The organism is Yersinia sp. 2553 StPb PI, from assembly GCF_052217105.1.
GTDB classification, from domain to species: Bacteria; Pseudomonadota; Gammaproteobacteria; order Enterobacterales; family Enterobacteriaceae; genus Yersinia; species Yersinia enterocolitica_E.
Genome location: NZ_JAZGPX010000002.1, coordinates 4,607,272 through 4,722,614, shown reverse-complemented (window position 1 = coordinate 4,722,614; position 115,343 = coordinate 4,607,272). Strand labels below are relative to the sequence as shown.

Below are 115,343 nucleotides of genomic sequence, written 5' to 3'. Positions count from 1 at the left end.
TATCCAGAACAACCATAATTGCTGTAATGCCCAACCGCCCTGGAAAATAGCCACTGCCGTACTACGTGCAGGGTTAACGGATGTATTAGTAACTGGAATACTAATTAAATGAATAAGTGTCAACGTTAGGCCAATTGCCAATGGAGCAAATCCAACCGGAGCTCGTTTATCGGTCACTCCGTGAATAACGATAAGGAAAAATGCCGTCAATACTACCTCAGCAACAATGGCTGCCTGCATAGAGAAGCTACCGGGAGAATATGCGCCGTAGCCGTTTGAGGCGAAACCATTTACTGATGCATCAAAACCAGTTTTACCATTGGCTATAAAAAATAGAATAGAGGCCCCAATGATACCACCAATGACCTGAGCAAAAATATAAGGGGCTATATCTTTAGTTTTAAATCGGCCTCCAGCCCATAAACCTAAAGTAACGGCTGGATTAAAATGCGCTCCGGAAATATGCCCTACGGCGTAAGCCATGGTTAAAACAGACAAACCAAATGCCAGTGCTACACCAGTAAAGCCGATACCTAACTCAGGGTACGAGGCCGCCAATACAGCACTACCGCACCCACCAAATACTAACCAAAAAGTACCAAAAAACTCAGCAGCTAACCTTTTAGACATGACTACCTCATAATATCAACGACATTGAAATAAATACAAAAAGTATCAGTAATTACATACCTCTATATTGTGTTTTTACTAACATAGAGCAATGATTAATACGTCATCTAAAAACAATCTATTTAGACGAGGAATTAAATTATTAATTTTCATAAAATGGAATAACTTACAATATGAACATTGTATAATATTCATATTGATTGTCTTTAAGGATTCTCCTATAATTAACATGATATATCATGTTAATTAATATTCAGAAAAATTTAAGCGTTTCATAAGCTTTATTAACTTATAAGGTAGTAGCCTTAACAAGGCAGTCTAGGAAAATGTCAGTATTGCTGAATTTTTCATCAATCATCTTTGATCTGGAGGCTCAAAACACCACTATTCTGATCAGTTATGTCGCATTAACAGATCGAGGTCCGCAAAATAGCACTGCCTATTTTTTTATAGCGGCCAACAGATAAAATTGTTCTGCCGGTAACAATCCGTCGCTAGCAGGATGATGAAGTTATCCTTTGTGTATCATCTGTACCCGCCAACAACTGTATCTGGCAGAATATTTAAGGCACTGTTGCAAATAGCCCGTTAGGGTCAACACTCCCTTAGGCTAAAAAACATTAGAGGCTGAAAACGTAGTTCACCAGACGCACTTCGCCCTGAGGATGACCATAATACCAAGGTTCAGCCTGACCTTTACGCAACGCATTCATCACTTCTATACCCTTGATCGTGGCATAAGCCGTTTTCATGGATTTGAAGCCTAACATCGGATTGATTATCCGCTTCAGCTTACCGTGATCACATTCAATCACGTTGTTGAGGTATTTCACCTGACGGTGCACCACGTTTGGCGGGCATTTGCCTTCCCGTTTCAATAACGCGAGCGCTCTGCCATAGGTGGGTGCTTTATCTGTAATAATGCGTCGTGGCTGTTCCCAATCCCGTAAGTTACCTAATATCTACTTCAAAAATCGATAAGCCGCTTGGGTATTACGTCGAGACGAAAGATAAAAATCAATCGTTCTACCGTGGCTGTCTACGGCCCGGTACAGATAAGCCCATTTGCCACCAATTTTGACGTAGGTTTCATCCAGATGCCAGGGACGAAGGTCGGTCGGATGACGCCAGTACCATCGCAGGCGCTTTTCCATTTCAGGTGCATAGCGCTGAACCCAACGATAAATCGTGGTGTGGTCAACATTGATGCCCCGTTCAGCCAGCATTTCCTGGAGTTCGCGATAGCTGATGCCGTATTTACAATACCAGCGAACGGCCCAGAGGATAATGGCACTCTGAAAATGCCGACCTTTGAATGGGGCCATACGCTACTCCTTCAGCCGAAATGGTGCTTTAGCTTATCATCACAAGATTTTTGCAACAGTCCATATAGATAGCCTCAGACTGGCGTTGGAAGAGACTTTTGAGAGAAAAGAGGTTTTTTTTAAAAATCGGCATAACAGAAAGAAAAAATTACCGCTTTCCTTAACAGAATATTGACAGGTGCGCTGAAAAACTGTCAATTTCCTCCGCCTTAAGACACAATAAAACCGAAGTTTGTCATCGACATTCTCCGGTTTATTGTTCCCCTATGTTCAACCAAGGTGTAGCAGTTACAGCCTACTTTCACGATGATGATTCGGGTACTTTGTCATGCCTGTTAAAAATCTTAGTTCTTAACAAGCAGGTTATGAATTTGGTGCCCGGACTCGGAATCGAACCAAGGACACGGGGATTTTCAATCCCCTGCTCTACCGACTGAGCTATCCGGGCAACGGGGCGCATTAAACCGTATTGGCGGCAAGTCGTCAATGAGTTTCTCTTATAAAGGCGATCGGTTGCTCTCTTTTCATGCAAAAATAGCGAGAAAACTGTTGGGAAGTTAATTTTTATGGTGCATCTACATATTTCATCTACTTGATTTATAGATTTTTTATTTTTTAGTGTGTTAAATAACAATGGCTTAGATATTCACTAAAAGTGCATTTTTATTGGCCTGAAAGGTTGAACCTACCGGCAAAACATGCAATTATTGCGAAAATTTAGCGTTACTATTCATCCCTCTAATCCATATCATTTCGATTAAGTAAGCAGGAGGCGGTTATGACAGTAGTAGACTATTCAATGCATAATGAGCGCTTCTCATGCTATTTCTCCTGTTTATCTGCTGTTAAGTTCCTTGTTACTTCCATGCGGTAAGGCTATCTGTCGTTCACTGTTAGGCATTATTAAAAATAGAGCTGGATCTCTGATTTTACTGATGTCTATTGGTCGATGCGAAGACCAGTTAACTCACTATTCTAGCTTCTATTTGAGCGAGTGATCGTGTGCGTAATAGATATCAATTTGCCGGCATTGCATAAAATCTTCACCTTATGCGATGTCATATACATGCCAAAATGGCAGCCTCATACCTGACCGTTTGAGAGTAAGTGACATGACACTATTAAAAATAGCAACAAGTGCTCGTTTGGCTTCTTATATAGAAAGCCAGCGGGGAATGGTATACCTCAATCAAACTGATTTTACTGATGTTGCCGCTGTGGTGATGTCGGTTGAAGATGCCAATGCCGGTATATTGTCAAAGTTGCATGATCTGGGTTTTGCTATTCCTACTTTTGTTGCTGTCACGGCACAACAGACGGTTTCTGCCGATTATTTGCCTCTGATTAAGGGGATTATTACGCTCGGCGAAGCAAACAAAGCTTTTTACAATGCTCAGGTAGAAGCTGCCGCCAGTGAATATCAAAAAAATCTATTACCGCCATTTTTCTCAACATTGAAAAAATATGTCGAGATGAATAATTCAACTTTTGCTTGCCCAGGGCATCAGGGTGGCGAGTTTTTCCGTAAGCATCCTGCCGGTCGCCAGTTTTTTGAGTTTTATGGCGAGACCATTTTCCGTTCAGATATGTGCAACGCAGACGTCAAACTGGGTGACTTGCTGATCCATGAAGGTGCAGCTAAAGATGCACAAAAATATGCAGCTAAGGTCTTCAATGCGGATAAAACCTATTTTGTTTTGAATGGTACATCGGCTGCAAATAAGGTCGTGACTAATGCCTTATTGACCCGTGGTGATTTGGTATTGTTCGATCGTAATAACCATAAATCCAACCATCATGGTGCGCTGATTCAGGCTGGGGCGACACCAATCTATTTGGAAACGGCCCGCAACCCGTTCGGTTTTATTGGTGGTATTGATGCTCATTGTTTCGACGAGCGTTATTTACGTCAGCAATTGCGGGAGGTTGCCCCAGAAAGAGCAGAAGAGGCGCGGCCATTCAGATTGGCGATCATTCAGTTGGGTACCTACGATGGCACGGTGTATAACGCACGTCAGGTGGTTGATACTATTGGTCATTTGTGTGATTACATTCTATTTGATTCTGCGTGGGTAGGTTACGAACAGTTTATTCCGATGATGAAGGATTTCTCACCGCTATTGCTGGATTTAAATGAAAATGACCCTGGGATTATTGTGACTCAGTCAGTGCACAAGCAGCAGGCTGGTTTCTCCCAAACCTCGCAGGTACATAAAAAAGATAATCATATCAAAGGGCAAAAACGGCACTGTAATCATAAACGTTTTAATAATGCATTTATGTTGCATGCCTCAACCAGCCCGTTCTACCCATTATTTGCTGCACTGGATATTAACGCCAAAATTCATTCTGGTGACAGTGGCCGCCGCATGTGGATGGATTGTGTCAAGTTGGGCATCGATACGCGTAAACTATTATTAGAACGCTGCTCAATGTTGCGGCCATTTATTCCTCCCACTGTCAGTGGTAAAAATTGGCAAGATTACGATACGGACGTTATTGCCAATGACACACGTTTCTTTAATTTTGTGCCTAATGAACGTTGGCATGGATTTGAAGGGTATAACCAAGACCAATATCTGGTTGATCCTTGTAAGTTATTACTGACGACACCGGGTATCGATGCTAACAGCGGCCAATATACCCAATTTGGTGTTCCGGCAGCGATACTGGCTACCTTCTTGCGTGAAAATGGTATTGTGCCGGAAAAATGCGATCTGAATTCAATTTTGTTCCTGCTAACACCGGCAGAAAATCCAGCAAAAATGGCACATCTGGTTGATATGCTGGTTCAGTTTGAGCGCTACGTGGAGCAAGATGCTTTATTGTGTGATGTATTACCGACGATATACCGTAAGAATGAAGAGCGCTATCGCGGCTACACTCTACGCCAGTTATGCCAAGAAATGCATGATCTCTATGTCAGCTATGATGTTAAACAACTGCAAAAGGATATGTTCCGCAAAGCCAGCTTACCGCCGGTATTAATGAACCCGCAAGATGCCAATATCCAGTTTATTCGCGATAATATCGAGCTAATCCCTATTGCCGAGGCTGAAGGGCGCATTGCTGCTGAAGGCGCACTCCCTTATCCACCAGGCGTATTGTGCGTGGTGCCGGGTGAAATGTGGGGCGGGGCGGTACAGCGTTATTTCCTGGCGTTGGAAGAGGGGATTAATTTATTGCCCGGCTTCTCGCCTGAATTGCAGGGCGTTTATATCGAAAAAGGTGATGTAGAGTGGCGGCGTATCTTTGGTTATGTCATTACGCCGTAAACTGAGGTACTGATAGACAGCCGATGAGAGCATCGGCTGTCTCACAATAAGTTATTACAAATTAGGCTTATCAATAACCTAAATAGCGTGCGACTAAAACTGTGCCGGAAATCAGCAATAAGATATTTATTAATCGGATAAGCTGGTCGCGACTTATCCCCAAACTGATTTTATTGGCGATAACCAAACCAACTAACATCCCCGGTACCAACAGTAGTACCATCCATAAAATAGATAGGTCCATGTAGACCCCTGCTAGCGTAAACAAAATAACTCGCGTGAGGGTACTCAGGCCGATAAGCGTGGTCTGGGTAATCCGCAAATTATCTTTGCTGGCTATTCTGCCGGATAAATAAATAGCATAAATAAACCCGCCGCTGCCAAATAGCGCGCTGAAAATACCGCCAATCAAGCCAAAAGGAATGGCGGCAACAGGTTTGAATTGTCCTTGTGGTTTACGCCGGCTAAGGGCGTAAATGGCATATAAAATGACAAATATGCCGAGCGCCAGTAGCAAAATATCAGGGCGAGTACGTAGCAGTAACGTCGCGCCGATCAGACTACCAATAATCATTAGTGGGACTAATCGCTTAAGTTCAGCAAGGTCGGCATGACGGCTATGGCGAGCTACATTGGTAATGGCTGCAAACATATCGACAATTGCCAATAATGGGACAATCTTAGCGACAGGAATAAATAGCGCTAATATCGGACTGGCAATTAATGCAGAACCAAATCCTGTAATACCAAAGATGATATAAGCGATGACCATAGTGGAGAAGATTACCACCATTTCAAACAGGGTAAGTCCAAAGTCCATTTGTTCAATCTGCCGATAGTAGGGATAGGATGATTAGCGATACTATAAACATTTTATTGAGAATGGTTGTTATTCAAATGTGCACTTTTGTCGGGCAATCACACTTTAGACATAAAAAATGACACTGTGGGTGGAGCCTGTCATTTCAGTTTTCCCTTGGTTGGCGTTGCAGGGGGGGATTAGCCACCTGCAACGCCAATTTCTTGGGCTATAAAATCCGCTATAAATAAAACTAGTGGCGGCGATAACTCTTCTGCGCGCTGTTCACTTTCACCAGATAACGGCGAGATTCGCCTGAAGGGTGTTTAGTGGTCAGCGTTTGGAATACATCACCAGGAGCCATATTGTTGATAATATTAACAGCCTGGTTCTTATCGCTGGAGAATACCCGCAATACGCTACCAGCTCCGCCGTTATAAGAGGTAATAACAGCATAACGCCGTGAGGTGGCATTCTGAATTCCGCCTAGATAAGTATTTTGCAGAATTGACAGATATGCCGTACCAGCATCAATATTATTTTCTGGATCAAACAGATAGCTACGGCTTGGCTGGCCACTTTTACCCTTCATTTTGAACACATCTCGCCCGGCAGTATGCTGTACAACTTGCATCAGGCCCAACGCATCAGAGCCACTGACCGCATATGGGTTGAAGCTAGATTCTGTTTGCATAATTGCCAGGATCAATGACTCTTCGACGCCATAACGCTCCGCTGACTGGCGCACCAGTGGCAGGTATTTATGGGCACGTTGATCCAGATGGTTAGGGACTAATTGCAAGGTGACCGACCAGATAACATGCAGGCCGGAAGTGCGTTTTTGCATTCTGGTTTGTAGCAGATAATCAGCAAAATGGGCCGCGCGCCATTCCCAACGGATCGGCTGGCCATTGTTATCTAGCACCTGCCCATAGAGGAAGGGCTCTTTACTGATCTGAATATCGTTAACATCCGAATAGAGGTCGATAGAGCCAGGATCATCACCCATTAAAAGTGTGGTAATAATCGCCTGACGCAAGTGAGCCGCCGGATCTGTCGTGGCAATGGTTTCAACCGTAATCGTACCGGCATCGAAGTTGATATGGCTGCGGGTTTGATATTGATCCGTATACTTAACGTAATCTTTTGGACCCGCGATTAAGACTTCTTTTAATCCCCAAATATTTTCAATGTTATGGGCAAATTGGCCCATTAAAATCTCAAAACCGTTGGTATCTTTGACATAGGCTTCGTTTTCTGTTTGATTCTTATTGCCTGAGCAAGACACTAACAATGGTGCAACTATCAGCAAAGCTAAAATTTTCTTCATCTTACAAGCCATATCTTGATGAGGAATAACAACGGGGCCAGCGCAGACCCCGTGTGGTTACTTACTCGGTGGAGTATAACCTTCAATATGAACATCCTGCCCTTCGAACAGGAAGTTAACCATCTCCTGCTCTAACAGTTTGCGGTCTTCGACATTCATCATGCTCAGTTTTTTCTCGTTAATCAGCATGGTTTGCTTGGTTATCCATTGTGACCAAGCTTCTTTTGATATTTCGTTATAGATACGTTTGCCAATCTCACCTGGATAGAGCTGAAAATCTTGCCCCTCAGCATCATGTTTTAAAAATGTGCAAAAAATTGTTCTGCTCATGCTAAATCCTCTTCTATGGCGCTATACCCTTCATACTTGAAGTTGCAGGGGGTTAGCTATGTTGGTCACTCGGCTGTTTTGCCAACTGATGTAATAGGCGTTCAACTGGGGCCGCCAATCCTACCGCGGGTGGTTGTGCTAAGTTATACCAGAGACCTGCACCATCATCCATGCATCCACGGGATGACGCCGTATTCAGCCACATGGGGACAATATCCAGATGGAAGTGGCTGAAGGTATGACGAAAAGCAGTTAACTGCTGCAAACTGCTGCTGGCAATACTTTGTTGCTGCAACCAACGCTCCAGTTCGGCTTGTTCAGAAAATTGCGGGAAGCAAAATAGCCCCCCCCATAGACCTACTGGCGGGCGCTGTTCGAGCCATACCTGCGATCCGTTTTGCATCAACAAAAAGTAAGCTGTTTTTTCCGGTAATGTCTGTTTGGGTTTTTTACCGGGGTAGCGTGCCCAACTGTGATTAGCATAAGCCATACAACCGGTATTCAGTGGGCAAAGCTCACACTTGGGCTTAGAACGGGTGCACACCGTGGCACCTAAATCCATCATCGCCTGATTAAACTGACCTACGCCTTTGGCTGGCGTAACATCTTCACTGCTTTGCCACAGGCGGCCTTCGACTTCCTTTTTACCGGGCCATCCCTCAACAGCGTAACAACGGGCCAGCACTCGTTTGACGTTACCATCTAAAATAGGAAAATGTTTCCCTAACGAGAGCGACAAAATAGCGCCCGCAGTTGAGCGCCCAATCCCTGGCAGTGCGAGAATCTCGTCAAAAGTAGTAGGGAACTCGCCTTGATGGCGTTCAACAACCGTTTGGGCGGCTTTATGCAGATTTCTGGCACGGGCGTAGTAACCCAGCCCGGTCCATAAATGCAGAACTTCATCCAACGGTGCCGCAGCCAGCGCACTGATATCAGGGAAGCGCAACATAAAACGTTGGAAATAGGGAATGACGGTCGCAACCTGAGTCTGTTGCAACATCACTTCTGACAACCATACCTGATAAGGTGTTTTATCCAATTGCCACGGCAAGGTTTTGCGACCAAAGCGTTGGTACCACTCAAGTACCTCGTGCGCGAACTGTTGCGCTTGCATCATAAGTTGGTATCAATATCCGGCAGGTAATAAATTAGAGCTGGATTGCAGCATAGAGTTCTCACCCTGTAAACCCCCTTCGTACTTGAAGCTACAACTGTGTTAGCCGCACTCACGCACCCGAATCACTGACTTTAATCGGCCACTTTGGTTATATCTACGTTATTTACTGCTTAATTTTGTACTTATGACGCCCAGAGTTGATAAACTACCGTATCTTTGCATAATGCGCGTTCACATACGCAATCAACAGACAGAAAGTACCATGATAAATGACGTCATATCCCCGGAATTTGATGAAAACGGCCGAGCCATACGCCGTATTCGTAGTTTTGTCCGTCGTCAGGGGCGGCTGACCAAAGGTCAACAACTGGCGCTAGATAGCTACTGGCCGGTGATGGGCGTGGAATATCAAGCAACGCCAGTTGATGTAAACGCCTTGTTTGGCCGCGAAGCTCCGGTGGTACTGGAAATCGGTTTCGGCATGGGGACTTCACTGGTGACCATGGCTGCCAGTAATCCGCAGCAGAATTTTCTGGGGATAGAAGTGCATTCTCCGGGGGTTGGTGCTTGTTTGGGGGCTGCTCACGAGGCGGGACTAAGCAACTTGCGGATTATGTGTCATGACGCGGTTGAAGTGCTGGAAAATATGATTCCAGATGCTTCACTGGATATGGTACAGCTATTCTTCCCTGACCCATGGCACAAAGCGCGCCATAATAAGCGTCGTATCGTCCAGATACCTTTTGTTGAATTGGTGAGAAGTAAATTAAAAGTGGGTGGCGTGTTCCATATGGCGACCGACTGGCAACATTATGCGGAACATATGTTGGAAGTGATGTCAGGTGTAAACGGATACCGCAACCTTTCAGAACAAAATGATTATGTTCCTCGTCCGGACTCGCGTCCGCTGACAAAATTTGAATTACGTGGCCAGCGTCTGGGACATGGCGTTTGGGATCTGATGTTTGAGAGGAAAGAATAATGGCTAATTATAGTTTCCAATTTGATTATTCGTGATGAAATTAACAGTAAGTTTATTTTATTTTGTTGATTAATAAGTGATTTAGTGGGGTTTCTTGTTATCTCATCAAATCACACTAAAAACCACGATATCCTACATTTTACTGTAGATTAGAATGTAGCTCGTTAATCCACCTGTGGTGTAATGGATGTCATATAACAGTGACACTCATGGCGCTAATAGGTGGATAAACCAGAAAAAAAACCACTATCAACTAAAGCCATCGACGCGATGAAACCCGGTGATAAGGCCAGTTGATACCGGCGAAAATCGCCATTACGGATCACTTGTGCGCTAGCGGCATTAAAGCTTTCTTCTACCGCTATACCAGCCCCATAACTCACAAACTCACCCAAGTTAAGATCGGTCACTTCCCTAATATCTCGCTAGCGCAGGCTGGTGCTGAACTGCAAACACTTAAGTAGGCAAAGAATGAAAGCCGCCATTGGCAACAGTACCGCTTATATAATGCTGAATTTCTTTGAGCAGTTATTGTATCTGCATGAATCAATAACGGTGCCGAAGCACCGTTATTGATGAGAGCTAATAACGATTAGAAGTTGTATTTCACCCCTAACATCACTGCAGTATCGCTGTAACCTTTGTCGCCCAATTGCTGGCCAACGTTACCCCAGACATTCAGTTGCTTGTTCAATTGCCCCTCAACACCCACTTTCAGTTCACCGATATTCTTCGCGCCAGCTTGTTTCACTTCAACCGCGTTCATATTGGTGCCAAAATCTTTGGTGTTGTGGATCCAGTTGGCTTCCACAAACGGTTGGAACTCGCGATCCTTGCCATTATCACTTTCGTGGTGGCCTTTCATATAAGAACGCAGCCCCAGACGGGTCTGGATATTACCGTCGCCTTGACCACTCACCTGAGTACCGTTTGCTTCACGGTGCTCGTCAGCTTTCACACCCATCCAGGTGATTTGGGCTTTCGGCTGGATAAAGTACGTTTCGTTTTTAGACTGATTTTCACCGATCTTAAAGGTGTAGCCGCTCTCGACCGACGCGGTGATCCCTTTCGATTTATACTCTTCCGTCGCCAGACCGTCGCCCTGCACGCTATTGTTAAACCAGCTGTACTGCGCCCAACCGTCAACATACAAGCCCGACTTGTCTTCGTCGTTGGCATACCAGGTGCTGTACACCCCGGCGGTGTATCCATCAACCGAACCACTCGACTTATAGCCCGATTTCGCGTGGGTGTCGCTCTTGCTATTACCGTAACCGGCCATTACACCCAGGTGTAAACGGTCCAGACCATCGTTGCTCCACTGGGCAATATCGCCACCCAATTGCATCACATAGCGGTTGCTTTGGGTTTTCAACTGACCACTGGTGTCACGTGAACGGTTATGTCCGCCTTCGTTACGCAGCCACATGCTGGTCACTTTCTGCTCGCCAGTCAGGGCGTCGATATACTGTGTTTCGCCCAAACGATCGTGCAGACGCGTCACAAACATAGTGTTGGCTGCGGCCAGGTTCGCGGTGTAGCTGCCGGCTTCAGGACGTTTAGTTTCCTCGCCTGGACTCGCCGGGTTTTCCGGGTCGACCGGGTTCTCTGGATCAATCGGCAAATTACTCAGGCTGGTCAAATACCAGTTACTGGCGTTTGAACCCACCCCACGTACGAGTGAGTAATCATATGCACCCGCTACGATACGGCCAGGGTTCACAAACTCACCGTCGGATTGACCATTCACCTGAATGAGCTCAATACCGTTTAAGGTTTTAGCGCCCGTACCGCCCGCATTATCTACGCTTACGTTAGTGGTGCCGCTGGTGTTACCGTTCACAATCATGCTGTCGGTGGCAGAGCTGTCGTCGCCCAGCGCGGTGTTGAAGTGCAGCAGACCGTTGTTGCCAATATAGTTGCCGTTGACCACTAATTGGTTACCGGTGGTGCCCGTACCGTCACTGGTCTTGTTACCGATAAATACCGTGCCGCTGTTGGTTAAGTCAGTGCCAACGGTAAAGATATTACTGGCCGGCGCCAGGCGAGCCAGACGGCCCATCGCCGGTACCACCGGTGCCGTTGGGTTGCCCACAAACAGCACGCCCTGGTTATCAACCGCGCCCGCTACACCACCAAAACCGCCCATAAAGGCACCGCTGGCTATATTCACCTGCTGGCTTGCCAGCGTCATGGGGTCAGCACTGCTGCCTAACATCAGGCCACCCGCATTGATATCTGTCTGGCCGGTATAGGCCGCCGTTTGAGTCAATGACAGGGTACCGTCACCGTTTTTAGTCAGACTACCACTGCCGCTAATGCTGTTTGCCAGCAACCAGTTATTATCGCTATTGAGCACCAATGAACCGTCGTTAGTGACCGCTGCCGTCCCCAGATGTTCTGCCTGAGAAGCGGTTAACTGGCTGCCGTTCGTGATAGCAAACAGGCCGCTGAACAGGCGGTTATCACCGCTCAATGTGATATCGCTGTTATCTTCCAGCACCACACTGCCGGCATCACTGATAGCATTTGCTAACTGGCCCGCAGCCCCTTTCAGTGTCAGCAGACCGGCGTTAACGATATTGCCATCGCCCAGACCCGCTGCATTGTTCAGTAACGCTTGTGCGCCACTGGCAAGGGTGGTCACCGCGCTCAGGCCAGTATTGGCACCCTTAACGCTCAGCACATTGGCGGCAATTGTCAGCGCGCCACTGCCGGTCAGTTCACCCTCAGACACACCGCCCTGGCTCAAGGTTAAGCTGCCACCATTGAGATCAACCGTTGAGCCCGCAGTACTGTTCAGTTCGCCCACGGTTTGGCTGTGACCCTTCATGTCAAAGGCGGTATCTGCTGCCAGTGATAACAGCGAGGTATTCCCCAACACATTATCATTCAGCATCTGCAAGGTGCCGCTGCGTACATCGGTAGAACCGGTGTAATCATTGTCCAGATTGGACAGTGTTACCGTATTTCCTGCACCGGTATCAATCGCCAACTCACCACTGCCCGTCACTTTGGCACTCAAATCCGCCGCAGGACCGGTTTTATTGGTGGCATACAGCGCCAGTGCATCTGCACCGCTGCCCAGCAGTTCAACTTCGGTCAGGCCGTAACCGATATACAAACCGTCGTTACCCGTACCGCTGCTCAGGCGATAATCGTAAGTGCCTTTGGCGACCGTGGTGCCATTTTGTGCAATATCGGCCGTGGTGGCATCGGTAATGACATTGCCATCCTGGTCTTTCAGCACCAGATTGCCGCCATCGCCTTGCACGGCCACATCACTCACCGCCAGTTGCAGCACGGTGTTGGCATCATCCTGCTCCATGATGGGCAGCGCAGGATTGACCGGCGTCTGGCTGTTGTCGACGCTGTCGATGTCCACCACCACCGTCCCGGTGCCCAGCAGGTTCATCTCTTTGGTGGTATGGATAGTGCTTTTCGCCACCGTCTCACCCGGGGTGCCGGTGTCAAATTTCACCGTACCGCCGTCAAAGGCCAACCCACCGATAGTTTGCACACCGTCACCGACGGTGGTGATACTGTCCGCGCCCAGTTTCAGAGTGGCATTCACTAATGCTGCCGTGTTATCCGCCGCCAGCTCAAAGGTGGCGTGACCTAATGCCAGTACCCCGTTAAAGGCGTTCTGTGCCGCATTAGCCGTAAAATCAAAGGCATTACCGGCGGTATTAACGGCCATCGTGCCGAGGCCGTTCAACTTGCTGTTAAAGCTCACGGCATTCAGGTTATTAACCTGCAACAGACTGCCGTCACCCAGATTAAAACCGGTGTTGGCATTGTCATCCTGACTGTCACCCAGCGCCAGCAGCACATTGTCCAGTGTCAGCGTTGAGTTATTGATCAGGTTGATGTATTCCATATTCTGGATAGCATCAGCATCACTCAGGGTATACAGCGAACTGTCCAGCGTCAGCGTATCGCTGCCGGTACCGCCGTTCAGTGAGCTAAACACGCCGGTATCGGCTAATGTCAGCCCTTTCAGAATGAAGGCATCATCGCCGCTGCCGGTGGTGAAGTCAGTGCCTTTACTGCCTTGCATCAGGGTCACGGTGTTGTTGCCCGCTAACAGATCCACCTTGCCAACAATTGTGCCACCCGTGGCGTTGGTAAATGCCAGACCCGTCCCAGTATTGGTTACGACAGCCTGCTGCGTGGCGCTGTTGGCTTGAATGGTACCGCTGTTGACGAAGCTGGTGACATAACCGTTATTGATGTCCACCACCGGGCTGGTGAGTGATGTTGATATCAGGTTACCGGACTGCTCGACACGGCCGGTAGTGCCTTTGACAATCAGGGCTGCACCGCCTGCGGCATCATTGACGTTTACGCTGGCACCGGTTTTCAGATCCTGACGGGAGTTGGTGACAATCCCTTTGCCCGCGGCTGAATTGACGTTAATCACCAGACCGGCCGAGTCGGACATGTCCAGCGTATTATCGGTGATGGTGTCGCCGGTGTTGGCAAACAGAATACCGGTACCGCTGCCGTTGACATTGATCGTGCCAGAGTTGGTTGCCGCCAGGGAGGCACCGGTACGAATACCTGCACCATTACCCACCGTCAGCGTGGTGTCTTTTAACTGAATACCGGTAATTTCCGCTTTGTTTTCAATCGCATTACCTGTGCCGCCCGCGGTCATGGTGATGGTTGCGCCATCCACGGTCAGTGCTGTGGCACCGGTATCAAGCAGTACGCCATGGGCAGTGCCGCCCGCTTTGGTTTCACCGTTACCGGATAAGGTCAGGCTCGCCCCCGCACCCAGCAGATAAGCGGCGGTGCCGTCGGTTGCGTTGACGGTACCGCTGTTATTCACGGTAGAGTTAGCACCCTGAATATTGACCGCAGTCCCATTGACTGTGATGAGGTTTTGGTTGGTCAGAATCCCGCCGTCTACCAGCACGCCAGTACTGCCTGCTTGTGTAAAATCAATGGAGCCATTGTGGATAAGCTCACCGCCATTACGGGCGATATAGCCATAGGCACCAGACGCGGTGTTACCGGTGGTCAATACCGCCGAACTGGTTAAGACAGATTTTCCGGTAGCACCGGTGGCAATACCATCCAGGCCGTAGTAGTTGCCATCGACGATACCGGCAGTAGCCCCATCACCGCTCAATTCCAGGCTGGCATCTGCCGTGATGGTGCCGCTGGCGCCACCCTCGACTTTTACCCCAGTAGAGCCCTCGCCAGAAAGGACCATATCTAACGCGCCGGAGTTAAATGTACTGCCAACACCGGTGACTTGAATAAGAGAAGAATCTTTACCGGTGGCATTCATGGTTGAGGCTGTGGTCCCGATAAAGCTGGCACCCTTATCAACGCGATACAGTGTAGAGCCTTCGGTTGAAACCGTTTCATCACCCGTGGCAATGTTATTGACGCTAGAGCCCGTACCGTAAATCAGGTAGCCCACCTGTTTTTTACCTGAAACAAACTCAACCTGACCGGTACCGGAGACATTAATGGTACCTTTATCTTCAGCAACCACCCCAATAGCACCATCGCCCGCCAGCTTTACCTCACCAGAGAGATTAGCCACCGCGCCCGCACCAACCGCCTGAATACCGTAGTTCGCCAGTTTAGTGGCAGCATCAAGCCCGTTATTTACATAAACGTTACCGGCGTTAGTGGCTGAACTGTTGGTCAGTACTTTGATACCGACGGTATTGATACCATTTATAACGATATCACCATTATTGAAGATATTCGTGGCGTTAGCGCTGGAAGAGATACCGATATTCTGCCCTGCATTTTGTCCGGATACAGCACCAGCACCGTTGAGCTCAATAGTGCCGTTTTGATTGACTACTGTTCTCGCTCCTTGTGCAGCAATAGCTGTAGAGTTTTCAGTTTTGCTGCCAATCACGATTTTACCGGTCGCACTATTGGTAAAGGTAGCGATATTGCTCAAGTTAACGGTATCTTGCAGTAATCTAACTGCATAAGACTGAGTCTTAATGGCCAGGTCAGTGACTACATCAGTTAACGAACGTTGTGATTGACGGCCCACATAGACGGTACCGTTATTTTCAAAGGTAGAGCCTTTCTGAACACTCACCCCCTCATTCAAATAACCTGCTGCAGGAGACAAATCGATAGTTGAAGCAATATTGATCGCGCCGTTATTGACGAAGGTCGAGTTGCCATCGATCACCGCCGCGCGAGTATAAGCGCTTGCCCCACGAGAAGCGGTATTAATCACACCATTGTTGGTAACTGACGAAACTCCATTAGCTAAAATAGCGGTATGACTGCCGTTAGCTATGTACAACGGCAATGTTGAGGTAGGTGTGGGCTTGAAGTCCAGCATCTCAGGATTAGTCCCTGCATCCAGTACCCCAGTAGTGTCAATAATAACCGTACTGTCAGTGGCAAAAATAATATTGGTACCACGAACTGTTGCAGAAGTTGACCCCAAAGTCCCGGCGTTATTCAGGGTTGCACCGTCTTCCAGCCGCACCAGTGAAATATCCGTATTGAACGCCTGAATATTGGCATCAGCACCAATATTCACAATGGCATGCTGACCATCACCATGAATAAAGGCAACACGGTCAGAATCGACAATGTGATTTACGGCATCATTAGCATCAATCCCCATATCAAGATAGATCGGGGTGACTTTTGGTGAAGTATTGGAACCGTTAGTGAAATAGGCCCGCGCCAGCTCGGCTTGATAACCTTTGCTGTCCAGCACGATCGCACCACTTTTAATACCTGCAATCAAGTCATTGTTGTATTTTTGGAAATCAGCAAAATTTTGAACATTTTGGGCCCCTAAATAGGGACTGGTGAAGGTACCGACGAAGTCATCAAGCACCGAATTGGCCACCGCGGTACTACTATCGCGAATGTTATTATTGTTATTACCCAGGTTGACTACAGTTTTGGCGTTATAATTTAAGACTGTATTCTGGGCCGATGTAGTAGAGTCAACATAGAATCCTGAAGAAGTTGTTGTCGCCGCTTCACTTTTCAGGCTGCCTTTAAGAATGGCGTTAAAATAGTTATTGCTGTCATTAACCCAACCTGCGGCCGTGCTACCGACAGCCACGGTCAGATCACTGCTATCCTGCACATGGAATAAGTTGCGATTCACATACTGGCCATTTTCACCAACCGCATAAGAAACAGGTACCACAAAATCGGCAAGCGGTTTAATTGACATCGCAGTACTGCTATACACATTAATAGTAATTAATGCGCCAGTGCCTTTCGGGTCAAGGAAAGTTTCAGTAACCATCTCACCTAAGTTGAAAATGTTTTTACTGATCAGATTCTCAGCACCATAGAGGAAGTTCCCCGGGGGAATATCACCCAGTTTACTGTTTTTAAAACCAATATCTCCCTTAGCGATATTGCTAAAACTGCCTACTAAGGTATTGCCAGTCCCTGTGAAGGTCTGTTCAAATTCTACATCAGGCGTAAATACCGGTACGCTAATATCTGCGGCAAAGACAGAACTCGCCCCTAATGTAAACATCAAGGTCATTGCAATCTGGCTCAGGCGAGAGGGGGTTGTTAAACCTAAGGTTGTATCGACAATTCCTGAGCAAAGTGACTTAGTTTTTTTTCCTGATTTAGAGATTTCAGATGCAACGTCATAGCGGCCTAAGGCACTATTCCAAATGACTTTAAATACTTTATTCATGGTGTACTCTCATTAGATTTAGGCCTGACAATTAGTCATACCTATAAATAGGTATGACTTAATATTCACAGGAAAAATTAGAATATCTCATTACTGCTTTTAAGCTATTCGATATCCTGAATCTACTTAATACATATAGATATTAATATAGGCGAAAAGGATGAATTTAGTAGGAAATTTCCCACAAGATGTATTTTTTTTTCAAATAAATTATTAATTTATTTGGAGTTTTTGTAATAACTCTGCATTAGTTCTCACCCCAATTTTTTTCATTACCGATCTCTTTTGAGCACTTACTGTTTTTTCACTCTTGTTTAGTATTTTTGCTACAGCATGTCCGGGTAAACCACACTTAAAATAAGTGATTATAATAACCTCTTGTTTTGTTAGATTTATTTTTTTATGTAATTACTTAATGTTAAATCACCAAGTGAAAAACTTAACTGATTGGTATACTTTTTCTTTCGCTTAAGGACTGACATGATTTTTTTTCTAAAATAGATAATGGATCATCAAAACAGAGAAGTGTAACCTTTCCTTTTGTTTCCATCTCAATGAAAAAACGATTAAAATCATAATCATACCTAGATGTTATGATGAATACTTTATCAAATAAAATACTATTAGCTGCACTACTCAATACATTAAATCGGTCAATGTTACTGACATCTATGAATAAAAAGTCATTTTCAGAGTAAAATTGAGGTTCTACATTAACAGCACCTTCATAGCCAGATTTTTGTAATACATGATTTAACAATTCGAATAGACCTAACTCTAAGTATTTATTATTAACGACAATAGAAAAATTCTGCATACATACACCTTACCTCCTCCCTCAGATAGCAAGGAAAGAAGCTGAATTAAAACATTCAGACCAGAGATTGGTTTTTAAAAATAGTTAAGCACTATAAAACATTGTTTAAAAAAGAGATACACCGACAACTTTTTAACTTAAAAAATTAAATCCCGAACCAATCAAAAAAAATGAATTATATAACTTTCATTTTATTCTAGAGCAGGATTTAAAACCAAAAGCAAAGCCTTTAATATTGCAATTGAACTGTTAGGCATTATGGAGTGGGAATGTTCTTAAAAATCATTGGGCACTGAAAAAGAATGGCTGCATTTGGTGATTATATTAATAAAAAATATAGTTATTATGCAAATAGAGATAAGTATATCTTATGTATAGAAATACAGAATGATTCTTATAAATCAAGTTTTTTGCATTTTATTCAGGGTATTAATACATAATACTTTAGGTGTACCGACTATGTAGAAACCATTTTATGAAACTTTATTCTGGCAGTTTCTGGAGCCTGCTTGCATCCCCTATGACCTACTCCCCGTTGATTAGTACACCCCGATGTTAGTAATGTCTTCATTTTGACCCGCTATCTCTTGAGCCAGCGATTACAACAGGAAGGTACCATTCGCGCGATGACTGCCTCCCCGAATGACTCGCGTCTCATGGAGGAGGTACTGGATACCCGCAAAGTGTGTGACAAGACGACGTGGACACTGGCGAGCAGAACGGATGGCAGTGTGCAAGTGATCTATCAGTGCTATATGCCTGTGGCCTGGTTCCAAACGATGTTCGCGCAGCAACTGGAAATTGGAAGGAACAAGGACGGCGAACGCTTGCTGACATAGTGACCAGAAATAAAGTACTGAAAGCAACTGTGCGGGAGAAGAAAAAGCGGGAACCGCTATTGCTTGCAGAAGCCAACGCATTGTTTGAGCAACTTCAGGTCCGTGGCGACCTGGACCGCTATAAATCACTGGTCAAATATGCTTCGATGGGTAATCAGAGTCTGGGAACAGTGAAGGCCTTCTTTGACAGCGAAAATGGGCAGGCGTAGCTGGATACGTATCCCAGGGCCGAGGCGGCGCTGGGCCACCACTGCCACGGAACACAGCTCTTTCGGCATTACCGGCCAATGGCAAAACATTGGCCGCCGGTTGGTTAATTCGAAGGATTTCAAACAAGTGCGGTCACATATTGTGATCTATGAGCAGGGCAGTGGCACTGCATTTAAATCCTTCCAACACGCAGACCATAGCCCTGAACGTGCGTGTCAGCTGCGCGCGGGGCAAAACCGAACTCTTCCACCTCACAATCGCTCAGCGAATGCACAGTCAAATTGGCCACAGCTCCCGCGACATCATTCAATGGGTTGCTCAGTTCAGCACCGAGATTTCTGCTATCTCCGCGAGCTTTCCACCACCACAGTTGATAACAACTCGCGTCAGGTCACGACTCATGTCAGGTACTTCAGTCTTTACCGAATGGGGTGTAATCATCTGCGATACCATCGCGTCGGCGGGCGGCGGGACGACCTTCAGTTCCATCATTACGATAGCTGGATTGAGACCAGCCCCGCCACGCTCAAGCATGACCTCATATCCACCGGTAGAAGTTTCAACCTCGCCTGACACTATAAGCCTGGGCGGCTGCGCATATACAGATGCCTTCCACTCGCCGGATGACTGGATCCGGCATCCCGCCGGTATTTCAGCCGCGACTGTCACAGCCGATGGTATATTCTGTTCAATCGCCGTGGTCGGCAAGACCGCCTGCTCGCGGGATTGTATATTTCCAACCGCAGCAGTGCTGGCACCGGAATTCTGGTTACAGGCAACCAGCATCAAGGATGCCGTCAGCGCGCTAACGCGTAATAATGCAGACTTGTCCAACATAGTCGATGTCTCCCGTGCAATCGCGAGTGATTAATTTTGCAAACATATCATGATTGAACCAAATTTATTGCAAAAAAATGGCTTTGTAATGAAAACTTAGGCTATTCATCTATTATTCAGTGATCCCCATGAAACTCGCTACAGACATGTATCCCCCAAATGGGGAGCTGCGTCCAGATGGGGAAAAATTGCTTGGCTGGGTCTGATTGTGGGTTTATATCACATTGATAACTCACCAGTCTGGGACGTGTAAAAGTCATGTCCCCCTAACCGAACCTTCAAAAAGGGATAATCTCGTGACCAAAAGCATTAGGCTCACTGTCGCAATAACACTGCTTACTGCGACACTGCCCATATTAGCTAAAATGCCAGAAAATTTTGTCTATACCAGCTCTGGCGACCTCGAAGCGGCATCAGTCATTATCGCACGTAGCGATATTGGCGGTGCGCAGATCGTTTACAATTGGCGTTCACTCGAACCTGAGAAGAACAAATACAACTTCTCGCAGATTGAGAAGGACTTGGCTCGTCTTAAGGTAGCCAATAAAAAACTTTTCATCCAGATCCAGGATCGGTTTTTCGAACAGAATGCCCGGTACGTTCCTGATTATCTGATGAATGATGCCAGATACGGTGGGGGGATATCGCCACAATTTGATAATCCTGGCGAAGGAAAGCCGAGTGGTTCGGGTTGGGTGGCACAGCAATGGGATCCTGCTGTGCGCCAACGTTATCAGGCTCTGTTGGCAGCGATTGCAGAGCGTTTCGATGGTCGAGTCTATGGTGTGAACCTACCCGAAACAGCCATTGATCTTGACGAGAAAAAGCTACCCAAGGGATTTTCCTGCGATAACTATTTTGCAGGCGAAATGGAAAATCTCACCTTTGCGCGAAAGGTGTTCACCAAATCCCATGTGGTGCAATATGTCAATTTCTGGCCGTGCGAATGGAACAACGACCACAATTACATGGGCCGGCTGTTTGAGTTCGCGAGTGCCAATAATATTGGACTTGGCGGCCCAGATATTGTTCCCAACCGCAAAGCGCAAATGAAGAACTCATATCCGTTCTTCAACAAATACAAAAGTAAGCTAGCACTCATTGCCATGGCAGTGCAGGAGCCGACCTTGACCTACAAGAACCCCAATACGGGTAAGCCATTTAGCAAGGATGAGTTTGTACAATTTGCCGACAATTATCTTGGCGCAGATATCATCTTCTGGAGCACTACATCTCCCTGGCTGACTAAGAAATAGGTATTAATCGCTAGGGACAGAAAGCCTCACTGCGAGATCATGTATAGGTTCTTTTTCCGGATAAAATCGCGCCAGCCGTCGGACAACAGCACTGATAACCCGCGTAAGTAATGGTGCAGACTGGTTCGAATGTTGGCGCATTTACACAGCGGAAATTTCTGGGGTTCCAGCTTAGGCCCCCTCCTCGGGAACTGATTGCAACATTCAGTTGGGTTCAGTATGAAAGCACCAAGGTATAAATTTAAAACCCATTTTCAGCCCTAAAAATGCCCCAAATATTTAGGGCATTGAGTTCAGTTCGTTGCGGATTTTCTTTGTTAGCTAAACGCGTTGCCCACGCATCCAGGCCACGAGCTGGTATCCGGTTCATTACCAACTGATAGGATGATGCGAACTCTTACAAATATAGTCATACAGACGTTGAGTATCTTCCAATGAACAAAGGCGAGTGCCAAGATTAAGTGTTGCCGCGCTACCTGCTGCAACACCAAAACGTACAATCTCAAACAGGTCTGCACCCTTTGCCAGTTTCAGCGTCATTGCGCCAACCATACTGTCCCCTGCCCCAACGGTACTCATCTTCTTCACCGGCGGGGGAACGATTTGTACCCAGTTATCACGATCGACTGCCAATGCTCCCTGTGGCCCAAGCGACACCACGACTCGCTCGGCAGCGCCACGGTTAACCAACTCCTTAGCAGCATGGCGTACATCATCAGGATGCTTCAACTCCCGCCCTATAAGGGCCGATAGCTCATTCTGATTAGGTTTTACCAAGGCAAGCCCCCCCAAATCTAAGCTCGCTTTTAATGCATCGCCAGAGCTATCAATGATGCACTGCAATCCCATAGCTTTAGCCTGCTGAATCAGGTGAACTAATTTTTCAATACCAGTACCTGGCGGCAAACTACCGCTAATAACCAAAATCGATCCTGAAGGGATGTTTTGCACTTGTAGTACCAGTAGATCAAACTCAGCATCACTCAATCGTGCCCCTGGCATAACAAAACGATACTGTTCACCACTGTTGTCTACGTGGACATGCATGTTCTGCCGTGTCCAATCCTGCGTTTTCAGCGTTTTCGTCTCAATACCTTCCCGATCAAGCAATTCTTTCAAGTGCTCCCCTGTAGGGCCAGCAATAGGAAAAATTGCATGAGCTTGACCACCAAGATAAACAACAGCACGAGCGACATTAATACCGCCACCACCCGGCTCAAAAATAGGTGCTGTGCAACGTAGTTTTCCTTCAGGGTAGATTTTGGGCGTCGTTGTTGCGCTGTCTAGCGAAGGGGATAATGTTAAAGTGAAAATCTGAGTCATGATAATACAACCTTCCTTTTTGGTTTTTATTTCGCAGATTCGGCAAATAAAAATAGAAATTGTGTATTGATGACAGACTTAGAACAGCCACATTAGCGACCCAAAAGCCCGATAAATAACTGACTGTAACCTCAGTAAATACAATGACTACTCTAAGTAAAGCACATAATTCAGTACGTCGTAGTATTAAGATTCAATTGAATAATAGGCTTTATTTATCATTTTATCTGACCATAACGGGGGCTATCGCTGATAAACGATGAAATTAATCGCGATGTTAACATCAGTGAAATTGAGATAATGTTATACGCTATTGAGAATAACAAACGCTCTCATCGAGATTCGTCATCGTTGTTATTTACGCGACAGGATCAATCACAACACCATGGCGAAAATATTAATAAATTGAATCGCTCCTTTCATCGTTAAATCTCCTCTTCACATACTTTACTCGATGAATTATTGCACCCAACAACAGAACGTTAGCTTTTCTTTTCAAAAAACAGTGTCACTTTGGCGACTTCAACACCAAATTTGCGCAGTGATGTCTGGTTGAACAAATGGATATCATCCTGGCGATATAGCCAGTCATCAAAGTGTAGTTTTATGCTGCCGTTCTCTGTTTTCACGTCCATATCATAACGCCAGTTGAAAGCATTACCTGCGGTATAACCATGGGCTACGCCAATGATATCCCCTGCCGTCCCCTGATAGCTGCCATCAGCGTTTCTGATGATGCGCCAGATTCGGGTCTGGCGCTCGCCATCAGCAAAAACAAACTTCTCATTGAGCGTCAGGGTATTGCCGACAACATCGCCCTGGATAACCACCTCAAAACGGCGAGTCTGTTTATTCTGATAATTCTGCAACATTCCCCAGGCGCGGGTTTCACCGCTGAAGTAGCCGAACAAATCGAAAGTAGGTTTATTGTTTTGATAGTCATTGATATCTGCACTGCATCCAGCCAGTACAAACAGGAAAGCCAGTAACAGGCTTTTGATATTCATCAGATACCTCCAGTCAATTGTTGCCGCAAGTCAGGATATTGTGTCGTCGGTGACAACCAGATAGCGAGAAATGCATCTCGGAAAGCACGGTCGAAACGATCACCAATCGGCTTAATATATGGATTAGATGGCGCGCGATAATAAAATTGTCCGCCAGTATTATCACCCACGAAAGTGAGTTGGCTGCCAGAGGTTACTGCCGGCCATATCGTCGCTATCTGCTTGAGCCAACGCTGCTGCTGTGCTGCAGACACGCTGATTTTCATGGCTTGCCATTGTTCTTGTGTAGCGTTCACCAGCTCTTCTTGGGTAATAGAACGCTGATAGTTAATACTCAGTGCCTGCGGCCATCCCCCCTCCTCATAGCGTCCGCTCGGTGTACGCAATACTGAAAAATAAATATCAAAGGGCCCCCAACGTAGCGTGGCACTGCCTACCGTCGGCCACGTGCTCCAATCGCTGGCCTGTGCCACCTGAGTACTCAGACAAAGAAGAAAAGTTAACAGCATCTTCATTCAATTCTCCTGCGTAGTATTGGCCAACTGACAACTGGCAGATAAATAGCCCACCCTAAAGATAGGGTGAGGATCATCATTTCAGGTGCGATTTGTGGGGTCATCGCATTCAATTTCCAGCCGATGACATAGGCTAGTGGGCCGGTAAGCGCACCTAACAACACAACTGTTTTCACCGTCGGGATAATCCGTCTCAGTAGCCAATAAAACCAGCTAGTGAAAGTAAGCCACAATGCGCACATCCATATGGGAACACCGCCCCCGCCAGCAAATTTAAAGATATCGAGATAGCACCAAAACGCATCCATGGTAATACCCAGTAGCGCCGCTAACAGGACCCATATACGCTGTTGCCGCGGGGTAAATATCAGTGCCAGCGCAGCGCCCAGAAGTAGAAAAAGCATTACTTGTTCACGCCAAATAATGGCCAGCGTCCAATAGGCATCAAAACCGAGCGTAGTTAGCCAAAATCCGGTGCCCAATCTCATCGACGCTCAGCACTCAGTTGTACGGTGCTGATGGATCGCGCCAGAAAACCAGCTTCGCAATAGCACAGGTAAAATCGCCACTGGCGCTGAAAACGTTCGTCAAATCCCTGATTCTGTAATAAAGGCCAATTCTGCTCAAAACGCTCACGCCATTGTTGCAGCGTGCGGGCATAGTCACGGCCAATATCGAATAGGTCACACATCACCAGATCGCTATGGCGTGTGAGGGTATCGCACAGCGCGGTTATCGATGGCAAGAAGCCTCCGGGGAAGACGTAACGCTGGATAAAATCCACATTGCTGCTGTATTGCTGATAACGCTGGTCAGTAATGGTGATCACCTGTAACACCATTTTGCCTTTAGGTTTCAGTAACTGCTGGCAACATTTGATAAATAGAGGCAGAAAACGTTTGCCTACGGCTTCGATCATTTCGACCGAGACCAGTTTGTCATATTGCCCCGTCAGCTCACGGTAATCCTCAAACAACAGAGTAACGCGATCCTCTAATCCAGCTTGCTTAATACGCTGTTGGGCATAAACGTACTGTTCCTGCGAGATAGTCGTGGTGGTGACGCGGCAGCCATACTCACGCGCGGCAAATTCCGCCAGCGCTCCCCACCCAGTACCGATCTCCAACAGATGATCTTGTGGTTGCAGATCTAACTGTTGGCACAAGCGACGCATTTTAGCCTGTTGCGCCTGTTCCAATGTCATCTCCGTTTCACTGTACAACGCGCTGGAATAAAGCATTTCACTGTCGAGAAACTGCTGATAGAAGCGGTTACCCAGATCGTAATGTGCGGCAATATTGCGCCGTGCCTGCCGCCGACTATTATCACGTAGCAGGTGCACCAGCCGATGCCAAGGGGCGGTCAGCCAACTTAAACGGGCCTCCATCTTATCGACCAACTGCATGTTACTGGCCAGCAACTGAAGCAGGCGAGTTAGATCAGGACTGCTCCAATAACCGTCAATGTAGCTTTCTCCACCAGCAATGCTGCCACCCAACAGTATTCGGCGGTAAACTCGGGGATCATAAACCTCGATTTCAGCCTGTAGCGGGGCTTGGGTATCACCAAACTGGATTTCACCGACACCTGCTTCACGCAGCAATAATCCGCCCCCTTGCAACTGCTGTAGCAAGGTAAAAATAATGCGACGAGCACCTTTATTGTGACCCGAAAAAGGGGTGCTATCGGCGAGGGTGTATTCTGAGGAACTCATCGTTCATCCTTGCCGCCGGCGGCGGGGTGAGGGTAAATAGGGGTGCGTTTCAGCCATAACTTCAGTGCTTGCCAGTAAATGGCGGTGGCAGTTTTCAGTGTCATTAGAGGCAGAAGCCATAACTGTCGGCGCAACGTTGCCCGCGTTAGAGGGTGTCGATAAAGCAGTAATGTCGCGTCAAATTCGCGGCTGACACGGTGATTTTCGATATGAATGCGCAGTCGCTGTGCGGGGGCAGAGAGCCGCCAGTGGTAGGTCATGTCCATCGGGTTAAACGGTGATACATGAAAAACTTTATCTATGGTTGAGGTACCTTCTGGATTTACGGCATAGGTATGGCGTTCATTCCACGGGGTATTACGAACTTCGGCCAACAACCAACACAGTTTGTCATCATCGTTATACAAATAGTAAAAGTTGACGGGATTGAAGTAACATCCCAGATAGCGCAACTGGCACAACAGCATAACGCGGCCATTCAACTTTTCGCCGGTCAATTGTGCAATACGTTGCTGCGCTTTGTGTTTAATATCGCCACCACCCAGATAATCGCCACGATAAAACGACGCTGGGGCAAAGCGTTCCAACGCAATACCCAGCGCGGGCAATTGTGTCAGTTCATCAAGATCAATCAACGGCATGAAGATTTGGTAATCAAAGCTGTGTTGGACCGGGCTGAAGCGACGATGGCGCACATGTCCTACATAAAGGGCGCTATTCATGCGGCGTTCTCCTGCAACAAAACCTGCGTGACGTCCAGCGCACTGCGTACCCCATCCTCGTGGAATCCGTTATACCAGTAAGCGCCGCAGAACCAGGTATTGTGCTGCCCGTTTATCAGCGAACGCTGCTGTTGTGCCAGTACAGTAGTCTGATTGAATACCGGGTGGTGATAACTAAACTGGCGCAGAATTAGCGCCGGTTCAATCGGTTGCTGTGGGTTGAGTGTGATACAAAAGGTCTGTGGCGCATCCAAGCCTTGCAGAATATTCATGTTGTAAGTCACGCTGGCGAGTTGATTCTCTGCATGCTCGTCGCTGGCTGGTAAGCGATAATTCCAACTGGCCCAGGCACGGCGTTGGCGTGGCAGCAGACGAATATCGGTATGCAGGATGACTTCATTCGCTTGATAGCCCAACTGAGCTAAAACACGTTGCTCCTGCGGGCTGGCATCGGCCAGAAGACGCAGTGCCTGATCGGCATGGCAGGCAAAAATCACCTGATCAAAATGTTGTTGCCCCAAGGCGCTATGAAGTATCACCCCTTGTGGTTGGCGTTCAACCCGCAGGACTGGCATATTCAGGTGCAATGTCAGGTTGTCTGCCATTATGGCCAACATGCGGCGCACATATTCACGCGAGCCGCCTGGCACTACAAACCATTGTGGGCGGTTGGTGATGTCTAACAGACCGTGGTGATCGAAAAAGCGCAAAAACAGTGCTAATGGAAACTGGCGCATATCAGTCATTGAAGAAGACCAAATAGCGGCCCCCATCGGTAACAAATAATGCTGGGCAAAATAGGGGGAAAAACCTTCCTGTTGCAGAAAATCGTCCACCGTTTGAGCCGCAATACCACCATTCGCCAGGTTTTTCTTACATTGGCGATTGAAACGCATAATCTCTGCCAGTAGGCGATAAAAGCGTGGATTCAGCAGGTTACGGCGTTGGGCAAATAGAGTATTGAGCGTATGGCCGTTGTACTCCAGTCCACTGCGAGGATGCGTAACCGAGAAGCTCATCTCCGTGGCTTGCCCACTGATGCCCAATTCAGCCAACAGAGCAATAAATTGCGGATAGGTCCGCTCGTTATAGACGATAAATCCGGTATCGATAGCGTAGCTGCGCCCTTCCAGCGTGACGTCCACGGTCGCGGTATGCCCACCGGGATAATCATTGGCTTCAAACAGTGTAACCTGATGTTTTTTAGCTAACTTCCATGCACAGGTTAAACCGGAAATCCCGCTGCCGATAATGGCAATTCTCATTGGATTACCTCACCAAACGCTTGGCAAGCCAGCGTTGTAGAGCTTGTGGAAGTAGAGCTGTTAGTCGTAACAGCGCGGCGAACAGTGGGGGAAAAGCAATTTCAGCGGCCCCTTTTGCCAGACCACGGCGAATATAGTGCGAAGCCTGCTTAGGGGTGATTATCATCGGCATGGCAAAATCGTTGCGGTCAGTCAGCGGTGTGGCAACAAAACCGGGTAATATCAGCGAAACATTAATACCGGATTTTGCCAAATCCACGGCCAGGCTGCGGGCAAAATAGGCAAGTGCAGCTTTTGAGGCACCATAAGCTTCTGCGCGCGACATGGGGATGATGCTGGCTGTTGACCCCACCAATGCGATCCTGCTCCCGGACGACAGTTGTGGTAACAGGGCATCTAAGCAATTGATCGGACCAAGAAAATTAGTATTAAGCACCCGTGCAACCCGTTCAGCCTCGACGACACCGTTATCAAGGTATTCACAGGTTCCAGCACACAAAATAACCAGATCGGCCGGACATTGCGCCAACGCGCTACGCGTAGCAGACAAATCGGTTATGTCGAAATGATGCGCCGTAATTGCCGAATTATGCGCGCCAAGTGCCATCAACCGGGCTTCATCACGTCCACAGGCGGTCACCTGCCAGCCCTCGGCGGCATAATCGAGCGCCAATTGCTGCCCAATACCGGAACTGGCTCCGGTGATCACCACGTGTTTCATGCTTGTAGCCTCTTCTTCAATTTGACAACAATCCCGCCGAGCAGCGGTATATGTTCATACAGCATGGCACCCAGATCGTAGTAATCACGCTGATAGATAACCCGCTGTTCAGCAAAGCGTAACTGGCTGATACCCTCTAAACTGAGCAAGCTGCCACGGCGCAGACGGGGATGGGCATAAGTCATATGCCAGCACACAGAGGCTTGTTGGTCATGGTGCTGAATGTCAGTGAGGGTAAAGCTACAAGTGCTTAAGTTACTGAGCAGCAATTGAAAATAAACTTCAAGTGAACTCAATCCCTGATGTTCTCCGACGGGATCGATAAAGTGGATATCGCGATGATAAACATCAGATAGCTCGACCAGACGTGCTGTATCCAACGTGGTATAGAATTGTGAAAAACGTGCCAGCAGTGCTTCAGCGTTACTCATGGTAGTGCTCCGAAGCAAGGATTAGCAGAGCATGGTTATCGATAAGCGTAATATTCAAGCCTGCATCGCACCAAGCTGCTAATTGCCGCCGCTTGGCAGTATTGAGTACGCCATCGGTGCAGAGAAAGTAGCGTTCGGCCTTAAACATAGCCAATTGCGGAGCTTCCAGCGATCCCGGCAAAATATCGATATGCATATTGTTTTTCGCCAGAACGATGGCGGCCATCCACAACTCGGTAGGATCGATGTTTCCCCATCCCAGTAGTAATACATTCTCGCCTGGCTTCTTGCGTGCACCCAGCATACAAAAAGTCGCGTATTCAATGATCACGCCATCCAGCAGACGACTCAGCATGTGCAGCAATTGATGTTCATTCTTAAGCTGTGAACGTAATGGTCTTAGCACATATTCAATCAGGGCCTGAGGTGGATATTCGCGCCCTAATTCAAAGATACGACTACGGAGTTTATGCGGTGCGGGAGCCTGAATCAGCGCCAGTAACTGTTGTTGCAGTGTTACCCAGTTAGTGCTGTCGCCAGGTGCTGTGCCACCGTCGAGTAAAGGTTTGATCTGGCTAACTGGGACGCCGCGTTCTATCCAGCGCACAATAGTGCGGATACGGACAATATCGTCGTCATTGAACTGCCGATGGCCACCTTCAGTACGTTGTGGTTTTAACAAGCCATAACGCCGTTGCCAGGCACGCAGTGTTACTGGATTAATACCACAAAGTTGCGCCACCTCACTGATACTGTATGTCGCCATGCCATTTACCTTGCCGAAAACACCTATAGATTAACCATAGCGGGTTAATACAAACTTGTACAAGAAAATAATAATTGTACAAGTTTGAGCAAGAAACGAAGAAAGGGATTACGGTGGTGAAATTAGGCTGATGCAGCTTTCTACATGTTAAGCCAATTCGCAGCAGAGAAAGATGTATCTGTTACCCAATAGCTCTTTTAACTAGCTGAAATGAAACGTTCTATTATCAGGATTACTTGTCAGATCCGCCCTATTCTGATTTCAGCTTGTGACTGAACCAAATAGCATGCCAACCCCCGATGATACCCCCATCGCAAGCGCACTCCAGAAGGTAATTCGAATAATACCTGGCCATATTGGCGCTCCGCCTGCTTTCGCGGCAATCCCCCCCAGAATAGCCAGAGAAGCCAATGCTGACAGGCTAATGGCTGGAATTGCCCAGTCAGCCGTGACAATAAACGCCACCAACAAGGGCAGTATTGCGCCCGCTGAGAAGCTCATCGCAGAAGCCCAGGCCGCTTGTAATGGGCGAGCGGTAGTGATTTCAGATATCCCCAATTCATCACGGGCGTGAGCACCTAACGCATCATGGCTCATCAGTTTTTCAGCCACTTGCTTGGCCAGTGCTACATCAAGGCCGCGATGAACATAAATCGAGGTTAACTCACGATATTCACCTTGAAAATCGGCGTTCAGTTCTGCTTGCTCTTCCGCCAATGCGGCCTTTTCTGTATCTGACTGAGAAGATACCGAGACATATTCCCCTGTTGCCATCGACATCGCACCCGCAACCAGACCTGCAATGCCGGTCAAAAGAATACTTTGATGTGTGGCATTGGCTGACGCGACACCCAATAACAAACTTGCGGTAGAGACAATCCCATCATTAGCACCAAGAACTGCGGCCCGCAGCCAGCCTATCTTTTCTATACTATGCCGTTCTCTGTGCATCGTGGCGCTACCTTTTAGAGTGAAACTTCAGAGTTTATCAAGTCGCTGTTGAATGTCCTGATGACGGCCTTTATCTGCCAATTCTCGGCCTGAACGTGCTGGGGCCGCCAGTGCTTTTTGTAAATAGCCTTTTGCATCCGCTTTGCGCCCTTGCTCCAACAGGAAATCACCATAGAAATAGTTGGGATCTATGCCGGTTGGATTCACCTGTAACGCTTTTTTTAACAACAGTTCGGCTTGTTTTTTATCGCCAAAACCAATAGGCCAACCAGGAACCTGATAATAGAGGGTTCCGAGGCTGGTATAAGCAGAGCCATCCAACGCATTAGCATCGAGTTTTATTGCCAGCTCCAGCTTAACTTTCGCGTCCTTAACCAAATCCAACGCTCCCAGCCCCCCCTTCTCTCCTGCCCAACTGCTTTTAACGATAGCAGACCAAATTAATAGATCAGCACGTGATCCGTTGGCTGAACTGGCCTTATCTGCAATCGTACTGAGTTTTTCCAAACAGGACTCTTTCTGTTTTGCCACCACCTGATATTGGCAAACAGCCCATTGATTTTGGATATCGACCAACTCACTTTGGGCATAAACAGCGGTACTGCCAAAAACGGTAAGTAATAATACTAACGTCTTCATGGTGAATCCTTCTTATCACTGGAAGCCTGAGCATAGCGGGCAATAATAGCGTGTTGCTTCGCGAGAGCTTTATCAACAATGCTGGGGAAAATTGCATTTAATTTGACAAAGAACCGCTCAGGCCAGCCAAGCCAGCGCCGTGTTACTTCTTGATTCAGCGCAATAACTACCTGTTTAGCCACAAACTCGGCACTGTCACTTTTTGTCCCCAATTCTGCATTCATGGCATAAACAGCCGTTGAATTAAGTGTGGTTTGTGTGGCTCGGGGTGCAAAATAGAGAACATTGATGGCCGAACCGCTTAATTCCCGGGCCAGTGCCTCACTAAAGCCACGAAGGGCGAATTTACTGGCGCAATACACGCTATATCCGGCATAACCAATACTGCCAAAGCTGGAACCAATATTCATAATAATGCCGGGATTACTGATATAGGGTAGTAAAGCTCGAGTCAGTAATATCGGCGCCTGAATATTCAGTGATAACTGCTGTACTATCTGTTGCTCACTTTGATCCTCAAGCCACGCAAAGTGATTGGTGCCAGCATTATTGATTAAAATATCAATGCTGGGTTGATCCCTAAGCACTTCAACCTGTTTTGCCAATGCCGCCGAGTCACAAAGGTCGGCTACCCATACTTGATGATCCTCGGGATTAGGTAATGCATTCAAAAGCTGTGTAAGGGCAATTTCATTGCGCCCGTGCAATATCAAACACGCGCCCTGTTTCGCCAATGCATGGGCCAGTGCCCGGCCAATACCGCCACTGGCCCCGGTCAGTAGAACTCGGCTATTATTGAGTTTCATTGCGGTTGATCCATCAGGCCACGCAGCATGTCCCCATAAAGCTGGTAAACCACCTTGGCAGAATGAATAATCGCCGCACGATCTTCGACTTTTTCAACCTGGTTCATTAATGATTCAAAAAAAGTCAGATGTTCTTTATCCAGTTCACCGTGTGAACTGAGGTAGCTCGTGGCTTTTTCCGGTAACCCCAGCCCTTGTTTGAGCTGTTGGGCAACCGTTGTTGCGATAGCAACACTGGTCCCTTCCAGGACGTGCACCATACCAAAAATACCCATCGGGTTAAGGCGGGAGGCATGATCGTAGAGAAACGCTATCATTAACTCTATCGCCAATACTGGCTGACCATGACGAACGGCCTGCGCATCACCGCCACAAGTGCGAATATCATTTAATATCCATTCCTGGTGCCCATATTCTTCATCAATATATTCGGCGATAGCCCCACGAACCCACTCATACTCTGAGCTCATCCGGCCACCCGCCGTCATCAGTAAAGGGACGGTATGGCTAACGTGATAGAAAGCCTGGGTCAAAAAGGCGATATACATTTCGGCGTTAATATTCCCACTACGACAAGCCTCTATAACCGGAGCAGAAAGGAGTTTCTCTCTATCCGCCGCAGTATCATGCTGTAATTGTTGATAGAAATTCATACCCTACCCCCTGCAATTAATTGATCGATACGGAGGTGATACTCGGACAGAATTTGCTGCCTTTTCGGACGCCCGTTATTGGTTAATAACCCGTTTTCTACACTTAGCTGGGCCAGAAGATAATGGTGAACCTGTGCGTAATCAGGCAGCCGTCTATTAAGTTGAGCTATTTGATCTGCAAGACTATTTTCATAACCGGGTGTCGGTTGGATCAAGGCGACATTGGCGGTTAACCCATCACCAAAGATGACAATACGAGATATCGCCGGAAAAACTTGGGCTTCGGCTTCAACCCATTCTGGGGAAAAATTCCGACCAAATGCTGTAATCTGAACATTCTTTTTACGGCCAGTAATATGCAGAAAACCTTGGTTATCAAAATGCCCAAGATCACCAGTCGTCACAGCTTGTGCCGGTGCCGACTCGCCCAAATAGCCAAGCATTGTTGAACCAGAAATCAGAATTTCCCCATCTTGCGCGATGCTTATCTGACAATGCGCTAATGGTTTACCCACTGAGCCGGGCAACATATCCCCCTGCGTATTTAGGGCAACCACCGAACCACATTCTGATAACCCATATCCTTCATAAACCGGCAATCCTAATTGATGTGATTTAGCCACTAAATCCGTGGCAACCTTGCCCCCGCCAACAGCAACAAAACGTAAACTCTGTGTCAGATCTGGATTTATGGCACATAACATCACCAACAAGCGTAATAGCTCGGGTACCAGTACCAAGCTGTGCGGGCGCCACTGTTGAATTGCTTGGGCAAGGATCTGATAGGAGAATTGGCTGGAGCCGGTAAAACCCACTTCAGCAAGCGGCGGTATACGGCTACATGCCCCGCTTAACAGCGGAACATACAGTCCGGTAATGTTTTCAAGTAATGTTGAAAGGGGCAGCAATGTCAGATGCTGTTCAACATTGGCAGGAGCCACTCTGTCGATAAGCGATAGACTGACTTGCATCTGATGATCCCAACTCAGGCATACCCCTTTGGGATGGCTCGTGGTCCCCGATGTATAAGTGATTTTTGCGGTATGCGGTGGTAACTCGGGCACCGCTATCGGTTGGCGGCGTTGCAGAGCGTATTCAAATGATGTGGTAGTTATCCAATCCGCGCGTGCAGGGCCAATCAAAGCATCCGCACCGCTACTATCCAGTAGCCAATTCTGCTGTTCATTACTGAAAAAAACCGGCACCGGTATCATAACAATATTGGCTAATGCGCAAGCCAAATCGATAATGGCCCAGTCAATGCCGTTATCCAGCAAGAGTGCCAGTCGCGCTATTTTCTGGTGGCGGAACCTCTCTGCCAATGCCGCTATTTTGGGCAGTAATTCACCGTAGTTAATCACCTGATAACTATCGCACAATGCAGGGCGCAGAGGGTCTTGCGCCGCCATTTTCGCCAACTGTTCAAAAAGGATCATCGTTGTGTCCTCCTTTGAAAAGTAAAAATGCTGGGCATTGGCGCAAACAAGGAAAGTAATAAGCTGGTTTTACTCAGCACTTGGCGGCCCTGATTTAAGTCCCCCACCATCACACAGGGTTGGCTCTGGTAGTATTCCCCCCATGCAAAAGCCTCTTCACCGAGACGATTTGCCAGCGCAGGGGCCAGTTCCAGTGGTTTTAAATTCAATCGGTGAAAAATATTGCGTAATTTTCGGGTACCGGTAAACACCACGTAATCAAGCTGGTTCTCACATAACAACCGGCAAATAGCCGCAAACATAATTCGTGCATTTCCCGATTCCGAACAAGCAAAATTACCTATTTCAACCAAACGATTACGTAAAACTGAATGCCCTGTTTGCGTTGCAATGACCACCTCAATAGGTGCGTCCAAATAGTGCTCAAGATAAAGTGCCCCGAAATCACCACGATTCAAGCCACAGGCACCAATAAGGACACCATCGGCACGATACAGTCCTAATAAATGAGGTAAAAAATGTGGGATAGTGGCATTGAACTCACGGCTATACTCCCGCTGAATATATTGTTGCAGTTCGTTTTCTTCTTGCTCATTCTGAGCAAATAACAACTGGTAAGGTGCCTGAATATTCATGCTCATAATCGCTCCTTTTACTGATAATAAGGAGTGTAATGATGGATACTTAAGAAAAACTTAAATTGATAACAATATTGGGTTTAGCCGTTAAATGCCTTTATATCCCCAACCCGCACACGTGGGTTTTTCTCCTTAACTCATTGATACTCATACCACAAGAAATATCTGGAAATGCTCACTATTGAGCAATAGCAAGCTACATTCATAAGCACTATTCAGCTATTCCATATAGTGTCTAAATGAAAATGTACCAAAAATCATATTTGAGGAGATAAACATGTCACAACCCCCAATCAATCAGATATTAAACATTCCAAACAACGGCGCTCACTATTAAAAACTGCGGTAGGAATGTCGGTGCTTGGTATCGCCAGTGGATTAACTCTAGCCACACCAGGGATATCTTACGCAGCAGCATTAACGCGTGAAGAGCGAGATAAACTCACTCCGGAGCAAATTATTGCTGGCATGAAAGAAGGGAATATCCGCTTTAGAGCAGGCAAGATGCAACAGCATGATTATTTGGCTCAAAAACGGGCCAGTGCTGAAGGTCAATTCCCCGCGGCGGTTATTCTCAGTTGTATTGACTCACGGGCTCCGGCGGAAATTCTTTTTGATACCGGGATTGGTGAAACGTTTAATGCCCGTATTGCCGGTAACATTGCCAATAACGATTTGTTGGGCAGTATGGAGTTTGCCTGTGCGGCCGCGGGAGCAAAAGTAGTTCTGGTCTTGGGGCATACTTCGTGTGGCGCAGTTCGGGGGGCAATCGACGGCGTAGAACTCGGTAATCTGACCGGCTTGTTAAATCAAATTAAGCCAGCAATTGACGCAACCCAATTTAACGGAGAAAGAACCGGTAAAAATGATCAGTTTGTCGATGCCGTTGCTAAAACCAATGTTCAGCATACGATCAATGAAATACGGAGCCGGAGTAGTATTCTCAATGGATTAGAGAAAGAGGGGAAAATTAAAATAGTTGGCGCAATGTATAATCTCAATGGCGGGGCCGTTGAGTTTATTAGCTAATAGATTACAAGCTCCGGGCTTTATCGCTCGGAGCAAATTCATAATGATATCGAGCCGCTATTTTCTGTGGTGGTAGGCAACTAATAAGTGATGCCAGATTCCATTATCTATTGTTTAAACAACATGTTATACAGAAAAGCATCACCAAAGACACAGGATAAAAGAAAGTCGTGCTACGCTTTAATTAAGCGATAACGTTAATTTAGCTATTCTTTATGCTAATAGAATTCCTACACGAAAAAGTTCCTTAGCCTCACCGTTATCAGGAGCGTCACCATGAATCCTCCAATATATGTTTGTTAGCCCTATTTAAAAAACTTAAATAACAGATCACTATTTTACCTGTGTGGGGCCTCGATATGTTTCACTTTGATGCTTATGGTACGCTCGTTGCTGCAACGCTGGTGCTATTGCTAGGAAGGCAATGTGTCCAGAATATTCCTCTACTACAAAAATATGCTATCCCGGAACCTATTGCGGGTGGTTTGCTGTTCGCATTACTGTTTCTGCTTATTCATCAGACAACCGGTTGGGAAGCCAGCTTTGATACATCACTACGTGATCCGCTAATGCTGACTTTTTTTGCCTCAATTGGCCTTAATGCGAATCTGGCAAGCTTAAGGGCTGGCGGTAAGGTATTGATAAAGTTTTTTGTGGTCGTTATTGGTTTGCTGTTACTGCAAAATATGGTTGGCATCGGTATGGCCAAAATTCTGGGGCTGGAGCCACTGATGGGGCTGCTGGTGGGAACCATAACACTTTCTGGTGGGCATGGCACCGGTGCGGCTTGGAGTGCCGTATTTGCGGAGAATTATGGCTTAAGTAATGCTACGGAAGTTGCCATGGCCTGCGCAACTTTCGGTTTGGTATTAGGTGGCTTGATCGCCGGCCCTATTGCCCTTTATCTCATTAAACATTCCGCCACTCCCAATGGCAGAGCCGAAGATGCCTTGCAACCCACAACCTTCGAGAAACCTCAGTCAGGGCGGATGATCACTGCGCTGGTATTAGTAGAAACTATCGCCATGATTGCCATTTGTTTGATGGCTGGTCGCTATATCTCGGGGTTACTGGCGGGATCTCTATTTGAATTACCGATCTTCGTCTATGTCTTATTTGTCGGGGTTATTCTTAGTAATCTACTCACTTATACCGGGTTTTATCAGGTTTTTGACCGTGCAGTCTCCGTAGTTGGTAACGTAAGCCTCTCCCTTTTTCTGGCAATAGCGCTGATGAGCCTGAGATTGTGGGAATTGGCGTCTCTGGCATTACCGATGTTGGCGATTTTATTGGTGCAGACGCTAACCATGGCTCTGTATGCCATATTTGTCACTTATCGGATTATGGGAAAGAATTATGATGCGGCCGTTCTTGCTGCTGGGCATTGTGGTTTAGGTTTGGGGGCAACTCCAACAGCAATTGCGAATATGCAAGCGATTACCGAGCGTTTCGGACCATCTCACGTTGCGTTTCTGATTGTACCGATGGTCGGTGCTTTCTTCCTGGATATCGCCAATGCAGTAGTGATCAAACTGTCTTTGTTATTACCGATGTTTACGCAACTTGGCTAAAAGCCAGTATTCATGGTGGCATCAACCGGCCAGAAGACGGAAACCCAGTATAAGCCGGCACATACCCTATAGTATGTGCCGGTGTTTATTCACCACGCACCTCTAACGCGCTAAATCCCCTCCCCCCTCGCGCCATGCTCTTCTTAAGTGATAACTGTTGATCTAGCATTGATTTCATAAGGTATTGCCGGTATAACTAACAGCCATTTAGAGATATAGACGTCTAAACGGATAAAATATCATGCACTCACCTGTTCCCGTCGAAGGGCAGTTCAAACGTACAATGAAGGCCCGGCATCTGGTGATGCTCTCTCTCGGGGGCGTGATTGGCACCGGCTTATTCTTCAACACCGGCTATATAATATCCACCACGGGTGCCCTCGGCACACTGTTGGCCTATATGATAGGTGCTGTGGTGGTCTATCTGGTAATGCTCTGCCTGGGTGAACTGTCGGTAGCAATGCCAGAAACCGGGGCTTTTCACGTGTATGCTTCCCGCTATCTTGGCCCAGCCACTGGCTATACCGTTGCCTGGTTATACTGGCTGACCTGGACAGTAGCCCTCGGTTCCAGTCTGACCGCCGCTGGGTTCTGTATGCAGTATTGGTTCCCTCAATCACCGGTGTGGTTATGGTGCCTTATCTTTTGTCTGGCTATTTTTCTGCTCAATGTGGTCACTACCCGCTTCTTTGCCGAAAGCGAATTCTGGTTCTCACTGATCAAGGTCGTCACCATTTTGGCGTTTATCATTTTGGGCGGTGCGGCGATGTTCGGCCTATTACCGATGAAGGACGGCACACCTGCCCCCTTCCTGCACAATCTGACCCAATCTGACTGGCTGCCAAACGGCACCTTACCGATCCTGATGACCATGGTGGCGGTCAATTTCGCTTTCTCCGGCACCGAGTTAATCGGTATCGCTGCGGGCGAAACAGAGAAACCAGAAAAAGCGATTCCGTGGGCAATCCGCACCACAGTGATCCGCCTGAGTGTTTTCTTTATCGGTACGGTATTTATTCTGGCTGCGTTGATCCCGATGGATCAGGCCGAGGTTGTCAAAAGCCCGTTTGTACTGGTATTTGAACGTATCGGTGTACCCTATGCCGCCGATATCTTCAATTTCGTGATCCTGACTGCCATCCTGTCAGCCGCTAACTCTGGTCTTTACGCCTCTGGCCGCATGCTGTGGTCATTGGCCAATCAGCGAACACTGCCTGCTTATTTTTCCCACATCAATAAACGCGGCATTCCTATTAATGCGCTGATCTTTAGCATGCTCGGCGGCTTGTTGGCACTGTTGACCAGTGTTATCGCGCCAGATACGGTGTTTGTCGCACTATCAGCGATTTCTGGTTTTGCCGTCGTCGCAGTCTGGCTGAGTATCTGCGCAGCCCACTATGTTTTTCGCCGCAACTACCTACGCAGTGGGCTGCCAATCGAGGGACTGAAGTACCGCGCGCCGGGTTACCCGCTGACGCCGATCGCAGGCTTCAGCCTGTGCCTGTTAGCCTGTATCGGTCTGGCCTTCGATCCTGAGCAACGTATCGCCCTATACTGCGGGCTACCCTTTGTTGCCTTGTGCTATATCACCTATTACCTGACCCATCGTGCCGGGAAAAACCAACCATTGGGAGAGAGTCATGCCGGTTAACAACCCTATCTCTGCGCTCTTAAGCGCTGATCGCACATTGATTTTGGATGGCGCATTAGCCACTGAACTGGAGGCGCGAGGTTGCTCTCTTAGTGATCCGCTGTGGTCCGCTAAGGTGCTAATTGAGAATCCTGAACTAATTTATCAGGTTCACTTGGACTATTTTAACGCAGGGGCACAATGTGCCATCACCGCCAGTTACCAGGCGACCCCACAGGGTTTCCTGCGCCGTGGCCTCGACCAGCAACAATCGTTGGAACTCATTGCCAAAAGCGTTCAGTTGGCACAGCAGGCACGCAACGACTTTTTGAATCAGCACCCGCAAGCTGAGCCGCTGCTGATTGCCGGTTCCGTTGGCCCATACGGCGCTTATCTCGCAGATGGATCTGAGTATCGAGGCGATTACCGGCTGCCACAGGATGAGATGATCGCCTTCCACCGGCCACGTATCGCGGCACTGGCTGAGGCTGGGGTTGACCTGCTGGCCTGTGAAACACTGCCATCGTTCGATGAGTTGCAAGCGTTACTAACACTACTGCAACAATTCCCTACTTTGGGTGGCTGGTTCGCATTCACGCTACGCGACAGCCAACACCTGAGTGACGGTACCCCCCTGACCGAAGTTCTGGCGCTACTGCGCGGCAATCAGCAAGTACTGGCCATCGGCATAAACTGCATTGCGCTGGAAAACGTGACCCCGGCGCTACAGCAGTTTGCTGCATTGGCTGACAAGCCACTGTTGGTGTATCCAAACTCAGGGGAACATTACGATGCTGTAAGCAAAACCTGGCATGCCTGTGGTGGCGGACACAACCACCTGATTTATCTGGTTGGGGAATGGCAGCGCCTGGGAGCACGACTGATTGGCGGTTGCTGTCGTACCACACCAAAAGATATTCGCATCATCGCTGAGCACTGTAAGCCGTAATCCCCCAGTGATATTGTAGCTAAGCGCCAACAGTATCACTGGATAAGCTTTGCCGCCTGATGAACTGCGGCAAAGCCTCTAAATATGCTGCTTCACCTGAGCGGCATTATTTAGTCGCCTAATTGCCGGCGTCAGGCTAGCGGCGATAGTCGCTATCACGACAGCAACGGCTGAAGCCAGCAAAACGGCCCGGCTGCCATAATGCATAGCGAGAGGCCCCGCAGCAAGTTCCCCGATAGGAATTGCCACAAATGACCCCATCGCATCATAGGCATAAACACGCGCGAGTTTCTCGGGTGGAATATGGGTTTGTAGAGAATGTGCCCACACAACACCGAATTGCCCAAAACCGACGCCGGCAATAAAAAATGCCCCCATAAGGATGGCAGTCGAAGACACCATACTAAGGAGAGTGATAGGGACTGCACAAAGTGCAACCAGAAGGACACCAATAAACAGATCGCGTCGTGGCCGCCAGCGGAGTGCAATAAAAGAACCGGCAATCAGGCCAATACTTTGTGCGGCAACAATAATCCCCCAACTGGCACGCCCAAATGAAGCATCAGCCACTATCGGGCCAAGGATCATCACTACGCCGCTAAAAGCGGCATTAACAATAGTGAACTGGGCAACAATAGTCCACACCCACGCACGAGCAATAAACTCCTGCCAGCCATCCCGTAGATCCTGCAAGATATTGGTTTGCGATGTGAGGAGCTGTGCCGAGGCGGTTCGAATCAAGAGATAAAGCGGTGCTGAAGCGGCAAACCCCAAGGCATCGACGGCCAATCCCCAGCCAGGCCCAATGGCAGCCGTCAGAACCCCGCCCAGTGAGGCGCCAATCACCGTCCCGCCATAGATGCCCAACTGGATAAAAGCGTTTGCTTCCCTGAGGTTACGTGCTGGTACTGTTTGTGGAACCATTGCTGAAGAAGCAGGAAGGGCAATACCCGCTGCCGCGCCGTTAATCGTCCCAAGGACCGCTAACCACATAATTGTGGCTGTTCCATCCAGCACCAACCAGGCAACAATCCCTTGAGATAAGGCGGCAATAACAGATGAAGACAGCAGAACCTTACTTCGCGAGTAACGATCCGCAAGTACTCCACCAATCAATAAGAAGGCAACATTGAAAACAGAACGTGCAGCTACCACCAGACCTAAATCTGCTGCGGAACCGCCGATATCCAACACCGCGAAAGCCAGTGCAATCGGTGCGATTCCATTACCTAATACCGTGAGGAGGCGGGCAAAAAACAAGTTTCGAAACGGGGCATAGTGAAATACATGTCGGGAAGATGGGACCGTGGCGTTCGCGTTCACTCACTTTTCTCCGCACTGATTTCAATACCTTGCAGGCTCTCACTGCTATCTTTCAATGGGGCTATTTCATACTTTTTTTGTTTATTCATTTTGGGCAACTTTTCATCACATGACGCGCTTGTAGCAGGGGGGCCGCCGTGACATCCTCTGCCTTCACAAATACCATTGCCAAATATGTGTCTTTATCTGTATGAATGCCAAGATTAATTGATTTGAATGTATAAAATTATTCAAATCATCTGATGAAAACCCTAACTTTGTCAGGTAGCAGATTTATTACACCGTTACCCCTAAGTTGCTATAGGGATAACGGCGGTCTCAGCTACGGGTGCTGTTCCGTATTGGGTAACGCCAGCAACGCATAGCGGTTCAGCAGTTGACTAAACCGACTGTCAATCTGTTGGCGCAGTGCCGATGACGGAGTCTGCCCTGACTCGGACTGTACCTGATACTGACGCAACAACTCTTCCAGCGGTAAGGTTTTTGCCAGCGGCTGTTGTATCGCAAACACCACCGTTTTCAGCTCCGAAACCGTCATATAGCGTCCCTTCTTTTCATCCAATCCATTCAGTCGCTCTGCCAGTTGCCGCAAACGCTCTTGTGCCAATGCATAGTGTTTCAACTCCACCAATGGCGCAGCACCGGCTTCTCGTTGTTGTTGCCATAATGCACTCAGTCGGTTGACTTCTTGACTGGCGGGCCACAGTTGCTGCGCTTGTGATAACACCCCATCCCCCCGCATTTGTGCCCATAACGGCGGTAACTGTGTCAGTTGTTCCAACTGTGTGCCACTGCCTTGCAATACCGGGCCAGCCAATCGTACCAACTCAGCATCTGAGGTTTGTTTTCTCAGTTCATCGATTGATTTGGCTGCCAGTGGCGCAGGTAATGGCGCGACGCTGGTCAGCAATGCCTCGCGCAATGGATTAGATGACAGCGACTGCCAGATAAAGAAACTGCCCACCATCAAAACGGCCATCAGCGATAGCCCGGCGACAAACCCCTGCCCCGCTTTCCAACGTGGTGGGGGCGGCAAAGGCGGCGACAACTCCACCTCAACACGCGCCGGGGCCGGTTCGTTGACAAGATAAACCAGTGGTTCGCTGACCGCAGCCGACGAGAATGTCGGTTGTGGCTGTCGTTGTGGTTCAGAGACACCGGCATGCCGTACTGGAATACTTAATCGGTCTGGCGTATCAGCGGCGGCCTCGGCGCTCTCCAGACGTAGTGCTGCGTTATGCAACATCAGGCGCACCCCATCCAATTTACTCAGATGTTTGAGCTCTAGCGTTTGCAACTGCGTGCACAACTGTTCCAACGCACGCTCTGCCCGGTACACCTGAGCCAGGTCACCGTAGCATAACGTCATGGTGCGCCAAACTTGCTGCAACCGGTCACTCAACCAGGCCAATAACGCCACCCGGGCATGTGTTTGCGGCGGCCATAATGCACTCCACTGATGAGACAGCAAGCCCGCCAACAGCTCCAACCCTTCACACAACCCGGCAAGACCGGCAATGTGCGTACGTGCCAAGGTAAAATCTACCGTGGTCTGCAACTCAACCCCGTTCTGGCGAAACAGCGCCAAACAAAGCTGCTCGACCCGCCCCCAGTCAACATCCGGGCGAGCTGGATGATGTAATTTGCCGATTTCGTCACGTAAGGCACTAAATTCAGCAAAATGGCGGGGGTCACCGCCGGTTTTAACCGTGCGCTCAGTATTCGATATCATGTGTTTGTCTTCCCTGAATAGGCGTTAAGATGACTCACCCGGATTGAGATAATGTTGTTGTTTAAGATGACGTATCAGCACCCGGCCTTCCGGCATAAATGCCGTGCCGTAACGCACCAGTCCTAGCCCTTTCAGTTCCGCCTCAATGGCATACTCCAGATGGCCAGGAGCGGATTGTGGCAGTAGCAGCACGTTGATACTTTTCAACCGTGGCTCATATTTTAGCAACGTGGCTGAGAGCGTAGTCAGCAGCGCGTGCGCACTGCCCGGCAATCCCTGTAGGATCTCGCTCATATCCGGCAGACCATAATCGGGCAGATGACTGAGTGTACCGGCGCGGCAGTTGAGAATGCGCTGCATATTGTCGAGCACCGAGAGAATGACCTGGTTAGCTTCACTGACCTGATGTAGTTCAAGCCCGCCAGTGAAATTGCCCAGCAATTGCTCATACAGTGACGGCGAGGAGGCGTCCGGCATTACTTTGTCTCCGCCCGCAATGTCAGGCTGTTATTACCCAATTCAAGGGTCCGAGGCTTATCGGGATGCAGGTCGTCCAGCGTCAGAATCAGACGCCAGTGATCTTTGGCCATATCTGGATGGCGGAACAGCGCTACCACCGCCACAAACCGGGTATCTTTTTCCATCGGCATATCCAATGTTACCGCACCGCCCGGTTTCACTATCACGCTGCGGCTGGCCAGCAGGTCATCTTTAAGTGCCGCCTCCCCGTCGCTCGCCAGTTGTTGATACACCGTTTTTAAGAAGGTTTTATCATCACGTAACTGATAAACCCGCACCATCACCGGCTCCGATGACGAGTTCGCTTCGTGCTCATCGGTATTCAGAGCCTCACGGGCGGTAAAATCCAAATGCAGTACCTTTATCTGCTTATAAAACAGTGATTTTGTGGCCGATACGGTGCCATCAGTCACTGCTTGCGTCAGCCCACAGCCACTGAGCAATAAAACCAATGCTGAGATGCAGATTTTATTTTTCCAGGCGGCCCAAGTTTTATTTTTCGAAGTACAGATTTTATTTTTCGAAGTAATAGCTAACACGTCGGTTTCCTTCTTGGTATTTCTGTGGAGTCAGTCCACTGTAGTGTCCCAGCTCCACGGTATAGTATTCAGGTATATCGTCTGACAGCGTATCGTCATCCATCCCCAGCACCCCGGTCAGTCCCAATCTTACCGGCGTCTCATCCAACACCAACGCCGGCAGCAACCGTGTTGCGACAGTCAGTTGAATACAGGCTCGATAGCGCCAGCCCAGATACACCCGCAACAGCACCAGAAAATCGGTATACAGCGGGCCATCCGGTAACCAGTCACCGGCCTCGTCGCGGTCTGCCGTCTGCAGAGAAATCAGTAACTGACTGTTGGCATCGATGGCCTCATCGCCCAGTACGGTGTAACCGTCCAGCCAGTTGCCCCCTTCGTCGGCAAATGTCATCTGTGAGGTCAGACGAACCGTACGCAGGCAATGGGGCGTCACATCAGCCTGCGTAAAGGGGGCCAGCAGTCGGACCAGTGCCTGTACCCCTTCGGCAGTTCGCCCCGGTTGACGCATCACCCCCAGCAGGGCCAGAAAGCGTGATGTCGGGGTGGCAAAATGCTGCTGCGAACCTGGAATACCCATGCCAATCAGCCCCAACAGGCTTTGGGAGGTGCTATCTTTGCCGCCCGACTCAAAAGTGGCCGGATAGGAATATTTGCGCCAAATGCGATAAAACTGCGTCATAAAACGATGGTTGAAAATATCGAGGAACCCTTCCAGCGCCTGATGCCCTTCGCGCTGCTGGGTGATATCGTCGATATAGGCTGTCGGCAGTGGCGAATCCACACCGTACAACCCCATAAAGGTGGTGCGCGCCGTCAGCGGGGCATCAGGCTGCGCCGGATCAGTTTCCAGCGCCTTCAGCTCACTGACCGGGAACCCCATGCCCGGATGCGGACGAAAGCGCACCGGATCATCCGCTGGGCTATTGGTACTCCCCAGCGGCAAGGTTCCCGGTTGTTGCTCCAGCAACTGACAGAAGCGGTAAAAATTGATCTGTCCGATATCCCGCTTAAGCCGAGTGATCAGCCGGGAATGCGGGTCGTGTGATTCTCTTCCCATTCCAAACGTTCTCCTGTCGGTTGCAGTATCAGAGTCAGACGATTAAACAGATGAATATCGGTATACAGGGAAAAGAAGCGACTGAGCATTTCCCCGAACAGACAAATATCCCCGGTACCGGTAAAGCCGTTGCTGTCGAGAGTGATTTCAATGTGCACCCCGCGCAACAGATAGCCCCGCTCAAAGCGTTCAATCTCGCTATGTTTAACCTCGGCGATAGCCTCCAGTCGACGTCGGTTCATTTCGTTGTCCGTCCAGTCATACAGCGCCAGCGTTCCGCGCAGCACTTCAGCGTTATCCATCATCCACAAAAAACTGCTACCCAGATGGCTCAGTACCCGCCAATGAAAACGGTCACGGTTGGGCGGATAGCACGGCAACGAAGGCGCCGACAGATTACGCACCCGAACCTGGGCACCGGTAGACTTCACCACAGTATCCAGTACCGTGCTTTGTAGCGCTTTACGCGGTAACTGCCCATTGGTGCCGGTCAGGCTCAGTGACAAGTTTTCATTATCCGGTACGCTGTGGTTATCAAACGCCTCCCCCCCCAGCACCAACCAGGTATCGTGTAATCCCGAAGGCCCGCGTTTGACCCGCGTATGGTAGTAATACTCAGGCGCATCATGGCGCAACATTCCGCCCTTGTGGCGGAAACTGGTGAAAGGGACATAGACCTGATGCCCACTATGGCGGGAAGAAATCACTGAATCTACCGAATAAATTTCGGTATAGCCGTCCTGAATGCGCATCGGGCGCAGCTGATATTCAGTCTGTAATGAAGAGAGCGACAGTGGGTCAGATTCCAGCGGGAACAGGTTAATCACCGGCACACAATGCAGGCGCAGATTCTTTTCGGAGAATGAAAAATCATGTTCCCAGCGTTTTTCCAGCACCACATCAATCTCAAACCAGGGCAGTTCCGCTGGTAGTTCGACCCCCTCCAACCCCTTCAACGCAACAAACATAAACTTTTCGCGGAAGGTGAAATACTCCAGCAGGAGCTGATAACCACTGAACGCGCTGTCTGCCTTCGGCCACAAGGTATCCTTCTCACCGAACCCCAGCGGGGCAAAATAGCCGTCCAGCGGCTGGCGATCAGCCTGCCCCGGCAGACGGATCCAGAGTTTGGCGGTATTCAGGGTCAGCGCCTCATGCAGGGCGCAAGCCAGTGGCGCATCGGCATCAAAATAGAGCGGCAGGCGGCTCAGGTTGATACGGCTCCAGTCGGCCAGTGCGCTGCAATCAAAGCGCAGCCGGATAACCGATCGGCCATCTGGTTCGCTGTCCAATTCGGCACGGCGTAGTGTCAGCGGGAGTAAGTCCATATCCTGCGTGGTGGTGTAGCGACAGCGGGTTTCACGCTCCCCAATGGGGCGGGAAAGCACTTCAAAACCTTTGCTCACCCCCATACGCTCTTTCATCCCCTGCCATTGTGGGGTGAACTCCACAATAGAAAGCGACGGAATGGTACGCAGGTAGTGCGGCCACAGCAGGCTGACCAACCCTTCAGTCAGCTCCGGCAGGTCGTCATCCAGTTTTTCCCGCAGTCGGCCCATCAGGAAGGCAAAGCCTTCAAACAGACGTTCCACATAGGGGTCATGCGCCCCGACTTTATCCAGATTTAATCCGGCAGCCCGATCAGGGTGCGCACGAGCAAACTCTTCGCCCGCTTCGCGTAGGTAGCGCATTTCGGCGTCAAAATAACGCAGGGTTAAGTCATCCATAATGATATTTTTCATTGTGCTAATGGAAAGGGTGAAATACAGGAAAACAGTGTTTCAGAAATGGCGTGGAGCAAGGAAAAACACGTTTTTTATGCAATATTTTTCTTTTCGGTTATCCGCATAATACGGCCGCACGGGCCGGGTCAAGGGCAATAAGCCCACTGAGCAGGCTTTCCATTTCGACATGCAGGCGGGTTTTGTCACTGTCGCTGCGTTGTGCTTTCATCCGCAGCAGCTTCAGACTTCGGGCTTTGACTTCAAACGCCAGCCCCGGCTCCCACTGCGGCAAGGTTAGCAATGCGCCGCTGCTATCAAGGTCAATCAACAGATGCAGTGCCATATCGTTCTTGCCGTACTGCTCCGCCACGCGGGCCATCACCAAACGCAGCAGCCACTGATGGCGGGCAGTGGTAATACCCGGACGGGATTGCAACCAGTTAAGTGCGGCTTCAATCCCTTCACTGTCCGCCTGAGCCAGAGCTTCTGGCTCCAGCAACAGAATGCCATCTTCACCGGATGACACCACGGCAGCAGGCTCGCTGCCCCAGCCCGACACCGACTCCAGCACCTGCTGGTTTATCCACCCCAGCGTCACCTCATCAGCAAACGGCGTGCCGTCACTCCAGCATAGCCCTTCCAGCCCTGGTAGCCGGGTCAGTAACAGACGTAAATCCTGGGTGATACAAGCTGCCCAGCCATCGAATGGGGCTCCCGCTTTACTGAGTGCCTGATGCAGATACCACTGCACATCGAGCCAGAAATGGTTGACCCCTTCGGCAAATATCGATTCCGCCTGTTCCAACAACTCCAGCCAGTTTTGTTGCAGATAAAGACGCTTGAGCAGCGCGCGATATTCCGGGCGCGGCGGTACCAGTCTGGTTCGTCCACTCACATCCAACGGCGGTGACTGGTGTACCGTATCCCAGCGCACGCTCTTGATAAGATGATGCCCAGAGAGCCATCCCTGCGGCTGGTTACGCAGGTATTTTGCTAACGTTTTAGCCTGGTCGAGCAGGTCACGCCCCGACTGGACTGGCCGCAACTCCGGTGAAACCATAGCAGTCTGGCCCTGACTCCCTGCCGATGATGACCCGCTGCTGTTTTGTGGCACCACCGCATTCGGTCCACCGGACTGCGCCAGACGATGTTCCAAGGCAAGATACAATCCACCAAACTGCGGACGGGATGCGTCATCCCAGCAGCTAAGGCTCTGTTCGATTAACGCCAGTGCGCCAACGATGCGTGCAAAATCCGCATTATCCACTTCAGGATAGAGCGACAAACTGTCCAGCACGCGAGAACTCGATAGCCATTCCAGCGCAGTTTTCCGACTGGCTGCGCGCAACGGATGCAGGGTTTCACCAAAACGGCTGATAAGCCCGGCCAGCAGTGCCAGTCCATCCGCCAGCCCAGCCTCGCCATCACGGTGTAAACGCGCCCAAATGTAATAGGTTGCCACCCGCACATCTTTGCCATGCAGGGTTAACAGTTTTTCTGCCAGCTCGCTGGCTAACGTGGTATCAGCACCTGAGAGTTTATTGACCTCTTCACGCATCTGCTGGAAGTCGTCATTGTAACTGAGGTCTTCTCCACTGTGCTGGTCAGTCGTCACCGGCTGCAACCAGCGCTCCCAAAGTGTAACCTGTTGTTCTGCCTTTAATAACAGTGAATCAGGGGCCGCGGCACAGGCAGTGATCAGGGTATTTAACGTCGCCATCATGGCTCCTGTTGGTCAATATCAGGGGGTGACAAAAGAGATTAATCCTCTGCCATATCCTCATCATCGGTCCGATCAGATGCCGCTGGAGGGGCGTTCTGTATCAGAAAAATTTGCGCAGGCAGGGTGAAGTTACGCAGTTGCAGCAGACCTAATGGGCCTTTGCCCAGCTCGGTGCGTAATATCCATTGCAGTGATTGGTTATCCATGGTGGTGAAGGTCAGTTGATAACGCCCTTCATCCAGCTTTTTCTGTTTTGCCTGTTCCAGCCAGCGGATCAATCCCCATGTCCCCTGATAATCACCGTATAAACGGGCCCCGGAATTCACGCCAGTCCAGGTCAATAGCGTGCCGGGTTTGTAGGTATCACCCGGCCAGCGGAAACTCTGCCAACTTTCCATCTGGTTGAAATAATGCAATTTCTGTCCATCAATCGCTAAATTGGTTTCCACCACATTCGGAACTGGACGTGCCAGTAGCTCAAAGCGCAGCCCCTGACTGCCGTCAGTGAACAGAATATCGGAGACTTGACTCAGTTGATTAATGGCCGCCAGAAAGTCCGGGTTAAACGTTAGCCCCTGGCTGTTCACTTTACTCGGAACCCAGCGTGTCCCTTCTTTATGCAGCACGCCACCCAGCTCACGGGTCAGGAAGCTGTCGATACGCCCGCTATCCTTACGAATAAATTCGGCCAGCATCGGCAGTGAAGCATCGCTTTTACTGGCGGCAAACGGGTAACGCCCGTCAAAGGCTGATTTCCAATTGGCCACCACCGCGTTTTTCCACTGGTCGTTAAGGCTGGCCGACGAAGGTTGCAACACGGTCTCCCACGCCTGAGTCAGCGGCTGAACAAACATCGTCTGCCCAAAACTGCTCCATTCCTCTCCCAGACTGGCGGCAATCAGGCTGCCGTACTCCTGCGTGTCCGTCAGGTCGACACTTTTCCCTTGGAAAACGGTCTGGGCCAGTACCTGAGTCATCTCTTGTGGGTTCGAGGCATTAACCACTTGCTGGAGCTTAAGCCGTACCCTAGTCACGCGGGTGAGTAACGTTTGCAGGCTCAGCGAGCTGTCGGACGACATCCTGTTTTGTGCATCACCTTTGCCCATCAATGCCAACAGCGGGCCAAAAGTCTCGTCCAGCGGGCCTACTGGCCCATCGGCACTCTGGTCAATGGCCGGGGTCTGATCTTTATGCATCAGCGCCTTGGCGGACTTCACCAGAGAATCCGATAACGCCTGATTCTGCTGCCCAGTCTGTCCTTGCCACGCCAGCGTGTTCATCAGCGCAATCAGCGGCGACTGGCGTACATCACTCATCAGCGTCAGTTGGTCAATCACATCCGACAAGTTATGCGCCTCATTCCAGTGCAAACTGTTGAGAAAACTCAGCCAACTCCCAGCAAAATCGGTGAAATAACGTTCCGTCAGCCGCTTTTTCAACGCTTCCGGTGAAATGTCTTCTGATACCGCACGGCGGTTATCACTCAATACCCAGTCAATTTCTTCGCGACGGGAGGCCACCGTTTTATCTATTGCCTGCTGAATTTGCTCATCCCAGGCCTTGCGGGTAAACATACCGGGCACAGATTCCGAGGTCTGGAACAGACGCTGAGCATCAGTGTCGCCGGTCATGTCCGTCAGCGTCATGTCGGCATAGTTGCGACGCACCGATAGCAGCATGTTTTCATACAGCGTACTTTCTGCATTGCGCTGACCAATCTGCCCCAGCAAGACCTGCCGTACCTGGCTTACCAACCCGGTATCCGGTTTAATTTTCCAGTCCGGCTGAGCAGGCAGATTTTGCGCATAAAATTGCCATAAGTCTGGGGCCAGACTCTGCCACAGACCAGGAGACACACCGGCACGCGCAGGCTCGGTGGTCTGCATCACCTGTGCATAAAATGCAGCATCGGCTTTTTCCGGGCGTGACATCATCAAATAGGCCTTTAACTGGTCATAGCCTGTTTTTGCCAGTGCCGCACGTTGCGGGCTGTTAGCCGGCAGTTCCGCCAGTTCACTGAGTTTCTGATGCAGGCTTTGCGCGGTGGCATCCCTAAGAATGCGGTTGTTGGCCTGGCCATACCACGGCATCAGGACCTCAAGCAGCGGCGCATTATGATCCAGGCCAAAGCGCTGATACCAAGGTGCCCCCTGCGCCACGCGAGATTGTAAGCGCCCGATATCATTGCGCAGGGCTTGTAGGGCCATGAGTTGCTGGTCAGAGACCGCTTGCGACTGCGCCAGTTGCTGTGCCTGCTGCGCGGCAGAGACCATTTGGTGACGGTTGACCGCAAATGACACCACACTGCCCACGCCCCACAGCACTATCAGTGCCAGCAAGCTGTAGCACAATGTCTGCTCCCACGGCAGCCCGACACGGCGTCCACGGGCAGAACGACAGTCATCCAGTACCCCCTGCCAGCGGTCAGATGCAGTCCAGTTTTTCTCGTGCACACGCGCCGCCGATGTTGATACCGCCGGCAAACTGAACATCAACCCACGCAGGGGAATACGCGTCGCATACTCGGTAAACCACGGTGTCAGGCGCTGCCGCCAGCGGGTGGCGTCACCCTGCTCCAGCGACTGCGCCAGGCGCAACAAAAAATCGTGGTGTGGTTCGACAGAGAGCTGCTGCATCCCCTGCTCACGTAACTGAGGCAACAGAGAGCGCAGTTGAAGCTCAACCGCCTCTGGCGTGGCTTTCGCTGGGAACACCACCCCGACTGGCTGCTCCACCCGCGTATCCTGAGCCCACTCGCTGTCGCAGACCTGCCACAGATATACCGGTGGTTGATAACGCAAGGTTGCACCCATTTTTTCCAGGGTTCGCAGGCCGTTGTCCATCCACTGTGGAGTGCCACTCTGCGCGGCGGTTATCGCCCAAACAATGCCATCAAACGGGCGGCCACGGCGCAGTTTACGCCACTCACTCAGCCCCGCTTCATCAGCCGAATTTTGCACGCTACCACCGTGGATCAGCACCGTACGCTGCCCTTCCAACCAGCCCTGTTCCGCCAGTTGCGGTGCCAATGCGGCGATTTCGTCAGGTTCACCCACCACCATCAGCAGCCGGACTTTGTAGCGCCAGAACAGACCGTAACGGCGGCGCAGACGGGTTTTTAGCTTAATGGATTCAGAGTAGGGTGTTTTCTGTCGAGTGGCTTTAAGGGTACGTTTGGGGCCCTGAACTTTATCTTTGATGAGCTGACGGGCGGCAATAAAACCTAATGTCAGTACGCTCAGCGAGATAATCCAGATAAAGAGACATATCATCACCAGATTGCGCACTACATTCCAGTCGGTAGATTTTTGCTCCCCCCAGAACCACCATGCCAGCCCTCCCAGAAAGATGACCAGCGTCAGCGTAGTGATAAAGATAACAACGGTAAGGGCCACTGATATTTCAGTAGGCTTATTTTCCTGATCCATAGGGTTTAACAATTCCAAGCGCGAGTGTGTGATTAGGATCGCGAGCCAGCCAGCCACAAGGCATTGCATGGTGTTCCGCGAAGAAGGCGGCAAGCGTTTGAGCCACCATCGATTCAATCTCAGCAAGCTCACCCCAGTTGAGATCCTGAACATGCTGAGTCACATTCCACCCCGTTTCGTTCAGGTCAGGAATAGGGGGTTGTGAAAATAAAAAGCTGGTATCGGGGGGCTGAGTTAATTCACTTTGATCTAATGCTCGCTGGGCAACAGCGACGATACTCTCATCAGGGGAAGGGTTATAAACCTCTCCACGCGAGAATTGCACTTTACCTGTCTGGCCCAGTAGCCACAAAACAGCGGCTTCCCCAGCCGGTAATCGGCTTTCATGTGAAGCCGGGAGTGAGCAGCATCCCGCACAGAGAAAGAAAGACTCAGGTGCCGAATGCGTAAGCTCATCAATGATTTCTGTCATGCTTTCCTCACCTCGCCACACGACAGGGTGCGCGGGTAACACGACGTCGGGAAAGGACAAGGCCATTTGTGTGGAAAAAACTAACCAGGACGCCACTGAACCTGACCAGTAACAACGCAGCGGCGTTATTGCCAGTGGCCCCTGATGCTGCTCGCGCCATTGTAATACCAGGGTTTTCGCCAGATGCTTTTCTCTTTCCGTGATATCGACGGCAAACGAGTGCAGTAAGCGCAGTGCCTTGCCACCGGACTCAATACGGACGTCCGGTTGACGGTGATCGCGGTTAATCAGCCGTTGCCACTGGGTTAACGTTGTTCCGGCCGGCCCGATTAAGACCGCCTCGGTCAACGCGATATGCTGGCAGTGCCGCGCCCACCATTGCTGCTGAACCTGTTTCACTTCATGGTGATATAACTGCGCGTTATGCGTCGCCATGCGATAAAACAGGACGCGTAGCCCCCAGACCAACGCACTTAGCACGGTAATAAAGCCAATCACCATGACCACCTGGCCGTACCCTGCTTCCGGGTGACGTAGCAGTGCAGCGATACCGCCGGTCAGCAATAACACGGTTGCCCCGGTAGCCAGCCAGCGTTTACCTGTCGGTGGTCGGGCATGACGGTAAGCGGGAAAGGTTGGCTGGGGTCTCATTGCTCTATCCCAACATCGGGGAAAGAACTCACCAGCGTGCAGCCACAGGCGCAGCGGTGCCCGTGTAACGCGACAGGCTGCCCGTCAACCTCTGAGATGGCACTGCCTTCCACAATGCGGGTCATACCATGGCGGTGACACAGGGCTGCATCTCCTTTGCAGGCGATACCTTTACCAAAGCACTGGTAATGCCCCCCCAACACTTTGCCACCGTATTCCCGCAGGCTATCGCCCTGTCGTATGATATTTTTCATGGTTTAACTCCTGACTACGACGTCAGTAATGACTCCGCCTGTGCCCAGCGCGAGGCAATCATTGTTTTTGCCTGTTCGAGCTGTTGTTCACCGAGGAGCTCTTTCTGCAGACTGGCCACGGCACCAGGTACCTGCGTGAATGCCGTCAACAGATCGGCTTCCGGCAGCATGGGAAGTGGCTCTCCGGTAATTAAATCCAGCGCTTTGGCTTCCAGAGCCATCACACTCGCGGTACCTGCCAGTCCTGACAATTTTCCCGCCAGTTTTTTCTGTTTAAAGCTAAAGATGACTCCGCCAACCAACGTGGCCACACCCACCACATTGCCCGCAATGGTCAGCAGTGACAGTTCTTTATTGCAGTTGTCGCCGAAGTAGACCATTCGGTCGCGGAAATAGCCGCCCCAGGGCTCGCGGCTACCAAAGGTGGCGTGCAGGAACCACGCACGGGAGTCATGAACTTGGTCGTCATATAAGTCACGAAGTAAACCACTGGGTTGCTCGGCATTGCTCGCTTCCCCCTGCGGCGGGAACAGCACCTTGACATGCGCGTCGCCATCGGCTTTCATCCGTTTGAATTCTGCCCGCTCGTCATCGGTATTGATCAGGAAAATGGCCGTTTGTGGGATTTTATCCAGCACCAACTGCCAGGTACTGGTCAGGCTGCGTGATTCGCCACGATAGTCATGACCAAACTCCTGAGCGGCTTCAGCCAATTGTGTCTGGGCGATATCCGGGTCAAAATCCTTCACCCCCGGTGGCAGGGGTTTGGACGGTTCACCCTCTCGCTGTTTTGCCAACTGGTCTTTGCGTTCTCTTTCTATCTTGGCTTGATCGGCATCCCGTTTCGCTTGGGAAGCCTTACGGTCTGCCGGGTACTTATCTTTATCGGTTGCATCTAGATAGAAACGGGTCTTTTTCAGCGTATCACCGGCATAACGGTTAATACGCCAGGCAGTGATCCACCCCATCTGGTTATTCACCGCTTTTTCAAGCGTGACGCTGGCACGCACCGGTTCAAACTGTGCAGCCTGTTCAGCGGTTAACTCTTGTGTGGCTGGTGGCAGATTTAGCGTGACCTCACGCCAGGCGTTGAAGCGATTGATGAGGTCTGGGGCAACGACAAATTGTTTACCTAGATCAAAAGGCATTCCTCGCCAATCATCTTGAGATAAATTTTTAGGCACAGCCTCTTTTGGAACCTTTAATGGCGCTCCCACAGCGAAAGCTGCAGCATACATTTCATGTAACGCAATCTGTGATAATAAAATCCCATCATGTTTTTCATTTGCCTTGCCCTGATCGCCGGGAGGATAACCACCACCTAAATCGGAATGCATACCTGGATAAACCACTTCCACGCTGTTGGATGGGTATTTGCCGTCGGTATGGCGGATAGAGTCCAGCGGGAAGCATAACCGCTGTTCATTAGACGAAATCAGATGCACACAACGTTTGATAAATCCGCCATAGGTGGCCTCATCGGGCAGTTCCTGAGTACCGTCGGCCCAGGCCATATGCCCTTCGGCAACCGGTGCCACATGGGCAATACCCACCGATGCTACCGTATCCAATAGACCAAGGAACTCGACACTCAGTGGGATTTTTAAATCATTTATCGCCAGACATTGTTCCGGCTGCAGGCCTTCGGCTTCTGGTTTTGGCAACAACTCACTCAGCCAGCGGACAAATGCGCGCGCCTCGGCGGCGCCACGGGAAAAACCGTATACATAGAGTTTAATACCCAGCAGTTTCGGCTTGCCCGGCTCCGCCGGTGCCAACGCAGTGCGCAGCTTCGATTCAAGCTGTTTGAGCTGCTTACTGAACTCTTCGTAGCGGTTATGTGACCCACCGAACCCAAGGGACGCCCAGGAGGTATTCATTCCTTTTATCGCCAACAGGCAAGCGCTGTCATCCAGCTTGCCCATACCCATGGTCCGCATCAGGGCATCAATCAGCCGCAACAACCCCCAGTTGATCCGGTCTTCTCCGTAGCGTGCCCCCGCCAGCCCGGTCATACTGTATTCAAGGTCATTAATCTCGGGGAATGGGGTACCAACGCCGGGAATATAGTATTTGAAATATTTTTTGCTGATGCTGTCGCTGCTATCCAGCGGTTCTTTTTCTGCACCCCCGGCATAGCCGGTGCCGATGGTGGCACGGAACAGCCGGGCAATATTGGTCGGGTGTTTAGGGTCGGACAAATACTGGTCGTTGTTAAGGTTATTGCCGGTACCGTCGAAGAACAGGCTGATATGCAAGGTGTTACAGCATGGCGGTTCGACCCGCCGGTCTGCGGCCAGGCACAGCTCCTGCCGATAGGCACGCTCCTGACTGTCCTGCTGATGGCAGTTTTTCCCCACCAGTGCCGCCTGGGTCGGTAACCGCCCTTGAGCCGGAAATTGCGCCGGATACCAGGCAATATCCTTTTCTGTGCTTATTTCGGACATACTTTAGGCTCCGGCATCTTCAACGGTTCTTTAATCGGGTAATTAGGGCTGTTGTAGGTGGCACAGGAGGTGGTGACTTTTACCTCATCACAAGGCATAAAGTGCACCGTGATACCGCAGGTTTTTTGCCCAGTATAATCGGGTACAGGCACAACCTTGCTATGCTGACGGTTTTGAGACGTCATTTTTTTTTCCCATTCCAGATACTTATCCCACTTGTCATAACCTGGAAACCCGTCCATATCACCCACCCCTGTTTCCCAATCAACTCTGACCGTCATTCCCGGTCGCCATGGCCCAGAGACGCCATAACAGCAACCGCCGCCACCGCCCTGATAAGGGCCGATAATGTCGATGCCCGACTGGCCATCGACGCTGAAGTTATTAATAGCCCAATGAGTGTGATTGATGGCTTCGATGGTGCCGCCCCCGCCGCCCTGTGCTTCAGCGCCGGGCTGGGTACATGCTGAGAGCAGAAAAAGCCCCGCCAGCAGGCTGAATTTGTTGAGTTTCATGTCACTGTTCCTTCCGTTGAGGTAAGACTGATGAATACACGTGGCTTAGGATTTACCGCTCGCCAAGAAATCAGGAAATCATAAACGCTGTTTTATCAATTAGTTAAGGGATAAGTCGTTAACCGAGAGACTTATTTCGGACATACTTTAGGCTCCGGCATCTTCAGCGGTTCTTTAATCGGGTAATTAGGACTGTTGTAGGTGGCACAGGAAGTGGTAACTTTTACCTCGTCACAAGGCATAAAATGTACTGTGATACCGCAGGTTTCTTGCCCGGTATAGTCGGGCACAGGTACCACTTTGCTATGCTGCCGGTTATTGGCACTCATTTTTTTTCCCATGCCAAATACTTAGCATCATCACCGAACCCTGGAAATCCCTTCATACTGCTTTCACCACTTTCCCAGTCAATTCTGACTGTCATTCCCGGTCGCCATGGCCCCGGTACACCATAGCAGCAACCGCCGCCCCCTCCCTGATAAGGGCCGATGGCATCAATGCCGGACTGACCATCAACACTGAAGTTGTTGATGGCCCAATGGGTGTGGTTGATGGCTTCGATGGTACCGCCCCCGCCGCCCTGTGCTTCAGCGCCGGGCTGGGTACATGCTGAGAGCAGAAAAAGCCCTGCCAGCAGGCTGAATTTGTCGAGTTTCATGTCACTGTTCCTTCCGTTGAGGTAAGACTGATGAACAACACGTGGCTTAGGATTTACCGCTCACCAAGAAATCAGGAAATCATAAGCACCGTTTTATCAGTAGGTTAATAGGATGAAGAGTCCTCTGGGATACTTATTTCGGACATACTTTTGGCTCCGGCATCTTCAGCGGTTCTTTAATTGGGTGATTAGGGCTGTTGTAGATGTAACAGGAGGTGGTAACTTTTACCTCATCACAAGGGATAAAATGTACTGTGATACCGCAGGTTTCTTGCCCGGTATAGTCCGGCACAGGTACCACTTTGCTATGCTGCCGGTTATTGGCACTCATTTTTTTTTCCAGGCTTTATATTTAACTCTGTCAGCAAACCCTGGAAATCCGTCCATTTCACCGACACCACTCTCCCAATCAACTCTGACGGTCATCCCCGGGCGCCATACCCCCGAGACGCCATAGCAGCAACCGCCGCCGCCGCCCTGATAAGGGCCGATAATGTCGATGCCCGACTGGCCATCGACGCTGAAGTTGTTGATGGCCCAGTGGGTGTGGTTGATGGCTTTGATGACACCCCCGCCGCCCTGTGCTTCTGCGCCGGACTGGGTACATGCTGAGAGCAGAAAAAGCCCTGCTAGCAGGCTGAATTTGTCGAGTTTCATGTCACTGTTCCTTCCGTTGAGGTAAGACTGATGAACAACACGTGGCTTAGGATTTACCGCTCGCCAAGAAATCAGGAAATCATAAGCACTTTTTTATCAGTAGGTTAATAGGATGAAGAGTCCTCTGGGATGCTTATTTCGGACATACTTTTGGCTCCGGCATCTTCAGCGGTTCTTTAATCGGGTAATTAGGACTGTTGTAGGTGGCACAGGAGGTGGTGACTTTTACCTCGTCACAAGGCATAAAGTGTACCGTGATACCGCAGGTTTTTTGCCCGGTGTAATCAGGTACGGGTACCACTTTGCTATGCTGCCGCTTTTGAGCGTTTATTTCTTTTTTCCAGGCTTTATATTTAACTCTGTCAGCAAACCCTGGAAATCCGTCCATTTCACCGACACCACTCTCCCAATCAACTCTGACGGTCATCCCCGGGCGCCATACCCCCGAGACGCCATAGCAGCAACCGCCGCCGCCGCCCTGATAAGGGCCGATAATGTCGATGCCCGACTGGCCATCGACGCTGAAGTTATTGATAGCCCAATGAGTGTGGTTGATGGCTTCGATGGTACCGCCCCCGCCGCCCTGTGCTTCAGCTCCGGGCTGGGTACATGCTGAGAGCAGAAAAAGCCCCGCCAGCAGGCTGAATTGGTTGAGTTTCATGTCACTGTTCCTTCCGTTGAGGTAAGACTGATGAATAACACGTGGCTTAGGATTTACCGCTCGCCAAGAAATCAGGAAATCATAAGCACCTTTTTATCAATGAGTTAAGCGTTCAGAAGTCAACCGAGATACTTATTTCGGACAGTCTTTTGGCTCCGGCATCTTCAGCGGCTCTTTAATTGGGTAGTTAGGGCTGTTGTAGGTGGCACAGGAAGTGGTGACTTTTACCTCGTCACAAGGCATAAAGTGTACCGTGATACCGCAGGTTTTTTGCCCGGTGTAATCAGGTACGGGTACGATTTTGCTATGCTGACGATTATGGGCTTTCATTTTTTTTTCCCATTCTAAATACTTATCCCATTCGTCAAAACCTGGAGCACCTTTTGAGCCACCCATCCCGGTCTCCCAGTCAACTCTGACCGTCATTCCCGGTCGCCACTGCCCCGGTACACCATAGCAACACCCGCCACCGCCTCCCTGATAAGGGCCGATAATATCGATGCCCGACTGACCGTCGACACTGAAGTTATTGATAGCCCAATGGGTGTGGTTGATGGCTTCGATGGTACCGCCCCCGCCGCCCTGTGCTTCAGCTCCGGGCTGGGTACATGCTGAGAGCAGAAAAAGCCCCGCCAGCAGGCTGAATTTGTTGAGTTTCATGTCACTGTTCCCAAGAGGCGTTGCTTGACGAAATCCTCCCTTTCGTCATCCATCAATAACCCTGCCTCCGTGGCCGCCATCATTCCCTCGTAACAAACAGAGAACAATGTTTCCTGCCCCATTGTTAAGGTATCTGGAACAGTGAGGTGTCTGAGTAATAGGTTCACGTCACAGACACACATTAAATTTTCCAGTTGCCTGTCGTCGAGGATCAGCATAGATATCTCCTCCTCACGTTTGAGCAATGCGCCATTCCCTGCGATTTGACGGGGTTGGCTATCTCTGTCCAGCCAGCTCCAAAAAATAGCCGGGCGCAGAAGATGAGCTTGCTGGTTGGCATCGAGAATATGCGAAAATAGCAAAGGAAAAATCCGGGAGTCATAGAACCGAAAAATCCCCTCCTGGCTGCCACAGACCACGTTAGTACAGCGAGTTAAGTAATCAGCGAGACTGGCGAAGGGCCAGACCGAACAGAGCATTAATAATTGCCCTGTCCCGGCTAACTGCATGGCCAATTCAATCATCCATTGCCGCTGTAGCGTATTGTCGAGATCGATACGGATCAACAACGGCGCATCCTCCAAAAGTATTTCTTCAGGAAGGTCTTTAAACAGAGAGTCCCATTGAATGGCAGTTTCAAAGTTTGTGAGTGTCGGGAGCAACGAAAAGTCACTTCCCGCCTGATCGATAATCATATCGATGTGTTTTATTTTTAAATCGCTACAGGATGACTCAATTAATTCAACCCACTTAATAACCTGCTCGTTATTCATTGTTATGCGCTCCTTGGCACAAAGCCTTGCGCGAGTGCCTGTGCCTTTTTAAGGCACTCTTTACACACCGAATTGGGTAATTCTGGCAATGGGAAATCCTGGCTCGCCGGGGACTCCATTTTATGCATCCCTTTGAGGCTTAATAGTCCTGGCCCGTGGATTTCAATTTCACCCTGTGGTGTTAAACGGATATATGCCCCACCGCACCCCAGTGTAATGCCGTTCTTGGCGGTCAATTGCAGATGCCCTTGAGTTGACTGGACAGTGACATCTTTTAATGCTGTCAGGGAAAGTACATCGCCGTGTGACTCAACTTCTAATGGCCCTTTGCCTGAGACCAGCCGCATCCCTTCCTGTTGTGAAAGCAGAGAAACCGCTTGGGAGGCATTTGCCGAAAATCGCTGAGAGCTGGTCAGGTTTATTTCCCCCTGACTTTGCAGATACATTGCTTTGCCACTTTGCAGCAACAGACTTTCTGGCGTAACCGCGCCAATACCTTGTGGCGCACTCATCAGCAAGACAGGACCTTTAAGCTGGGTTGAGTCAGTCAAAAGCTGCTTCAAACTGCTGTTCTCTGGCGGGAAATTATGATGCGTCTGAGTAATGCTTCCCCATTCCGTCATCTGGTTTAGTGCACCTTTCATCAGACTGATAGGTTGCGCCATCTCCAGCACCTGCCCCTGAGCTTTGGCCTGACCGTCGGCACTGATAAAGAGGCCCTTTTCTGCACGCAATGCACCAAAACTGTCGGTACGCAGCTCAAAACCTTCACCCCGTGGCTGTTTCTCGTTATCAACCAAATGCCCCAGATTCAGTTGGCTTTTGCCGCCGTATTCGGTGCTGAGCTTGATGTGCTCTTTACCCCGTTCATCCTCAAGGCGCAGTTTGTTATTCGACGGAGTACGCAGTACGTTGCGTTTGTAATTGCTGATGGTGACATGGTCGCCGTGCGCCGAGTCGTGCAACACAGAGGCAATATACGGCCGGTCCGGGTTGCCATCCTCAAACGCAATCGCCACTTCGGTGCCCGCCAGCAGCGGCAGGTGCAGACCGTAGGTGTCACCCGCATACGGTCGAGCCTGACGAACCCACAAGCTTTCGTAACCCGACTCCCAACTGTCACGGTCGAACATCAGGTTGACACGGTAGCGCCCGTCTTTGTCGATATGACCATAAGTGTCGTTCGCCGTGGTACTGGTCACCCGCGCCGGCAAGGTCCCGGCCATGGTCGGCTTGCGGATAAGTGCTGGACGGAAGCAATAATCTTCGGAGTAAGGGATGGCCTCAAAATGCACTTCATAGCTGCGGTCACGGCGGGCATAGCTGGTGATGCGGGTGATTATCACCCCTTTACCAAACTGTGCCGGCACATCGTTTCCGGTGACTTTCAGTTCCTGACCCGGCCCCAGTGTCGCCGCATTGGCTACCCCCGAAAAGCGCGCCTGATTGTTCAGGTAACGTTCATGGCGCAGGCGGGCATAAAACGCCCCACTTTCACTTTCCGGCTCACGCCCTTCGCTGCCTGCGGTCAGGTAGTTATCGGCGTAATGATAAGCTTCGCCGTAGGTGGTGGTATCACCCCGAGTGATATCGGCCCCGGCCGTCATATCGGCAGTGGCGGTGCGGTAGTTGTAATCGCCGGTACTGACCGATTTTTCAACCACCTGATGAGCACTGGACAAGTCCCAGACCGACTCCACGCCGCTGTCGTGCATTCCCGAAGGTGGCACCGCTTGTAGCGTCAGCCCTGGCGGGTAAAAACGTTGGTCGTCGTAAAACTCCACCACATCAATATTAAGCTTGGGGTCAGCGGTAAAACGAAACCAGATCCCCACTTCCGCCAGCAGGCGGCTGATAAAGGTCAGGTCATCTTCGCCGTATTGCATCACCTGCTCGCGGCGCGGATATTCACGGGCCAGCGTGAAGACAAAATCCTGACCGCGCATGTCATGGCGCTCACGCAGAATTTTTTCCACAATCTGCGGCACCGACATGTCCTGATAAATCCCGTTCTGATGGCTGCGCGACAACAAAGCCAACCGCGGTTGCAGACTCAGTTCGTAACGGCATTCATCTTTTGAAGCAGACAGGCGTTTAAATCCGGTCACCACGCCGTGGATCACCCGCTGGGTCTGCTGAACCGTCACGCCAAAGGCTTCGGCCACCGGGGCCGCCAATGTCAGTGACGCGTCCTGCATCAGCATCGTGGCCGGGTCAATCGCCTTGTCTGCGCTGGTGAATTGAATGTCGTAACAGAACGGCTGGCTTAAACTTTCGTGACCTTCAAAGCCCAGTACATCAACAGAGGCCGTGCTGTCGCGGACCACCAGTTTGTGGTGGCTATGGTCAAACCGAATAGCAGGGAGAGAGGTATTCATTTTTCGCCTCCTTCAAATTCAAGGGTAATGCCGTCGGCTTCATCCCAGCCCAAGGTCAGCGAGGTGGTGCGCTGTTGCTCACTCATGCGGCTTAACAGTTGTTGGCTCAGCACCGGTAAAATCTGCTGATTGAGCAGGCTATCGATGTTGCGCGCGCCAGTGTCCGGCAGCAGGCAGGCGGCGACTAGCGTGTCGTACAGGCTTTCTTCAATCGAGCAGTGCAAGCCGTAATGTTTGTTCAGGCGTTTAGCGACCTGTGCCAGTTTCATCTCGACGATGGTACGCAACGCGGTGGCATCCAGTGGGCGGTAGATCAGGGTCTGGAAGCGGGCCAGCAAGGCGGGCTGGAAGTGGTCACGTAGGATCGGGCGCAGCAGTTCATGCAGATCGCTATGGGTCGCTTCCGGTTGTTCATCCAGTAACTGCATCAGATGATCACTGCCCAGATTGGCGGTCATCAGGATCACGGTGTTACGAAAATCAATTTCGCGCCCTTCACCGTCGCGCATAAAGCCACGGTCAAATACCTGATAGAACAGGTTAATGACATCAGCGTGCGCTTTCTCAACTTCGTCAAGCAGCACCACGCTGTACGGGCGCTTGCGCACCGCCTCGGTCAGAATGCCGCCCTGACCGTAACCGACATAGCCCGGTGGCGAACCTTTCAACTGAGAAACGGTGTGCGCCTCCTGATATTCAGACATGTTGATGGTGATCAGCGATTTCTCGCCACCGAACAGTGTGTCGGCCAGTGCCAGCGCAGTCTCGGTTTTGCCCACCCCACTGGGGCCAACCAGCAGGAACACCCCCAGCGGGCCATTTTCGGACGTCAGGCCGGTTTTGGCGGCGCGCAGGCGTTGTGCCATCTCAACCAGCGCCGCATCCTGACCGACCACGCGGGTCGCGAGGTGGTTTTCCAGTTGCAATAAATCGGTCTGTTCGTCTTTCAGCAGGCTGCTCAACGGCACGCCGGTCCAATCGGCGATAACCGTTGCCACCGTGCGCACATCAACATCCAGCGACAGCAGCGGCGCATTACCCTGAATCTGACTTAACTCTTCCTGCAACCTGGCCAGATGTGCCGCGTTGGCGATATCCTGACGCGCGTCGATAATCAGGGCGGTGAGGCGTTTCTCTGCTGCATATTGCTGTTCAAGCGTTTGCTGCCCAACCAGCAGTTCTGCGCGGCGTTGCTCAATCTCAGATAAGCGGGTTGAACCGATACTCGGCAGCAGGAGCAAATCCTGTTCGATGGCCTGTTGCTCCATCGCCAATGCAGCCAGTTCGGCGTTAATTTCCATCAGCGCTTCGGGTAGCGTGTCGATGCTCATGCGCACGCGGGCACCGGCAGTATCGAGCAGGTCCACCGCTTTATCCGGCAGTTGGCGACCGGTCAGGAAGCGCCGCGACAGGGTAACCGCAGCGGTAATAGCAGAATCCAGAATATGCACGCCGTGGTGCTGGGCGTAGCGGCCCTTTAAGCCGCGCAGCATCAGGCTGGCTTTGGCGTCGTCCGGCTCGTCAACTTTCACCATCTGGAAGCGGCGTTCTAATGCGGCATCACGCTCAAAATACTGTTTGTACTCCGACCAGGTGGTGGCAGCGATGGTGCGCAACTCGCCACGCGCCAGTGCCGGTTTCAGCAGGTTGGCGGCATCTGCGCCACCGGCCTGATTACCGGCACCGATGATGGTGTGGGCTTCGTCGATAAACAGCAACACCGGTGTTGGCGATTGTTGTACCGCCTCGATAACATTTTTCAGCCGCTGCTCGAACTCACCTTTGACCCCAGCCCCGGCTTGCAACAGGCCCAAGTCCAGGGTGCGCAGGCTGACGGTTTTCAGGCTATCCGGCACGTTACCTTCGGCAATGCGCAGCGCCAGCCCTTCAACCAAGGCGGTTTTACCCACACCCGGTTCACCGACCAGAATCGGGTTGTTTTTACGGCGGCGCGACAGGATGTCGACCATCTGGCGGATCTCGCTGTCGCGACCAAAAATCGGGTCAATCTGCCCGGTTTTCGCTTTAGCAGTAACATCGAGGGTAAATTTATCCAGCGCCGCTTGCAGGGCGTCATTGAGTTGCGGCTGGCCACTGATAGAGGTAGTAGTCGCTGCCTCATTGGTCAGATTGACCGGGCTGTCTGCCAGTGCCGCAGCCTGCTGAACCTCGGGACGTTCGTCGGATTGGCTGTCCAGCAAAGGTAACAGGCGGTGTAACTGGGTGGTGCTCAGGCTGAGCAACGGCCAGGCGGTATCGGCGGCCAATAATGATGGCGAATTTATCAGAGCAGATAACAGATGGGCGGAACGCACCGCATCAGCATTTTCCTGCAACGAGGCATCCAGCCAGGCACTTTTGATCAGTTGCTGTAACGCGGCTGACAACTGAGGTTTGCCCTGCACCGTGCGCGGCAAAGTATCCAGATGGGCCAGCAACCCCTGCCACAGGCTGTCCATGTCCCACTCATAACGACGGGCAATCACCGTAATATCGCCTTCACCCTGTTCCAGCAGTTTCAACAACCAATGTTCAACGGTTATCTCGGCATGGGCACGGGTCTGACACAGGGTTGCAGCACCGGCCAGTGCCTGCGCGCAATAGGGATTTAACCGACGTAATAAGTGTGCTGAATGCGTTGTCATAAATTCTCTTCCTTGTATGCGAAACCTGATACGTTAGCCGGTTTCACTGGCGTTATTGTCGCCGTCAGTTTGAACACGGACAGCGCGCAAGGCCCGGAGCGTACACGCAGTACGTGATGGCCCGAGCACTGCCCAGGTGCAAAATGGCAAGTAAAATAGCCAGATGAAGCTGGCGTCGGGCACGCTACCGCCCATAGCCATAAACCAAGGCCCATAAGGTCATCTGATAAAATGTGTGTGCGTTTGGCTGAATACCGATACCCCGATACTGAGCTAAAAACACAAAAAGCAGACGGCGAACCGCCTGCTGTAAGATCTTACGCAGTGGTACGTTCGTTCCAGGAATCGGAATGAATGATGTTGCCGTCTTTGTAAGTCCAGGTGATTTTTTCGTAACGCAGCTCAATGGCTTCGAGGTGATTGTGTTTCTCTTTGGCCGGATCCTTGATGTCGTGCATCTTCGGTGCCACTTTCACCAGTTTCACGTTCTCAAGCTTGGTATTGAAATATTCCACTTCCTGGCCCGCATCGTTAATGCGATACCATTTGAACTCAGCGGATTTCAGGGTCTGGCCGGTGGTTACCGCTTTGTACAGGTACGGGCTGGAAGAATCGATTTCCTTGGTGAACAGGAACGGGGTATGGATACGGGTGCCGGTCAGCTTGCCCGTGTTGTTGTCTGTCGGGATATACAGGTTATGTTCCTGTGCCACGATCTCAATACTGCCTTCGCGATCTTTAACATCTACGGAACCTTTAATGTCCGCGCCGCCATCATCTTTCAGCCACAGATAGACTGGAATTGCCATGGGTTACTTCTCCATTTCTAGGTTAATCACTCATCAATCATTTGATGAGTCTTGGGGGCTGGTGCTTTGCAGGCATCAACCTGCGGCACCAAACTAATATCGACACGACGGTTGAGCGCACGGCCTTCCGCAGTGTCATTTGTTGCAATCGGGCGTGTCGCCCCGTAGCCCTGAACCGCAAAGCAGGTGGGTGAGACGTCACTGGTTGAGAGCATCCAGTCACGCAGTGCTTCTGCGCGTTTAAGTGACAGCGTCTGATTAGCGTCGGCATCACCCGTAATATCGGTATGCCCTGCAACCACTATCAGCCAGCCCGGTTTGGCTTTAATGTCGATAAGCGCGTTGACCAGCATTTTGGTACTGCCCGGTTTGAGCTGGAACTTGCCCGTATCAAATAACGACAGCGCGTCGAGGCGCACCGTTGTTGCTACACCCACTTCCTCTATCGCTGGCGGTGGGATATAGGCTTGAACAGCATCGAGTAGAGGCTGGTGCAGACGTTCCCCCTGATACAGCCCCAATCCCATACGCAGTGGTTCACCATTACGGAACCACTCATTGAGCTGTGCAGCATCATGGCGTAATACCTCAACAGCTTTTGCTTTTGGGCCATAATCCGTCATGGCTATGCTGTGGTAATGGCGAATATCAAAACTCACACGGTGCAACAATTGTCGGTTTTGCCAGGCACTGCTGTACAAAGCCACTATTGCCGCCAGGGTCAGTAAAGTGACGCCATGGCGCAGCACCCGGCGACGTGACGACACACCACTGCCGAGGGGAAGTGTTGAAAAGACAAAATCTGGCAAAGGCAAGACGTCATGCGCAGCCGTCGACGGTGGATGCCAACCGGACACCTGTCTCAGCGAGGTATGGGCGGTTAGCCAATGTTGCCAGAGGGAGCTTTGCTCTATATCTGGCAGACCAGCAACCTGCTGCTGAATAATCTGCTGTACAGAGACCGGTGCCACATCCTCATTGCGCGCCTGCAACACCGGGAGCACTTGTGCTTTCAGCCAGTCATGATGGCAGCTGAACAACACCGTCTGTTTCAGTCGTTCCGCCTGTACAACATTGCTTTGTGCGCGCTGCCAGTCGGCCAGAGATCCCGGCGTCGAGATGGTTGACCAGAGCGTCAGCGGCGGAGTTTGCTGTTGTGACAACCAAACCGCATCATGGGCCATCAGTGTGGCCACCGTGCTACTCACCAGCAAGGGAATGTGATGGCGGCTATCGCTACGCAGTTGCATCAGTTGCCAGCGCAGCTCTTGCAGATCGGTGGCCAGCAGGCGCTCATCGCTGCGTTGCTGTGGATTCACCACCACCATCACCGCCAACTGAGAGGCCCATTCAGGCCGCTGCCACAGAAGCTGTCGGGTAAACAGTTGTAGGCTGTTTATCTCATCCACTCGCAGCCAGCAGCCTTGCGCAGTCTGCAGCATCCTCTCGGTGCCAAATAATGATGCCAGACCATCACCACAGACCAGCACCACCGGTAAACGGTGGTTTTCAGGTGGAAGCGGATTTTCGGATGGTAGGGAGAATAGCGGTTCAGAGAATGCCATGTTCGGTTGACGTCTAGCCCGCCCTATTCCCACCAAGCAAATAAGGGCAACCAGCAACAGCATAAGCCAGCCGACTAACAGAGAGAAAGGCAGGAACGCCAGACACAATATGACCGCCAGAAGACCCGCCCATAGCCATAACCCATATCGCCACAGCGGACTCATCACATTGGCCCCGGTAACAATGTCGGTAACAAACCAGATAGCCAGTGGTCAAGACCCCACCACAGCAGCGCGACCATCAGCGCAGCCAACCCCAGTCGCACTGGCCAGTAACGCAGCCAGACCCCAAGACGGTTACGGGATGAGGCAGTTGCCAAGATCCCACGTGATGGTGAAAAGCTGAACGCCGGTACCCGTGCGGTCAGTTGGCTGACCAGTTGTTCCCGTTCAGGTACCGCAATAGAGCGATATCCCCCGAGGAACCCCAACATCAACACCCGGTGAAAACAGGTCAGTACTGCACTATCTGGTGCGGGCTCACGCAACACGGTGCGCATCTGCTCATAAAGCTGGTTACCGGCATCTAGAGTGTTGAAAAAATGCGCCTGCAAGGGCGAGTGACACCACACAAAGTAGGCATCATCCTGTACACCGCGGCCTTTCACAGTTTCATCCAGCAGAGCACATTGTGCGTACCTGATGTGCTGGCAACTTTGTTCGCTGTGGCCGGCGTCTTTCAGCGCCTGATGGACACGTTCAATGTCTGCAACACAGCGTTGCCAAAATGCCTGCCCTTCACCTTCGGAGCAGGCCATTCCCTGACGCAGGCTGATCACCTGCAGCCAGGTATCCTGTAGTAATGCATCAATATTCCCCGTAGGGGAGTGTTCAGTTATTTGATGGTTCATGCGCGCAACACCGCAAACAATTCCAGTTGGATCTCACCCAGCGTACCAGGCACATAGAACACACAAGCCCCTGCCTCCATCATCTGCTTCGCAGCAGGGTGGCTGAGATCAAGGGAGAAATACTGATTTTCCAGGCGCAAGGGGATGGCGGCAGGGACATGGCTCAGGGGACGCAATGGGATCCCGCTCAGTGCAACATTCACCACATTACCGACATCATCCGGCGCTCCGGCTTTACACAACTGCGGGAACTGGGTTTGTAACTGCGCTGAAGACAGAGTGGAACGTACCGACAGATAGAAATCGGCCCCCTCACGCAAGCGAGGATCACGCAGGGTCGCTCGCCACTGATTGATACGCGGTTCATGCTCCAGCTCAATCGCCACCACCCGAGAAGGGAGGCTGGCTTCCAGCAGAATATTCAGCAAAGCAAATAAGGGAGGAAAGACGCGGGTCAGGTGTTCATGCTGATAGGCTGGGATCGCTGTCACCTCGTGTTCAAGGGAAAACGTTAGCAAACTGCCCGCCAGTCTTGCCAGTTCCTGATACAGCCGTTCTGGGTGGATCTGTGGATAACGCTGAAAATTCCCCAGCACCGGTTCAGCGCTGTTAAGGGCATTGAGCAGCCAGAACAGCGACACATCCGCGACAGCAAAATCGGCCATTCGTGCATTGCTTTCCCGGCGCATGCCCATCAGTCGCTGTAAACGCGCCCGAAGCTGCACCATCAGTAATTCCAACTGTTCGCCACACCAGGCACTGGCCTGCAGGCTCAGCATAGGCGGGATAAAACGTGGGTCCAGTGTCCAGCGACCTTGCGCATCCCGCAGCAAACGCGCCACCGGGCAGACCTGATAATCGCCGTTTTCCTGACTGTCCAACCGCAGGGTCAGTTGGTGGTACATCACCGCGACCTGCTTTTTATCATCCCCATACTGATTTTGTACATCGCGCCAGGCCTGACGATGGCGCACGGGCCGTTCGCCCCGCTCATCGGGTTGCAGACAGTTCCCCCCGTTGGCATACAGTTGTGGCATCGCCAGCATAACCGTGGCTTCGGTGGCCTCCGGCGGCAGATTGGCGGCCAGTGTCAGTGTCGGGGGCAACACATCAGCACAATCGGTGTCCACCAGGACACCGTCCTGAAAACGAAGGTGCAAACGTTCTGCTTTCAGGCGGCCCTGAGCCAATGCATCTAATGCAAAAGTGGCCTGAAGGACTCCCCAGGGATGCATGACGCCCATTTGTGCGATGCATTCATTGGTCCAGGCCTCCCAAGAAGCCTGTTGTTGAAATTGCTGCGGGGAAATCAAAACTCCGCGAGTCCACAGAGGACGTTCAATCTTCATGGGTACTTCCTTGCGTACAATCATGCCCGATAAATTTCAAATTACGGCAAGGGCATTCACCCCGGTCATTGACTGGGGTGAATGGGCGTAGCCAACAATGCTGCAGTTTGAAAAATGATGACAATCAGGCTTTCGCCTTCGGCATCTGGGAAACCAATGACAGATTCACGTCCATACCTTCAACCTGGAAGTGCGGCACGGCATACAGCTTCACGCGGAAGAAACCGGGGTTGTCTTCGATATCTTCCACCGTGACTTTTGCATCACGCAGCGGATGGGAAGCCTGCAAGTCATCACCCGGATCAGTCATTTCCGTCACCAACCCACGGATCCAGTTATTCAGCTCCAGCTCCAACAGACGGCGGTCTTTGGTGGTGCCGATGTTCTCGCGCTGAATAAGCTTCAGGTAATGGGCAATGCGTGACAGCAAGAAGATGTATGGCAAGCGGGCATTAATACGGCTGTTGGCAGTGGCATCAGCGGTGTCATACAGCGCAGGCTTCTGGGCAGAGTTGGCCGAGAAGAAGCACGAGTAATCACGGTTTTTGTAGTACGACAGCGGAATAAAGCCCAGATTGGCAAACTCAAATTCGCGCGTTTCCGGGATCATCACTTCTGACGGGATTTTGACCTGATTACCGGTACCCAAATCGTACAGGTGAATAGGCAGGTTGGTCACCGCGCCACCGGCCTGCGGGCCACGGATCTGCACACACCAGCCGTTTTTGATGAAGCTTTTCACCATATTGGCGGCAAAGGCAAACGAGGCGTTGGTCCACAGATAACGGTCATGGTCCGGCCCTTTCACCTGCTCTACGTAGTTAAAGCTGCGTACCGGCACCGTGTCCGGGCCGTAAGGTAAGCGCCCCAGCACGCGCGGCATGGTCAGGCCGATATAGCGGGAATCATCTGAGTCGCGGAAGGCTTTCCACTTGATGTATTCGGCACGGTCAAAGTAGTTACCGATATCTTTGATGGCGGCCACTTCTTCCATGTTCTCTTTACCAAAGAACTCTGGACCCACTGAGCCAATAAACGGCATATGGGCTGCCGCGGCGACCTTGGAGATATTGCGCAATAGCGCGATATCTTGCGGGCTACGGTCGAACTCGTAGTTGGAGATAGCGGCGGCAATCGGTTCGCCACCGGGGGTGTCGTATTCCTGAATGTAAGTCTGGGTGTAGAGACCGCTTTGCACGATTTCAGGGGCGTCTTCAAAATCCTGCACCAGATGATCTTTACTGATATCCAGCAGTTCGATACGCACGTTTTGACGGAAATCGGTTTGATCGATAAGGGATTTCACGCCACGCCAGGTCGACTCCACCCGTTGGAAATCAGGGTGATGCATCACCGCATCCAACTGGCGACTGATTTGATCATCCAGCGCCGCAATGTGGCCATCCAGCAGGGTTTTATCCAGCTTTTCCACTTTTTTCGACGACTGCTTCAGCAGGTCTAAAAAGACACTGACGGCGGCAGTGACACGCTCATCAGTAGTGGCATCCGCCATGGTATCGTTGTTCTGGAAAGCATCCAGACCCGTCAATGAGGAGACTGGGCTCAGGTTGATTTTTTCAAATAAAGAGGCATAAACCCCCTGGGCTACGGGACGGTTTTTCTCTAATACGGTCGTCGCAGTACTCTGCGCACTGTTTTCCTGTACAGACATCAGCATGTTCCTTTTCTTCTTTCTACAAGCAGCCAATCCGGCGATTAACAGTCTTTGGGGGCCAATGCCGCCAGTTCAGCACGCAGCTCATCACTCAATGCTTCGTCTTTGAGGATGTTTTCCAGCTCACGGCGGAAGGTGGCGTTGTCCAGCAAATTGGACTTGAGATCACGCAGCAGATTGCGCATTGCCAGCAAGGCACGCAGTTGTGGGATTTGACGGGCGACACTTTCCGGCTCGAAATCTTTCATGTCGTTGAAGGTCAGAGATACGGCGGTATCGGTATTATCCCCTGCCAAAGTATCAGGCACCGTTAATTTCAGGCTCGGTTGGAACTCGGCCAACACGCTGTTGAAATTATTTTTATTGATATTAAGCTTTTCACGTTCGGACAGCGGACGCTGTTCCTGACCGTTGCTGTAATCGCCCATCACCAGAAGTTTTAAAGGTAGTTCGACTTTCTTCTGGGCACCGCCGGTGTGGAGGTCTAATTTAATATTAATACGCGCTTTGGGTATCTCATTTTGGAAGCTTGACGAGGCCATTGACTTTCCTTGTTAGAGGACGGGAATTTAGGAAATCCACCCCTGAAAAGATGCGTAAAAATAATCGGCATCACCTGGAACAATAGCCATCGCTCACCAATAAACCGTGGCAATGAAATTAAGGAAAATAATTGTTCGTAGATAACCTTCGCATTCGCAGGATGGCATAACACAGTATCTGACAGGTATTTTTCACACACATAAGTATATCGATTAAATACCCAGTGGCGGCAGTGTAAAAACATTAGCCAGGTAACACCAATGGGTTAAATGTTACAAAATGTAACTATTAGCATTTCAGAAAAAATGCAACATCACATTGAAGAATAAGAAGTTTCTTGTTAGGTAAGAAAAAATCCTTGTGCCTTAGCACGTTAAAAATCATCATGAAATTTAAACCAAGACTGCACGAAATGCATTGTAGGAATGGTCCTACATTTTATTTTTTTAAGAGTGTGATCTGGCGCCAGAGTATTTCACAACAAAGAGGGATAAAGAGGAACCTAACGGTTATCACAATGAATCAGTTAACTGTTAATAACGTAAAAATAACTTATCGATATATAATTTCATTGAATGATACATGCAGTACCAGAAAATAGAGGTATGTGGCAGATTTATACCGATGAGAAACTGCTGTGCAGCGAAAAATACGATTATCAACGCAGTTGGTAATACAAGTAAAAAATGATATCCGAGAACAATCCGGTTTCGGTTGTACGGAGTTGACTCTCTCCAGCGTCAGCCACGCTAAGTGTATAGCTAGGTGATAAATGTATAAAATCAATTACATAGGTCAATAAGTTGATATTGATCACTTAATCAGCTCGCCTCAGCAAGACTAATCCTATGAAAATCATCACTGGGCGATCATTTTTAATACAGCCAAACCTGGCATTTGCCAGAAAAATCCGCCCCTCCCTACTCCGATAACCATCAATTTACCTCGTCAGCATAATGCTGTACGGTCCGGGTGGATTCAGAACGAAGGTTAAAAGAGAGCTGTACCATCGTAGCGACAAGTCCCAAATTATCGACAAAAAAACTCTCTTGATTTTGGCACCATCTAGATTACGCCAAACACGCCTCATTAATATGAAAACGATACGATTGTATTCTTTTTCCATTTTTATCTTTTTCATTATTGAGTTATTATGTGCATTAACCGTTTTGATGCTGAGCTTGATTATCTGGGCTATAGTCACTGGGTTAATACCTAACTTTAAATAACACATAACGGTGCGTTCCTTGCCCATGAGTGCGTTCTCACTGGCCGGGTAACTCATTGCATTACTTTCAGCTTGTAACTCTTTTCCCTCCAGTAAACCAATAGTACTCTGGATTATATCGTCAATTATATTATTACTATAATTACCATATATAATGCCTGGGTTATTATCAGGTAATTTACCGTCGGCAGCTAAACCCTGACTATCATTCAAGAACACAATAAATAATGTATGTTTTTGTTACCCTGAGCATCCCAAACATGGCGTTCACAATAGCGTTGTGTATCCTGCTTTGAAACCAGATTTAATACTTGTGTTTTTTTAGCCAGAATAATAGATGAATCATTAAGTATTAATTCAGTTATCTTATCTAAATGCTTGGATAGTTCAAATTGCAATGCTAAAGAGAAAAAGATATTTTTTTATGAATAACCACCATAACGCATTTGTTCATAAACCCTCTTGGGAGATCTGCTGGTATCTCGGTAATTCTCAACATAAAAATTTAAATCGTATCGATGACACCTAAACACACCTAATGACAACTACAACAAACACCCTAAAAACAGCATTTATTCTATTTCAAGATCAACAATGCGGCAACATACGCCACAAATTAGCAGATATATAGTTTTTTACTCCAAAAATTAAATAAAGGAAGATGCTATACATCTTAAAATATAGCCAATAGTAGCTTGTACATTTTTTAATATCGGAATTCAAAAAAAACTTAAACCGCACTCAGCCATTCCCTAAAAATACAAATTGACAATAAATTATTTAAAGTTTAAATATGCGCTCACTATAACTACATTCAAAATTTATTATAACTCGCTGAGATCATCATTAATAAGAAAAGCCATGTACTTGCCGGTAGAATTGGGAAATGCATGTTGTATGTTAAGAACAACTCCACCTATCCTGCCACTGAGCAGCTAATCAACCACGTTAAAAACGATTTACATTAAGATGAAATAGACTGCAAAAATGATAATAACGAGATTTTTTATCTAAAAGGAAGTAATTATTATAAATTTAATCAACTTACCTTTATTGGTATCTGTGCAAAAAAAGAAGACAGTGATTACCCTTCTTGCAGAACGATCAGGATTAACTCGGGAGAAGCACGATGAAAAAAAGGTTACCTTACCGTGGTTTACCTGACGATATTAGCTGCCGTCGCCATTTTCTGGGTCTATCAACTATTGCCTAAAGTTGTTTTACAGTGCGATTCTGAGCTATACCTGAAAAAAACATTAATACCTATGATTCTGTTTCATTACTGGCAGATATGAGTATCTTTTTATCCCGCAATGGTGATGGTTTTATAAAACTCACCGGAACGGCGCAGGATAAAACATCATCATATATATTAAATCGCGCTCTGCCATTCAACTACACCACCTTGGATAATAACGGTGTTTATACAGTCAACTTCACCACTCAAATTATAAGAGCTATTGATGATGTTCCAGATAATGTCTGGTCGAAATTCATTCAGACAACACGTGATGATGTACAGTATTTTGTCAGTGTAAAAAATATAGATAAAAACCTCTATGTCATTAATGGGTTATCATCTCCTGTGTTAATTTGTGCAACCCCCTGAATGACATCCCCTATCGCCAAAAGAAAGCCCCTTTATTTCTATGATTAATGAAGCAACTCAAGAGGTTGTGAGGTATTTGTCATTTTACCCATCACAAAAGCCAGATTGGCAGCGGCGACCAGCGAAGCGGCGTGGGCATCGGTACTCATCTGTTGTGCATTCAACAAGCCATTGGCCGCTTCGTTAGCGACCGTGATGGTACCTACACCATTACGATAAGATTCCAGTGCAGCGTCATAGGTGATAAATGACGTTTTCACCAGATTGAGTGCCGCCTGATTAGACTCAAGTGCCGAGTGCAAAGTATCCGCCGCCACCACGATTTCACGCACCGCCAACTCCTGAGTTTTCTTAAATCCTTCCGCTGCAACTGCCGCACGAGACTCCGCCTCTTTGACCCGCGCCGCCCGTATCCCGCCATCGTAAAGAGGAACACTGACCCCCACCAAAATGCTAGAGGATGAAGTCTGCTGGCTAATCCCAGGTAGACCCTGAATATCAAAGCGCCCATCACCGCCTGCGACTGCTCCGGCAAGATAGACTTTTGGCAAAAAGTCGGCCTCAGTGGCTTTGATACCTGCCTTGGCAGCTTCTACCGCCGCATAGCTGGCTAACACATCAGGCCGCTGGGAAAGGGCCAGACGAATCATATTTTCGGTCGGCGTGCTGGCAACATCTGGCAAAGCGCGGTCTTCGGCATAAGCGATGTTGATATCTAATGAGGGAGAAACCCCCATCGCCCCCAGTAATGCCTGATAAGCATCACGTTCCGTACCTTTTGTCATCACGCGGCGCAGTTCAGACTGTGCCACCTGTTGGCGCGCCAACGCCACTTCGACGGTGGTGGCAATACCATTTTTTTGACGTTGTTCGGCAGCATCTTGAATCTTTAAGCTATTTTTCAGCGTTTGCTCTGCTATCTGCCTCTGGGTCTGCGCGGCACCATATTGGAAATAAGTCCGTGTGACATCGTAGATTAGCTTCTGATGCATCCCATTAAAGCTAACATTGGCGGCATAAGAGGTTTGTTTAGCTGCGTCAAGTAATGCACTACGCTGCCCGAAATCAAAGATAAGCCACTGTAATGCCAGCGCCGGAACAACTGCGCTCCCAGAGGTATTGACATCCTTATGGCTGCCAATCGCGTAAGGTAACGGTGTGCTGGTACTCTGGTAGCCACCAATAACACTGGCTGAAATGATCGGTAAAAATACCGCCTCCCCCATGCCGACAGCCAATGCAGCCTGTCGCGCTTGCTGCCAGGCAATGCGGGTATCTGGATTCTGATTCTGGGCAATATCAATCAGCTCAGGTAATGAGTAAAGATGTCCGCTCTTTATTGCCGGTGGCTGAGGAAGTTCTGCCACCAGCGGATTAGCTGGCACAGAGAAATTACCCGCGCCCGCAGCACTGCCCGTATTGGCATCCGCGACCCAAGGTTCGGAATAGGAGGCTGGCGCGAGGTCAAGTCGCTCAGTGGCACACCCCGTAATCAATATGCATAAGCCAGCCGCCGTGCAAATAAGGCCCATTTTGGCTATCCTGGCCATCAGTACCGCGTGAGTCGTCATGTCATCAAGTTCCCAGAAGTTCCCCGAGTCTTTTTATACGTTGCCCAATAGTCAGTTCAACTGGCGATAACCCCTGCCATGAAGATTCTCTCTCTGGCACGTGCTCGCCTTGTTGCGCGGTAATGTCACCGACAAGCGAGAGCTGACGCAGTTGTTCCACATCAGACGCCGACTTTTCAGTCGGTAGAAACAGCACTGGGCACAATTTACTCATTTCTGCCAGTATCGCGTACAAGCGTGCGCACTCTTCTCGTGAAGGGCGTAATTGTGCTGGCTCAAAGGGAACCAGTGCCAGTTCTTCTCGCGCTTGGGTAATCTCCGCCTCAATGGTTGTCGCTTCTCTTAGTGCCGCAGGCCGTGCATCAGGCGACAGCGCTGCCAAATTTGTCAGTCCCGTCAACGTGTTACTAATATGTATGCGCACCGCATCTACAATAGCCACCGGCCACAACCGGGTAAAAATCAAATACACCACCAGATTACCCAGCAAGATCCCAAGCACCCTATCGAGGGCCACCCCCAGATCTGTACTTGGCCCGAAGCCTTGCAACACCGTCAGCAGGAATGCCAGCCCAACCTGCACACCGGCATAAGCGATACGCTCGCTGCCACAGGAAACCCAAGCGGCCAATAGAATGCAGCCAAACACCAGCGCCATCAATTGACCAATATCACTCAGGTAGGGAATAATGAAAATGATCGCCAGAACCCCCATTAACGCGCCGATCAAGCACCCGATAATCCGCAGTACCAGTTTATGCACTGTCTCACCGGTGGTACCTAACGCCGCGACATAGCAGGTGATCATGGCAGTATGGATATCCTGCCAATCCAATGCGGTATAGACCAGATAGCAAATTAGGGCGGCGGCAGTGGTCTTTAGCGCAAAACGCTGATGAGCAGGATTGGTCAGTGCATCTGCGGCAAAGAATGAGGATTTCGGGGCAGCCAAATCTTGCCCATTATCCGCATTCGCCAGTGCTAGCAGTGCGTTTCTGATTTCATTGATCTCATCACCCGCATTCTCAATAGCAAAGTGAGGGGTAACAGCAAGATTGCCCGCCGCTATCGCCTGTGCCGCATCGCAACAGTAGCCCGCGAGTTCAATACGCTCATTCTCTGGTGAGCCAGCAGATAAAGCTGACGTTGCCAATAGCAGGCGATAACTGCTTTTTACGGCACTTTCCAACCAGGCTGCTTCAGACGAGGGGCGTAGATGGAAGATACGTACAAAAAGCGCCCGCTGTTGATGCTCATTTTGCCCTTCCTGTAGTAGCTCAGTTAGCTTAGCCATATTGGTGGCATCGGGTTGGCGCAATGTCTCGGCTACGGTGAAAAGTCGCTCGGCTAAACTGGCCCGCAATAACGTCTGGGGTGCCCGGCCAAAGAAAAGGTTAAAGCCAATAATCAGCAACATCGGGGAAACCGCCATTAACCAGGCATACAACAGCCCCCGCGTTGCTACCTCACCCATGGGTATATCACTGAGCAGCGTCATCACAAACGCAATAACCAGCGCAATAATACTCCCCACAGGGCCGAGCTTACTGGCTGAGCCAAGATAGAGAAACAAAAATGAACTGACAATCAAGGCTGCCATGCGCAGTGGCGCGGCTTCCAACGTGAAATGAATAAGCAGAAACACCAGACCAACCACCAGCGACACCAGAATGGTGATAGCAATCGCCATCACCATGCTTTCTACGCCATCCGGTTTCATGACGAAAATAATCAGATAGCAACTGATCGCGGATTCCGGGATGCCATACACCATGGCAACCATAGCCATCAATGCACAGAGTGCAGCAACCCGCCAGGCCATCGCCACTCGCCCAGGGAAATAGGCTAAATCCGCTTTTGCCTGACGGATTATGCCACCGAGCGTACCGTCAGCAACCGTCGTCATTGCGCACAACAACCACAGCAGTCGCCCCGATTCGCATCAGGTCCTCCGGCGGTTTTTCCAGACTGATTCTCACTGGGAAACGCTGAACAACACGTACCCAATTTAATGATTTCGGGACATAAGGCAGACCACGTGGAATATTCAGCATATCCTCAGAGCTGACACCCCAACCAATCCCCTCAACTCGCCCCTGAATCGCACGCTGTCTGTCCGCCATGACATACACGGTAGCGCAATCCCCCACGTTGATATGCTTCAATTCCGTTTCACGGAAAAAGGCCGAGGCATGCCAATGTTCAGTATTGATAAGGGTAAAAATGGCCTGATCCGGGACGATAAACTCCCCGGCCGAGACCGTCAGCCCCACCACCCGACCATCATGGGGGGCACGTACTTGTGTATTCGCCAGCTCCCGTTCAGCAATAGCCAGCGCCGCGCGCCGCGCGACTACCAACGCTTCAGCGGCCGCAGTCGTGCTGACTAAAGCCTCCGCAGCAAATGACTGTTTTAATGCCTGTTTCAGGCTGACCTCGGCGTCGTGTTTCGCCGTCGCCGCATCATCGACCTGCTGGGCGGTGACATAACCTTTAGGGAGCAGAGGTTGTAGCCGGGCCAATGTCTGAGTCGCTAACTTGAGATTGGCTTGCGCCCGTACAATTTGTTCATTGGTAATCGCGGCATTGGATTGTTCAGCGACCACCGTCCGTTGCTGGGTATCGCGAGCAGCCTCTGCCATTTGCAATTCAGCTTGCGCCTGTGCGACTTGCAGCCGATAGAGATCCGGCTCGATGGTAAACAGCAGGTCACCCCGCCGAACTTTGCTGTTTTCCACGACATTAATCGAGATAATACGGCCAGGTACCGAACTGGCAACATGCACCACACTGGCCCCTAATTCTGCATCTTCAGATAATGGATTCAGTGTAGTCTGCCGCACGGAAAGCCAGCCTGATATCACTGCCGCGACGATGATAACGCCGGCGACGATAAGCGCCAGTTGCCGCTTACGCCCACTCCCTGATAGTTTATTCATATTCATCATTCATCGTGTAAACAGTAATAGGGAACTGATAAATGCCACAGCAAGCGCCAGGCAGACATACACCAACAGCCGCCATGGCAGCACCTCATCAATACCCATCCGAATAAACAGAATGCGAGCCATCACCGCCACAACTATTCCGATAAAAGCGCACGCCATCCAGGAAGGAAAGTAAGAGCCCACCAATGAAAATGAAGGCGCCGCTACGCCGGTGCAGCCGCTCAGAGCAATAACCGATAACAGAACTAACGACCCGCGCCATAAGTTCAGGTTGGTACTCGCTAACCCCCTGAAAAAAAACCACTCTGGCTTCCTAAGGGAAGTCATATCATTCATTATTCGGCCTCAGTTAATGTGGCGTTAACAGGCAGAAAAACAGCTATTCGATCATAAAAAGTCACTACAGATCGCTGCCCAACGTATTTTTGAAGATTTGCCCATCTTTCATAATGAGCCTGAATGCTTTCTCTGGCCGAGCAATGAGTTGAATATCACTCAGTGGATCACCATCAACCAGAATCAAGTCAGCCAGTGCGTCATTCTCTACCACACCCAACTTACCGGGATACGGGTTTCTTGGACCGGAGAAGGCACAGAGTTCAGCATTAACGCTGGTGGCCATCTTGAGAATTTCAAGCGGTGAGTACCAGCGAGTCAGCTTGGCCAATTGAGCACCCTGTCGGGTTGCCAGTCGGGCATCGAATAATGTATCGGTGCCCCACGCTGTCTTGATGTTATATTTTTTCGCCAACCTATAGGCCGTATCAGTACCGGCAACCATCTCAAGCTGCTTGGCACGTGATGCCGGACTGGCCATTGGCACCGCATCCTCGTCATCAAGGAAGGGTTGCAAGCTCCACCAAATGCCTTTTTCTGCCATTAACTGGACGGTCTCCTCATCCACCAACTGGCCGTGTTCGATACATTTAACCCCACCTTTAATCGCCATGGTGACCGCCCGTGCCGTATAAGCATGGACGGTGACATAGGTACCCCAATTCTCAGCCGCCGTAACTGCCGCTTGAATCTCTGGTACCGATCCCTCGGTCACACTGATAGAGTCATACATAGAGGCTACACCACCCCCTGCCATGTATTTGAGTTGCGACGCGCCTCGCATCAATTGTTCTCTGGCACGCAGTAACACCTGATCGGCACCATCGGCAATCGCCGTCATACCTACGCGTTCGGCATAACTCAAGGGGTCTGATGGCGTATGCGGTAATTCACCAATCAGACGGAAATCGCCGTGCCCACCAGTTTGAGTGATAAATGCGCCGGAAGGATAGATGCGTGGCCCGACCGTCACCTGCTCATCAATGGCGCGTTTCAAGCCAAAAACCGGCCCGCCCATATCACGCACCGTGGTGAAACCACGCATTATAGTCGCCTGCGCCTCTGCAATTGCCAGCGCCTGGATATAATTAAAATCTGCTGTCATCGCCGTCATCATTGATGGCCGAGCCATAATGGCGTGCCAGTGTGCGTCGATCAGCCCTGGCATCAATACACCGCCACCACCGTCTATCCGTTCCACATCCGGTGGCAATGCTTTATCAGCCGGCTCTACCGACTTGATCCTGTTACCTTCCACTAATACTTGCAATCCATCGCGCAAATGGTCTGAAACACCATCAAAAAGGCGAATATTAACAAAGGCCATCACACGCACAGTATTGGCCGCGACATCTCTTCTTTGCTGAGTCGCGCCTGGGATCGCCGCAGCAACGGTTGCCGCTGTTATAGGGGCAGAATGAGCAGCTTTCTGAGCAAACACCGTATTGATACGAACGAACGCCGGACTATGGCAAAGACAACAATCAGAATGAGTGTGGGGAAGCGCTATCAAAGGCATATGAGGCATTGTGTTCTCCTTATATGAACTCTCCCTCCATCAATAACTAGAGGGCCGGTTCTCAATCATAGAACAAATTTATTACGTAACGACTTATTTTAATGGAAAAAATCAACCAGAAATCGTGACAATGCTCTGATCCTGACATGATAAAGCGGATGTTGCCGTGAAGAACCGACCTAAGCACGCCCTGCAAGTAGAACGTGCTTTTTACTCATTTCTGCTGTGCCGCCCACCAGGATAATAAGCGTAAACAAGAGGAGTAATAGTCTTCTTCTGGTTGTAATACTGCCGTTAATTGAGCAGCATCACCTAAGGTAAGATCCCGTATCGCCAGCATCCCAGGTGTCAGTGCATATTCCGCGGTAGCCCCCGTAACAACATTGACCCATGCCGGTGTTTTTAAACGCGAAAAACCTTGCCAATAGCCAATAAAAGGCGCCAATGTACTGCCATTATGTCCTCCCCAACTGAGATATAATGGAATACGCACCGCATCAAAACTAAAACGTGCAGGCCAACCATTGGCTGGTGCGAAACTACCATCCGACTGCAATGACACCCAATCAGTCGGCAAATTGACTTTGCCAAGCTTCATCGCTGATAACTGCTGGATAGCATCGTCATTCAAGTCTTTCCATATTTTCAAATGACTGTATTGGTAGAATGCATTCCAGGCTGGAAATATGTAATAAGACGGGTTGATCACAACATAACTGGTATGATTAAAACTTGCAGAGCCTGGCAATAATACATGATAACCGGCAAAGTTAATGACCGTGTGCTTAATAATAGCATTCTGTATCTGATTAGATTGACTCGTATAGTCGCGATTGTGCCATTTATCCCCAGCCAGTAATAATGCCCAAGCAATCAATATATCGCCATCTGTAGCATTATTTTTATCCGCAACTTTTACTTTAGCATTCGGCTCATAACGCCATGAAAATAATCCGGTATCTGCATTGTATAATGTCTTTTGAGTCCAACCCAATAATGAATCAAAGGTAGGCCGGTCATCATTGAATACGGCAAGTAGCATACCAAAACCTTGCCCTTCGGTATGGCTGATATCATGGTTACCCGTATCAACAATTCGGCCATCGGGCTTAAGAAACCGGCTTTTAAATTGTTCCCAGCCGGGCTGATAAGCCTGTACCCCGGTGGAAAACAGTAGGCCAAATAGCACACCGGCGGTAACAACAACACGCATGACCTTCATAATTAGCATAATATGCCTCAAATGCCGTTTTTATAACGGAACACTAATGGACCTTCGGTTTTATTATCCAGCCAACGGACATTCACTTCTGACTGCCCTCCCTGCTGCCTGAGCCACTCCTTATAAATACCTTCCAAAAATGTTGCAAATGCAGTTTTCCACTGCGACTGTTCAGTCAGATTGTCCGTGTCCGGCCATGCACAGTGACTTAACTGCATTTCCTGTTCATTCGCGGTAATGCGCAAAAATCCCCAATGATATCTGGACCATAGATGATTAATTTGATCTTCAAACTCACCCACGGTCTGACTTATCGGTAAGGGGTTATGCTGTGCCAGTTGAGTCCCCATGTTGCGGATAAAAGCCCTGCCATCCGCACTGTCAGCATTAGCCTGAATACCTGAAAAAAGCACTTGCACCACATTTTGCCATCCCGGCTGATGCTGCTGCTGACGGTAATAATCCTGTTGTTCCGAAAGATAGTTATTCTCTTGCATGATTATTTCCCATCCAACAAATATCTGAAGTAGACCAAGGCGGTAGTTTCGGAGTAGTCGCCAAAAGTATCATAGCCAACCTGTCCGCCGATCTGCATATTCTTCTGTAAGTTGTAACTGCCATCAGCCTTGAAGTTATATCCGATGCCATTTTTACTTTGCGCAGCATAACGGGATTCAGTGCTATAACCATCGCGCACCAATTGCTCCAGTTGAGCCTGCAACTCTGGATTATTCGGGAAATATTTACTCTCATCCTGCGAATAGGATTGATAGCCTACCGCCCCACCCAATTTATAATTCCAGTTACCATAACGTTGGCTATACTCAACCGGGAAAGAGACACTGACATAATCTTGCGGGCTGAAATAGCCCCCTTGACCGTAACTGAAATAACTGAGATTTTTAGAGAAATTCATATAACTGATATTGATGCCCGTTTTTAATTCACGGTCATCATAGCGGTAAGGACGAATATACGCGCCGACTGAAGAGTTAATTGAACCATTACTCGGAACATTATCACCGATATAATTGTAATAATTTAATCCTGCATAAAGGCCGGCATCGCCATCGTCATAGCTCAGGTTTAAGCCACCCCCATTCTTAGTGACTGCCCCCCATCGCGATCCGCTGATCTTATCGGTTGCACCCACGTATGAAAGCAAGCTATCCGTCACTGGCCGACGTTCTACTGTCATCGCCAGTTTAGCGAATTCGCCAAGCTTAGGTGCCCATTGCACGCCGCCAATAAGGGCACTCATATCTTGCCCTAACGGCGTGGTACCAATGTCGGCTTTATAATCTTCCCCCGCCAAGGCCAGTGCCAGCTCTACCCCTGACTCACTTTGTGAGCCTGGGGAGTCGGCGGTGAAATCATTTGGACTAAAGGTTTGGGCTGTGACCAGATTATTAGCCGCCAGTTGTTTAGCACTGTTGGCATCATTTTCCACTACCCTGGCATCAACACAACCTTGCGTTCCAGCACCTGCGCCATTACACGCACTTTCTCTATCCGCCTGAGCCTGCAATTGAGCAGTTGTCGCCGCCGCTAATACCGCCGCTGAGTTAGTTGCGGCAAGTGCTGATGTCTCTGTCGCATTTTTAACTTCCAAACCCTGCTGCAATGCCCCGGTACCAAAACGATTACTGCCCGTACCTGAGGTTGAACCTGCATTGAGGGATACCGGCGTGACGGTAAAACTCAGGCGGGAGGTATCAAAAGGCACACCGGAAAAGGTGAGCGGGGCTTTGGCTTCAGTCAATTGACTCAGGCCCGATTCACCATCGCGACTGCGAATACTGATATTGGCCTGCGCCCAACTGGCAGTTTTATCCTGTAAAGTATCCAGCATCTGATCAACTTGCTTCAGGGTGCCGTTTTGCGCAACGTTAGCGGTAGGTGCCAGATTATTGACGCCCCCCATGGCAGCGCCTTCTGTGCCCGCATTTTGCCACGGCAACACCGCGCCATAGCTTGAATTGGTCCGCGGCTGCGTGCGGGTGGTCTGGTTAATAAACGGATTGTCGCTAAGTTGTAAACCAGCAATATTCGCGCCACCAACACTGTCTGCCCCTTCCAGCCCAATCATTTTACCTTTGGCGGAACGTAACAAAGCCAAAGCCTGCTCATGATCCCCTTCAGCTTCCGCGACCCGGGCAGCAAGCAATAAGCGCTCAGGGGTTCTTGGCCCGCGCATGCCCAACATCAATTGTCTGGCGCTCTGGACATCACCATTAGCCAGTGCCACGTTTACCGCCCCTACCCGCGCCCCTTCATTAGTAGGATCACGTTTTAATAAATAAGCATAAACTTTACCGGCTTCATCATTCATTTTACCGGATTGGTAAAGACGCCCCATCGCCAGCATCAGGTCAATATTTTGCGGATCACTTTGTAGCGCAACAATCAACTTGTCATACGCCGCAGCATACTGGCCTTGCTCACGCAATGCATCGGCCTGATTGATAGTGGTCCCTAGTCGTAATCGACTGATCTCTATCGGCGAACTGCCACTTTGAATCGCGGGATTACTCAATAAGGCTTCCGCTTCTTGCGTCAGGCCAGATTGCGTCAAGACACTGATTTGTGCCGCATAATCGCCCGCCTTGCCATGAATGCCGTTATTGATATTTTTACGCACTAAACTAACCGCCGTGGTGCTGTCACCGGCAGCCATCAAATCTTTAGCCAGATTACCGACATCGGCAGGGGCGGTAGGCGGATTTTGTGCCAGTCCGCGCAATATTACCGCAGCACTGGCTGAATCACCCTTTGCCAGAGCCGTTTCTGCTGTCGCTATTTTTTGATTGAACTCCACACGGTCAGCGAGCGCACGGACCTCTTTAGTTTGGCGGGCTGGCGGGATCTGATTGAGTAAAGCATTACTGGTTGCCCAATCTTTGTTTTCAGCGGCAAACAAAGCGGCAGCATATAGATTATCCGCCGGTGCGCCGGGAGCCGAAGCTTCAGCCATCAGACTTTGCGCCTGGGCTGTATTTCCTTGTTGTTGCAGTATTCTCGCCATATCCAGACGAACCCAGATATTCGATGGCTGCTTAGTTAGCGCCTGTTGTAACAGATTTAATGCCGCCGTAGGATCATTACGTTGCAGCGCTAATGCAGCCTCACGGCGAATCGGATCAACATTGATCCCAGCGGGCGCGGCGGCGGGTTTGAGATTGTTTGGCACGGTTTGTAGCACTTGCTGTGCCTCGGCATCATTCTTTTGCTGCCGCAATACATAATACAGCCCCAATTTCGCATCATTATTTTGCTGTTGCTGCGCCAGGATATTGCGGTAAGCCTGTTCAGCAGCACTCAAATCACCTTTGCGCCGCAACAAATCAGCCCGGAACAGCGCCACCGCAGTGCCTTTGTCCCCTGTGGCCTGTGCCAATGGGGCGCTCAATGCCAGCGCACCGTCAATATTCCCGCTGGCAAAGGCTTTTTTAGCTTTATCCAACTCGCCGTAGAAATGGGCATCTTGCGCTTGCGCCGCCAGTTGTGCGCTGTTTGCCCCACCTTGTTTGGCCGCCTGAGTCAGGTAGTTTTCTGCATTGGCGAAATCACCACTGCGCAAAGCGATAAATCCCAAACCCGCTAATGCATCGCCATCGTTAGGGTTGATCGCCAGCACTGACTCAAACTGGCTTTTCGCATTGGTTAAATCACCGCGATTAAGTTCACTGTAACCCTGGCCTTTTGCTGCTCCACCGATATTCTTTTTATAGTAATCGGCGACAACCTGATCATCGGGATGGCGTTGTTGATAGGCCTGATAAAGCCCTTCATCTGCCGGTTGCGGTGTTATCCACATCAGTGCCTGGCGCAAAGCAGCATCAGCTTCGCGGTTAGTCGCCGCCAGACTATTAAGCATGGCAATACCATCACGGCGGGTTGTCTGTTGGTAGGTCAGCACTTTACCCAGCGCCACGCGGGCTGCAACATCATTTGGGGACTGTGCTACACGTTGCTGTAATTCGGCGATAGCTGTTGGTAACGTCGCCGCATCCCCCGCCATGGTCAAATAATATTCTACCGCTAAATTATCTAACGGTTTATTACCGTTAAATAAATTCTGATAACTCTCAATCGCCTTGGGAATATTGCCCTGGCTGGCAAACTGGCGCGCTGCCGCTAATTGGCTCGGCGAAATGGACTGCATGACTTTGGCATTATCTAACGACTGCAAACGTGGGTCATCCGGGGAGGCCGCATTTAATTTTTTACGCCATTCAAGCGACTCGGCTTTATCCCCTTTTTCAGAGGCATAAAGGGACATTAGATATAAAGCATCAACGTTGGTAGGATCGACCATCAGGATCTTTTGCAGCGCGTTAGTCGCCAGATCATTATGGGCTTTCTCATGCCAGTAGGTGGCCTGATCTAACAATGCCTTTATCGCTGGCGTATTCTCTGCCGCCTGTCCCCAGACAGGGATTGCAGCAAATCCGACCATCCCAGTAAGCAACAGGGCATTAATCAATGGTGACTTTACATGACTTGATTTCATATCAACCCCGCTCCATACAATAGGCCCACATCATCAACAGTTTTATTATCATTCTTCAGGATCTTTGCCTAAGCGTATTGCTGCACGGCGTTTTAATAACCCAAACATGCTCACACCAATGATGACTGAGATCAGTAAAGCAAGTAACGCCAAAATCACGATATGCTGACTGGCATACCAGATAACCATTTGATACCAAGGCAGCTCACCACGAGGGAATTGCTCCCCAACACTAAAACTGCGCACACCATTTTCATTGGTAATAATTGCCAGATCGCCACGCACGCCGGCATTAACCGTCGATAACTTCAAATCGCCGTGAATACTCGCTAATTGATCATCACCTGTTGCGGTTGCCAGCACCACGACTTTCTGCGGATTCCAACCAGAACGGAAACTCAGGAAGCCGCGCCAGTTATCGGTCGATGAAAGGTAGCGATCGGCCTCAACTTGCTGGCGGAACCAAACCCCAGTGAGGTAATCCGCCAACTTTTCTAACGTCGACGGTTCTTTCACTGATAGCACACCATTTTCCAGGCCAAATGATGTCGCGGTTAATAGTGTTTGGCTGAAATCAGCATGGTCTAATGTCGACACCACCAAAATATCGTTATCAGCAAACAGTGAAATATCTTTTTCATTTGCGGACACGCCCAGCTTCACCTTGACGTGGATAACTGGCTTTCCGGTTGAATTACCGGCACGAGCCGCAAGACCAAGTAATGTACGAACTTCTGTTTTGCTTGGTTTTTCGGGCAATAATACCAAGGTTTGTGAGAAATCAGCCAAGCGGGTGAAAGGGAAGGATGCGCCGACAAAATACGAAAGATTAGGCAACAGGGTAAAGTGATGGGTGTGACTCAAGTCAATATAAGAATCAGGTTCGATACGGCTCTTAATATTATTGTTGTTTAGTAGATTACAGGGGGTTCCGGCTTTCGGATTAATCGCGAAATAGAACTCTAACTGGTTATCACCATAAATCAGATAAGGAGCCAAACGCAGGGTATAACTCTCCTGACGAGTATCGCCACCAACCGCCCGCCACAGGGACTCAATCAACCCCTTCTTATTTACCGGCAGGTTATACAAGAAAATATTGTTAATCGATACGTTAAGTTGGGAGCTATTTTCATCAATCCAGTCTTCAATCGGGAAACGGTAGCCGATATGGATGGGTATAGTTTCTCCATCCCACATAAATAGATCGGGTGCCGCCCGGAAATCAACATGAATACCGTCATGATAAATACCATTAGCAGTCAAAGCATCGAGATTTGGCACTAAAGATTTAAGTAATACGGGATGTTCAGTATTAATCCAGCGTGGAGCGTCATAGGGAATGCTACGCGGGATAGCTTGCGCTTTAACACTTAGGCTATTCGCCTCTGGCGGTAATGGCCCGGAAGTTAAACGCCATGCAGCCTGACGCAACTCCTCCTCATTATTGCCAATAACCAAGAGTAATTTAGCCACCGGATTGTGCGGGTTATCAATCAATTGCAGACTTGGGCCGGTGCTTTGCGGTAACACAAAATCACCGATATGCTCACCCGGCTTACCAAATAAAATACCATTACCTTCGGGTAGTGAATCAAATTGTACCGGGAAATCAATATCACGGTAATTAGCCTGATAACCAAACCATGAAGCAACACCGGCGGCAGCACCAATCACATCAGCACGAATATTAGCCGGGAATGCCATAACCACTTTGGTCTCTTTCATCTGCATAGCATCAAAGAATGGCCGGGGGAATAGTCCCAAATTCTTACCAATATTCAGTTGTTGCCCTTCTAATTGAATACTTGAGGTCGGTAAAATACTGACCCAAAATTTATTCAATTGATCTGTTTCACACTGCAATACCGTGTTGTCACCAGTAATACTCATACTCAGATTATTGGTCGCGACCACCATCGCCGCAGGGACATCAACTTGGTATATCGCGCTGTTTTCACTTGACGGCGTTAGTGGCAATGTCCCTAACGGCTGCCCGTTCAGCATTAACTGTAAGCTGTAATTCTTACCAGCCAGCTCTGATGATAATTTTAGCGCCAGAGATAGTTTTGCATTGGTAATCACCAAATCATTGGGTAACGTGAAGACAATGCCTGATTGCAATTGACCGCCACTTAACAGCAACCCATTGGGCTGCCCCATATCTTTAATGGTAATCGTGGTATTCACTATCGCGTTGTATGAGGCCGGGCGGGTCACCACTACCGTGTTATCAACTACGGGTGTCGGTAGAGTTGAATCATACAAAGGGCGGTTTTCAGGGGCGCTGGCGATTTGCGGGTAATTATCAACCGCAGGAGCCACTGCCCCAGCGGTTGAGTCATCACTGTTCGGCCGAGGTAATAAAGGGAAATCTCCCGCGGTGGCTGCATCTTCAGTTTGCTGTTCCTGGCCCGCGATACGATTAGTGTCTACAGCAAACCCATTGATGGGAAAAAATGCCAGAGAGCACGCGGCCACCACACCTGTAAACCACAATGACGGCAATATCTTGCTCAATATCCCTTTCATGCCGCATTTCCTTTTTTCTGGAGGGCCAGCTTTCTTTTTCTAGCCCGACGTTGCTTCCACGGCAGATAAAAGAGTTCAAACGCACAACGAATAATGCTGAGTAATGAATGTAATGGTCGATCCTGAGGATAAGGCTCGGTAATCCAGGCATCTGCACGGGCCAACACAATACGAACCAGTTCCCGACGTTTAACCAGTGGAATATCACCAAACATCAACCGCACAGCACCGAGTTCAACATCAATAAGCGTGACAGGTAGACTGACAGCACCGCGTTGTAACATCAGCTCCACCTCTTCAATACCCTCAGTTGGGAAATGTTGGTCTTTAATCGCCAGACGAACCCCGCCCATTGACAAGTCCAGGGTGTGAGTACGCAGTGATATGCCATTACTATAATGAATAATGGCCGGTAACTGGACGTCAATGCGGATCGTTTTACGTGTCTGACGAGTCTCGCGCGCAACAGAAATAGCCGCAAATAATAGAATGACACTGAAAGTAGCCCAGGCGATATTAAGTGCAATTACATTCGGATTAACACCAAAATAATCTGGCAATGCTACGCGCACTAATCCCCATATAATGCCGAGCAACATCAGAACAACTGCAATAATATGCGGTCGAACAATATTGAAATCGAAATAACTCTTATCCAGTAGGTCGCCTTTATCCGTCACGTTAAACTTGCCACGTTTTGGTGAAATCATCGTAACGATGGTTGGAATAACCAAATGGAATGCCATTACGGTTTCATAAACTTCACCCCAGAAAGAGTAGCGGAAGCGGCCATTACTGCGTGAGTTGATGGCAATAGACATAATTAAATGGGGCAAAACATAGGCGAAAATCAATTCGGCTGACGAGGCAATAATACTCTGGTTAAAGAGAAGATAGCCCAGTGGCGCGAGTAAAAAGACCACGCGTGGCAAACCAAATTGGTAATAAATCATGGCGTTGAGATAACACAAACGCTGAGGAAGGCTCAGCCCACGCCCTAACAAGGGATTATCCACACGGAAAATTTGTGTCATCCCCCGCGCCCAACGGGTCCGTTGGATCACATGTAACGCCAAACGTTCAGTCGCCAGCCCCGCGGCGAGTGGGATGGAAATAAAGGCTGAGTTCCAACCTAAACGCTGTAATTTCAGCGCAGTATGGGAGTCTTCGGTGACTGTTTCTACCGCAAAACCACCAATTTCATCTAATGCCTTACGGCGAATAACAGCACAAGAACCGCAGAAAAATGCCGCATTCCAGTTATCGTTCCCTTGCTGAATAGGGCCATAAAAAAGGGCCCCTTCATTAGGAACAGAACGGCCTGTTGATAGATTGCGCTCAAACGGATCGGGGGAGTAAAAGTAGTGTGGCGTCTGGAGCAACGCCAACCGCTTATCAACCAGGAACCCACCCACCGTGGCCTGTAAAAAACCGCGGGTAGCTACGTGGTCACAATCAAAAACGCAGATTAACTCCCCCTGCGTAATCTTCATCGCATGGTTAAGGTTACCGGCTTTAGCATGACGGTTATCATTTCGAGTGATATAACCAACCCCTACATCCGCAGCAAATACAGCGAACTCAGTTCGTTTTCCGTCATCCAATACATATATTTTTATTTTTTCTTTTGGGTAATCAATACATTGGGCTGCCAGAATCGTATCTCTAACCACATCCAGACTTTCATTATAGGTAGGAATGTAAACATCAACCGTTGGCCATAAATCGGTATTCTCAGGCAGCGGTTCAATCGTTCGTTTTAATGGCCAAATAGTCTGTAAATAACTAAGACTTAGAATAATCCAGATGTAAAGTTCTGCACTATAAAGAAGTATGCCTAATATTGTCTCGGTTACAGAACCAAAATGAAGCGTTTCAGTCGTGCGCCAATAAATATATCGGGATGACATCAAAAATGACAATACTGTCATTACTATTGTTACTTTTCTGCTTTTACTTATGCCAAGTAAAAAGAACGCAGCAATGCTGAATAATGCAAAAATGTACTGCTTCTCACTGTCCATTGGTGTAACAACAACCAAGATAGCGATTGGCAATAACAGTAACAACAGAAGATAAAATTGAATTTTCTTCATCTTGAATTCAGCCAGTATTTAATAGAAGTCATGTTTAGGCGTAGAGTAAACCTCCCCCCCGCCGATCTTTATTCCCAAAATAGCTGCAACTTTTTTACTAATAAGCTCAATATCAAATGCGGCAGCTGACACGGGGCTGAAATCAATAATTGAACGTTGAGAAGCATTCGCTTCTGGCACACATTCATCCCGATGAATCATTCCTAACAATTTATCGCCCAGACGTTGCTCAAAGAATTGTGAGACATCATGGCTGAGTTGACGACGATTATCACTTTGATTAACAACAAAATAGGTTCCCATTTTGTTATCTAAAGGGGCGCCGATAAGTTTGCCTTTCTCTATTTGAGGTAATAAAGATAAAGATGCCGTGTCTGCCAACATCACCACCAAATGCATATCCGCAATCCCTTGCATCGCTTTTAACGCCGGGCTTGGTCCCGGAGGAAAATCAGCGATAACCACTAATCCAGGATAATTGAGGACTGAATGTAGCCCCCGTTGTAAAAAATGTGGATCAGCCGTTAATTCATGCTCGAAAGCCAGACGTTTCGCTTCATCCACCTCGCCATAAGGCAAGACAAAGGTATTCGTTCCCGCTTTAAGGATAAATTGGCTCCAGTCAGATGCATTACCTGACTCAGAAACATAACCACGTTCATCCGACAAAGGGACACCAAAGTGCAAGCGCAGAGCATTTTGTACATCGAAATCAATAAGTAGAACCTTGCTACCACTACGTGCCAGTGAGTGCGCCAAATTGGCTGCAAAAGTAGTTTTACCGACACCACCTTTCGGTGAACATACACAAACTAACGGCATAAGGCGATGCTCTCTAACAACGTTTGTAAAGGAATATCCCGCGATGACTCGGCAAAAACAACCTGCTCTTTTGGTGGTTCTTTTTGTGAAAAAATGTTTTTAAATTCAGTTTTTTTACCTGATTCCAACGGGCCAGTTGGTGAGGATGAAAATTGTGTCGTAAGTATAGGTTTAGAAACCGCTTGCGGTATAGCAGGTTCGTTTAAATTGACTGGCTGCGGAGCTAGAGTATGGGCAACCGGTGGCGCAGGAAACAGTGATCGCATTGCGGCTGGCCGGTTTGTTACCTCGGTATTTAGCAGAGGATCACTATTTATAGCGTGAGGTTCACTCATCACGTTTAACACATCAGGCTCGGCGAACTCAGTGGCTGAAACAAGCTGAGGTGTCGGCTGTATAGTTCGACCATTTTCTAAAAATGAATCATTGTCTTGTGAAGCCAACTGTTTAATAAGCGGCCATGAAAAAGCATCCGCTTGAACTTCTTTTTCAGAAATTTCTTTATAATCAATATCGTGCATGTCTATTTTATCTTTGAACTGCTTAATATCATCATATTTATTCATAAATAACACACCTATTTTGATACAAAGCTCTGCAAATAAATTTGCATCATGGGTTTATTTTTTAAGGGTCGCCCACTAAAAAACTCCCCTGAATAATCTTGTTGACTCTGGAACTGATGATTGGTATCGGTTTAATACTGACATTAGCATAATGTCAGTATTTATATAGGTTATTAATACATTACGCAGTTCGTAACATCGGTGTTTGCGAGGGGAGAGGGAAAGATATTTGAAATTGTCACTGCCCCGCCATTTTTATGACGGGGATTGAATAACTGGCCCAGAGGGGCTAATTTTGCAGGGGCATTTGATATAGCAAATTGATTAACACCAGTACGCCATAAAGTTCACGCAAGTACGACCCAGACAGCGTTCACCAATCAGATAGCGGCGCAAAGCTTTCACTGTTGAGGATTCAGCCGCCACCCAGGCATAGAAACTACTGGCACCTTCGGCTCGCTCCCATAACACATCACCACCCAGACTATTCTCTGCTAATGATTGTGCCGCGACTTGCGCCGCAGCCGGAATTTGTACCCATTGACGTACCGCGTCAACTAACAAGCTGCCATGGGCGGGGTGATGCGGCGTATCACGTGGCAACCAGTAAACCTGCGCAAACGGAAATCGCTTAAGATTGATGCAATCACCCACCAGCGGTACCTCAAAAAAAGCTTGAACATGTGGAGGGTTAGCTTGTAATGCCAGCTGTTCCAAAATAGCCACCGCCGCCGGTAATGCTGTTTCGTCGGCAATCAGTAACGCCTGCATCATCTGCGCTGGCGGGATCCACTCATAACCGCCACTGTCAGATTGATACTCGGCATTCGGCGCAACAACCTGAATAGCATCGCCTGGTTTGGCATGTGTTGCCCAAGCCGATGCTGGGCCGGTCACGCCGTGCAAAACAAATTCCACGTCCATCTCGTTCTGCTCAGCACGCAATGCACGCAGTGTATAAGTGCGCATTATCGGTCGCTGCTCTTTCGGGATAGTCAGGTAATTACGATACCAATCGTCGCCTTTTGATACCTGAGTAATCAGACCGTTGTCTGCGGGCAATAGCAGCTTAATACGCTGATCTGGCGCTTCAAGTTTCATACGATTGACTTCTGGCCCTTCAAATACGCAACGTAACAGTGACGGTGAGATATTTTCTTTTACTTTCAATTTGATATCGAAAACTCGGTAGCTTGATGCGCCGGACATGACAGTTACTCTCCCGCAGAATGTGCTGTGACCCGATGCTGGCACCACAGCCAGCCACTTATCCCGCCCAACAGAACGGCCATCATCAGAGCCGCAGCAATCAACTGCGACTCACCGTAAAATTTTGCTACTAACGGCACCATCAACGCACTCATGCCATAACCCAATGTATGGCTGGTCGCTATCACCCCGGAACCTTTGCCCGTGGATAATTTATCGTTCAGCATCAATTGGTAACCCGGCGTTGCCATCGCCGCACCGAAAGAAGCTAGCGCACACCCCGCATAGAATAATACCAATGGCTGGGTACACATCAATCCTAAACCACCTACCATGAATAACGCTGCCACCAACAGAAGCTGAGAGGGGCTGAAACGTTGGGGGCGTACCACCAAAAACTGAGCCAACAAGGTACAACCTGCGGCCACGCTAAGCAAAATTGCCACATGGTGGCTCACCATGGTGGCTGAATGCCTGAATAATTGGTTTAAATGCGGTGCCAGACCAAGCTGCATCAGGCTGACAACTGCCGCCAGCAGCAGTGCACAGAGTAAATAGGGTAGCATGCTGAAACGTAAATGATTTTGTTGATGTGCAACCGGCGGCAATGGCGGATCATTGTATTGGCAACAGACCACCAACAGTGCGATCAATGGTGCTATTGCCATCAACCACAGCGGTGCCATTGGGTGTATTGAGAGGGCAAGAGCGGCACAAAGTGGGCCAAGAAGACGACCACAACTCAAGCCTGAACTGATGGTAGCTAATGCAGCCATGCGCTGCTCATACACTGCGCGCTGCAAGGCCCAGGTCTGGCAGGCGGGCACCATGCCTGAGACTGTCAGGCCATAGATAATACGTGCCACAATCAGCCCACCCAGCCCGACCATCTCCGGTAACCATCCCGCTGCTAAGCCCCATACCGCCAGCGTCAACAACACAAAACTTAGCAAGTAGCCAGCCAGCGCCATGATGACCACAAATTTACACCCACGAACCTCCGATTGCCGTCCCCACCACGGTGATCCGATCAAAAACAGCATGGATCCGAGGGTAAGTAAACCGGCCCACACCGACAGTGACAGATGTGTTCTGCTAACCAATACCGGTAACATGACCAATAAACCGTTCTGCCCAATCCCCAGCAAGCCGGCACAAAAGGCTAACGGCCAATTAGAAGAAGGTATATGCCCGCTTGAACGTGTTTCAGACTGTGATGAAATTTGCATTAAAAGTGAATTAACCGTTAATAACATAGGGGATTTATGCATATTTAATAGAAAAACTGTATCATAAGTTAATTGATAATGATAAATATTATTGATATAAGAATGATTCTCAATTGAATCAAGAGTGGCATGGAATAATGACTATCCAGTTAGAAACCGCGACAACCGATGTGGCTGCGCAATGTTTCCTCAACGCATTGATGCGTGAAACCCGGGACTGGCAAATCCTTCCGACAGCAAACAATCAACCCTATCCACAGCTCCATATCCCTCTTTCATCGTCACAAGCTATTCGTATTGCTTTACGCCATATATCCCCAACACAACATCATCACTATCTGTTCCCAGCCTATCTATATCAGCAGGACGATGGGGCGGGTACGGCACTTGGCATGGAACAGTTGGTGACCTTGTTGTTGGATAAACCCGCAGTAAAAGGTGACCTGTCAGATGAGGTGGTTACACGTTTCCGCCAGCGGGTTCTGGAAAGTCATGACAACACCCAACAGGCTATCAATATTCGTCTGGATTGGCCGTCACTGCGTGATAAGCCACTCAATTTTGCTCAGGCTGAGCAAGGCTTATTGGTCGGTCATGCCTTCCATCCAGCGCCAAAATCCCATGAACCCTTCAATGAAAAAGAGGCCCATCGCTATCTGCCAGACTTTGCCGCTCGTTTTCCACTACGCTGGTTTGCCGTGGATAAACGCTTTTTGCGCGGTGAGAGTCTCACCCTGACACTGCAACAACGTCTGCAACGTTTTGCCAGCGAGAGTGCACCACAGCTACTGGCACACTTTACCGATGATATTTGGCTGCTGCCGATGCACCCCTGGCAGGCTGATCACCTGTTGTCCCAAGAGTGGTGTCAGCAGTTGGTACAACTGAAAGCACTGCAAGACTTGGGTGAAGCAGGTGAACGCTGGCTGCCGACCAGTTCCTCGCGTTCGCTGTATAGCCCATCAAATCGCGACATGATCAAGTTTTCCCTCAGTGTCCGCCTGACCAACTCGGTACGTACGCTATCGGTAAAAGAAGCTAAACGTGGAATTCGCTTGGCCCGCTTGGCTCAAACCCCGCGCTGGCAAGCACTACAAACGCGCTATCCAACCTTCAGGGTCATGCAGGAGGACGGTTGGGCCGGTTTATGTTCCGCTGATGGCACGGTGCAAGAGGAGAGTCTGATGGTGCTACGCGACAACCTGTTGTTCAGCCAGCCAGATGCTCAAACCAATGTGCTGGTCACCTTAACTCAGGCCGCGCCAGATGGAGGCGACAGTTTGCTGGTTGCCGCAGTGCGCCGTTTGGCGGCGCGTCTAAATCTTCCGTTACGCCAGGCCACCCACTGCTGGCTGGATGCCTATTGCCAACAGGTCTTATTACCACTGTTCAGCACCGAAGCTGATTACGGTTTGGTGCTATTAGCCCATCAGCAAAACATTCTGGTAGAAATGCAACAAGACTTGCCGATCGGTATGTTGTATCGCGACTGTCAGGGCAGCGGCTTTACCCAAGATGCCACACCGTGGCTGGAAGAAATTGGCGAAGCCGGAGCGGAAAACCGCTTCACTGAACAACAACTACTGCGCTATTTCCCCTATTACTTGCTAGTCAACTCCAGTCTGGCAGTAACCGCCGCATTAGCGGCTGCCGGTTTCGACAGCGAAGAGAATCTGATGATGCGGGTGCGCGACGCACTCCATAACCTGCGGGCTACGGCTAAAAATACCCTTTGTTTAGATTACGTACTCGATAGCACGCATTGGAACTGCAAGGGTAATTTCTTCTGTTATCTGCATGACCACAATGAAAATACCATCGTTGATCCGGCAGTTATCTACTTTGATTTCGCAAACCCATTTCGTTTCCCTCACCAAGAGCGCCTGGGAGTTGCCCAATGATGCCACAAGCTAAGTTGATGCACTCCGCAGGCAGTTTTCGCTGTGAACAGTTGGAAAAAAATCTGACCCTCAGCTTAGGGTTGGACGGCAGCGCGGTATTGCACTCACCCGGACCATTGCCACCAGGCTGGCTGGTACCGGCATTGGATCAGTTGTTCGTTGCTGCACCGCAATTAACCGGTATTGCGTTGCCCTATGCAGAGTGGCGGGAAGAGCCGCAAGCACAGGCCGTGTTTGCCTTGAGCTATGGCGACTATCTGGCACGGGATCTATTTTATCAACTACCACTGTGGCTGGGAGCGGAACGCCATCGGGCGACTGATCAGATGCAGTATGACGCCGAGCGAGATATCTGGTTCCCACAACGTGCTGCGCGCCCTAACGGCGAAGTTTATCGCCGTTTCGATCCGCACATTAAACATACCCTGAGCTTCCGCTTACCGGAAATTGATCGCGACACAGAGCAGTTTACCCGCTGGATGAACTCGCCGCGCGTAGATGCTTTTTGGGAAATGAGTGGCCCGCTTGAGGTTCAGGCAGCGTATCTGCAACGTCAGTTGGATTCGCATTATTGCTATCCGCTCTTGGGTTGCTTTGACGATCAACCTTTTGGTTATTTCGAAGTTTATTGGGCAGCAGAAGACCGGATTGGTCGCCATTACCGTTGGCAGCCTTTTGATCGTGGACTACACATGCTGGTAGGTGAAGAGCGCTGGCGAGGAGCGCAATACATCCGCAGTTGGTTACGTGGCCTGACACACTATCTGTATCTGGATGAACCACGCACAACCCGGGTAGTAGCTGAGCCACGCGCCGATAACCAGCGCCTGTTCCGCCACCTGCCTGCCGCGGGCTACCACACCTTGAAAGAGTTTGATTTCCCGCATAAACGCTCGCGGCTGATAGTGAATCAGCGCGCAGATTTCTTCCAAGAGGGTACGGTATGACCACTGACAATTACGCCAACTGGCAGCGCGTTAACCGTCAGATGATCGCCAAGATCCTGGCTGAACTGGAATATGAACGCACCCTGCGTGCCGCGCCAGCAGGCCAGGCATGGATCATCACCTTACCGGGCGCGGTTTATCGCTTTAGTGCCGAACGGGGTATCTGGGGCTGGTTGCATATTGACCCCGCCTCATTGCACTGCGAAGGAGTGCCGCTGACCGCTGACCATATGCTACGCCAACTGGCGCAAGTGTTGCAGATGGACGATGCACAGGTTGCTGAACACCTGGAAGACCTCTATGCCACGCTGCGCTCAGACATGCAGTTACTCTCTGCCCGTCAGGGCATGAGTGCCGAAGATCTGATTGCCCTTGATGCTGATGCACTACAATGTCTGCTGGCTGGCCACCCAAAATTTATCTTCAACAAAGGCCGCCGTGGCTGGGGTCTAACCGCCCTGCATCACTACGCGCCAGAATATCAAGGGCAGTTCCGCCTGCATTGGGTCGCCGCCAAACGTGGCAGTTTTGTCTGGTGCGCGGATGCACAATTCCCGTTGGACAGGCTGCTCGACAGTGCGATGGATAGCTCGGAACGCCAGCGATTTGAGCGCCACTGGCAGCAGCTCGCGTTGAATGACGACTGGGTACCGGTGCCCTTACACCCATGGCAGTGGCAGCAAAAAATCGCCCTGCACTTCCTGCCACAATTAGCCGAAGGTGAATTGATCGAACTGGGTGAGTTTGGTGACCACTATCTGGCGCAACAATCATTACGTACCTTAACGAATGTCAGTCGCTGCGTACCATTTGATATCAAATTGCCACTGACCATCTACAACACCTCTTGTTATCGCGGCATCCCCGGTAAATATATCAGCGCAGGTCCTGCGGCTTCGCATTGGTTACAGCAAGTCTTTGCACAAGACCCTACGCTACGAGCAAGCGGTGCTGAGATCCTCGGAGAACCCGCTGCCGGTTATATGATGCACCAGACCTATGCCACCTTGAGTAAAGCGCCCTATCGCTATCAGGAAATGCTTGGCGTGATTTGGCGAGAAAATCCGTCCTGCTATTTACAACCGGGCGAACAGGCAATTTTGATGGCCACACTGATGGAAACCGATAATCAGGGGCATCCGTTGATTGCCGCCTATATTGCACGTTCGGGGCTGAGTGCCGAAGCCTGGTTAGCACAGATGTTTCGGGTGGTCGTGGTGCCAATGTACCACCTGATGTGTTGTTACGGTGTGGCACTGATCGCCCACGGCCAAAACATCACTTTGGTGATGAAAGACCACATTCCACAACGTGTGCTATTGAAAGACTTCCAGGGCGATATGCGCCTGGTTGATAAAGAGTTCCCGCAAGCGGCCTCACTGCCCAGTGTCGTGAAAGCCGTCACCGCACGCTTATCTGCCGACTACCTGATACATGACCTACAGACCGGGCATTTCGTCACCGTGCTGAGATTTATCTCACCACTGATGCATGTGTGTGGCATCAATGAACACCAATTCTATCAACTGCTGGCACAGGTACTGCAGCGCTACATGGCACAGCATCCAGACATGGTAGAGCGTTTCTCCCTATTTGATTTGTTTAAACCACAAATTATTCGTGTAGTCCTCAACCCGGTGAAACTCACCTATTCAGAGCAGGATGGTGGCAGTCGAATGTTGCCAAATTACTTGCAGGATCTGGATAACCCTCTTTATTTGGTCACCAAGGAGCTAGCCCAATGAATCAAACTTTAGATTTCATCGGCATTGGCATAGGCCCATTTAACCTCAGTATTGCCGCCCTCGGCAGCGAAGTTTCCGGCTTTAACAGCAAATTCTTTGAGCGTAAATCGCACTTTACCTGGCATCCCGGCATGATGGTGCCTGATTGCCACATGCAGACCAGCTTTTTGAAAGATTTGGTCAGTGCGGTGTCGCCAACCAATCCCTATAGCTTCCTTAACTACTTAGTCCAAAGGAAGAAATTCTACCGATTCCTGACGACTGAACACCGAACGGTTTCACGGGAAGAGTTTGCAGACTACCTCAGTTGGGCTGCCCATGGGTTGAGTTCGCTAGAGTTCAGCCAGGATATTCAGAGTGTGGATTTTGACGACCAGCAGCGCCATTTTGTCGTGACCACAACACGCAATGTCTACCATGCACGCCATGTTTGTCTGGGGATCGGCAAACGTATCAAGTTGCCGGAATGTGTCGGCGAGCAAAACGATCGCTGTTTCCATGCCAGTGAAATGGCACTGCGCAATCCCGATCTGGCTGGTAAACGTGTCACCATCGTCGGTGGTGGTCAGAGTGGAGCTGACCTGTTCCTCAACATCTTCCGCGCAGAGTGGGGCCAACCGAAACAGTTAGATTGGATTTCACGCCGGAATAATTACAACGCACTGGATGAAGCCGCTTTTGCCAATGAGTACTTCACCCCGGAATACGTTGACGGTTTCTATACTCTGAACGACAACGCCAAGCAACATATGCTGGCTGAACAGAAGATGACGTCTGACGGCATTACCAGTGAGTCGCTACTGGCTATTTACCGTGCTATGTACCATCAGTTTGAGGTGTTACGTGAAAAGCCTTGGGCGCGCCTGCTCCCTAGCCGCTCACTGACAGCGATGCATCCGCAAGGTAACGGTTACCAATTAGTCACCCATCACCATCTCGATCAGGGCAAAGAAACCTTTGACAGCGACGTGACTATCTTCGCGACCGGTTATCAACAGGAACGTCCGGCATTCCTTAAACCACTGGCCAGCCGCCTGATGACCACTGCCGATTATCAATACCGCGTGGCTCCCGACTTCACCCTCGATTGGCGCGGCCCACACGATAACTGCTTATTTGCAGTCAACGCCGGTATGCATAGCCACGGCATTGCAGAACCGCAGCTCAGCCTGATGGCTTGGCGATCGGCGCGTATTCTCAACCGGGTTTTAGGTCGTGAACAGTTCGATTTAACATCCACCCCGGCGGTGATCCAATGGCGCAGCCAGCCGCCGGCCGTTATTCCCCGCACAGATCCCCTCGTCCTTGAAACCGCAGGGGGGTTAGCTGCACGTGCGCGCGCAAATCACTTACTTGAGTAAGCTCATCGGGATGTGTTTGCAGGCTGCCTACCTGCAACTCCAATGAGTTTGGGTTTAAAACAATCGTTAAACCAACTTTAATTTTTAACATAACCTCCAATATGGGAAAAAGAGAATAACAATGAAACGCAGACACCTCTGGGTATTAAATCCGTGCCTGTTAGCTATGCTCGCGCCCGCAGCATGGGCAGAAGATCAAATGGTGGTTTCTGCCAGCCGCTCACACCGCAGCGTGGCCGAAATGGCACAAACCACCTGGGTGATTGAAGGTCAGGAACTCGAACAACAAGTTCAAGCTGGCAAGGAAATCAAAGATATTTTGGCGCAATTGATTCCTGGCATGGATGTTAGCAGTCAGGGCCGGACCAACTACGGCATGAATATGCGTGGCCGCTCAATGATGGTGATGATCGATGGCGTGCGCCTGAACTCTTCACGCAGCGACAGCCGTCAGCTTGACTCCATAGATCCGTTTAATATTGGGCATATAGAAGTTATCTCCGGTGCCACTTCGCTTTACGGTGGGGGTAGCACTGGTGGCTTGATCAATATTGTGACCAAAAAAGGTCAGGCAGAAAAACAGGTCGAACTACAAGTTGGCGGCAAAACCGGTTTTAACAGCCATAACGATCACGATGAGAATATCGGGGCTGCGGTGAGCGGCGGGAATGAGCAAGCATTCGGTCGTTTTTCTGTTTCCTATCAACGTTATGGCGGCTGGTATGACGGTAAAGGCGATGAGGTGTTGATCGATAATACCCAGACCGGCCTGCAATATTCCGGTCGCCTTGATGTGATGGGCACAGGTACCTTCAACATTGATGACCATCAGCAATTGCAGTTAACCACCCAGTATTTCAACAGCGAATCCGATGGCAAACACGGATTATATCTGGGGGAAAACTTCTCGGCAGTGACGGGTACCGGCCAGGCATCTAACAGCGGCAATCTGAACTCAGATCGTATTCCGGGCACTGAGCGCCATCTCATCAACCTGCAATACTCCAATACCGACTTCTGGGGTCAGGATTTGGTGGCACAGGTGTTTTACCGTGATGAATCATTGACCTTTTATCCGTTCCCAACCCTGAACAAAACAGGTACTGCGGTAACCAGTATTGGTGCATCACAGCAGAAAACCGACTTTTACGGCGGTAAACTGACGCTAAACAGTAAACCCATCGACAGCCTCACGCTGACTTATGGTGTCGACGCGGAGCATGAAAGCTTCAACGCCAACCAGCAGTTCTTCAATCTGGCACTGGCACAGCAGTCTGGCGGGATGACCTTACAAAATGCCTACAATGTTGGCCGTTACCCAAGTTACACCACCACCAATCTCGCGCCGTTCCTGCAAACCAGCTATGACATCAACCCCATCTTTACCCTGAGTGGTGGCGTGCGTTATCAATACACCGAGAACAAGGTCGATGATTTCGTCGGCTATGCGCAACAACAAGCTATTGCTAACGGCAGCGCGACCTCCGCAGATGCAGTGCCAGGCGGGAAAACGGATTACAACAACGTCCTGTTCAATGCCGGTTTGCTGGCGCATCTGGCACAAAACCAGCAGACGTGGTTCAACTTCTCTCAAGGGTTTGAGATCCCCGATCTGGCGAAATATTACGGCTCCGGGACCTATCAGTTGGTCAACGGCCACTACCAACTGCAAAAAAGCGTCAACGTAAATGACTCCAAGCTGGAGGGTATTAAGGTTAATGCTTATGAATTGGGCTGGCGCTATACGGGTGATAACCTGCGCACTCAAATCGCAGGTTACTACTCACTGTCTGACCAAACTATTGCCATCAACAAAACAGACATGACCATCAGTGTGTTGCCGGACAAACGCCGGATCTACGGGGTTGAAGGCGCAGCGGATTATTTCTTCGAAGACAGCGAATGGAGTACCGGAGCAACATTTAACCTGATTAAATCTGAGACCAAAACTGACGGCAAGTGGCAGAAACTCACTGTTGATACCGCCAGTCCGTCAAAAGCCACCGCTTATGTTGGTTGGGCTCCGGGTGATTGGAACCTGCGGGTACAATCCCAGCAGACCTTCGATGTGTCAGACAGTAAAGGCCGTAAACTTGATGGTTATAACACGATTGATTTCCTGAGCAGCTACACCTTGCCAGTGGGTAAAATCAGCTTCAGCATCGAAAACCTGCTGGATAAAGAGTACACCACCGTTTGGGGCCAGCGCGCACCAATTCTGTATAGCCCCACCTACGGAGCACCTGATCTCTATACCTATAAAGGACGTGGCCGTACCTTTGGTGTGAACTACTCTGTGTTGTTCTAATCACGGGATAAAAACGGGCGTAAATATATAGTTACGCCCGTTTTTCACCTTAACGATAATAGACCGCGATATGCTGATCTTGTACTTTTTCGATACGGATTTTTATATCGAAAATCTCTTCAAGAATATCGGGCTGCATAATCTCTGCGGGTGCCCCTCGATAAATAACCTCACCATTCTTCATCGCAATAATGTGGTCAGAATACGCAGAAGCAAAATTGATATCGTGGATAACGAGAATAATGGTTTTGTGCAATTCATCTGCGGCACGCCGCAATTGTTTCATCATCGCAACGCAATGTTTCATATCTAAATTATTTAATGGCTCATCCAGCAGGATATATTTTGTATCCTGACAAAGCACCATTGCTACATAGGCGCGTTGCCGTTGCCCCCCCGAAAGCTCATCAAGATAGCGATCCTTCAGCGGCACCAGATTAAGAAACTCCATCGCAGCATCAATATACTGACGGTCATTTTCGTTGAGCCGCCCTTTTGAATAGGGATAGCGCCCGAAGCCAACCAAATCTGCTACAGTCAGGCGGCTGGTGAAGTGATTTTCCTGACGTAAGACTGACAAAATAGTCGCCAGTTTATCGCCAGAGGTTTTCGCCACATCCAAGCCATTAAACAGCACACTACCAATATCAGGCGCCAGCAATCGGCTCATAATCGACAATAACGTAGATTTGCCAGCACCGTTTGGTCCAATGATTGAAGTAACACCACCAGAAGGAATGCTCTCATTTATATTATTGAGAACCGCTGTATCCTGGTATTTTTTATTAATGTCATTAATTTCAATCATACCGGAGCCTTTTTTATTAAAAGATAAATAAACAGCGCACCACCGACAAACTCAATAACCACCGATAATGTCCCAGACATATTCAGTAAGCGCTCCAAAATCAATTGCCCACCAACCAATGTAATGGTTCCCAGCAGAAAAACACCGGGTAGCAAATATTGATGGCGGAATGAACCAACAATTGGATAAGCCAAATTAGCGATAAGCAAACCTAAAAATGTCAGCGGCCCCACCAGTGCTGTAGAGATGGCGACCAACAGCGAGACCAGCAGCAAAATAGTGGTTATCTTTTTCTGATAGGCAACGCCGAGATTAATTGCGGTATTTCGACCAAGGGCGATAATATCGAGACAATGGCGCATGCGCCAAACAATAAGGCCCACAATTACAACTATCCCCGTAGAAACGGCAATAATCTCTGCTGGCGCTCGGGTAAAGGTGGCAAACACCCTCCCCTGCAATATGGCAAACTCCCCCGGCGAAAGAAGACGTTGCATCAGGCTCGATAGACTGCGGAACAACGTGCCACAAACCAAGCCAACCAGCAGCACCTTATGCAGATTGATCCCCACACCGGTCAGTAACCAACGGTAAAGAAACACCGAGAACAATAACAGCAGTGCCGACTCACAGAGAAATTTCCCCGTAATACCTAGCACTCTGAAACCATTGGCATCAACAAAAAACACCAACATGGTCTGGATGAGAATAAACAGTGCTTCTAATCCCATCACTGATGGCGTCAAAATACGGTTATTGGTTACTGTTTGGAATAAGACAGTAGCAACTCCCGCAGCAAAGGCCACCAACAGCATGGTGGCTAGAATAAGACCGCGATGCACCAGAATATACTGGATGTTGCTTCCCAGATTAATTGTCATGAAGATGACAATCGCAGCGACTGCAATAATGCTCAACAGTAACAACCGCTTTGCCGGTATGCTTAATGCCCGATTTGCGCCCTGAAGCCAATTCCCTTTTGATGAATACTCATTAACCTGCATGGCGTTTTGTCCTAACAATTAATAATAGGAAAACCAGTGCACCAATCGCGCCCAGAATAACGCTGGCAGGGATTTCAAATGGGTAGCTAATTAATCGACCAATAATATCGCATAACACGACCAGACCACCGCCACAAAGACTCACCCAAGGTATGGTTCGGCGCAGGTTATCTCCCATCGCCATACTGACAATATTGGGTACAATCAAACCGAGAAAAGGAAGCACGCCAATCACGACCACAACCACGCCGCTGATGATGGCTATAATAGACATTCCCGTCAGCATAACGCGTTGATAATTTAGCCCAACATTGACCGAGAAATCCCGCCCCATGCCTGCCACGGTAAAACGATCAGCGATTAGGCAGGCAATCAGCGTTAAGGCTCCCACTATCCACAACAACTCATAGCGACCCTGCAAGACACCCGAGAAATCACCAGACTCCCAACTGCCCAACGATTGCAGGAGATCAAACTCCATCGCCACAAAGGTTGTTACTGCACTAAATACCGCCCCCAGCATAATGCCGGTCAGCGGCACCATCAGCGCTGATTTCATCCGCATTCGCGCCAACAACATCATAAAAAGTGCCGTCCCCCCCATCGCGAATACCGTAGCCACCAACATTTTCACCATCACCGGAGCTGATGGACTGAAAACCATGACCAACAATAAACCAAGGCTGGCGGACTGGGTCGTACCCGCAATAGAAGGTTCGACAAAACGGTTCTGCGTCAGCATCTGCATGATGAGGCCAGCAACACTCATGGCGCTGCCAGCAAGGACTAATGCCAACGTTCGTGGCACCCGGCTAAGTATAAAGATGTCGCGCATATCGGGATCCGACCAGACATCGGCAAAAGTGACATGGCCGGCACCGATAAACAGGCTACAGATCATCAGGCCCAGTAAAATAACCAGGCCAACTAGAAAGCTAAGATTCTTCATCAGTGAGAATTACTGCGCTGGCGCTGATTTATCCAACACAGCACTGACCTTATCCATCAGTTTTGTATAACTCTGTACGCCACCGGCAATATAGAGCGAGGAAGAGTCGAGATAGATAACCTGATCATTCTGCCATGCTTTGGTTTTATGGATCAGTGGGTTATCAAGAATCTGTTGTGCCGATTGGCCTTCAGTACGCCCAATGGCATTGTCTCTATCCAGTACAAACAACCACTCAGGATTAGCATTGAGAATGAATTCAGAGGTCACTACATTCCCATGACTACCCGTTTGTTCGAAAGTGGCCGCAGGGGTGAAACCTAACTCATCAAACACAAAACCGAAACGGGAACCCGGCGTGTAGGCCGACATTTTCCCGCCGCTGACCATCACTACCATGGCTGATCCGGCATTAGCTGATTTTTGCTTTATCTCGTTTATCTGAGATGAGAATTTGCCCAGCAGTGCCTTCGCTTCTTCTTCTTTACCAAAGATAGAGGCCAGTTGCTCAGTACGCTGAGTCAGACTCTGGGTAAAGTGCTTGGTATCGACATCAAGTGCGATAGTCGGTGCGATAGCGCTAAGTTTGTCATAAGCATCATGAGCACGGCCACCGGCAATGATCAGGTCAGGTTTAGCCTGACTTAACGCCTCGTAATCGGGTTCGAATAATGTGCCAGCATTCAGGTATTCAGTGCCGCTGTATTTGGATAAAAATGCGGGTAGATGAGTACTGGTTTGCGGGACACCTGCCACCTTAATGTTCAGGGCATCGGCAGTATCGAGCACGGATGGGTTCAGTATGATGACTTTTTGCGGGTTTAGTGGAACCTGAGTAGTTCCTTGCGCATGTTCAATACTGATTTTGGCTGATTCTTCTGGCGCGGCAGATGAATCATCACACCCTGTCATCGCAACAGTTGCGGCCAGTAATGACGAAAATAAAGCTAGACGTAATTGCATTTTCTCTCCTGAAAAGTGGGGATGTAAATATCCTTGAGTGCTAACGCTAATGATTTGCATTACTAATGTCGGAATGATACCCATCTATGCATACGATGAACAGGTTCCGTCATCAAGCTTCTGATAAATTGACAGGATTAATAGATCGCTTAGATACATTTGGCAGAATTAATACACAGAAGAAAAAATCGTAAGATATTGTATTTACTTAATATAGTTACCAAATTAAATATGTTTATCATGACCTGATTATATTATGGAGAAATTATGAATTTTCTACGCCAATGCCACCAGTTCTCTTGCCCAAGGTAGATAGAGCTGCTCATCCGCCTATTCTTATCAGCACTAAAAATGGGCGAATGTCAGGCTTATAGGTCTATATTCAACGCGCAACAGCCTCTATTATCGATACGTAACTGCCGGTATTTATGATGCAGTTTAGTTTCAGATCGGCTCCGGCGAGTATCACTTTCAGCTCAGCTTCGGGGCGTTCTCTCCCACCGTCAAAGCTCCCCATCAAGAGCAGATCCATATTTTTCCCGAAGTGAGGGATATTACCTTCAGGAATAATGGTATCCATAATGAGGACTTTTCCATTAGGAAGCATGGCCTTACGACAATTATGGAGTATTAGTGTTGTCTTTTCATCCGGCCAGTCATGAGTGATATATTTTAATAAGTAAAAATCTGCCGGAGGACATGATTCGAAGAAACTGCCAGGCTGGAGCCTCCATCTTGAGTCATCCCCCAGTTCACCAAGACGATGTCTTTCCAGCACCGGAGCTTGATCGAACAAAATACCGTGCAGTGTCGTATTAGCCTGTAATACTTTTAGCAGCAATCCGCCTAACCCTCCCGCAATATCAACAACGGTGGCATGGTCTGGGAAATGATAGCTACGTACCAGAGCCAGGTTTTCCACCGCCGACATCCCGGTGTGAAAATCATATTCAGGAGAGCGAGTCTGTGGTTGCGACCAGTATTCGAAAAACGACACACCATACAGTTGTTTAAAAGCAGAGTGGCCGCAAACGCTTTCAACGATATTCCCCTGCGGGCCCCAAAATGTCTCATCGGTTAACATCAGTACAGCAGAACGAAGCGAATGCGAGGTCGCTGCACACAAAAACTTAGCCGCTGCCCGCAGTGATGAGTTGAAAAAGATGGAAAAGCTGACAGAGGTAATCATTATAGATTAAAATTTTTTCTCTATTTATCGCGTAAAAACTAATGTTCACATGCGATTATCTGGCAGATTGAGTCATCTCACCCAATAATAATCTCTGTAGGAATATGATGGCAAAGATTGTTATGGTGATGTTTATAAATGGTTATCTTATGTTTCGCTTAGTATACTTATTGGCATGTTATTCATAATTCTGGTGTGAGCAATATGTCGACTTATGCTGTGCGTAGTGTCATTTGGGTTGGGATATACCTTTTTTTTATTCTGGCCCCTCTGTTGGCATTATTAACCGGTACATTACCCCCAGCTCGAGATTTCTGGACGGAGTTTTCGATTGCCCTTGGTTATGCCGGATTGGCAATAATGGGGCTACAATTTGGTCTGACTGCCCGTTTTCGTTATGTCACCGAACCTTGGGGTGAGGATATTATCTATCACTTCCACCGCCGAATCTCTTTGATTGCAGTCGGGCTGGTTATCGCACATCCCTTAATCCTGTTTGTTGTTCGTCCAGAGTTATTGGCACTACTAAACTCCTTCGACGCGCCGTGGCGAGCCCGTTTTGCCGCCCTATCAACCTATGCATTAATTGCTTTGGTTATTACCGCATTGTGGCGAGTTCAACTAAAAATACGCTATGAAATCTGGCATTTATCTCACATTATTCTGGCCGTAGTGGCGGTTGTTGCCGGGGTCATGCATATGGTCGGCTGGGGGTTTTACCTCGACGACCCATTAAAAAGAGCACTTTGGGTTGGCCTGATTCTATTTTGGTTTGGTTTGCTACTGTATGTGCGGATAGTCAAACCGCTGTTTATATTGCGACGCCCCTATCGCGTGGTAGCAGTACGGCAGGAACGGGGTGATACCGCCACCTTAGTAATGATGCCCGATGGCCATGACGGTTTTCGTTTCACTCCCGGACAGTTCGGTTGGTTAACCATTTGGGGTAGCCCGTTTAACATTACCGCCCATCCGTTCTCTTTTTCATCCAGCGCACAGGTGAGTGACGGGCGCGTGGAAATGTCGATCCGCAATCTGGGGGATTTTACCTCTAACATACCTAAAGTCCCCATCGGGCAACGGGTCTATTTGGATGGTCCCTATGGAGCATTCACATTAGGAAATCCGGCAGACATGCATGTTCTGGTCGCCGGTGGTGTGGGGATAACGCCAATGATGAGTATGTTGCGAACACTGGCTGATCGCGGTGACCAACGGCCAGCCCTGCTACTTTATGGCAGCAAAGATTGGGAATCGATCACCTTTCGTGAAGAGTTAGAAGCATTAAAATCACGGCTTAATTTGGTCGTGGTTCATGTGTTGTCGAACCCCGCGCCAGACTGGACAGGGGAAAAAGGATTCATTGATGCCGAGGTGTTCAAACGGCACTTGCCCCCTCCCTATGCCAGTCACGAGTATTTTATATGTGGCCCCAATGTCATGATGGATGCTATCGAGTCTGCACTGAATGAAATCGGTGTTCCTATGTCGAAGTATCATTCAGAACGCTACAGTTTTGCCTGAGGAGTTTACCGATGCGACGTCTATTTGCTGAACGTTTAGTGATTGCCACGGCTGTGGTTGTGATTATGGTGGCGCTGCTATTTGCCTGGCTGCGGGTGGCTGGGTAACAGCATAAAAGCGGTCAAGAGAGCGCACGCCACCAGATGGCAAACCGCACCTTGGCCGCACTGTATTGTTACCAAAACCCACAACTGACGTCATTGGCAGCAAAAATTGCTATAATGGGGCATGTTTAGTGTCGATATCGTCTTGCAAGTCCCCTTTATCTGGGGAATGACCTTACATCTACCCCTAACTCACCCGCGTGTAGATGTCGGTCGCCCTGCACCACAAGGTAACCCTGTTAAAACACTGCAACATCCATCAACGGGCCGTTTTATCGTCAAATGGCCGTAACCTCAAACTGTACAGACTTAAATAGGATCTAACTTACACAGAGCCAGGCCCACCCGCCTTTTCAGGTGTGTTCAACCGTCGTTGAGGCAGTTCAACGATATGGGTCTTGCCACAACTGAGATTAACTATGCTGACTCTGCTTCATCTGCTTTCTTCTGTCGCCCTGCTGGTGTGGGGAACACACATTGTTCGCACCGGTATCATGCGTGTTTATGGTGCCGATCTGCGCCGGGTTCTGAGCGCCAGTATTCAGAAAAAACCCACGGCTTTTATCGCCGGTATTGGTGTCACGGCGCTAGTACAGAGCAGTAATGCTACCGCGTTACTGGTTATCTCATTTGTATCGCAGGGGCTTATCTCCTTGTCGCCGGCCTTAGTAATTATGTTAGGGGCAGATGTCGGGACGGCGCTGATGGCGCGGGTGCTGACATTTGATCTCTCCTGGCTCTCACCGTTGCTAATCCTGGGTGGGGTTATTGTTTTCCTCGGTCAGCGCAAAAGTCGGATTGGTCAGATGGGGCGGGTAGGCATCGGTCTCGGGTTGATTATTCTGGCACTGCAACTGATTGTCACTGCCGCCGGGCCGATTACGCAAGCAACCGCCGTGCAAGCCATTTTTTCATCTCTGACCGGTGATACCATTCTGGCATTATTGATTGGCGCACTGTTCGCCATGATCAGTTATTCCAGTCTGGCCGCAGTATTGCTGACCGCCACACTGGCCGCTACCGGTTTAGTTCCACTAAATATCGCTCTCTGTATTGTGATTGGCTCTAATCTGGGCAGTGGTTTGCTGGCACTGATCAGCAGCCGTGGGCAGAATGCCATCTCCCGACAAGTGGTGCTGGGCAGCCTACTGTTTAAAGTGATCGGCTGTATTTTAGTCCTCCCTTGGGTCAATATGTTAGGGCAATGGCTCATTAGCCGTAATTTGCCCGCCGCCGAAGTCGTCATTTACTTCCACGTATTCTATAACCTGCTGCGCTGCTTGTTGATGCTGCCATTTGTTGGAGTGATGACTCGTATCTGTAGCCGATTAGTCAGCGATGACCAAACTACCCTACAACCCTCGGCCCCGCGCTACCTTGATATTACCGCCATCGATACTCCTTCGTTAGCCTTAGCAAACGCAGTGCGGGAAACCCTGCGAATGGGTGATGTGCTGGAGCAGATGCTCGTGCGGTTTAAAGAAGTACTGGAGGGGAATAAACAGCAAAAGCATGAAGTCAGTTTGTTGGAAGATGAAGTCGACATGCTGTATAGCGCCATTAAACTCTATTTAGCGCAAATCCAGCAGGATGAGTTGGGTGAGATTGATTCCCGTCGTTGGGCTGAAATTATTGATACGGCGGTTAATCTGCAACAAGCCGGCGATATTATTGGCCGCATGACTGCTGATGTGGCAGCCAAGTCACTCAATGCTCGTAAGCCATTTTCGGCCGAGGGGTTTGAAGAGTTAAATACCCTGCACACCCGTCTGGTAGCCAATCTGGATTTAGGAATGTCGGTGTTTTTATCCCGCGATATCAATAACGCCAAACGCCTACGTCGTGCCAAGCATCGTTTCCGTTTATTAAATCGCCGCTATTCTCACTCTCACGTTGAACGCCTGCATCAACAAAATGTGCAGAGTATTGAAACCAGCAGTCTGCACATGGGGCTATTAGGTGATATGAAACGTTTGAATTCACTGTTCTGCTCAACCGCATACCATGTGTTAGAAGTGCAGGAAGAGGCATTAGATTAAGGTAATAGCGGAGTTTACATTGAGGAAGGGGGCTATATACCCCCTCCCCTGATAAGCTATTTAGCGGCAAACAAGCAGATAGTTCGGGTTAACTCATACGATTTTACAAAGGAGCTAATTGGCAAAAATTCAAACGGTGAATGGAAGTTATGGGCTCCGGTGAAATAGTTTGGTGTCAATAACCCCTGAGTCGATAACGCTGCACCATCGGTGCCGCCACGCATTGGGATCACCTTAGGTTCAATATCCAACGCGGCCATGGCAGAGAAAATCAAATCAATCGCCTGGGTATCTTCACCTATCGAGTTGCTGATATTGCTGTAAACGTCGGTGACTGAATGGCTGATTTTCGCTCGTGGATACTTCGCTGCAATCTGTGTAACCACCTCACCAATTCGCTGTTTGCGTGCCTCGAATAACGCATTATCAAAATCGCGAATCGCAATCTTCAGTTTGGCGTGATTGGGGTTGGCAACCACATCAGTAAACCAGACATACCCTTCCCGCCCTTCAGTATGTTCCGGTGTTTCCTGTGGGTCGAACTGACTGATAATGTCATAAGCTACGCGGATAGGGTTGATCAGCACATTTTTGGCAGACATAGGATGAGCCGTTACCCCAACAATATCAATTTCGGCTGAGGCGGCGTTAAAGTTCTCAAATACCACCTCCCCCAGTTCGCAACAATCAATCGTGTAGGCGAAATCAACATCAAACCGTGCCAGATCCAACGCTTTGGCACCGCGCAAACCAATCTCCTCATCCGGCACAAATGCCACCACGATATCCCCATGGCAATCATCGGCACTCAGGTTCTCCAACAGCGTCATCACCACCGTGACCGCCGCTTTATTATCCGCCCCCAACACGCTGGTGCCATCACCAAAAATAATTTCTTCATCTTGGTAACGAAGGATTTCCGGGTGCTCTGATGTGCGCAGATAGATACCCTGTTCAGGATTCAGGCAGAGATCACTGCCGGTAAAGCGCAACCGCTGCGGGTGGATATCAGGCGATAAACCAACATCAACGGTATCAATGTGCGTAATGAAACCAATTCGTGGTGCGGCGGGTTGGTTGCCGGGTTTACGGGCAGTTACCGTCGCATAGGCATCAATGACGATATCTTCCAATCCTAACTGGCGCAGTTCTTCTGCTAACATTTGCGCCATCTTATGCTGCCCGACCGTGCTGGGTAGCGTCATTGACGCGCCATCACTCTGGCTGCTCACCGCCAGATAACGGAAGAAGCGTTGGGTCAGTTGTTCTGAGAGTGCCATTGTCATTTCTTATTCCTTATAGACTTAATTCATATCATCAGCATTGCAGGTAAACAGGGGATTAACTGCCAGCCGGATAGGTATACCCACTCTGGAATCCTAGCGGGATACCCAACCCCCAGAACAGATATAGCATCAGGGTTAATACAATGGTCAGCCCAAGAGTATAAGGCAACATCATGGCACAAAGCGTCCCAACCCCGGTTTTAGAGCAATACTGACGGCAATACATAATGATCAACGGATAGAAGGCAAACATCGGTGTCGAGATATTCACCGTTGAGCTAACACGGAAACTGGCCTGGGTCAGTTCAGGGGAGATACCAACTGCCATCAACATCGGGACTAATACCGGTGCCAGAATCGACCATTTGGATGAAGCCGATGTGATAATAATATCTAAGGCGCAAGACAGCAGAATCACCCCAAGAATAGTGAAACCGGCTGGCATTGCCAGGGTGCGCAGGAAATCCGCCCCAGAGATTGCCAACAACGTGCCGATATTGGAATGGCTGAATGAATAAAGAAACTGGGCGCAGAAGAAGCTGAACACTAAAAACGAAACCAATGAACGGGTAATATTTTCCATGCTGCTGGTAACGTCTTTGGTGCTTTTGAAGGTACCGGCACTAAAGCCATAAATCAGCCCGGGAATGGCAAACATAAAGAACAACAAGGGTACTATCGCCTGCATAATCGGTGCATCAGGGCGGGTCAGGCTGCCCTCGGGCGAGCGCAATAAGGAATTTTCCGGGTAAAGCGCAGCCGCCAGGCCAATCAGCATCAACAACATGGTCAACCCGGCTTTTTTAAACGCTTTACTCTCTTGAGCTGTCACTTTTTGCAGTTCATCACTGTTGTGGAGCACGCTGAGATCGTCATTTAATGGCATCGACTTAACCAGACGTGGCTCAACAATTTTCTCGGTAATAAACCAACACACCAAAATCACCGCAAAGGTACTGCCAAAGCTCAGGAAATAGTTACACAACACATTGACGTTATAACTCGGGTCAATTATATGTGCCGCACCTTGGGTGAAGCCCTGCATGATCGGATCGATAATCGATGGCGTGTAACTGGCAGAAAATCCGCCGGCCAAACCCGCGAAAGCGGCGGCGATGCCCGCCAACGGATGGCGACCACTGGCATAGAACATCATGGCAGACACTGGCATCAAAATAACATACGCCGAGTCAGATGCGACGTGACTCACCACCCCGATAAATATTACTGCGGGTGTCAAAATTCGTTGTGGCGTGACGTTAAGCATCTTTTTCAGCATCACCTGAATAAAGCCACTGCCCTCAGCAACCCCGATCCCTAACGTTGCCACAATAGTGATAGCCAGTGGTGGGAAGTTGATAAAATTTTTGACCATAGTGGTAATAAAGGTCACCAACTCAACGGGTGCCAACATATTAGTCACTTTAATCTGATCACCCGTCAGAGGGTGGTAATAGTCGAAATTGATAAATGACAATGCAAAGGAGAGCGCCCAGCACACACCCAATGCATAAATAAATAACATAGTGATATCTGGCATCGCATTACCGATACGCTCGATGGTATTCAGTATTCCGGTCTGCCGGTTTTCCTGCGGTTCTATAGCTGACATATCCTGTCCTTTCCCTGTAAAGCGGCCGAGGCCAAAACGGACAAGAAATACGCGTGACTTCCTGTCGCGAGAGAGTGATTGCGGGGTGTGGGAGAAAACAAAGCCAATATCTAACGGGGTGAAAAACTGATAAACCCTGTCAATACAAAACCAAGAGATCAAACTAACTTAATGAATAATATAATATTTTTATATTCAATTTTTTATAACAAAAATCTTAAATCGTCAATTTAATTTCATTACACATTTAATTTAATGCAATATTAAATACCATAATTTAAATAATGATATTGATTTAGCATCGTACAATACAGGAAACTCAGCTTAATAAGCTGCCAACAAAATAAATTCAAAATATAAAACCAAAAGAATCAACTACAGCCACCACTGTCATTAATATTTTTCAG

General features: G+C 49.4%; 89 protein-coding genes, 1 tRNA gene and 3 pseudogenes (1 of these 93 running past the window's edge). 19 read left to right on the top strand and 74 right to left on the bottom strand.

The features are described from left to right. From aqpZ to V2A84_RS22790, 3 genes and pseudogenes are all read right to left on the bottom strand, one after another. Positions 1–630: the 5' portion of an aquaporin Z gene (gene aqpZ / locus V2A84_RS22800; RefSeq protein WP_083162652.1), read on the bottom strand. It extends 66 nt beyond the left edge of the window; 630 of the gene's 696 nt are visible here — the first part of the coding sequence; it begins with the start codon at positions 628–630; its stop codon lies beyond the left edge, outside the window. A 620-nt stretch (positions 631–1,250) separates the two neighbouring features. Further along, positions 1,251–1,955 (bottom strand): annotated as a pseudogene (locus tag V2A84_RS22795) (IS6 family transposase). A 372-nt stretch (positions 1,956–2,327) separates the two neighbouring features. Beyond that, positions 2,328–2,403 (bottom strand) — tRNA-Phe (locus V2A84_RS22790). Positions 2,404–3,067: 664 nt separating this feature from the next. Between V2A84_RS22790 and speF the strand changes: the two genes are divergently transcribed. Beyond that, positions 3,068–5,230: an ornithine decarboxylase SpeF gene (gene speF, locus V2A84_RS22785; RefSeq protein ID WP_442849079.1), complete on the top strand. Its 2,163-nt coding sequence runs from the start codon at positions 3,068–3,070 to the stop codon at positions 5,228–5,230. Between the two features lie 70 nt (positions 5,231–5,300). On the opposite strand, the gene V2A84_RS22780 is transcribed toward speF, so the two are convergent. The 4 genes from V2A84_RS22780 to mutY all read right to left on the bottom strand — a co-directional run bounded on the left by V2A84_RS22780 (position 5,301) and on the right by mutY (position 8,806). Continuing rightward, complete coding sequence (locus V2A84_RS22780; RefSeq protein ID WP_083162668.1) at positions 5,301–6,050, bottom strand: sulfite exporter TauE/SafE family protein; 750 nt, start codon at positions 6,048–6,050, stop codon at positions 5,301–5,303. Positions 6,051–6,282: 232 nt separating this feature from the next. Further along, entirely contained in the window at positions 6,283–7,359 is a 1,077-nt protein-coding gene (gene mltC / locus V2A84_RS22775) for a membrane-bound lytic murein transglycosylase MltC (protein WP_102970534.1), read from the bottom strand. Positions 7,360–7,416: 57 nt separating this feature from the next. Beyond that, positions 7,417–7,689, bottom strand: a complete 273-nt coding sequence (locus tag V2A84_RS22770; RefSeq protein ID WP_083162670.1) for an oxidative damage protection protein — start codon at positions 7,687–7,689, stop codon at positions 7,417–7,419. Positions 7,690–7,741: 52 nt separating this feature from the next. After that, positions 7,742–8,806 carry an A/G-specific adenine glycosylase gene (mutY, locus tag V2A84_RS22765; protein ID WP_193784781.1) on the bottom strand — a complete coding sequence of 355 codons (1,065 nt, stop codon included), beginning with the start codon at positions 8,804–8,806 and terminating at the stop codon, positions 7,742–7,744. A gap of 262 nt (positions 8,807–9,068) precedes the next feature. Here mutY and trmB point away from each other — a divergent pair, with 262 nt between their 5' ends. Continuing rightward, positions 9,069–9,788: a tRNA (guanosine(46)-N7)-methyltransferase TrmB gene (trmB, locus tag V2A84_RS22760; protein WP_083162671.1), complete on the top strand. Its 720-nt coding sequence runs from the start codon at positions 9,069–9,071 to the stop codon at positions 9,786–9,788. Between the two features lie 215 nt (positions 9,789–10,003). Here the strand turns inward: trmB and V2A84_RS22755 are convergent, their stop codons facing one another. From V2A84_RS22755 to V2A84_RS22740, 4 genes are all read right to left on the bottom strand, one after another. Continuing rightward, entirely contained in the window at positions 10,004–10,198 is a 195-nt protein-coding gene (locus V2A84_RS22755; protein WP_083162672.1) for a hypothetical protein, read from the bottom strand. A gap of 182 nt (positions 10,199–10,380) precedes the next feature. Continuing rightward, positions 10,381–17,460: an autotransporter outer membrane beta-barrel domain-containing protein gene (locus tag V2A84_RS22750; RefSeq protein WP_442849078.1), complete on the bottom strand. Its 7,080-nt coding sequence runs from the start codon at positions 17,458–17,460 to the stop codon at positions 10,381–10,383. Between the two features lie 213 nt (positions 17,461–17,673). Then, on the bottom strand, positions 17,674–17,856 hold the full coding sequence (locus tag V2A84_RS22745) for a helix-turn-helix transcriptional regulator (RefSeq protein WP_442849147.1): 183 nt from the start codon (positions 17,854–17,856) through the stop codon (positions 17,674–17,676). A gap of 43 nt (positions 17,857–17,899) precedes the next feature. After that, positions 17,900–18,277: a hypothetical protein gene (locus V2A84_RS22740; RefSeq protein ID WP_442849077.1), complete on the bottom strand. Its 378-nt coding sequence runs from the start codon at positions 18,275–18,277 to the stop codon at positions 17,900–17,902. A gap of 838 nt (positions 18,278–19,115) precedes the next feature. On the opposite strand from V2A84_RS22740, the gene V2A84_RS22735 reads away from it, so the two are divergent. From V2A84_RS22735 to V2A84_RS22725, 3 genes are all read left to right on the top strand, one after another. Beyond that, positions 19,116–19,325 (top strand): hypothetical protein, encoded by a 210-nt coding sequence (locus tag V2A84_RS22735; protein WP_083162638.1) that lies wholly within the window; start codon positions 19,116–19,118, stop codon positions 19,323–19,325. A 401-nt stretch (positions 19,326–19,726) separates the two neighbouring features. Then, on the top strand, positions 19,727–20,197 hold the full coding sequence (locus V2A84_RS22730) for a hypothetical protein (RefSeq protein ID WP_127891218.1): 471 nt from the start codon (positions 19,727–19,729) through the stop codon (positions 20,195–20,197). A 331-nt stretch (positions 20,198–20,528) separates the two neighbouring features. Beyond that, positions 20,529–21,419, top strand: coding sequence for a hypothetical protein (locus V2A84_RS22725; RefSeq protein WP_420073212.1), 891 nt, complete (start codon positions 20,529–20,531; stop codon positions 21,417–21,419). Between the two features lie 369 nt (positions 21,420–21,788). On the opposite strand, the gene pfkB is transcribed toward V2A84_RS22725, so the two are convergent. From pfkB to V2A84_RS22645, 16 genes are all read right to left on the bottom strand, one after another. Continuing rightward, positions 21,789–22,742, bottom strand: a complete 954-nt coding sequence (pfkB, locus tag V2A84_RS22720) for a 6-phosphofructokinase II (protein ID WP_083162632.1) — start codon at positions 22,740–22,742, stop codon at positions 21,789–21,791. 482 nt (positions 22,743–23,224) lie between these two features. Further along, on the bottom strand, positions 23,225–23,749 hold the full coding sequence (locus V2A84_RS22715) for a DUF3833 domain-containing protein (protein WP_083162630.1): 525 nt from the start codon (positions 23,747–23,749) through the stop codon (positions 23,225–23,227). Then, positions 23,749–24,264: a hypothetical protein gene (locus tag V2A84_RS22710; protein WP_193784779.1), complete on the bottom strand. Its 516-nt coding sequence runs from the start codon at positions 24,262–24,264 to the stop codon at positions 23,749–23,751. The genes V2A84_RS22715 and V2A84_RS22710 overlap by 1 nt, the downstream gene beginning before the upstream one ends. After that, positions 24,261–24,752: a DUF2878 domain-containing protein gene (locus tag V2A84_RS22705; protein ID WP_083162628.1), complete on the bottom strand. Its 492-nt coding sequence runs from the start codon at positions 24,750–24,752 to the stop codon at positions 24,261–24,263. Before V2A84_RS22705 ends, V2A84_RS22710 begins: the two co-directional genes overlap by 4 nt. Next, positions 24,749–25,978 (bottom strand): class I SAM-dependent methyltransferase, encoded by a 1,230-nt coding sequence (locus tag V2A84_RS22700; RefSeq protein WP_083162626.1) that lies wholly within the window; start codon positions 25,976–25,978, stop codon positions 24,749–24,751. The genes V2A84_RS22705 and V2A84_RS22700 overlap by 4 nt, the downstream gene beginning before the upstream one ends. Beyond that, positions 25,975–26,700, bottom strand: a complete 726-nt coding sequence (locus V2A84_RS22695) for a DUF1365 domain-containing protein (protein WP_083162624.1) — start codon at positions 26,698–26,700, stop codon at positions 25,975–25,977. Before V2A84_RS22695 ends, V2A84_RS22700 begins: the two co-directional genes overlap by 4 nt. After that, positions 26,697–27,965: an NAD(P)/FAD-dependent oxidoreductase gene (locus tag V2A84_RS22690; protein WP_083162622.1), complete on the bottom strand. Its 1,269-nt coding sequence runs from the start codon at positions 27,963–27,965 to the stop codon at positions 26,697–26,699. Before V2A84_RS22690 ends, V2A84_RS22695 begins: the two co-directional genes overlap by 4 nt. A gap of 4 nt (positions 27,966–27,969) precedes the next feature. Then, complete coding sequence (locus tag V2A84_RS22685) at positions 27,970–28,686, bottom strand: SDR family NAD(P)-dependent oxidoreductase (RefSeq protein WP_083162620.1); 717 nt, start codon at positions 28,684–28,686, stop codon at positions 27,970–27,972. After that, a complete protein-coding gene (locus V2A84_RS22680; protein WP_083162619.1) occupies positions 28,683–29,117 on the bottom strand; it encodes a nuclear transport factor 2 family protein in 435 nt (144 codons plus the stop codon). The genes V2A84_RS22685 and V2A84_RS22680 overlap by 4 nt, the downstream gene beginning before the upstream one ends. After that, the gene (locus V2A84_RS22675) at positions 29,110–29,883 is read right to left on the bottom strand and encodes a MerR family transcriptional regulator (protein ID WP_083162617.1); all 774 of its coding nucleotides are present in this window, start codon (positions 29,881–29,883) and stop codon (positions 29,110–29,112) included. Before V2A84_RS22675 ends, V2A84_RS22680 begins: the two co-directional genes overlap by 8 nt. A gap of 261 nt (positions 29,884–30,144) precedes the next feature. Next, entirely contained in the window at positions 30,145–30,834 is a 690-nt protein-coding gene (locus V2A84_RS22670; RefSeq protein WP_083162615.1) for a VIT1/CCC1 transporter family protein, read from the bottom strand. A gap of 27 nt (positions 30,835–30,861) precedes the next feature. Then, the gene (locus V2A84_RS22665; RefSeq protein WP_083162613.1) at positions 30,862–31,473 is read right to left on the bottom strand and encodes a tetratricopeptide repeat protein; all 612 of its coding nucleotides are present in this window, start codon (positions 31,471–31,473) and stop codon (positions 30,862–30,864) included. Continuing rightward, a complete protein-coding gene (locus tag V2A84_RS22660) occupies positions 31,470–32,279 on the bottom strand; it encodes an SDR family oxidoreductase (protein WP_083162611.1) in 810 nt (269 codons plus the stop codon). Before V2A84_RS22660 ends, V2A84_RS22665 begins: the two co-directional genes overlap by 4 nt. Beyond that, positions 32,276–32,932, bottom strand: a complete 657-nt coding sequence (locus tag V2A84_RS22655; RefSeq protein WP_083162609.1) for a TenA family transcriptional regulator — start codon at positions 32,930–32,932, stop codon at positions 32,276–32,278. The genes V2A84_RS22660 and V2A84_RS22655 overlap by 4 nt, the downstream gene beginning before the upstream one ends. Further along, on the bottom strand, positions 32,929–34,368 hold the full coding sequence (locus tag V2A84_RS22650) for an AMP-dependent synthetase/ligase (RefSeq protein ID WP_083162607.1): 1,440 nt from the start codon (positions 34,366–34,368) through the stop codon (positions 32,929–32,931). The genes V2A84_RS22655 and V2A84_RS22650 overlap by 4 nt, the downstream gene beginning before the upstream one ends. Next, positions 34,365–35,009 (bottom strand): thermostable hemolysin, encoded by a 645-nt coding sequence (locus tag V2A84_RS22645; RefSeq protein ID WP_083162605.1) that lies wholly within the window; start codon positions 35,007–35,009, stop codon positions 34,365–34,367. Before V2A84_RS22645 ends, V2A84_RS22650 begins: the two co-directional genes overlap by 4 nt. A 300-nt stretch (positions 35,010–35,309) precedes the next feature. On the opposite strand from V2A84_RS22645, the gene V2A84_RS22640 reads away from it, so the two are divergent. From V2A84_RS22640 to mmuM, 4 genes are all read left to right on the top strand, one after another. Continuing rightward, positions 35,310–36,035 (top strand): carbonic anhydrase, encoded by a 726-nt coding sequence (locus V2A84_RS22640; protein ID WP_442849146.1) that lies wholly within the window; start codon positions 35,310–35,312, stop codon positions 36,033–36,035. A gap of 359 nt (positions 36,036–36,394) precedes the next feature. Continuing rightward, positions 36,395–37,606 (top strand): sodium/glutamate symporter, encoded by a 1,212-nt coding sequence (gene gltS / locus V2A84_RS22635; protein ID WP_442849076.1) that lies wholly within the window; start codon positions 36,395–36,397, stop codon positions 37,604–37,606. Between the two features lie 241 nt (positions 37,607–37,847). Further along, positions 37,848–39,257, top strand: a complete 1,410-nt coding sequence (gene mmuP, locus V2A84_RS22630; protein ID WP_083162599.1) for an S-methylmethionine permease — start codon at positions 37,848–37,850, stop codon at positions 39,255–39,257. Next, positions 39,247–40,185 (top strand): homocysteine S-methyltransferase, encoded by a 939-nt coding sequence (gene mmuM / locus V2A84_RS22625; protein ID WP_442849075.1) that lies wholly within the window; start codon positions 39,247–39,249, stop codon positions 40,183–40,185. Before mmuP ends, mmuM begins: the two co-directional genes overlap by 11 nt. A 78-nt stretch (positions 40,186–40,263) precedes the next feature. On the opposite strand, the gene V2A84_RS22620 is transcribed toward mmuM, so the two are convergent. The 19 genes and pseudogenes from V2A84_RS22620 to tssH form a co-directional block, all read right to left on the bottom strand. Beyond that, positions 40,264–41,508: an MFS transporter gene (locus V2A84_RS22620; protein ID WP_083162595.1), complete on the bottom strand. Its 1,245-nt coding sequence runs from the start codon at positions 41,506–41,508 to the stop codon at positions 40,264–40,266. A 322-nt stretch (positions 41,509–41,830) separates the two neighbouring features. Further along, a complete protein-coding gene (locus V2A84_RS22615; protein WP_442849074.1) occupies positions 41,831–43,240 on the bottom strand; it encodes a VasL domain-containing protein in 1,410 nt (469 codons plus the stop codon). Between the two features lie 24 nt (positions 43,241–43,264). Next, positions 43,265–43,717 (bottom strand): type VI secretion system baseplate subunit TssE, encoded by a 453-nt coding sequence (tssE, locus tag V2A84_RS22610; RefSeq protein WP_083162591.1) that lies wholly within the window; start codon positions 43,715–43,717, stop codon positions 43,265–43,267. Continuing rightward, positions 43,717–44,298 (bottom strand): type VI secretion system lipoprotein TssJ, encoded by a 582-nt coding sequence (gene tssJ, locus V2A84_RS22605; protein ID WP_083162589.1) that lies wholly within the window; start codon positions 44,296–44,298, stop codon positions 43,717–43,719. Before tssJ ends, tssE begins: the two co-directional genes overlap by 1 nt. Continuing rightward, entirely contained in the window at positions 44,273–45,358 is a 1,086-nt protein-coding gene (tssG, locus tag V2A84_RS22600) for a type VI secretion system baseplate subunit TssG (protein ID WP_442849073.1), read from the bottom strand. Before tssG ends, tssJ begins: the two co-directional genes overlap by 26 nt. Continuing rightward, positions 45,322–47,085, bottom strand: coding sequence for a type VI secretion system baseplate subunit TssF (gene tssF / locus V2A84_RS22595; RefSeq protein WP_083162585.1), 1,764 nt, complete (start codon positions 47,083–47,085; stop codon positions 45,322–45,324). Before tssF ends, tssG begins: the two co-directional genes overlap by 37 nt. 112 nt (positions 47,086–47,197) lie before the next feature. Beyond that, positions 47,198–48,802, bottom strand: coding sequence for a type VI secretion system protein TssA (gene tssA / locus V2A84_RS22590; protein WP_083162583.1), 1,605 nt, complete (start codon positions 48,800–48,802; stop codon positions 47,198–47,200). Positions 48,803–48,843: 41 nt separating this feature from the next. After that, on the bottom strand, positions 48,844–52,233 hold the full coding sequence (locus V2A84_RS22585) for an ImcF-related family protein (protein WP_193784778.1): 3,390 nt from the start codon (positions 52,231–52,233) through the stop codon (positions 48,844–48,846). Then, positions 52,217–53,356 (bottom strand): hypothetical protein, encoded by a 1,140-nt coding sequence (locus V2A84_RS22580; RefSeq protein ID WP_050078991.1) that lies wholly within the window; start codon positions 53,354–53,356, stop codon positions 52,217–52,219. The genes V2A84_RS22585 and V2A84_RS22580 overlap by 17 nt, the downstream gene beginning before the upstream one ends. Further along, on the bottom strand, positions 53,353–53,610 hold the full coding sequence (locus V2A84_RS22575) for a PAAR domain-containing protein (RefSeq protein WP_025377078.1): 258 nt from the start codon (positions 53,608–53,610) through the stop codon (positions 53,353–53,355). Before V2A84_RS22575 ends, V2A84_RS22580 begins: the two co-directional genes overlap by 4 nt. A gap of 14 nt (positions 53,611–53,624) precedes the next feature. Further along, a complete protein-coding gene (locus tag V2A84_RS22570) occupies positions 53,625–56,057 on the bottom strand; it encodes a T6SS phospholipase effector Tle1-like catalytic domain-containing protein (protein ID WP_050078992.1) in 2,433 nt (810 codons plus the stop codon). Then, positions 56,045–56,572 (bottom strand): DUF3304 domain-containing protein, encoded by a 528-nt coding sequence (locus tag V2A84_RS22565; protein ID WP_083162581.1) that lies wholly within the window; start codon positions 56,570–56,572, stop codon positions 56,045–56,047. The genes V2A84_RS22570 and V2A84_RS22565 overlap by 13 nt, the downstream gene beginning before the upstream one ends. 131 nt (positions 56,573–56,703) lie before the next feature. Beyond that, positions 56,704–57,230: pseudogene (locus V2A84_RS22560) on the bottom strand (DUF3304 domain-containing protein). A 133-nt stretch (positions 57,231–57,363) separates the two neighbouring features. Then, positions 57,364–57,887: pseudogene (locus V2A84_RS22555) on the bottom strand (DUF3304 domain-containing protein). 133 nt (positions 57,888–58,020) lie between these two features. Then, the gene (locus V2A84_RS22550; protein ID WP_442849072.1) at positions 58,021–58,548 is read right to left on the bottom strand and encodes a DUF3304 domain-containing protein; all 528 of its coding nucleotides are present in this window, start codon (positions 58,546–58,548) and stop codon (positions 58,021–58,023) included. A 132-nt stretch (positions 58,549–58,680) separates the two neighbouring features. After that, the gene (locus V2A84_RS22545) at positions 58,681–59,208 is read right to left on the bottom strand and encodes a DUF3304 domain-containing protein (protein ID WP_083162579.1); all 528 of its coding nucleotides are present in this window, start codon (positions 59,206–59,208) and stop codon (positions 58,681–58,683) included. Then, complete coding sequence (locus tag V2A84_RS22540; RefSeq protein WP_083162577.1) at positions 59,205–59,981, bottom strand: DUF4123 domain-containing protein; 777 nt, start codon at positions 59,979–59,981, stop codon at positions 59,205–59,207. The genes V2A84_RS22545 and V2A84_RS22540 overlap by 4 nt, the downstream gene beginning before the upstream one ends. 2 nt (positions 59,982–59,983) lie before the next feature. Continuing rightward, on the bottom strand, positions 59,984–62,359 hold the full coding sequence (gene vgrG, locus V2A84_RS22535; protein ID WP_442849071.1) for a type VI secretion system tip protein VgrG: 2,376 nt from the start codon (positions 62,357–62,359) through the stop codon (positions 59,984–59,986). Further along, on the bottom strand, positions 62,356–65,004 hold the full coding sequence (tssH, locus tag V2A84_RS22530; protein WP_442849070.1) for a type VI secretion system ATPase TssH: 2,649 nt from the start codon (positions 65,002–65,004) through the stop codon (positions 62,356–62,358). The genes vgrG and tssH overlap by 4 nt, the downstream gene beginning before the upstream one ends. Here tssH and V2A84_RS22525 point away from each other — a divergent pair. Beyond that, entirely contained in the window at positions 64,993–65,121 is a 129-nt protein-coding gene (locus V2A84_RS22525; RefSeq protein WP_442849069.1) for a hypothetical protein, read from the top strand. The genes tssH and V2A84_RS22525 overlap by 12 nt on opposite strands. A 200-nt stretch (positions 65,122–65,321) precedes the next feature. On the opposite strand, the gene hcp is transcribed toward V2A84_RS22525, so the two are convergent. From hcp to V2A84_RS22490, 7 genes are all read right to left on the bottom strand, one after another. Continuing rightward, complete coding sequence (hcp, locus tag V2A84_RS22520) at positions 65,322–65,813, bottom strand: type VI secretion system effector Hcp (RefSeq protein ID WP_004711812.1); 492 nt, start codon at positions 65,811–65,813, stop codon at positions 65,322–65,324. Between the two features lie 26 nt (positions 65,814–65,839). Next, a complete protein-coding gene (locus tag V2A84_RS22515; RefSeq protein WP_083162571.1) occupies positions 65,840–67,543 on the bottom strand; it encodes an OmpA family protein in 1,704 nt (567 codons plus the stop codon). Next, a complete protein-coding gene (tssL, locus tag V2A84_RS22510) occupies positions 67,543–68,229 on the bottom strand; it encodes a type VI secretion system protein TssL, short form (RefSeq protein ID WP_083162569.1) in 687 nt (228 codons plus the stop codon). The genes V2A84_RS22515 and tssL overlap by 1 nt, the downstream gene beginning before the upstream one ends. Next, complete coding sequence (gene tssK, locus V2A84_RS22505; RefSeq protein ID WP_050292348.1) at positions 68,226–69,578, bottom strand: type VI secretion system baseplate subunit TssK; 1,353 nt, start codon at positions 69,576–69,578, stop codon at positions 68,226–68,228. The genes tssL and tssK overlap by 4 nt, the downstream gene beginning before the upstream one ends. Positions 69,579–69,702: 124 nt before the next feature. Then, the gene (gene tssC, locus V2A84_RS22500; RefSeq protein WP_442849068.1) at positions 69,703–71,256 is read right to left on the bottom strand and encodes a type VI secretion system contractile sheath large subunit; all 1,554 of its coding nucleotides are present in this window, start codon (positions 71,254–71,256) and stop codon (positions 69,703–69,705) included. A 38-nt stretch (positions 71,257–71,294) separates the two neighbouring features. Next, positions 71,295–71,795, bottom strand: a complete 501-nt coding sequence (gene tssB, locus V2A84_RS22495; RefSeq protein ID WP_083162567.1) for a type VI secretion system contractile sheath small subunit — start codon at positions 71,793–71,795, stop codon at positions 71,295–71,297. Positions 71,796–72,736: 941 nt separating this feature from the next. Beyond that, positions 72,737–73,051 carry a helix-turn-helix transcriptional regulator gene (locus V2A84_RS22490; RefSeq protein WP_442849145.1) on the bottom strand — a complete coding sequence of 105 codons (315 nt, stop codon included), beginning with the start codon at positions 73,049–73,051 and terminating at the stop codon, positions 72,737–72,739. Positions 73,052–74,315: 1,264 nt separating this feature from the next. Between V2A84_RS22490 and V2A84_RS22485 the strand changes: the two genes are divergently transcribed. Continuing rightward, positions 74,316–74,633, top strand: coding sequence for a FidL-like protein (locus V2A84_RS22485; RefSeq protein ID WP_083162563.1), 318 nt, complete (start codon positions 74,316–74,318; stop codon positions 74,631–74,633). Between the two features lie 44 nt (positions 74,634–74,677). On the opposite strand, the gene V2A84_RS22480 is transcribed toward V2A84_RS22485, so the two are convergent. The 14 genes from V2A84_RS22480 to V2A84_RS22415 all read right to left on the bottom strand — a co-directional run bounded on the left by V2A84_RS22480 (position 74,678) and on the right by V2A84_RS22415 (position 95,196). Beyond that, positions 74,678–76,204 (bottom strand): TolC family protein, encoded by a 1,527-nt coding sequence (locus V2A84_RS22480; RefSeq protein ID WP_083162561.1) that lies wholly within the window; start codon positions 76,202–76,204, stop codon positions 74,678–74,680. 4 nt (positions 76,205–76,208) lie between these two features. Continuing rightward, positions 76,209–78,110 (bottom strand): FUSC family protein, encoded by a 1,902-nt coding sequence (locus V2A84_RS22475; protein WP_193784777.1) that lies wholly within the window; start codon positions 78,108–78,110, stop codon positions 76,209–76,211. After that, positions 78,094–79,143, bottom strand: coding sequence for a multidrug transporter subunit MdtN (mdtN, locus tag V2A84_RS22470; RefSeq protein WP_083164071.1), 1,050 nt, complete (start codon positions 79,141–79,143; stop codon positions 78,094–78,096). Before mdtN ends, V2A84_RS22475 begins: the two co-directional genes overlap by 17 nt. A gap of 9 nt (positions 79,144–79,152) precedes the next feature. After that, positions 79,153–79,488: a YtcA family lipoprotein gene (locus V2A84_RS22465; protein ID WP_193784776.1), complete on the bottom strand. Its 336-nt coding sequence runs from the start codon at positions 79,486–79,488 to the stop codon at positions 79,153–79,155. A 64-nt stretch (positions 79,489–79,552) separates the two neighbouring features. Then, a complete protein-coding gene (locus V2A84_RS22460) occupies positions 79,553–81,016 on the bottom strand; it encodes a metal-dependent hydrolase family protein (RefSeq protein WP_083162559.1) in 1,464 nt (487 codons plus the stop codon). Positions 81,017–81,221: 205 nt separating this feature from the next. Continuing rightward, the gene (locus tag V2A84_RS22455) at positions 81,222–82,238 is read right to left on the bottom strand and encodes a glycosyl hydrolase family 8 (RefSeq protein ID WP_083162557.1); all 1,017 of its coding nucleotides are present in this window, start codon (positions 82,236–82,238) and stop codon (positions 81,222–81,224) included. 8 nt (positions 82,239–82,246) lie between these two features. Next, a complete protein-coding gene (gene bcsD / locus V2A84_RS22450) occupies positions 82,247–82,726 on the bottom strand; it encodes a cellulose biosynthesis protein BcsD (RefSeq protein WP_442849067.1) in 480 nt (159 codons plus the stop codon). Between the two features lie 2 nt (positions 82,727–82,728). Further along, positions 82,729–86,742 (bottom strand): cellulose biosynthesis protein BcsC, encoded by a 4,014-nt coding sequence (locus V2A84_RS22445; RefSeq protein WP_227746582.1) that lies wholly within the window; start codon positions 86,740–86,742, stop codon positions 82,729–82,731. Between the two features lie 48 nt (positions 86,743–86,790). Beyond that, positions 86,791–89,274, bottom strand: a complete 2,484-nt coding sequence (bcsB, locus tag V2A84_RS22440) for a cellulose biosynthesis cyclic di-GMP-binding regulatory protein BcsB (protein ID WP_442849066.1) — start codon at positions 89,272–89,274, stop codon at positions 86,791–86,793. Next, positions 89,271–91,370 (bottom strand): UDP-forming cellulose synthase catalytic subunit, encoded by a 2,100-nt coding sequence (gene bcsA / locus V2A84_RS22435; protein WP_083162545.1) that lies wholly within the window; start codon positions 91,368–91,370, stop codon positions 89,271–89,273. Before bcsA ends, bcsB begins: the two co-directional genes overlap by 4 nt. An 18-nt stretch (positions 91,371–91,388) precedes the next feature. After that, the gene (bcsQ, locus tag V2A84_RS22430) at positions 91,389–92,192 is read right to left on the bottom strand and encodes a cellulose biosynthesis protein BcsQ (protein WP_083162544.1); all 804 of its coding nucleotides are present in this window, start codon (positions 92,190–92,192) and stop codon (positions 91,389–91,391) included. Continuing rightward, a complete protein-coding gene (bcsO, locus tag V2A84_RS22425) occupies positions 92,183–92,758 on the bottom strand; it encodes a cellulose biosynthesis protein BcsO (protein WP_083162543.1) in 576 nt (191 codons plus the stop codon). The genes bcsQ and bcsO overlap by 10 nt, the downstream gene beginning before the upstream one ends. Before the next feature lie 324 nt (positions 92,759–93,082). Then, positions 93,083–93,967, bottom strand: a complete 885-nt coding sequence (locus V2A84_RS22420; RefSeq protein ID WP_083162541.1) for a siderophore-interacting protein — start codon at positions 93,965–93,967, stop codon at positions 93,083–93,085. Between the two features lie 5 nt (positions 93,968–93,972). Then, the gene (locus V2A84_RS22415; RefSeq protein ID WP_083162539.1) at positions 93,973–95,196 is read right to left on the bottom strand and encodes an MFS transporter; all 1,224 of its coding nucleotides are present in this window, start codon (positions 95,194–95,196) and stop codon (positions 93,973–93,975) included. Between the two features lie 137 nt (positions 95,197–95,333). On the opposite strand from V2A84_RS22415, the gene V2A84_RS22410 reads away from it, so the two are divergent. From V2A84_RS22410 to V2A84_RS22390, 5 genes are all read left to right on the top strand, one after another. Further along, positions 95,334–97,097 (top strand): IucA/IucC family protein, encoded by a 1,764-nt coding sequence (locus tag V2A84_RS22410; RefSeq protein ID WP_083162537.1) that lies wholly within the window; start codon positions 95,334–95,336, stop codon positions 97,095–97,097. Next, on the top strand, positions 97,094–98,044 hold the full coding sequence (locus tag V2A84_RS22405; RefSeq protein ID WP_083162535.1) for a GNAT family N-acetyltransferase: 951 nt from the start codon (positions 97,094–97,096) through the stop codon (positions 98,042–98,044). The genes V2A84_RS22410 and V2A84_RS22405 overlap by 4 nt, the downstream gene beginning before the upstream one ends. Beyond that, positions 98,041–99,789, top strand: a complete 1,749-nt coding sequence (gene iucC / locus V2A84_RS22400; protein WP_083162533.1) for an IucA/IucC family protein — start codon at positions 98,041–98,043, stop codon at positions 99,787–99,789. The genes V2A84_RS22405 and iucC overlap by 4 nt, the downstream gene beginning before the upstream one ends. Continuing rightward, the gene (locus tag V2A84_RS22395) at positions 99,786–101,150 is read left to right on the top strand and encodes a lysine N(6)-hydroxylase/L-ornithine N(5)-oxygenase family protein (RefSeq protein ID WP_083162531.1); all 1,365 of its coding nucleotides are present in this window, start codon (positions 99,786–99,788) and stop codon (positions 101,148–101,150) included. Before iucC ends, V2A84_RS22395 begins: the two co-directional genes overlap by 4 nt. A gap of 121 nt (positions 101,151–101,271) precedes the next feature. Then, positions 101,272–103,458, top strand: coding sequence for a TonB-dependent siderophore receptor (locus V2A84_RS22390; RefSeq protein ID WP_083162529.1), 2,187 nt, complete (start codon positions 101,272–101,274; stop codon positions 103,456–103,458). Between the two features lie 49 nt (positions 103,459–103,507). Here the strand turns inward: V2A84_RS22390 and V2A84_RS22385 are convergent, their stop codons facing one another. The 5 genes from V2A84_RS22385 to V2A84_RS22365 all read right to left on the bottom strand — a co-directional run bounded on the left by V2A84_RS22385 (position 103,508) and on the right by V2A84_RS22365 (position 108,371). Continuing rightward, positions 103,508–104,266: an iron ABC transporter ATP-binding protein gene (locus tag V2A84_RS22385; RefSeq protein WP_083162527.1), complete on the bottom strand. Its 759-nt coding sequence runs from the start codon at positions 104,264–104,266 to the stop codon at positions 103,508–103,510. Then, positions 104,263–105,270 (bottom strand): iron chelate uptake ABC transporter family permease subunit, encoded by a 1,008-nt coding sequence (locus V2A84_RS22380; RefSeq protein ID WP_083162525.1) that lies wholly within the window; start codon positions 105,268–105,270, stop codon positions 104,263–104,265. The genes V2A84_RS22385 and V2A84_RS22380 overlap by 4 nt, the downstream gene beginning before the upstream one ends. Then, positions 105,260–106,219 (bottom strand): ABC transporter permease, encoded by a 960-nt coding sequence (locus V2A84_RS22375; RefSeq protein ID WP_083162523.1) that lies wholly within the window; start codon positions 106,217–106,219, stop codon positions 105,260–105,262. The genes V2A84_RS22380 and V2A84_RS22375 overlap by 11 nt, the downstream gene beginning before the upstream one ends. Before the next feature lie 9 nt (positions 106,220–106,228). Continuing rightward, positions 106,229–107,182 carry a siderophore ABC transporter substrate-binding protein gene (locus tag V2A84_RS22370; RefSeq protein WP_083162521.1) on the bottom strand — a complete coding sequence of 318 codons (954 nt, stop codon included), beginning with the start codon at positions 107,180–107,182 and terminating at the stop codon, positions 106,229–106,231. A 382-nt stretch (positions 107,183–107,564) separates the two neighbouring features. Next, positions 107,565–108,371, bottom strand: coding sequence for a methyltransferase (locus V2A84_RS22365; RefSeq protein WP_083162519.1), 807 nt, complete (start codon positions 108,369–108,371; stop codon positions 107,565–107,567). A 204-nt stretch (positions 108,372–108,575) separates the two neighbouring features. On the opposite strand from V2A84_RS22365, the gene V2A84_RS22360 reads away from it, so the two are divergent. The 3 genes from V2A84_RS22360 to V2A84_RS22350 all read left to right on the top strand — a co-directional run bounded on the left by V2A84_RS22360 (position 108,576) and on the right by V2A84_RS22350 (position 112,038). Continuing rightward, positions 108,576–109,895, top strand: coding sequence for a ferredoxin reductase family protein (locus tag V2A84_RS22360; protein WP_083162517.1), 1,320 nt, complete (start codon positions 108,576–108,578; stop codon positions 109,893–109,895). 228 nt (positions 109,896–110,123) lie between these two features. Next, positions 110,124–110,291: a hypothetical protein gene (locus tag V2A84_RS22355; RefSeq protein ID WP_193784775.1), complete on the top strand. Its 168-nt coding sequence runs from the start codon at positions 110,124–110,126 to the stop codon at positions 110,289–110,291. Positions 110,292–110,418: 127 nt separating this feature from the next. Beyond that, a complete protein-coding gene (locus V2A84_RS22350; RefSeq protein WP_083162515.1) occupies positions 110,419–112,038 on the top strand; it encodes a Na/Pi cotransporter family protein in 1,620 nt (539 codons plus the stop codon). Between the two features lie 56 nt (positions 112,039–112,094). Here the strand turns inward: V2A84_RS22350 and pepT are convergent, their stop codons facing one another. Both pepT and V2A84_RS22340 read right to left on the bottom strand, forming a co-directional pair. Beyond that, positions 112,095–113,324 carry a peptidase T gene (pepT, locus tag V2A84_RS22345; protein ID WP_083162513.1) on the bottom strand — a complete coding sequence of 410 codons (1,230 nt, stop codon included), beginning with the start codon at positions 113,322–113,324 and terminating at the stop codon, positions 112,095–112,097. Positions 113,325–113,379: 55 nt separating this feature from the next. After that, positions 113,380–114,936, bottom strand: coding sequence for an AbgT family transporter (locus V2A84_RS22340; protein WP_083162511.1), 1,557 nt, complete (start codon positions 114,934–114,936; stop codon positions 113,380–113,382). Between the last annotated feature and the right edge of the window lie 407 nt (positions 114,937–115,343).

What these genes read in the sequence shown, in the direction of transcription:
- speF (WP_442849079.1), top strand. Translation starts at nt 3,068, where the DNA reads ATGACACTATTAAAAATAGCAACAAGTGCTCGTTTGGCTTCTTATATA.
- V2A84_RS22780 (WP_083162668.1), bottom strand. Translation starts at nt 6,050, where the DNA reads ATGGACTTTGGACTTACCCTGTTTGAAATGGTGGTAATCTTCTCCACT.
- mltC (WP_102970534.1), bottom strand. Translation starts at nt 7,359, where the DNA reads ATGAAGAAAATTTTAGCTTTGCTGATAGTTGCACCATTGTTAGTGTCT.
- V2A84_RS22770 (WP_083162670.1), bottom strand. Translation starts at nt 7,689, where the DNA reads ATGAGCAGAACAATTTTTTGCACATTTTTAAAACATGATGCTGAGGGG.
- mutY (WP_193784781.1), bottom strand. Translation starts at nt 8,806, where the DNA reads ATGATGCAAGCGCAACAGTTCGCGCACGAGGTACTTGAGTGGTACCAA.
- trmB (WP_083162671.1), top strand. Translation starts at nt 9,069, where the DNA reads ATGATAAATGACGTCATATCCCCGGAATTTGATGAAAACGGCCGAGCC.
- V2A84_RS22750 (WP_442849078.1), bottom strand. Translation starts at nt 17,460, where the DNA reads ATGAATAAAGTATTTAAAGTCATTTGGAATAGTGCCTTAGGCCGCTAT.
- V2A84_RS22740 (WP_442849077.1), bottom strand. Translation starts at nt 18,277, where the DNA reads ATGCAGAATTTTTCTATTGTCGTTAATAATAAATACTTAGAGTTAGGT.
- V2A84_RS22730 (WP_127891218.1), top strand. Translation starts at nt 19,727, where the DNA reads ATGTCAGGTACTTCAGTCTTTACCGAATGGGGTGTAATCATCTGCGAT.
- V2A84_RS22725 (WP_420073212.1), top strand. Translation starts at nt 20,529, where the DNA reads ATGCCAGAAAATTTTGTCTATACCAGCTCTGGCGACCTCGAAGCGGCA.
- pfkB (WP_083162632.1), bottom strand. Translation starts at nt 22,742, where the DNA reads ATGACTCAGATTTTCACTTTAACATTATCCCCTTCGCTAGACAGCGCA.
- V2A84_RS22715 (WP_083162630.1), bottom strand. Translation starts at nt 23,749, where the DNA reads ATGAATATCAAAAGCCTGTTACTGGCTTTCCTGTTTGTACTGGCTGGA.
- V2A84_RS22710 (WP_193784779.1), bottom strand. Translation starts at nt 24,264, where the DNA reads ATGAAGATGCTGTTAACTTTTCTTCTTTGTCTGAGTACTCAGGTGGCA.
- V2A84_RS22705 (WP_083162628.1), bottom strand. Translation starts at nt 24,752, where the DNA reads ATGAGATTGGGCACCGGATTTTGGCTAACTACGCTCGGTTTTGATGCC.
- V2A84_RS22700 (WP_083162626.1), bottom strand. Translation starts at nt 25,978, where the DNA reads ATGAGTTCCTCAGAATACACCCTCGCCGATAGCACCCCTTTTTCGGGT.
- V2A84_RS22695 (WP_083162624.1), bottom strand. Translation starts at nt 26,700, where the DNA reads ATGAATAGCGCCCTTTATGTAGGACATGTGCGCCATCGTCGCTTCAGC.
- V2A84_RS22690 (WP_083162622.1), bottom strand. Translation starts at nt 27,965, where the DNA reads ATGAGAATTGCCATTATCGGCAGCGGGATTTCCGGTTTAACCTGTGCA.
- V2A84_RS22685 (WP_083162620.1), bottom strand. Translation starts at nt 28,686, where the DNA reads ATGAAACACGTGGTGATCACCGGAGCCAGTTCCGGTATTGGGCAGCAA.
- V2A84_RS22680 (WP_083162619.1), bottom strand. Translation starts at nt 29,117, where the DNA reads ATGAGTAACGCTGAAGCACTGCTGGCACGTTTTTCACAATTCTATACC.
- V2A84_RS22675 (WP_083162617.1), bottom strand. Translation starts at nt 29,883, where the DNA reads ATGGCGACATACAGTATCAGTGAGGTGGCGCAACTTTGTGGTATTAAT.
- V2A84_RS22670 (WP_083162615.1), bottom strand. Translation starts at nt 30,834, where the DNA reads ATGCACAGAGAACGGCATAGTATAGAAAAGATAGGCTGGCTGCGGGCC.
- V2A84_RS22665 (WP_083162613.1), bottom strand. Translation starts at nt 31,473, where the DNA reads ATGAAGACGTTAGTATTATTACTTACCGTTTTTGGCAGTACCGCTGTT.
- V2A84_RS22660 (WP_083162611.1), bottom strand. Translation starts at nt 32,279, where the DNA reads ATGAAACTCAATAATAGCCGAGTTCTACTGACCGGGGCCAGTGGCGGT.
- V2A84_RS22655 (WP_083162609.1), bottom strand. Translation starts at nt 32,932, where the DNA reads ATGAATTTCTATCAACAATTACAGCATGATACTGCGGCGGATAGAGAG.
- V2A84_RS22650 (WP_083162607.1), bottom strand. Translation starts at nt 34,368, where the DNA reads ATGATCCTTTTTGAACAGTTGGCGAAAATGGCGGCGCAAGACCCTCTG.
- V2A84_RS22645 (WP_083162605.1), bottom strand. Translation starts at nt 35,009, where the DNA reads ATGAGCATGAATATTCAGGCACCTTACCAGTTGTTATTTGCTCAGAAT.
- gltS (WP_442849076.1), top strand. Translation starts at nt 36,395, where the DNA reads ATGTTTCACTTTGATGCTTATGGTACGCTCGTTGCTGCAACGCTGGTG.
- mmuP (WP_083162599.1), top strand. Translation starts at nt 37,848, where the DNA reads ATGCACTCACCTGTTCCCGTCGAAGGGCAGTTCAAACGTACAATGAAG.
- mmuM (WP_442849075.1), top strand. Translation starts at nt 39,247, where the DNA reads ATGCCGGTTAACAACCCTATCTCTGCGCTCTTAAGCGCTGATCGCACA.
- V2A84_RS22615 (WP_442849074.1), bottom strand. Translation starts at nt 43,240, where the DNA reads ATGATATCGAATACTGAGCGCACGGTTAAAACCGGCGGTGACCCCCGC.
- tssE (WP_083162591.1), bottom strand. Translation starts at nt 43,717, where the DNA reads ATGCCGGACGCCTCCTCGCCGTCACTGTATGAGCAATTGCTGGGCAAT.
- tssG (WP_442849073.1), bottom strand. Translation starts at nt 45,358, where the DNA reads ATGGGAAGAGAATCACACGACCCGCATTCCCGGCTGATCACTCGGCTT.
- tssF (WP_083162585.1), bottom strand. Translation starts at nt 47,085, where the DNA reads ATGGATGACTTAACCCTGCGTTATTTTGACGCCGAAATGCGCTACCTA.
- tssA (WP_083162583.1), bottom strand. Translation starts at nt 48,802, where the DNA reads ATGGCGACGTTAAATACCCTGATCACTGCCTGTGCCGCGGCCCCTGAT.
- V2A84_RS22585 (WP_193784778.1), bottom strand. Translation starts at nt 52,233, where the DNA reads ATGGATCAGGAAAATAAGCCTACTGAAATATCAGTGGCCCTTACCGTT.
- V2A84_RS22580 (WP_050078991.1), bottom strand. Translation starts at nt 53,356, where the DNA reads ATGAGACCCCAGCCAACCTTTCCCGCTTACCGTCATGCCCGACCACCG.
- V2A84_RS22575 (WP_025377078.1), bottom strand. Translation starts at nt 53,610, where the DNA reads ATGAAAAATATCATACGACAGGGCGATAGCCTGCGGGAATACGGTGGC.
- V2A84_RS22570 (WP_050078992.1), bottom strand. Translation starts at nt 56,057, where the DNA reads ATGTCCGAAATAAGCACAGAAAAGGATATTGCCTGGTATCCGGCGCAA.
- V2A84_RS22565 (WP_083162581.1), bottom strand. Translation starts at nt 56,572, where the DNA reads ATGAAACTCAACAAATTCAGCCTGCTGGCGGGGCTTTTTCTGCTCTCA.
- V2A84_RS22550 (WP_442849072.1), bottom strand. Translation starts at nt 58,548, where the DNA reads ATGAAACTCAACCAATTCAGCCTGCTGGCGGGGCTTTTTCTGCTCTCA.
- V2A84_RS22545 (WP_083162579.1), bottom strand. Translation starts at nt 59,208, where the DNA reads ATGAAACTCAACAAATTCAGCCTGCTGGCGGGGCTTTTTCTGCTCTCA.
- V2A84_RS22540 (WP_083162577.1), bottom strand. Translation starts at nt 59,981, where the DNA reads ATGAATAACGAGCAGGTTATTAAGTGGGTTGAATTAATTGAGTCATCC.
- vgrG (WP_442849071.1), bottom strand. Translation starts at nt 62,359, where the DNA reads ATGAATACCTCTCTCCCTGCTATTCGGTTTGACCATAGCCACCACAAA.
- V2A84_RS22525 (WP_442849069.1), top strand. Translation starts at nt 64,993, where the DNA reads ATGCGTTGTCATAAATTCTCTTCCTTGTATGCGAAACCTGATACGTTA.
- tssH (WP_442849070.1), bottom strand. Translation starts at nt 65,004, where the DNA reads ATGACAACGCATTCAGCACACTTATTACGTCGGTTAAATCCCTATTGC.
- hcp (WP_004711812.1), bottom strand. Translation starts at nt 65,813, where the DNA reads ATGGCAATTCCAGTCTATCTGTGGCTGAAAGATGATGGCGGCGCGGAC.
- V2A84_RS22515 (WP_083162571.1), bottom strand. Translation starts at nt 67,543, where the DNA reads ATGAGTCCGCTGTGGCGATATGGGTTATGGCTATGGGCGGGTCTTCTG.
- tssL (WP_083162569.1), bottom strand. Translation starts at nt 68,229, where the DNA reads ATGAACCATCAAATAACTGAACACTCCCCTACGGGGAATATTGATGCA.
- tssK (WP_050292348.1), bottom strand. Translation starts at nt 69,578, where the DNA reads ATGAAGATTGAACGTCCTCTGTGGACTCGCGGAGTTTTGATTTCCCCG.
- tssC (WP_442849068.1), bottom strand. Translation starts at nt 71,256, where the DNA reads ATGCTGATGTCTGTACAGGAAAACAGTGCGCAGAGTACTGCGACGACC.
- tssB (WP_083162567.1), bottom strand. Translation starts at nt 71,795, where the DNA reads ATGGCCTCGTCAAGCTTCCAAAATGAGATACCCAAAGCGCGTATTAAT.
- V2A84_RS22490 (WP_442849145.1), bottom strand. Translation starts at nt 73,051, where the DNA reads ATGGGCAAGGAACGCACCGTTATGTGTTATTTAAAGTTAGGTATTAAC.
- V2A84_RS22485 (WP_083162563.1), top strand. Translation starts at nt 74,316, where the DNA reads ATGAGTATCTTTTTATCCCGCAATGGTGATGGTTTTATAAAACTCACC.
- V2A84_RS22480 (WP_083162561.1), bottom strand. Translation starts at nt 76,204, where the DNA reads ATGACGACTCACGCGGTACTGATGGCCAGGATAGCCAAAATGGGCCTT.
- V2A84_RS22475 (WP_193784777.1), bottom strand. Translation starts at nt 78,110, where the DNA reads ATGACGACGGTTGCTGACGGTACGCTCGGTGGCATAATCCGTCAGGCA.
- mdtN (WP_083164071.1), bottom strand. Translation starts at nt 79,143, where the DNA reads ATGAATAAACTATCAGGGAGTGGGCGTAAGCGGCAACTGGCGCTTATC.
- V2A84_RS22465 (WP_193784776.1), bottom strand. Translation starts at nt 79,488, where the DNA reads ATGAATGATATGACTTCCCTTAGGAAGCCAGAGTGGTTTTTTTTCAGG.
- V2A84_RS22460 (WP_083162559.1), bottom strand. Translation starts at nt 81,016, where the DNA reads ATGCCTCATATGCCTTTGATAGCGCTTCCCCACACTCATTCTGATTGT.
- V2A84_RS22455 (WP_083162557.1), bottom strand. Translation starts at nt 82,238, where the DNA reads ATGCTAATTATGAAGGTCATGCGTGTTGTTGTTACCGCCGGTGTGCTA.
- bcsD (WP_442849067.1), bottom strand. Translation starts at nt 82,726, where the DNA reads ATGCAAGAGAATAACTATCTTTCGGAACAACAGGATTATTACCGTCAG.
- V2A84_RS22445 (WP_227746582.1), bottom strand. Translation starts at nt 86,742, where the DNA reads ATGAAATCAAGTCATGTAAAGTCACCATTGATTAATGCCCTGTTGCTT.
- bcsB (WP_442849066.1), bottom strand. Translation starts at nt 89,274, where the DNA reads ATGAAAGGGATATTGAGCAAGATATTGCCGTCATTGTGGTTTACAGGT.
- bcsA (WP_083162545.1), bottom strand. Translation starts at nt 91,370, where the DNA reads ATGAAGAAAATTCAATTTTATCTTCTGTTGTTACTGTTATTGCCAATC.
- bcsQ (WP_083162544.1), bottom strand. Translation starts at nt 92,192, where the DNA reads ATGCCGTTAGTTTGTGTATGTTCACCGAAAGGTGGTGTCGGTAAAACT.
- bcsO (WP_083162543.1), bottom strand. Translation starts at nt 92,758, where the DNA reads ATGAATAAATATGATGATATTAAGCAGTTCAAAGATAAAATAGACATG.
- V2A84_RS22420 (WP_083162541.1), bottom strand. Translation starts at nt 93,967, where the DNA reads ATGTCCGGCGCATCAAGCTACCGAGTTTTCGATATCAAATTGAAAGTA.
- V2A84_RS22415 (WP_083162539.1), bottom strand. Translation starts at nt 95,196, where the DNA reads ATGCAAATTTCATCACAGTCTGAAACACGTTCAAGCGGGCATATACCT.
- V2A84_RS22410 (WP_083162537.1), top strand. Translation starts at nt 95,334, where the DNA reads ATGACTATCCAGTTAGAAACCGCGACAACCGATGTGGCTGCGCAATGT.
- V2A84_RS22405 (WP_083162535.1), top strand. Translation starts at nt 97,094, where the DNA reads ATGATGCCACAAGCTAAGTTGATGCACTCCGCAGGCAGTTTTCGCTGT.
- iucC (WP_083162533.1), top strand. Translation starts at nt 98,041, where the DNA reads ATGACCACTGACAATTACGCCAACTGGCAGCGCGTTAACCGTCAGATG.
- V2A84_RS22395 (WP_083162531.1), top strand. Translation starts at nt 99,786, where the DNA reads ATGAATCAAACTTTAGATTTCATCGGCATTGGCATAGGCCCATTTAAC.
- V2A84_RS22390 (WP_083162529.1), top strand. Translation starts at nt 101,272, where the DNA reads ATGAAACGCAGACACCTCTGGGTATTAAATCCGTGCCTGTTAGCTATG.
- V2A84_RS22385 (WP_083162527.1), bottom strand. Translation starts at nt 104,266, where the DNA reads ATGATTGAAATTAATGACATTAATAAAAAATACCAGGATACAGCGGTT.
- V2A84_RS22380 (WP_083162525.1), bottom strand. Translation starts at nt 105,270, where the DNA reads ATGCAGGTTAATGAGTATTCATCAAAAGGGAATTGGCTTCAGGGCGCA.
- V2A84_RS22375 (WP_083162523.1), bottom strand. Translation starts at nt 106,219, where the DNA reads ATGAAGAATCTTAGCTTTCTAGTTGGCCTGGTTATTTTACTGGGCCTG.
- V2A84_RS22370 (WP_083162521.1), bottom strand. Translation starts at nt 107,182, where the DNA reads ATGCAATTACGTCTAGCTTTATTTTCGTCATTACTGGCCGCAACTGTT.
- V2A84_RS22365 (WP_083162519.1), bottom strand. Translation starts at nt 108,371, where the DNA reads ATGATTACCTCTGTCAGCTTTTCCATCTTTTTCAACTCATCACTGCGG.
- V2A84_RS22360 (WP_083162517.1), top strand. Translation starts at nt 108,576, where the DNA reads ATGTCGACTTATGCTGTGCGTAGTGTCATTTGGGTTGGGATATACCTT.
- V2A84_RS22355 (WP_193784775.1), top strand. Translation starts at nt 110,124, where the DNA reads ATGTTTAGTGTCGATATCGTCTTGCAAGTCCCCTTTATCTGGGGAATG.
- V2A84_RS22350 (WP_083162515.1), top strand. Translation starts at nt 110,419, where the DNA reads ATGCTGACTCTGCTTCATCTGCTTTCTTCTGTCGCCCTGCTGGTGTGG.
- pepT (WP_083162513.1), bottom strand. Translation starts at nt 113,324, where the DNA reads ATGACAATGGCACTCTCAGAACAACTGACCCAACGCTTCTTCCGTTAT.
- V2A84_RS22340 (WP_083162511.1), bottom strand. Translation starts at nt 114,936, where the DNA reads ATGTCAGCTATAGAACCGCAGGAAAACCGGCAGACCGGAATACTGAAT.